At 51.0% G+C, this 115,343-nt stretch carries 96 protein-coding genes and 3 tRNA genes (2 of these 99 cut by a window edge); 60 read left to right on the top strand and 39 right to left on the bottom strand.

Annotation, left to right across the window (positions count from 1 at the left end; genetic code table 11):
- Positions 1 to 882, bottom strand: the 5' portion of a protein-coding gene (locus tag HRM2_RS06800; RefSeq protein ID WP_015903264.1) for a long-chain-fatty-acid--CoA ligase. Its footprint begins 792 nt before the window's first position; the window shows 882 of its 1,674 coding nt (coding positions 1-882); the start codon lies at positions 880 to 882; the stop codon falls past the left edge of the window.
- Positions 883 to 1,114: 232 nt separating this feature from the next.
- Between HRM2_RS06800 and HRM2_RS06795 the strand changes: the two genes are divergently transcribed.
- The gene (locus HRM2_RS06795) at positions 1,115 to 2,614 is read left to right on the top strand and encodes an ATP-binding protein (protein ID WP_015903263.1); all 1,500 of its coding nucleotides are present in this window, start codon (positions 1,115 to 1,117) and stop codon (positions 2,612 to 2,614) included.
- Here HRM2_RS06795 and HRM2_RS06790 read toward each other — a convergent pair.
- On the bottom strand, positions 2,601 to 3,770 hold the full coding sequence (locus HRM2_RS06790; protein ID WP_015903262.1) for an iron-containing alcohol dehydrogenase: 1,170 nt from the start codon (positions 3,768 to 3,770) through the stop codon (positions 2,601 to 2,603). The genes HRM2_RS06795 and HRM2_RS06790 overlap by 14 nt on opposite strands.
- A gap of 257 nt (positions 3,771 to 4,027) precedes the next feature.
- Between HRM2_RS06790 and HRM2_RS06785 the strand changes: the two genes are divergently transcribed.
- Positions 4,028 to 5,143 carry a Coenzyme F420 hydrogenase/dehydrogenase, beta subunit C-terminal domain gene (locus HRM2_RS06785; protein WP_015903261.1) on the top strand — a complete coding sequence of 372 codons (1,116 nt, stop codon included), beginning with the start codon at positions 4,028 to 4,030 and terminating at the stop codon, positions 5,141 to 5,143.
- A gap of 29 nt (positions 5,144 to 5,172) precedes the next feature.
- Here the strand turns inward: HRM2_RS06785 and HRM2_RS06780 are convergent, their stop codons facing one another.
- The gene (locus HRM2_RS06780; RefSeq protein WP_015903260.1) at positions 5,173 to 5,883 is read right to left on the bottom strand and encodes a TIGR04211 family SH3 domain-containing protein; all 711 of its coding nucleotides are present in this window, start codon (positions 5,881 to 5,883) and stop codon (positions 5,173 to 5,175) included.
- 116 nt (positions 5,884 to 5,999) lie between these two features.
- Between HRM2_RS06780 and HRM2_RS06775 the strand changes: the two genes are divergently transcribed.
- The 3 genes from HRM2_RS06775 to HRM2_RS28055 are packed head-to-tail and all read left to right on the top strand — an operon-like array spanning position 6,000 to position 8,445.
- Entirely contained in the window at positions 6,000 to 6,662 is a 663-nt protein-coding gene (locus HRM2_RS06775; RefSeq protein WP_041273715.1) for an L-fuculose-phosphate aldolase, read from the top strand.
- Positions 6,652 to 8,088 carry a DNA integrity scanning protein DisA nucleotide-binding domain protein gene (locus HRM2_RS06770; RefSeq protein WP_041273104.1) on the top strand — a complete coding sequence of 479 codons (1,437 nt, stop codon included), beginning with the start codon at positions 6,652 to 6,654 and terminating at the stop codon, positions 8,086 to 8,088. Before HRM2_RS06775 ends, HRM2_RS06770 begins: the two co-directional genes overlap by 11 nt.
- Positions 8,089 to 8,445 carry a hypothetical protein gene (locus tag HRM2_RS28055; RefSeq protein ID WP_015903257.1) on the top strand — a complete coding sequence of 119 codons (357 nt, stop codon included), beginning with the start codon at positions 8,089 to 8,091 and terminating at the stop codon, positions 8,443 to 8,445.
- A gap of 5 nt (positions 8,446 to 8,450) precedes the next feature.
- Here HRM2_RS28055 and HRM2_RS06760 read toward each other — a convergent pair whose 3' ends face one another.
- Complete coding sequence (locus HRM2_RS06760; RefSeq protein ID WP_015903256.1) at positions 8,451 to 9,377, bottom strand: DMT family transporter; 927 nt, start codon at positions 9,375 to 9,377, stop codon at positions 8,451 to 8,453.
- Positions 9,378 to 9,460: 83 nt separating this feature from the next.
- Between HRM2_RS06760 and HRM2_RS06755 the strand changes: the two genes are divergently transcribed.
- Positions 9,461 to 10,474 carry a glycoside hydrolase family 3 N-terminal domain-containing protein gene (locus HRM2_RS06755; RefSeq protein WP_015903255.1) on the top strand — a complete coding sequence of 338 codons (1,014 nt, stop codon included), beginning with the start codon at positions 9,461 to 9,463 and terminating at the stop codon, positions 10,472 to 10,474.
- Here the strand turns inward: HRM2_RS06755 and tsaD are convergent.
- Positions 10,471 to 11,472 carry a tRNA (adenosine(37)-N6)-threonylcarbamoyltransferase complex transferase subunit TsaD gene (gene tsaD, locus HRM2_RS06750; protein WP_015903254.1) on the bottom strand — a complete coding sequence of 334 codons (1,002 nt, stop codon included), beginning with the start codon at positions 11,470 to 11,472 and terminating at the stop codon, positions 10,471 to 10,473. The two genes, HRM2_RS06755 and tsaD, sit on opposite strands and share 4 nt — an antisense overlap.
- A gap of 18 nt (positions 11,473 to 11,490) precedes the next feature.
- Positions 11,491 to 12,534 (bottom strand): phosphoribosylformylglycinamidine cyclo-ligase, encoded by a 1,044-nt coding sequence (gene purM, locus HRM2_RS06745; RefSeq protein WP_015903253.1) that lies wholly within the window; start codon positions 12,532 to 12,534, stop codon positions 11,491 to 11,493.
- Positions 12,535 to 12,820: 286 nt separating this feature from the next.
- On the opposite strand from purM, the gene HRM2_RS06740 reads away from it, so the two are divergent.
- The 5 genes from HRM2_RS06740 to HRM2_RS06720 all read left to right on the top strand — a co-directional run bounded on the left by HRM2_RS06740 (position 12,821) and on the right by HRM2_RS06720 (position 15,963).
- On the top strand, positions 12,821 to 14,131 hold the full coding sequence (locus tag HRM2_RS06740) for a homoserine dehydrogenase (protein WP_015903252.1): 1,311 nt from the start codon (positions 12,821 to 12,823) through the stop codon (positions 14,129 to 14,131).
- Between the two features lie 27 nt (positions 14,132 to 14,158).
- Complete coding sequence (thrH, locus tag HRM2_RS06735) at positions 14,159 to 14,761, top strand: bifunctional phosphoserine phosphatase/homoserine phosphotransferase ThrH (protein WP_015903251.1); 603 nt, start codon at positions 14,159 to 14,161, stop codon at positions 14,759 to 14,761.
- Between the two features lie 5 nt (positions 14,762 to 14,766).
- Complete coding sequence (gene rfaE1 / locus HRM2_RS06730; protein ID WP_232364214.1) at positions 14,767 to 15,726, top strand: D-glycero-beta-D-manno-heptose-7-phosphate kinase; 960 nt, start codon at positions 14,767 to 14,769, stop codon at positions 15,724 to 15,726.
- A gap of 60 nt (positions 15,727 to 15,786) precedes the next feature.
- Positions 15,787 to 15,863: transfer RNA gene (locus HRM2_RS06725), tRNA-Met, on the top strand.
- Positions 15,864 to 15,886: 23 nt separating this feature from the next.
- Positions 15,887 to 15,963 (top strand) — tRNA-Met (locus tag HRM2_RS06720).
- Between the two features lie 60 nt (positions 15,964 to 16,023).
- Here the strand turns inward: HRM2_RS06720 and ychF are convergent.
- Positions 16,024 to 17,133 carry a redox-regulated ATPase YchF gene (ychF, locus tag HRM2_RS06715; protein ID WP_015903249.1) on the bottom strand — a complete coding sequence of 370 codons (1,110 nt, stop codon included), beginning with the start codon at positions 17,131 to 17,133 and terminating at the stop codon, positions 16,024 to 16,026.
- Between the two features lie 254 nt (positions 17,134 to 17,387).
- Here ychF and HRM2_RS06710 point away from each other — a divergent pair, with 254 nt between their 5' ends.
- Complete coding sequence (locus tag HRM2_RS06710) at positions 17,388 to 17,831, top strand: hypothetical protein (RefSeq protein WP_015903248.1); 444 nt, start codon at positions 17,388 to 17,390, stop codon at positions 17,829 to 17,831.
- Between the two features lie 119 nt (positions 17,832 to 17,950).
- On the opposite strand, the gene HRM2_RS26530 is transcribed toward HRM2_RS06710, so the two are convergent.
- From HRM2_RS26530 to HRM2_RS06670, 9 genes are all read right to left on the bottom strand, one after another.
- A complete protein-coding gene (locus HRM2_RS26530) occupies positions 17,951 to 18,193 on the bottom strand; it encodes a hypothetical protein (protein ID WP_148214575.1) in 243 nt (80 codons plus the stop codon).
- Positions 18,194 to 18,488: 295 nt separating this feature from the next.
- On the bottom strand, positions 18,489 to 18,704 hold the full coding sequence (locus tag HRM2_RS06705; protein WP_232364213.1) for a hypothetical protein: 216 nt from the start codon (positions 18,702 to 18,704) through the stop codon (positions 18,489 to 18,491).
- A 117-nt stretch (positions 18,705 to 18,821) separates the two neighbouring features.
- Entirely contained in the window at positions 18,822 to 19,580 is a 759-nt protein-coding gene (locus HRM2_RS06700) for a DUF364 domain-containing protein (RefSeq protein ID WP_015903247.1), read from the bottom strand.
- Positions 19,577 to 20,413, bottom strand: a complete 837-nt coding sequence (locus HRM2_RS06695) for a hypothetical protein (RefSeq protein WP_015903246.1) — start codon at positions 20,411 to 20,413, stop codon at positions 19,577 to 19,579. Before HRM2_RS06695 ends, HRM2_RS06700 begins: the two co-directional genes overlap by 4 nt.
- Before the next feature lie 11 nt (positions 20,414 to 20,424).
- Positions 20,425 to 21,186 (bottom strand): hypothetical protein, encoded by a 762-nt coding sequence (locus tag HRM2_RS06690; RefSeq protein WP_015903245.1) that lies wholly within the window; start codon positions 21,184 to 21,186, stop codon positions 20,425 to 20,427.
- Positions 21,183 to 21,710: a nucleoside-triphosphatase gene (locus HRM2_RS06685; protein WP_015903244.1), complete on the bottom strand. Its 528-nt coding sequence runs from the start codon at positions 21,708 to 21,710 to the stop codon at positions 21,183 to 21,185. The genes HRM2_RS06690 and HRM2_RS06685 overlap by 4 nt, the downstream gene beginning before the upstream one ends.
- Positions 21,711 to 21,722: 12 nt before the next feature.
- The gene (locus tag HRM2_RS06680; protein WP_015903243.1) at positions 21,723 to 22,532 is read right to left on the bottom strand and encodes an ABC transporter ATP-binding protein; all 810 of its coding nucleotides are present in this window, start codon (positions 22,530 to 22,532) and stop codon (positions 21,723 to 21,725) included.
- Entirely contained in the window at positions 22,523 to 23,563 is a 1,041-nt protein-coding gene (locus tag HRM2_RS06675; RefSeq protein WP_015903242.1) for a FecCD family ABC transporter permease, read from the bottom strand. The genes HRM2_RS06680 and HRM2_RS06675 overlap by 10 nt, the downstream gene beginning before the upstream one ends.
- Entirely contained in the window at positions 23,560 to 24,594 is a 1,035-nt protein-coding gene (locus HRM2_RS06670; protein ID WP_015903241.1) for an ABC transporter substrate-binding protein, read from the bottom strand. Before HRM2_RS06670 ends, HRM2_RS06675 begins: the two co-directional genes overlap by 4 nt.
- Positions 24,595 to 24,950: 356 nt before the next feature.
- On the opposite strand from HRM2_RS06670, the gene HRM2_RS06665 reads away from it, so the two are divergent.
- The 11 genes from HRM2_RS06665 to HRM2_RS06615 all read left to right on the top strand — a co-directional run bounded on the left by HRM2_RS06665 (position 24,951) and on the right by HRM2_RS06615 (position 35,032).
- Positions 24,951 to 27,014 (top strand): TonB-dependent receptor plug domain-containing protein, encoded by a 2,064-nt coding sequence (locus HRM2_RS06665; protein ID WP_041273102.1) that lies wholly within the window; start codon positions 24,951 to 24,953, stop codon positions 27,012 to 27,014.
- Positions 27,015 to 27,095: 81 nt separating this feature from the next.
- A complete protein-coding gene (locus tag HRM2_RS06660) occupies positions 27,096 to 28,376 on the top strand; it encodes a purple acid phosphatase family protein (RefSeq protein ID WP_015903238.1) in 1,281 nt (426 codons plus the stop codon).
- 131 nt (positions 28,377 to 28,507) lie between these two features.
- Positions 28,508 to 29,887 (top strand): F0F1 ATP synthase subunit beta, encoded by a 1,380-nt coding sequence (atpD, locus tag HRM2_RS06655; RefSeq protein ID WP_015903237.1) that lies wholly within the window; start codon positions 28,508 to 28,510, stop codon positions 29,885 to 29,887.
- The gene (locus tag HRM2_RS06650; RefSeq protein ID WP_015903236.1) at positions 29,877 to 30,266 is read left to right on the top strand and encodes a protein AtpC1; all 390 of its coding nucleotides are present in this window, start codon (positions 29,877 to 29,879) and stop codon (positions 30,264 to 30,266) included. The genes atpD and HRM2_RS06650 overlap by 11 nt, the downstream gene beginning before the upstream one ends.
- Entirely contained in the window at positions 30,263 to 30,559 is a 297-nt protein-coding gene (locus HRM2_RS06645; RefSeq protein WP_015903235.1) for an AtpZ/AtpI family protein, read from the top strand. The genes HRM2_RS06650 and HRM2_RS06645 overlap by 4 nt, the downstream gene beginning before the upstream one ends.
- A gap of 2 nt (positions 30,560 to 30,561) precedes the next feature.
- Positions 30,562 to 30,891, top strand: a complete 330-nt coding sequence (locus tag HRM2_RS06640) for an ATP synthase subunit I (RefSeq protein WP_015903234.1) — start codon at positions 30,562 to 30,564, stop codon at positions 30,889 to 30,891.
- Entirely contained in the window at positions 30,857 to 31,573 is a 717-nt protein-coding gene (locus tag HRM2_RS06635; protein ID WP_015903233.1) for a F0F1 ATP synthase subunit A, read from the top strand. The genes HRM2_RS06640 and HRM2_RS06635 overlap by 35 nt, the downstream gene beginning before the upstream one ends.
- Positions 31,566 to 31,844, top strand: a complete 279-nt coding sequence (locus HRM2_RS06630; RefSeq protein WP_015903232.1) for a F0F1 ATP synthase subunit C — start codon at positions 31,566 to 31,568, stop codon at positions 31,842 to 31,844. The genes HRM2_RS06635 and HRM2_RS06630 overlap by 8 nt, the downstream gene beginning before the upstream one ends.
- A complete protein-coding gene (locus HRM2_RS06625) occupies positions 31,844 to 32,629 on the top strand; it encodes a F0F1 ATP synthase subunit B family protein (RefSeq protein WP_015903231.1) in 786 nt (261 codons plus the stop codon). The genes HRM2_RS06630 and HRM2_RS06625 overlap by 1 nt, the downstream gene beginning before the upstream one ends.
- Positions 32,623 to 34,176 carry a F0F1 ATP synthase subunit alpha gene (locus tag HRM2_RS06620; RefSeq protein ID WP_015903230.1) on the top strand — a complete coding sequence of 518 codons (1,554 nt, stop codon included), beginning with the start codon at positions 32,623 to 32,625 and terminating at the stop codon, positions 34,174 to 34,176. The genes HRM2_RS06625 and HRM2_RS06620 overlap by 7 nt, the downstream gene beginning before the upstream one ends.
- Positions 34,142 to 35,032, top strand: coding sequence for a F0F1 ATP synthase subunit gamma (locus HRM2_RS06615; protein WP_015903229.1), 891 nt, complete (start codon positions 34,142 to 34,144; stop codon positions 35,030 to 35,032). Before HRM2_RS06620 ends, HRM2_RS06615 begins: the two co-directional genes overlap by 35 nt.
- Here the strand turns inward: HRM2_RS06615 and HRM2_RS06610 are convergent.
- From HRM2_RS06610 to HRM2_RS06595, 4 genes are all read right to left on the bottom strand, one after another.
- A complete protein-coding gene (locus tag HRM2_RS06610; protein WP_015903228.1) occupies positions 35,024 to 37,408 on the bottom strand; it encodes an acetate--CoA ligase family protein in 2,385 nt (794 codons plus the stop codon). The genes HRM2_RS06615 and HRM2_RS06610 overlap by 9 nt on opposite strands.
- Before the next feature lie 40 nt (positions 37,409 to 37,448).
- Entirely contained in the window at positions 37,449 to 37,706 is a 258-nt protein-coding gene (locus HRM2_RS27555; protein WP_041273100.1) for a hypothetical protein, read from the bottom strand.
- A 417-nt stretch (positions 37,707 to 38,123) separates the two neighbouring features.
- Positions 38,124 to 39,383 carry a TIGR03790 family protein gene (locus HRM2_RS06600; RefSeq protein ID WP_015903227.1) on the bottom strand — a complete coding sequence of 420 codons (1,260 nt, stop codon included), beginning with the start codon at positions 39,381 to 39,383 and terminating at the stop codon, positions 38,124 to 38,126.
- Between the two features lie 14 nt (positions 39,384 to 39,397).
- Complete coding sequence (locus HRM2_RS06595; protein WP_015903226.1) at positions 39,398 to 40,597, bottom strand: putative sulfate/molybdate transporter; 1,200 nt, start codon at positions 40,595 to 40,597, stop codon at positions 39,398 to 39,400.
- Between the two features lie 172 nt (positions 40,598 to 40,769).
- Between HRM2_RS06595 and HRM2_RS06590 the strand changes: the two genes are divergently transcribed.
- The 24 genes from HRM2_RS06590 to HRM2_RS06475 all read left to right on the top strand — a co-directional run bounded on the left by HRM2_RS06590 (position 40,770) and on the right by HRM2_RS06475 (position 77,034).
- The gene (locus HRM2_RS06590; RefSeq protein ID WP_015903225.1) at positions 40,770 to 41,018 is read left to right on the top strand and encodes a hypothetical protein; all 249 of its coding nucleotides are present in this window, start codon (positions 40,770 to 40,772) and stop codon (positions 41,016 to 41,018) included.
- Between the two features lie 114 nt (positions 41,019 to 41,132).
- The gene (locus HRM2_RS06585; RefSeq protein ID WP_015903224.1) at positions 41,133 to 42,560 is read left to right on the top strand and encodes a sigma-54-dependent transcriptional regulator; all 1,428 of its coding nucleotides are present in this window, start codon (positions 41,133 to 41,135) and stop codon (positions 42,558 to 42,560) included.
- A gap of 320 nt (positions 42,561 to 42,880) precedes the next feature.
- Positions 42,881 to 44,188: a KamA family radical SAM protein gene (locus tag HRM2_RS06575; RefSeq protein ID WP_015903223.1), complete on the top strand. Its 1,308-nt coding sequence runs from the start codon at positions 42,881 to 42,883 to the stop codon at positions 44,186 to 44,188.
- A gap of 100 nt (positions 44,189 to 44,288) precedes the next feature.
- Complete coding sequence (locus HRM2_RS06570) at positions 44,289 to 45,287, top strand: D-alanine--D-alanine ligase family protein (protein WP_015903222.1); 999 nt, start codon at positions 44,289 to 44,291, stop codon at positions 45,285 to 45,287.
- Positions 45,284 to 46,303 carry a D-alanine--D-alanine ligase family protein gene (locus HRM2_RS06565; RefSeq protein WP_015903221.1) on the top strand — a complete coding sequence of 340 codons (1,020 nt, stop codon included), beginning with the start codon at positions 45,284 to 45,286 and terminating at the stop codon, positions 46,301 to 46,303. The genes HRM2_RS06570 and HRM2_RS06565 overlap by 4 nt, the downstream gene beginning before the upstream one ends.
- Positions 46,304 to 46,344: 41 nt before the next feature.
- Positions 46,345 to 48,585: a GNAT family N-acetyltransferase gene (locus HRM2_RS06560; protein WP_015903220.1), complete on the top strand. Its 2,241-nt coding sequence runs from the start codon at positions 46,345 to 46,347 to the stop codon at positions 48,583 to 48,585.
- Positions 48,586 to 48,829: 244 nt separating this feature from the next.
- The gene (locus HRM2_RS06555) at positions 48,830 to 49,405 is read left to right on the top strand and encodes a DUF4255 domain-containing protein (protein WP_015903219.1); all 576 of its coding nucleotides are present in this window, start codon (positions 48,830 to 48,832) and stop codon (positions 49,403 to 49,405) included.
- 86 nt (positions 49,406 to 49,491) lie between these two features.
- Complete coding sequence (locus HRM2_RS06550; protein ID WP_015903218.1) at positions 49,492 to 50,589, top strand: hypothetical protein; 1,098 nt, start codon at positions 49,492 to 49,494, stop codon at positions 50,587 to 50,589.
- 23 nt (positions 50,590 to 50,612) lie between these two features.
- Positions 50,613 to 52,565, top strand: a complete 1,953-nt coding sequence (locus HRM2_RS06545; protein WP_015903217.1) for a phage tail sheath family protein — start codon at positions 50,613 to 50,615, stop codon at positions 52,563 to 52,565.
- A 99-nt stretch (positions 52,566 to 52,664) separates the two neighbouring features.
- Positions 52,665 to 53,096: a phage tail protein gene (locus HRM2_RS06540; protein WP_015903216.1), complete on the top strand. Its 432-nt coding sequence runs from the start codon at positions 52,665 to 52,667 to the stop codon at positions 53,094 to 53,096.
- 21 nt (positions 53,097 to 53,117) lie between these two features.
- A complete protein-coding gene (locus HRM2_RS06535; protein ID WP_015903215.1) occupies positions 53,118 to 53,567 on the top strand; it encodes a phage tail protein in 450 nt (149 codons plus the stop codon).
- Positions 53,568 to 53,591: 24 nt separating this feature from the next.
- Positions 53,592 to 53,753: a DUF5908 family protein gene (locus tag HRM2_RS26985; RefSeq protein ID WP_015903214.1), complete on the top strand. Its 162-nt coding sequence runs from the start codon at positions 53,592 to 53,594 to the stop codon at positions 53,751 to 53,753.
- Positions 53,754 to 53,778: 25 nt separating this feature from the next.
- On the top strand, positions 53,779 to 54,456 hold the full coding sequence (locus tag HRM2_RS06530; protein WP_015903213.1) for a CIS tube protein: 678 nt from the start codon (positions 53,779 to 53,781) through the stop codon (positions 54,454 to 54,456).
- Positions 54,453 to 56,201, top strand: coding sequence for a type VI secretion system tip protein VgrG (gene vgrG, locus HRM2_RS06525; protein ID WP_015903212.1), 1,749 nt, complete (start codon positions 54,453 to 54,455; stop codon positions 56,199 to 56,201). The genes HRM2_RS06530 and vgrG overlap by 4 nt, the downstream gene beginning before the upstream one ends.
- A gap of 12 nt (positions 56,202 to 56,213) precedes the next feature.
- Positions 56,214 to 56,492 carry a PAAR domain-containing protein gene (locus HRM2_RS06520; protein WP_015903211.1) on the top strand — a complete coding sequence of 93 codons (279 nt, stop codon included), beginning with the start codon at positions 56,214 to 56,216 and terminating at the stop codon, positions 56,490 to 56,492.
- Positions 56,493 to 56,533: 41 nt separating this feature from the next.
- The gene (locus tag HRM2_RS06515) at positions 56,534 to 56,947 is read left to right on the top strand and encodes a GPW/gp25 family protein (RefSeq protein WP_015903210.1); all 414 of its coding nucleotides are present in this window, start codon (positions 56,534 to 56,536) and stop codon (positions 56,945 to 56,947) included.
- Positions 56,944 to 60,558 (top strand): baseplate J/gp47 family protein, encoded by a 3,615-nt coding sequence (locus tag HRM2_RS06510; RefSeq protein WP_015903209.1) that lies wholly within the window; start codon positions 56,944 to 56,946, stop codon positions 60,556 to 60,558. Before HRM2_RS06515 ends, HRM2_RS06510 begins: the two co-directional genes overlap by 4 nt.
- Positions 60,555 to 63,635 (top strand): YegP family protein, encoded by a 3,081-nt coding sequence (locus HRM2_RS06505; protein ID WP_015903208.1) that lies wholly within the window; start codon positions 60,555 to 60,557, stop codon positions 63,633 to 63,635. Before HRM2_RS06510 ends, HRM2_RS06505 begins: the two co-directional genes overlap by 4 nt.
- 31 nt (positions 63,636 to 63,666) lie before the next feature.
- Entirely contained in the window at positions 63,667 to 67,869 is a 4,203-nt protein-coding gene (locus tag HRM2_RS06500; protein WP_015903207.1) for a carboxypeptidase-like regulatory domain-containing protein, read from the top strand.
- 6 nt (positions 67,870 to 67,875) lie between these two features.
- The gene (locus tag HRM2_RS25000; RefSeq protein ID WP_015903206.1) at positions 67,876 to 69,648 is read left to right on the top strand and encodes a contractile injection system tape measure protein; all 1,773 of its coding nucleotides are present in this window, start codon (positions 67,876 to 67,878) and stop codon (positions 69,646 to 69,648) included.
- A gap of 74 nt (positions 69,649 to 69,722) precedes the next feature.
- On the top strand, positions 69,723 to 71,090 hold the full coding sequence (locus HRM2_RS06490; protein WP_015903205.1) for an ATP-binding protein: 1,368 nt from the start codon (positions 69,723 to 69,725) through the stop codon (positions 71,088 to 71,090).
- Between the two features lie 21 nt (positions 71,091 to 71,111).
- The gene (locus HRM2_RS24995; protein ID WP_015903204.1) at positions 71,112 to 75,761 is read left to right on the top strand and encodes a phage tail protein; all 4,650 of its coding nucleotides are present in this window, start codon (positions 71,112 to 71,114) and stop codon (positions 75,759 to 75,761) included.
- Positions 75,762 to 75,881: 120 nt separating this feature from the next.
- Positions 75,882 to 76,628, top strand: a complete 747-nt coding sequence (locus HRM2_RS06480) for an SGNH/GDSL hydrolase family protein (RefSeq protein ID WP_015903203.1) — start codon at positions 75,882 to 75,884, stop codon at positions 76,626 to 76,628.
- A 19-nt stretch (positions 76,629 to 76,647) separates the two neighbouring features.
- Positions 76,648 to 77,034, top strand: coding sequence for a YccF domain-containing protein (locus HRM2_RS06475; RefSeq protein ID WP_015903202.1), 387 nt, complete (start codon positions 76,648 to 76,650; stop codon positions 77,032 to 77,034).
- Positions 77,035 to 77,082: 48 nt separating this feature from the next.
- Here HRM2_RS06475 and HRM2_RS06470 read toward each other — a convergent pair whose 3' ends face one another.
- The 3 genes from HRM2_RS06470 to HRM2_RS06460 form a co-directional block, all read right to left on the bottom strand.
- The gene (locus HRM2_RS06470; RefSeq protein WP_148214570.1) at positions 77,083 to 77,418 is read right to left on the bottom strand and encodes a hypothetical protein; all 336 of its coding nucleotides are present in this window, start codon (positions 77,416 to 77,418) and stop codon (positions 77,083 to 77,085) included.
- A gap of 119 nt (positions 77,419 to 77,537) precedes the next feature.
- Entirely contained in the window at positions 77,538 to 77,681 is a 144-nt protein-coding gene (locus HRM2_RS26980) for a hypothetical protein (protein WP_187149343.1), read from the bottom strand.
- A 299-nt stretch (positions 77,682 to 77,980) separates the two neighbouring features.
- The gene (locus tag HRM2_RS06460; protein WP_015903199.1) at positions 77,981 to 78,583 is read right to left on the bottom strand and encodes a MarC family protein; all 603 of its coding nucleotides are present in this window, start codon (positions 78,581 to 78,583) and stop codon (positions 77,981 to 77,983) included.
- A gap of 210 nt (positions 78,584 to 78,793) precedes the next feature.
- On the opposite strand from HRM2_RS06460, the gene mgtE reads away from it, so the two are divergent.
- Positions 78,794 to 80,158, top strand: a complete 1,365-nt coding sequence (gene mgtE / locus HRM2_RS06455) for a magnesium transporter (RefSeq protein ID WP_015903198.1) — start codon at positions 78,794 to 78,796, stop codon at positions 80,156 to 80,158.
- 19 nt (positions 80,159 to 80,177) lie between these two features.
- Here mgtE and HRM2_RS06450 read toward each other — a convergent pair whose 3' ends face one another.
- Both HRM2_RS06450 and HRM2_RS06445 read right to left on the bottom strand, forming a co-directional pair.
- Positions 80,178 to 82,802 (bottom strand): CHASE2 domain-containing protein, encoded by a 2,625-nt coding sequence (locus HRM2_RS06450; RefSeq protein WP_015903197.1) that lies wholly within the window; start codon positions 82,800 to 82,802, stop codon positions 80,178 to 80,180.
- Positions 82,803 to 82,825: 23 nt separating this feature from the next.
- Positions 82,826 to 84,532 (bottom strand): FecR domain-containing protein, encoded by a 1,707-nt coding sequence (locus HRM2_RS06445; protein WP_015903196.1) that lies wholly within the window; start codon positions 84,530 to 84,532, stop codon positions 82,826 to 82,828.
- Positions 84,533 to 85,125: 593 nt separating this feature from the next.
- On the opposite strand from HRM2_RS06445, the gene mprF reads away from it, so the two are divergent.
- The 10 genes from mprF to HRM2_RS06390 all read left to right on the top strand — a co-directional run bounded on the left by mprF (position 85,126) and on the right by HRM2_RS06390 (position 98,002).
- Positions 85,126 to 87,675: a bifunctional lysylphosphatidylglycerol flippase/synthetase MprF gene (gene mprF, locus HRM2_RS06435; protein ID WP_015903195.1), complete on the top strand. Its 2,550-nt coding sequence runs from the start codon at positions 85,126 to 85,128 to the stop codon at positions 87,673 to 87,675.
- Positions 87,676 to 88,115: 440 nt separating this feature from the next.
- A complete protein-coding gene (locus tag HRM2_RS06430; RefSeq protein ID WP_232364212.1) occupies positions 88,116 to 88,892 on the top strand; it encodes an IclR family transcriptional regulator in 777 nt (258 codons plus the stop codon).
- 15 nt (positions 88,893 to 88,907) lie between these two features.
- Positions 88,908 to 90,104 (top strand): M20 metallopeptidase family protein, encoded by a 1,197-nt coding sequence (locus tag HRM2_RS06425; RefSeq protein ID WP_015903193.1) that lies wholly within the window; start codon positions 88,908 to 88,910, stop codon positions 90,102 to 90,104.
- Between the two features lie 79 nt (positions 90,105 to 90,183).
- The gene (locus HRM2_RS06420) at positions 90,184 to 91,728 is read left to right on the top strand and encodes an ABC transporter substrate-binding protein (protein WP_015903192.1); all 1,545 of its coding nucleotides are present in this window, start codon (positions 90,184 to 90,186) and stop codon (positions 91,726 to 91,728) included.
- An 81-nt stretch (positions 91,729 to 91,809) separates the two neighbouring features.
- Positions 91,810 to 92,727 carry an ABC transporter permease gene (locus tag HRM2_RS06415; RefSeq protein ID WP_015903191.1) on the top strand — a complete coding sequence of 306 codons (918 nt, stop codon included), beginning with the start codon at positions 91,810 to 91,812 and terminating at the stop codon, positions 92,725 to 92,727.
- A gap of 3 nt (positions 92,728 to 92,730) precedes the next feature.
- Positions 92,731 to 93,660: an ABC transporter permease gene (locus tag HRM2_RS06410; RefSeq protein ID WP_015903190.1), complete on the top strand. Its 930-nt coding sequence runs from the start codon at positions 92,731 to 92,733 to the stop codon at positions 93,658 to 93,660.
- Positions 93,657 to 94,673 (top strand): ABC transporter ATP-binding protein, encoded by a 1,017-nt coding sequence (locus tag HRM2_RS06405; RefSeq protein WP_015903189.1) that lies wholly within the window; start codon positions 93,657 to 93,659, stop codon positions 94,671 to 94,673. Before HRM2_RS06410 ends, HRM2_RS06405 begins: the two co-directional genes overlap by 4 nt.
- Complete coding sequence (locus HRM2_RS06400; protein WP_015903188.1) at positions 94,673 to 95,635, top strand: ABC transporter ATP-binding protein; 963 nt, start codon at positions 94,673 to 94,675, stop codon at positions 95,633 to 95,635. The genes HRM2_RS06405 and HRM2_RS06400 overlap by 1 nt, the downstream gene beginning before the upstream one ends.
- 10 nt (positions 95,636 to 95,645) lie before the next feature.
- Positions 95,646 to 97,037: a M20 family metallopeptidase gene (locus HRM2_RS06395; protein WP_015903187.1), complete on the top strand. Its 1,392-nt coding sequence runs from the start codon at positions 95,646 to 95,648 to the stop codon at positions 97,035 to 97,037.
- A gap of 2 nt (positions 97,038 to 97,039) precedes the next feature.
- Positions 97,040 to 98,002, top strand: coding sequence for a bile acid:sodium symporter family protein (locus HRM2_RS06390; protein WP_015903186.1), 963 nt, complete (start codon positions 97,040 to 97,042; stop codon positions 98,000 to 98,002).
- A 28-nt stretch (positions 98,003 to 98,030) separates the two neighbouring features.
- Here the strand turns inward: HRM2_RS06390 and HRM2_RS06385 are convergent, their stop codons facing one another.
- From HRM2_RS06385 to HRM2_RS06370, 4 genes are all read right to left on the bottom strand, one after another.
- Positions 98,031 to 98,570 carry a gamma carbonic anhydrase family protein gene (locus HRM2_RS06385; RefSeq protein WP_015903185.1) on the bottom strand — a complete coding sequence of 180 codons (540 nt, stop codon included), beginning with the start codon at positions 98,568 to 98,570 and terminating at the stop codon, positions 98,031 to 98,033.
- A 233-nt stretch (positions 98,571 to 98,803) separates the two neighbouring features.
- Positions 98,804 to 98,989, bottom strand: coding sequence for a hypothetical protein (locus HRM2_RS06380; RefSeq protein ID WP_041273095.1), 186 nt, complete (start codon positions 98,987 to 98,989; stop codon positions 98,804 to 98,806).
- 295 nt (positions 98,990 to 99,284) lie between these two features.
- Entirely contained in the window at positions 99,285 to 100,310 is a 1,026-nt protein-coding gene (locus HRM2_RS06375; RefSeq protein ID WP_015903182.1) for a uroporphyrinogen decarboxylase/cobalamine-independent methonine synthase family protein, read from the bottom strand.
- Between the two features lie 198 nt (positions 100,311 to 100,508).
- On the bottom strand, positions 100,509 to 101,009 hold the full coding sequence (locus tag HRM2_RS06370; protein ID WP_015903181.1) for a GFA family protein: 501 nt from the start codon (positions 101,007 to 101,009) through the stop codon (positions 100,509 to 100,511).
- 480 nt (positions 101,010 to 101,489) lie between these two features.
- Here HRM2_RS06370 and HRM2_RS25900 point away from each other — a divergent pair, with 480 nt between their 5' ends.
- Complete coding sequence (locus HRM2_RS25900) at positions 101,490 to 103,400, top strand: VTT domain-containing protein (protein WP_015903180.1); 1,911 nt, start codon at positions 101,490 to 101,492, stop codon at positions 103,398 to 103,400.
- A gap of 35 nt (positions 103,401 to 103,435) precedes the next feature.
- Positions 103,436 to 105,316 (top strand): sulfurtransferase, encoded by a 1,881-nt coding sequence (locus HRM2_RS06355; RefSeq protein WP_015903179.1) that lies wholly within the window; start codon positions 103,436 to 103,438, stop codon positions 105,314 to 105,316.
- Positions 105,317 to 105,745: 429 nt separating this feature from the next.
- Here HRM2_RS06355 and HRM2_RS06345 read toward each other — a convergent pair.
- The 10 genes from HRM2_RS06345 to ftsW all read right to left on the bottom strand — a co-directional run.
- Positions 105,746 to 105,821, bottom strand: a tRNA-Phe gene (locus tag HRM2_RS06345).
- A 75-nt stretch (positions 105,822 to 105,896) separates the two neighbouring features.
- Positions 105,897 to 106,667 carry an RNA methyltransferase gene (locus HRM2_RS06340; RefSeq protein ID WP_041273094.1) on the bottom strand — a complete coding sequence of 257 codons (771 nt, stop codon included), beginning with the start codon at positions 106,665 to 106,667 and terminating at the stop codon, positions 105,897 to 105,899.
- Positions 106,664 to 108,370, bottom strand: coding sequence for a radical SAM protein (locus HRM2_RS06335; RefSeq protein ID WP_015903176.1), 1,707 nt, complete (start codon positions 108,368 to 108,370; stop codon positions 106,664 to 106,666). Before HRM2_RS06335 ends, HRM2_RS06340 begins: the two co-directional genes overlap by 4 nt.
- A 3-nt stretch (positions 108,371 to 108,373) precedes the next feature.
- Positions 108,374 to 109,591: a cell division protein FtsZ gene (gene ftsZ / locus HRM2_RS06330; protein ID WP_015903175.1), complete on the bottom strand. Its 1,218-nt coding sequence runs from the start codon at positions 109,589 to 109,591 to the stop codon at positions 108,374 to 108,376.
- Between the two features lie 19 nt (positions 109,592 to 109,610).
- Positions 109,611 to 110,834 (bottom strand): cell division protein FtsA, encoded by a 1,224-nt coding sequence (gene ftsA / locus HRM2_RS06325; RefSeq protein WP_015903174.1) that lies wholly within the window; start codon positions 110,832 to 110,834, stop codon positions 109,611 to 109,613.
- Positions 110,835 to 110,846: 12 nt separating this feature from the next.
- Entirely contained in the window at positions 110,847 to 111,737 is an 891-nt protein-coding gene (locus HRM2_RS24990) for a cell division protein FtsQ/DivIB (RefSeq protein WP_049770408.1), read from the bottom strand.
- The gene (murB, locus tag HRM2_RS06315) at positions 111,724 to 112,668 is read right to left on the bottom strand and encodes a UDP-N-acetylmuramate dehydrogenase (RefSeq protein ID WP_083776529.1); all 945 of its coding nucleotides are present in this window, start codon (positions 112,666 to 112,668) and stop codon (positions 111,724 to 111,726) included. Before murB ends, HRM2_RS24990 begins: the two co-directional genes overlap by 14 nt.
- The gene (gene murC, locus HRM2_RS06310) at positions 112,665 to 114,035 is read right to left on the bottom strand and encodes a UDP-N-acetylmuramate--L-alanine ligase (protein WP_015903171.1); all 1,371 of its coding nucleotides are present in this window, start codon (positions 114,033 to 114,035) and stop codon (positions 112,665 to 112,667) included. The genes murB and murC overlap by 4 nt, the downstream gene beginning before the upstream one ends.
- Entirely contained in the window at positions 114,036 to 115,145 is a 1,110-nt protein-coding gene (murG, locus tag HRM2_RS06305; protein WP_015903170.1) for an undecaprenyldiphospho-muramoylpentapeptide beta-N-acetylglucosaminyltransferase, read from the bottom strand.
- On the bottom strand, positions 115,138 to 115,343 hold the 3' end of the coding sequence (ftsW, locus tag HRM2_RS06300) for a putative lipid II flippase FtsW (RefSeq protein ID WP_015903169.1). Its footprint extends 919 nt past the window's final position; the window shows 206 of its 1,125 coding nt (coding positions 920-1,125); the start codon falls outside the window, past its right edge; the stop codon is at positions 115,138 to 115,140. The genes murG and ftsW overlap by 8 nt, the downstream gene beginning before the upstream one ends.

Raw genomic sequence — 115,343 nt, 5'->3', positions numbered from 1 at the left:
AAGCAGGGGTTCAGGCTGGGGCTTGGGAACAAGGATATTGGCCCAGCCCATGGCAATGGCAAAATTCATGGAGACGGAGAGCCCAAACACATGGAAAAAGGGAAGGGCTCCGAGCATGATGTCCGTTCCCATCCTGAACGTGGGAAACCACGCCTTGATCTGCTGAACCTGGTAGCTCAGGTTCCTGTGGGTCAGCATCACGCCCTTTGAAACCCCGGTTGTTCCCCCTGTGTACTGGTACATGGCAACATCGTCAAAATCAATTTCAACACCTGTTCTGTCCGGTTCGTTCTTGTCCAAAAGCTCCTTGAATGAATAAAGATCTGGTCCCGGCTGAACATCCGTTGCAAGCTTTCTTTTCTTGGCCACCAGGGGAAAAAGGAGGCGTTTTGCAAATGGCAGATAATCACCAAGGGAAGCGTATATGATGTTTTTTATTTGCGTTTTAGCCCGCAGCGCCTTCATTCTCTCGACCAGCAGATCAAGGGTTATCACCATGGTTGAACCAGAATCGTTAAACTGATACAAAAGCTCCCTGTCCGAATAGAGCGGATTGTTCATTACGGCAATGGCCCCCATCTTCAAAATGGCATAGTAGGCAACCACACAGGGAATAAGGTTGGGAAGAAGAATACTGACACTATTGCCCTTTTTAATGCCAAGCTGACGTAAAACGCCCACAAAGGTATCAACCATGTCATTGAGTTCCGTAAATGTTATCTTGTATCCTTCAAAAACCAGGGCTGTTTTTTCAGGAAAATCACGGGCCGATTGTTCCAGGTACCCGGGGATCAACACCTCTTTAAAATCAATGGTTTCAGGCACCCCCGACTCATAGGCGTTAATCCATACCTTTTCCTTTGATTGACCCTGTTCGCTCATTACTCTCCCCCTTTATATTTATATCTATTTATAATTTTTTAAGTTCAGTATCCGTGTAAATAGTGACAAAGGGTACGGCATGTCAAGTTAAAAACCATAATGGGAATTGCTGTCAGGCATTGACCTTTTTCAATCACTGACTTAGTATCAATTTTTTTCAGACAAAAAACGCCATGTTGGCCCAACTAACACCATCTGCCGGTCCGACCCAGGGGCCTGGAATCTTGCAAAAATGAAAAACCACATTTTGATCGTCAATCTCAACCGTTCATCTATTCCAGATTTAAAATTTTCAAGATTCCGCGCCCAGACAAGTTTTAAACAGCTTACCCCCTGTCAACCGTTCACCCTTGAACCCAACGAAATCGTGCCTGACCTCATGGTGGTGTCCATTGATCCAACAAAAGACGATCACCTGGCACTCATTGCTGCCATCAGGAAGAGTTTGCCGGAGACTGAAATCATTACGGCAATTAACCAGGACCACGCCCGCCTTGGCGTCCAGACCCTTAAAAACGGGGCATCTGATTTCATGATCCTGCCCGCTGATGCCGCTTGCTTTGACTTTTACATCACAAGGGCCCTTGAACGTGAATATCAGAAAAAGCACCTCTGCTTTAACAAAAGCTGCTACAAAAGCAGGTATGCATCCTCCGAGAAAAACTACAAGCAGCTCTTTGACGAGGTGCCCTGTTTTGTCTATGTCCAGGATAGGGATTACCACATTGTGGATTCCAATAAAAAATTCAAAGAATATTTTGGTAACCACATTGGAGAATATTGCTTCGGCATCTGCAAAAACAGGGACGACCCATGCAGGATATGCCCGGTGGACAAGACCTTCAAGGAAGGTAAAAACCACTCTTCAGAAACGCAGATCATCTCTTCGTTTGGCCTGAAGCACACGGTGCTGCACTGGACAGCCCCCATACGGGACGACCAGGGCAGGACAACCAAGGTCCTTGTCATGCTGACCGACATCACCGAGGTGAGGCACCTCGAAGACCACCTGACCTCACTGGGATTCATGATCGGCTCCATATCCCACGGCGTCAAGGGGCTTTTGACAGGTCTTGATAGCGGCATCTACGCCATGGGCTCAGGAATAAAGACCAAAAATTTTGAACGTATCCAGGAAGGGTATGAAATCTCAAGCCAGATGACCAAAAGAATCAAAAAACTGGTGCTGGACATCCTTTATTACACAAAAACCCGAAAGTTTAACGGGGAAAAGGTCTCTGCACAAAGCTTTGTCAAAGAGACCCTTACCATTGTAAAAGACAGTACAACGCTCAACGGAATTACCCTGAAATCCTTCATCGAGATTGATCGAAAGGAAGATCTGCTGGAGGTAGACAGAACGAGCCTCCAGTCAGCCCTTGTCAACATCCTTGAAAATGGTGTGGAGGCATGCATTGCAGATACTTCCCGTAAGGCTCATACCCTGGTATTCAACGCCAGTGCAGACAATGAAACCATCACCTTCCTGGTCCAGGACACGGGCCAGGGCATGAGCAAGACCACCCTTAAGAACATCTTCACCATCTTTTTCTCATCCAAGGGGGCCAATGGAACAGGCCTTGGGCTCTACATCGCCAACAAGGTCATTGAACAGCACCGGGGAACGATAAAGGTCCGGTCAAAACCCGGCAGGGGAACCCGATTTGTCATCACCATCCCACGACGGATCCCTGATGTCACCAAACAAAGCATGGGCCTCACTCCAGACTGAGGCCAACCACCCCGGTCACCAAATCCAGAATTTCCTCAAGGGTGAGGGCAACAGAATTTCCCTTCATGCTGCTTGCTCCCATGGCCTTTTCTGCAAGGATTCTACAACCTGGGGCATCCAGTCCCCTGCCCTTTAAACAGGGTATTTCCAGGGCATTGACAAGGTCTTTGATCATCTCCACCCCATCTTCAGGAAGGGCAGCCTGGTCGTGTGTCAAAATCACAGCAACCTCCCGATACTTTTCAAGCAGGGCAATGTCTGAATCAGTCTGCCCAAGTCGCTGGATATTAATCGCCGCCACAGGCGCCAGGAACCTGGCACAGATCTGACCGTGGGAGGCGTCGATCATCCCGCCAAGGGGTGCTGCAATCCCGTGAACCGCACCGAGCTTTGCATTGGCAAGGGCCATGCCCCCGAACAGACTTGCAATGCACATATCCTCCCTTGTCCCAGGATCCTGACCATCCATGACAGCCCGTTTCAACGAACGTGATACCCGGTACATCCCTTCCCTGCAGAGGGCATCGGTAACTGGAGAGGTAAAGGGGGTAACAAAAGCCTCTATAAGCTGGGTCAAGGCATCCATGCCCGTCTCCCCAGTGATCCGGGGCGGCAGGGACAGGGTGAGCATCGGATCGACAATGGCAAGGACCGGGTATAGAAAAGGACTCCTCAGGCTGACCTTGACCCCCTGCTCCCTTTTGCTGAGAACGGCATTACAAGTCACCTCGGCACCTGTCCCTGCCGTGGTCGGCAGGGCGATAAGGGGAAGGGGTTTTTGAACCAGGGGCTCCCCCCTGCCAATCACCTCAAGGTAGTCATGGATATCTCCTTTGTTGGTGACCAGGGCAGAGATAGCCTTTGCCGCATCCAGAACACTACCCCCGCCCACGGCAACAATAAAATCAACATCCAGACTCCCAGCCCTCTGGGCAGCAAGGGCGATCTCCTCCACACGGGGCTCTGTCCACTGGGAAAAAACCGTGCAGGAGATACCGGCCTGTTCCAGGTCAGCGATCACGACCGCAGCCCTCTGGGTTTGTTTGCCCGTTATAACAAGGGCGGAACGCCCAAGTTCCCTGGCATGGATGGCAATCTGTCTTGACCGTCCCTGTCCAAACACAATTTTTGTCGGTGAAAAAAAAGTAAACGCCATTGTATAATTATGGTCCTCCTGTTTTTGGAATAATGATGGATCTGTCAACTATATGAACCTAAAGAAGTCAACAAAAGTTAACATTCCGGCCGGGTTTACCCGAGCCTGCCCTCCCTGAAAAGCCCGTTAAAAAAGGCCATGGGGCTTTGTTCGTCTATTCTTAGAATGTGGCACATTCATTGCAATTTCAGCTATTACACCTTAGCCATGCCAAGCGTTGCTGATTGACCCCATCAACCCATTTAAAGGAGGCGCCCATGAAAACCTTTTTTAACCTCATCCAGGAAGTACAAAAACCAGGAAAATGCCACCACTGCGGCGGTTGCGTCACCTTTTGCTCGGCCATCAACTATGGGGCGCTTAAAACCGACCCCCAGGGAAAGCCCGTTTATGCGGACATTGAGCGCTGCATCGAATGCGGCATCTGCTACATGATCTGCCCTGAAACCGGTGTGCTTGACCAGGAGATAATCAAGGAGGCCGGATGGCAAGCACCTGACGGCAGGATCATCGGTACTTCCGTTGCAAAGGCAAGGGATCTCATCATCCAGGAGTCAGGAACCGATGGGGGTGTGATTACGGCCCTCCTTGCCCACCTGTTTGAAACGGGAAAGATAAACGGAGCTGTGGTTTCAAGAAACATGGAAACAGGCCGGACCCCCTGGCTTGCCACCTCAAAAGAAGAAATCCTCGACGCTGCCGGCAGCCACTTCAACCTCTCCCAGGGCATGGAAACATTTGGGGAACGATACTCCACCTTTTCTCCTTCCATAAAAGCCCTTGGTGAAATCAGGAGGGAAGGACTTGAGCGCATCGCCTTTGTAGGTACCCCCTGCCAGATAAACACCATCCGGAGAATGCAGGCCCTGGGTGTCGTTCCTGCTGATTCCATCGTTCTCTGCCTGGGACTTTTCTGCTCTGGAAACTTCACCCTGACAAAGGAAAACTTCCATGCCCTTGAAAGCAAGTATCAGTTCGATTACCACGACATTGAAAAAATAAACATCAAGGAAAATTTCATTCTCAGACTTGCCACAGGGGAGATCCGTGAAATTCCCATCAGCGAACTTGACCCCCTTAAACGAACCGCATGCCGCTACTGCAAAGATTTTTCTGCCGAATTTGCCGACATCTCTTTTGGCGGCATCGGTGCCGATGACGGCTACACAACGGTCATCACACGTACCCCCCTGGGCCGGGCCGTTTTTGCCCAGGGCGTGGAGAAGGTCCTTGATCAACACAGTTACAAGGAGAATCCAACCTATGCCAGCCATGCCGAAGCCATGGTTCTTGCCGCATCCAAGGCAAAAAAACTGGCCGCTGAAAAGAACCTCAGGGAACTTGAGCCAAGCCCGGTAACCGTAATGGGATAGCCCCCGGAGGGGCAGAATGATCCCTGCCCCTAGTAACGGGAACTTTTTCGACTGCTCCCGGTAATACGTCCAATGATCCATCCGACAATCAAAACCCCGGCACCGGCAAGGAACCACCTGACCATGGCGGTTTTCCAAACATCGGTGCCGGCCGTCTTAATGGTTGCAAGTTCCGAGGAAAGCATCTGGTTCTGAACCTTCAAGGATTTGTTCTCCTCGATTAGAGAAACACAATCCTTTGACCTTTCCAGAAACTGCTCATGGGTTTTTGTGAGATTTTCAAGGTCTGTGGCAATCCTTGATTTCTCCTTGACCACCTCATCCAGGGAAGATTCAAGGGCTGCAAGTTTTTCTCCTCCTGTATCTGCATCCTGGGAAGATCGTTCTCCGGCAGCCTCAAGCGCTTCTATTTTTTGTTCAAGCCCTTTAATCACCAGGTTTGGAGGAGGCTCATACGTGATATAGCGGCCTTTAACCCACCCCTCACCCCCGTCCCCGGTACGAACCTTGTAATAGGTTTCTCCCTTTTCCAAAATTTCAACGGCAGTGTTGCTGGGCAATGTTTTTAAAACAGGATCCCCATCCCCAGGACCACTCCTCATGGTGAGCAACAGCATATCTGTCACATATCCTGTTTCGGCGGACACTTGAACGGACGAACAGATGGCAAGCAAAACACACAAGGCCACAATACCCTGTCGGCAGGTCACTGCATATCTCATTTTTTCCCTTATTCCCATGGCAAAACAATCTCCTCATTTTTTCTCTGTCAATATCAACCCTGACACCATTTGACAACACCATTGTTGATTTAAGGGTTGCAAAGCGGTGTAGAGCGGTGTATCAATTTTTCATTATGATACTCTCCAACGAACGAAAAGCCATTGTCACCTTTGGCAACAAAATGCTGAACGCAGGACTTACCACGGGTTCAGGAGGCAATCTGAGCCTGTTTAACAGGCAGGAAAATCTAATCGCCATTACCCCCAGCGGGATTGAATACCCTGACTTGACACCCAGTGACATCCTTGTCCTTGAACCCGGTGGAAAAGTGGTGGACGGTACCAACAAACCCTCAAGCGAAACCGGTTTTCACCTGGCCCTTTACCGGAAACGGCCAGAGGTATGCGCCGTGGTCCACACCCATTCAACCTATGCCACCACCTTTGCCTGCCTTAACCGGGAGATCCCTGCCGTTCACTATCTTGTAGGCTTTTCGGGCAACAAAGTTCCCCTGGCTCCCTATGCCACCTTTGGCACCGAAGCCCTTGCCAAGGCAGTTACATCTGCCATCAAGGATTACAATGCCGTACTGCTGGCCAACCATGGCCTTGTGGCCGTTGGTACCACACTGGGCCGGGCATTTAACACAGCAGAAGAGATTGAACTGGTGGCACGCCTGTGCTATCAGGCCGAAACAATCGGCAAGCCCGTCATTCTTTCCGACGAGGAGATGGAACGGGTTATTGAAAAATTTGCCGATTACGGCCCAGGCTCTGGGGACAAAGATGCCAACTGAGGCATATAAAAACATTTGCATTATCAATATTTTCAACGGCCTTGTGGAGGGGTTGTCGCACTTTTCCCAGGCCAGCCGGGCAGCCCTTGTGTATCTGCCGGAACCGGAAAGTGAGGTGCTGATCTACGATCCCCAGGAACTGCTCAAGGGCCATGAACCAAGACTCAGGGAACTTTACCTGGATGATCCTGATTTTCGGACGATAGTATCTGAAACCCTTGCAAGGCAGCCCCGGGGTCTTTTCTTTAAACAGAAGAACCTCAACCTTGCCGGGTTAATCTCCCACGGGGGAAGCACCCATGACTTCTTCTACCAGATGTGGTTTACCGAACACCACCCGGACATGAGCTCCATTTATCCCACAGAACGGTGGATAGAGCATGCCGGCTGGCTTCTTTCCCAGGAGTTTGGAGCGGAGAATATCTCCATGGGCACATCGGGCCATGCCCTCCAGAACTACACCATCCATGCCATCACCGATCACATCATTGATGTCAGAAACAATCTGCTGGGCCTTGACAACATGATGCTCGTTCACCCGATTCTGGACACCATCCTTAACATCTCAAAAACCAAGGAAGAAGGATCCTGGGCCAGGGGGAAACTCATTTTTGTGGACCCCGAAAAGCTGACGGACATTCAATTTATTGCAAAAATTCAACGCCATGAACGGCCGTACATCGGCAATGTAAAGCACATCCGAAAACTGCTCCTGGCCGTTGAGCACTCAACCCGAAAGCTTGTCTCGGACGGAAAGACCATCATCGGCATCTCCAACTCAAAAACGCCGGAATTTGCCATCGCAGCCAATTTCCAGGGAGATCACGGTTTCCTTGAACTTTGCGGCCAGAACCTGTGCAGTTTTTTTGACGGCAATTTTCATTCAACAACAAGAAAAGCAAAACTGGTGGAGCTTGAAGAGATACTGCTGGACGCCTGCCTTGGAACGGAAAAACGTACAGATCTTTTCAAAACCATTGCCGACATCGTTCACACGGCCGAAAGCAGACAGCACGGCTGCACCCTGGTGGTTGATCTGAATCCGGAACCTGTGAATTTATCGGGCCACATCCTTGAACCATGCCTGAGCCTCAAGGCGTTGAACCACCTTGACCTTGCAAAATCCCTCATCAAGATAGACGGCGCCCTTCACATTATGGCCGACATCAGCCTCAGGGGATTCGGGTGCCTGCTTGATGGCAAAACAATCAAGGGAGAAAACATGGCAAGGGGGGCAAGGTACAACTCAGCCCTGCGTTTTACAGCTGAACACGACCGTGTCATTGTGGTTGTCGTGTCTGAGGACAGGCCCGTATCCATCATTCACCACGGCATCGAGATCAATGCCTCGTGTGAATGGAACCCCCTTCCAGGGTATCCATCCGAACCTAAAACCCTTCAACAATACCTTAATGGAGTCAATTAAATGAGCCACGATCACCACGACCACGACCATCACCATGACCATGCCCACGACCACAAACATGATGGGACTGAACACTCCCACAGCCATGGACATTCCCATGATCATACCCATGATCATGACCATGGGCATACCCACCCGGATAATGACGGAGAACTCACCTTTGACAAAAAACTTGACATCCTCATTAGCCACTGGATAGACCACAACAAGAGTCACCAGGAAACCTATGACTCCTGGGCAGACAAGGCGGCCGGGGAAAATCAGCCGGAAACGGCAGCCCTGCTCAAAGAAATTTCAAAAGAATCCCAAGGGATTTCACTCAAGCTTGAAAAAGCGCTCCACGCGATCAAGCACTAGGAATTTTACCCCATGGAACGGGTTTCGACTGTCTTTTTTTTAGGAATCAGATAGGTGTAGAGCTGGGAAACGAGCATTCCCGACATCATGAGCACACATCCTGCCAGGGCTCGACCGGAAAGAAACTCGTTCAGGATCAACCATCCGCCAATGGCGGCAATGACCGACTCCAGGCTCAAAAGAATGGCGGCATGGGCCGGAGGGCTGTCCTTTTGGCCGTAGATCTGAAGGGAATAGGCAATGCCGACGGAAAAAACACCCCCATAGAAAATGGGCAAGGCCCCACGCCATATGCCGGAGAGGGAAACCGTCTCAAAGGCAAATGCCACGGCAATGCTTACAACAGAGCAGAGCATGCACTGAACAAACGAGAGACTCACCGTATCGATTCGCTGGGAAAGCCGCCCGATAACAATGACATGGAGGGCAAAGAATACGGCTCCTATAAGCTCAAGGACGTCACCAAAACTGACGGTCATCTGCTCAGTAACGCTCAAGAAGTACAGACCCACTGCAGCCATCACAGCCCCAATCCAGGTGCCTGTTCCTGCCCGCTGTTTCCACAAAAGCCCGAGGACCGGTACAAGTATCACATAAAGGCCTGTGATGAATCCTGCTTTTCCAGCCGTTGTGTATACAAGCCCGACCTGCTGCAGGGATGAACCGCAAAAAAGGATCAACCCGGAAAGGATGCCGCCCCTTAAAATCTCCGGCAAATCAGGCCCTTCAACCACTGGAATCCGGCCTTTTTTCTTTGTCAATCCAACCAGAAGAAACGGCAGTAAAGACACCCCCCCAAGGGCAAATCGAACCCCGTTGTAGGTAAAAGGCCCCACATGGTCCATGCCCATTCTCTGGGCCACAAATGCAAAGCCCCAGATGGAGGCGGTGATGAGAAGAATAAAATCAGATTTAAATGTTTTTAATTCCATGGTAGTTGTCTTTATCTTTACGTTTAAAGGATAAACTATAATAAATATTCTCAGCAGCAGACCAAGTCAAGGAAATTAACGACATGAACCAGAAAAGGACCACGGACAGGGAACGTGCCGGCCAGAGGGTGGTGGCTGGTTTCAGGGGAACCGAATTTAACAGCGAGATTGAGCACCTGATATCAAATCTTAAAGTCGGGGGGCTGATTCTCTTTGCCATAAACATTGAAACACCGGCCCAGGTCAAGCATCTTTGCGACCGGGCCCAGGCCTGCGCTGCGTCACAAGGACTGCCCCCCCTGTTCATTGCCATCGACCAGGAAGGCGGCGTCGTGGCACGGCTCAAGGCCCCCCATTTTAAAACTTTTCCAGGCAATCCAACTATCACCACCCGGGATCAAGCAAGGGTCTTTGCCGTTTCCATGGCAGAGGAACTCGCCCTTGTGGGAGTCAACCTCAATCTTGCCCCTGTCCTGGATGTGGTTCCAGATGGTTTTGACAGCATCATGGCTTCCAGGGCCCTTCCAGGTGGTCCTGAACGGGTGGCAGACCTTGGTGCCTGTATCATCGAAACCCTTCAGGCAAAGGGCATCATGGCCTGTGCAAAGCACTTTCCAGGTATCGGAAGAACGGTACTTGACTCACACTTTGAACTGCCGGTTCTCCATGCCCATGGGACACTGCTTGAATCCAGCGATCTTGTGCCTTTTACCCGGGCCGTGGAGGCAGATGTGGCAACAATGATGCTCTCCCACATTCTCTATCCAGCCCTTGATCCAGTCTGGCCGGCAAGCCTCTCCCCTGCTATTGCAGACCAACTTCTCAGGAATATGATTGAATTCAGGGGCGTATCCATGACCGATGATCTCGACATGAAGGCGATCAAACAGGATATATCAACCTGCATCACCCAGATTCTCAAGGCAAATATAGACCTTGCCCTGATCTGTCACACAGGACCAGACATTGAGAAAGCAGTAATTGAAATCGAACAACAGACGGGCAGAGATGAGCGGCTTTTTGAAATGGCAGGCCAATCCCTTGAACGGATTGCCCGTCTCAAGGAACGATTTTTACCTAAAAGTTTCAGGTTTTAAAGGAAACGGGTTCTTGAAAAAACATCACTGTCGAGCTGGCAGAGATCGCCCTGGCTGATTAGCCGGTGCCCCCTTGCCGCAATCATTGCAGCATTGTCCCCGCAAAAGGAAGGTGGTGGAAGATAAAGGGCCATATTGTGTTTTGCGGCCTCTATCTTCATTCTTGAGGCAAGAAACCTGTTTGCAGAAACCCCGCCTGCAATGGCAATGCGGGAGCAACCCGTTGCCCGGGCTGCATGGATGAGTTTAAAGGCAAGAACATCCGTTACAGCGGACTGGAATCCAGCAGCAATGTGGGGCATCATCTCCCCAAGGTTCTCCCTGTTCAACTGAACATACCGGGCCACTGCCGATTTTAAACCGCTGAAGCTGAAATCAAACCCATCCTTGTCCAGAAAGGATCTTGGAAAGGGAATCAGGCAAGGATCACCCTTGGCTGCAAGGGCCTCCACAACAGCACCGCCCGGATACCCCAGGCCCAGCATTTTGGCAACCTTGTCAAAGGCCTCGCCGGCTGCGTCGTCCCGGGTCTGGCCCAGGAGTTCAAACCGATCCTGGGATACCACATGGAAAATACTGGTATGACCGCCCGATGCAAGCAGGGCAGTAAAGGGAAAGGCAGGCGGGTCATCGGATAGAAGCAGGGAATAGATATGGCCCTCAAGGTGGTTCACCCCGGCCCAGGGAATATTTTTCGCCCAGGCAAACGCCTTGGCAAAACTGAACCCCACAAGAAGAGCACCGATGAGTCCCGGCCCCCGGGTGACGGCCACGCCCTCTATCTGGTCAGGGGAAATACCGGCCTGGTCAACGGCCTGGGCAACCACCGGGGATATGGCCTCAATGTGCATGCGCGATGCAAGTTCCGGAACCACGCCGCCATACCTATGGTGAACGTCTACCTGGGAGGAGACAACGGACGAAAGGACAGTGTTGTGATCGGATACAACAGCGGCAGCTGTATCGTCACACGAAGATTCAATACCCAAAATTATCATAAAACTTGCTCGATCCGGCTATTTCCACTCGACCTGGGGTTCAGAATTTTCACGCCCGCAGATTTCGCCAATGAGGTAAGCGGGTTCCTCCATGGCAGAAAGCCGATCAAGGACATCCTGGGTCGACGCTTCCGGGACAACGGCAATCATACCGATCCCGTTGTTAAAGGTCCGGTGCATTTCATGGTCGGACACGGAGCCTGCTTTCTGAAGGAACTGGAATACAGGGGGAATTTCCCAGCTTGATTTTTCAATTACCACCTTGCAGGCATCGGGTATCACCCGAATGATATTTTCGTCAATGCCACCGCCGGTGATGTGGGCAAGCCCATGGATGGGAAGGTCACGCACAAGGTTCAAAAGGGGTTGAGAATAGATCCGGGTCGGTGTGATCAACTCCTCGCCTAGGGTTCGGCCAAACTCTGGAATGTGAGTTGACACACCATAACTGCATTTTTCAAAACAGATCTTTCTGACAAGGGAAAATCCATTGCTGTGCAGCCCGGTGGATGCAATGCCGATAAGCCGATGACCGTTGCGAATTCCTGAGCCGTCAATGATTTTGGCGTTGTCCACAAGCCCTACGGAGAAACCGGCCAGATCATACTCGCCATCAAGATACATCCCAGGCATTTCAGCGGTTTCACCGCCGATAAGAGCACACTGGGCCTCAGTGCAGCCATCGGCAATCCCCTTAATTACACTTGCCGCCACCTTGTTGTCAAGGTGCCCCATGGAAAGATAATCAAGGAAAAACAACGGGCGGGCGCCCTGGACAGCAATGTCGTTGACCACCATGCCGACAAGATCAATGCCGATGGTGTCGTGTTTGTCCATCATAAAGGCAATTTTTAGTTTTGTACCGACACCGTCGGTTGAACTTACGAGCACGGGGTTGGACACATTGGCCAGGTTCAACGAATAGAGTCCGCCAAAACCACCGATTTCGCCCATGACACCGGATCTAGGTGTACCCTTTGCAAGCTTTTTAATCGTATTCACAAGATCGTTTGCCTTGCTGATATCAACACCAGCTTCAGCATATGTCAAAGACTCACCCATTAAAACACCCCTTTTTTTAGCAACTCTATCTATATGAAACGACCCCGAAGCATCACAATCAGAGGCCTTTCAGCATTCGTTGTAACCGAAACCAATACCCCGCTCCGGCCATGCCAGCTATAAGGTCAATTGAATCTCGAAAGATAGCCCTATTCCCGTTAAAAGTCAAAACTTTTTTGACATGGCGGTCCGTCTACTGTATTTAGTAGTCTTAAATTTTATTTTAACATTTTTGATGACCTGCCGGGCAAAACGGCACAGGGTTTAGGGAGAACAATCAACAACCATGAAAACCATAAAAATCGGCATACTCGGATGCGGAATTGTAGGAAGCGGCGTCGCCAGGATTTTGATCGAAAAGCAAGCCCTCTTAGAATCACGTATCGGCGCCCGGCTTAACCTGAAATACGTTGCAGATTTAGACACGACAACGGACAGGGGCGTCGCCTTTGGTGAGGGTGTTTTCATCACCGATGCCAACACGGTACTCAACGACCCTGACATTGATATTGTGGTGGAAACCATTGGAGGCAAGGGCATTGCAAAACAATTCATGCTCAAGGCCCTTGAAAACGGCAAACATGTGGTAACGGCCAACAAGGCACTTCTGGCAAGCTTTGGGAACCTGCTGGTCAAGACGGCCATGGAGCACCAGGTGGACATCGGTTTTGAGGCAAGTACCGGCGGATGCATGCCTGTCATCAAAACCCTGCGGGAATCCCTGGTGGGAAACCGCATCGAAGGTATCACAGGTATCCTCAACGGGACCTGCAACTATATCCTGACCAAAATGTCCAACGAAAGCTGTTCGTTTGACAAGGCTTTGGCAGAGGCCCAGGCACTTGGCTTTGCCGAGGCTGATCCCTTTCTGGACGTGGAGGGGTTTGATTCAGCCCACAAGCTTGCCATCCTCAACGCCCTTGCCTATGGCATGGATATCAACCTTGACGACATCCATGTGGAGGGCATCACCAAAATTACCCCCATGGATATTGAATTTGCCAAGGAGTTCGGCTATACCATCAAGCTTCTTGCCATCAGCAAGAACAGCGCTACCGAAGTGGAGGCAAGGGTTCATCCTGCCATGATTCCCAACAGAAATCCTCTCTCCCACGTGGAAGGATCCATGAATGCCGTTACCATTGACGGGGATGCAACCGGTCAGACCATGCTCTACGGCCATGGCGCAGGCATGATGCCCACGGCCAGCGCCGTTATCAGCGACATTGCCGACATTGCCAGAAATATCATGACCGGCGCCAGACACCGGGTGCCGATCCTGGGCTGCCCTCAAACCAACATCCGACCCATCCCTGTTCTTCCCCTGAGCCAGATCAGCACCCCCTACTACTTCAGATTTGAAGCGGCCGACCAACCCGGCGTCTTGTCCAAGATATCAGGCATTCTCGGCGAATGCGGCATCAGCATCAAGATCGTCCACCAAAAGGGACGACGCACCAACGGCACCGTGCCAATAATCATGATCACCCACCTTGCAAAGGAAGAGAACGCCCAGAAGGCATTAAAAGAAATTTCCACCCTTGACTCGATCATGAACCAACCCGTGGTGATTCGAATCGAAGAAACGGACAATTAAACATTCAAACAAACAGAAGGAAACCCAATGGATCTCATTTGCTCTGACCTTGAGGGGGTTTTTATCCCTGAAATATGGATCAATGTTGCAGAAAAGACCGGTATTGAGGCGTTAAAACTCACCACCCGGGACATTACAGATTATGATGTACTCATGCAGAAAAGACTCAGCATCATGGACCAGCACGGCCTCAAGCTCAAGGACATCACCGATGTCATCGCTACCATCGACCCCATTGCAGGAGCCGCAGAAGCCCTCACCTGGATAAGGGAACGTGCCCAGATCATCATCCTCTCGGACACCTTTGAAGAGTTTGCACGCCCCTTGATGAAAAAGCTTGGATTCCCCGCCCTTTTCTGCCACAGCCTGGTTGTTGACGACTCCGGCAGGATCACAGACTACAACCTCAGGCAGCAGAACCAGAAAAAACATGCGGTAAAGGCGTTCAAGGGTCTCAACTACCGAGTGATCGCCTTTGGGGATTCTTACAATGACACAGCAATGCTTGGCGAGGCAGACCACGGATTCTTTTTCATGCCCCCTGACAATGTGGTCAAGGAATTTCCCCAGTTCAAAGTCACCCGAAACTACGAGGAACTCAAAACAATGATCGGATCTCTTATACAGTAATGACCATGGATCTCAACAAATTTAAAAAGATCCGGGCACTGGTCCTTGGGGATCTCATGATCGACGAGTACCTCTGGGGCGAAGTTGACCGCATCTCACCTGAGGCGCCGGTTCCCATTGTGTCCGTCATAAACGAAACCTACACCCTGGGCGGTGCCGGCAACGTCATCAACAACCTCGTGGCCATGGGCGCAGGGGTGAGTGTTGTTGGAACGGCCGGCACGGGAACGGCCGGACGGATGATGCTTGACAAGTTCAAGGAGCTCGGGGTTGATGCAGGGGGCATCATTGACGAACCAGACCGACCCACCACCAAGAAAACCCGGGTCATCGCCTCCAACCAGCAGGTATTGAGGATCGACAAGGAGACAAAGAAAGAGATCTCTTCCACCACATTGACACGCCTGATCTCATTTATCACCGGGGTGGCACCCCGTGTGGATCTGATCATAATCTCTGACTACGACAAGGGCCTTGTCACCCGGGAGCTTGTAAGGCAGACCGTTGCCATTGCAAAGTCCCACAACATCCTTGTCCTTGCCGACCCCAAAGGCCTTGATTTCACGAAATACAGCCAGGTTTCCGTTTTAACGCCCAACCAGAAGGAAGCCGGCATTGCCGCAGGTATTGACATTAAAACAGACCACGACCTGATCCAGGCCGGACTCAGGATCATGGCGTCCGCCTGCATTGAACGCCTTGTCATCACCTGTGGACGGGACGGAATGATGCTGCTTGAACAAGGTAAGACCCCTGTGCGGATAGCCTCCCAGGCCCGCCAGGTGTTTGACGTATCAGGCGCCGGAGACACAGTCATATCGATATTGGGCCTGGCCCTTGCCGCCGGGGCAGGCTTTGAAGAGAGCGCAGCCATAGCCAATGCAGCCGCCGGCATTGTTGTGGGAAAGGTGGGGACAGCAACAGCCAGCCCGGACGAGCTTGAACTTGCCCTTAAAAACGAATAAGAACTATTTTAAAATAGTTCTTGACTTGCCCCCCAACTTCTCCTATATTAGCCGGGTTGTTGCGGGGTGGAGCAGTCTGGTAGCTCGTCGGGCTCATAACCCGAAGGTCGTTGGTTCGAATCCAGCCCCCGCTACCACAAATTACAGATTATAAGGTTGATGCGGGGTGGAGCAGTCTGGTAGCTCGTCGGGCTCATAACCCGAAGGTCGTTGGTTCGAATCCAGCCCCCGCTACCATATAAGACAAAAAGGGATAACAGCTTTTGACTGTATCCCTTTTTTTGGTTCGAGCAAGGGCTAAACGTTGAACCTGAAGTGAAGCACGTCCCCGTCTTTGACCGTGTACTCTTTGCCTTCGACCCTTAACTTGCCCATCTCCCGAAGCTTTTGTTCCGACTCATGGACAAAAAGGTCCTCGCAGTGGTAGGCCTCGGCCCGGATAAACCCACGCTCAAAATCCGTATGAATCACCCCTGCTGCCTGGGGCGCCTTTGCCTCGGCAGGAAAGGTCCAGGCCCTGACTTCCTTCGGCCCTGCGGTGAAATAGGTCATCAACCCCAGCATATCGTACCCCATGCGGATCAGCTGATCAAGCCCGGACTCTTCAAGGCCTGCAGCCTCGAGAAACTCTGATTTTTCTGCCACGGAATCAAGGGCCGCAATCTCGGATTCAAGCTTTCCGCAGATCACCACCACACCAGAACCGTCAGACTCTGCAAAGGCTTTGACCTTTGCTACACGGTCATTTTCAGATTCCAGATCCTCTTCGCCCACATTGCAGCAGTAGAGCTGGGGCTTCATGGTGATCAGATGCAGATCCTGAACAAGCAGACGCTGGGCCGGGTCCAGGCCGATATTGCGTGCAGACGTTCCATTTTCAAGGGCCTCAACAAGCCGCTGCAGCAAAGGCTCCACAGCCCGGGCCTTGTCCCTCACAGCCTTGTCCTGGGATTTTAAAAGCTTGACCAGGTTTCCCTGCCGCTTCTGAACGGTTTCAAGATCAGCAAAGGCAAGCTCAATGCCAATAGTTTCAATATCGGCCAGGGGATCCACCCTGCCCTCCACATGGACCACATCCGGATCGTCAAAACACCTCACCACATGGATGATGGCCCCGACCTGGCGAATGTGACCCAAAAATTTATTGCCAAGCCCCTCACCCTTGGAAGCACCCTTGACAAGCCCTGCAATGTCCACAAATTCAACTACAGCAGGAATGACCTTTTTGGGATTGACGAAACCTGTTATTTTTGCGAGCCTCGAATCTGGAACGCTCACAATACCAACGTTTGGTTCAATGGTACAAAACGGATAATTGGCCACCTCGGCAGGCGCCGATGTCAGGGCCGAAAAAAGCGTTGATTTTCCCACATTGGGAAGTCCTACAATACCACAGTTGAGCTGCATACCTTGTTCTCCATACGTGACAATGCCCGACAGGTCTCCCGCCGGGCATTAGATATTAACAAAAGAACGACTTATACCCTATTTCCCAGATTTTACAATCTTTTTCAGGGAACCTTCATCCAATTACGGATTCCATTCAGTCTTTTTCTTTCCCTGAAATTACAGCAAATCAAGGTTTATTTTTTGCACTTGACAGGGTTAGTTCCTTGGCTAATGATGGTCAAGGATAATGGCGAATCCATAAAGGAGACAAGATGATAAAATCAGAACAGAAAAAAAAGATGGGAATCTGGCTTGACCACAGGGATGCCTTTTTGATTTTAATTAAAGACGACCAGACAACGGTTGAGCACATCAAATCAAATGCCGACAGCCACTTCCGGCCAAAAGGCGGGTGGAAGGCATCGGGGACGGCCATGGCCCAGTCCGTCTCAAAGGAGAAAACCGCGGACGAGCGCCGCAAACATGAACTCCACGATTTTTATCACACGCTTATTCAAAAATTCGCCAAAATGGATACACTCCTGATCTTTGGACCGGGTGAGGCGAAACACGAACTGACCAAGGAAATTGAAAAAATAAAAGTCCCCCACCCCAGGATTGCAGCAGTCAAATCCGCAGAAAAATTAACTGAAAACCAGCTGGTTGCTGAGGTAAAATCGTTTTTTTCAGTCCCTGAGGATCGGCAGCTGCCCTAAACCAAACATTCCCATGGCAGGTGCTTTATTTTTGAGTGAATCCTTGGTATTTCACCCGGGCGATTGACTGGACACATAACATCAAAGATTTTTTATTTAAAACACCCGTCAAAGCATTGTCAATGAAGGCGTTTTAAAATTCGTTGAGGCCGGAGCCATTCCTCGTTCCGGCCGTGCCGGTTTATATGAAACTCGCTTCGACCGGCCGGTGGAAACGGGTGTTGCCCTTCACTCATTCTCGCAGGCCGTCCATGGCCTGCTCCGAGGAAAATGGCAACTCCTTGGACCTCGTGTCCACCGTTGCCATTTAACCCGTTCAGGGCAACACCCGTTCCCGCCCGCCTACTACTGTCGAGTTTCATGCTTCGTTGTGCCCGCCAGGACATGTGGGTTTATAAGAAACTCTTGTCGAAACATCATTGTGAAAGTCTCGACTTTCGAGCCCTCTTTGATTTCCCTGATCGGAACATTGTAAACCAAAGGGGATAGGATTTTTGCCCTTCCAGGCGTTAAGAAGCGCAGGCTGTTTGAGGACTTTAGCCCGCAGTTCCTGCGCTTTAGTCTGGAAGGGCAGAAATTCCCCCGACGTTTACCGTTCCGGTCAGGGTAACCAAAGAGGGCGGAATGGTACTATCGCCTGCCCGGTATTATCGTGTTTCATGCTTCGTTGTGTCGGCAGGCCGACATGGCCGTTATATGAAACTCGCTTCGACCGGCCGGCGGAAACGGGTGTTGCCCTTCACTCATTCTCACAGGCCGTCCATGGCCTGCTCCGAGGAAAATGGCAACTCCTTGGACCTCGTGTCCACCGTTGCCATTTAACCCGTTCAGGGCAACACCCGTTCCCGCCCGCCTACTACTGTCGAGTTTCATGCTTCGTTGTGTCGGCCAGGACATGTGGGTTATATGAAACACCCACCAAATCATTGTCAATGACGGTGTTTCAAAATTCGTTGGGGCCGGAGCCATTCCTCGTTCCGGCCGTGCCGGTTATACAGACTGAGACTGAAGAATCACATGGCTTACACCCCGTATCTGCTTGAATGAACACCCCTCTTCTATTCCCTTTTTGACAAGGTCCCCGTCCTGGACGACCACCCCGGCCACATAGTCAAACCCAAGCGCAAAAAGGGCCGGGGTGACCGGGGTGCTCGGTCCGATGATCAGCTTGACGGCCGAGGGTTGACAGCAGGCGAGGATGCCGGCAAGGGTACCGTTGGAAAGGGTGGTTGCAGTGATGGCAACAATATCGGCCGACGGAAGGTGTTTGGGAATGAGCCCGGCCTCAAGATCCCCTGACTGGGGCTTTTTCTCAAACACCATGAGTTCCTTGAATTTTCCCTTCATGCGCTCCACAAACGGGAAATGGCCGATGACGGCAACCCGCTTTTTTCTGCCAAGCTCAAGAATAAGATCCCCGGCATTGACATCCACCATATCCCCAGGCAGGGGATCCGGCAGCAGGGAGTTGACTGCGGCAAGGCCAAGGGAACTCTTCATGGGATCCTTGTCATGGAGAAGCCCTGCAATGGTTTTTACCGAATGGGACGAACCGATTTCTGGCAGTGAATCAAGGGAAATCGGATGCTGTCCACAGGCCCAGGTGGCAATCCCCATGGAGCTGCTCTCCACTGAAACAATGTGTGCCCCATAGGTGAGGCAGGTGACATCCTGGTCTGGAATCGTCTCAAGCTGGCTTAAAATGTGGTCGATCACCTGTGTCTGGGTAATAGCTGTCTGGTTCATCATCTTTCTCCTTTTATGGGCTGTGGATTTATGGTCGGGTCCCCCTTTGCCTGGGGATTCCAGGTGACGGCAATAAAGCAGACCAGTGAAATGATCATGAATGCATACATGGCGAAAAAAAACGGTATAAACCCGTTTCTGGTGATGGTCAGATTAACGCCGATTTCACCCCTGTTCTCCTCCTTACCAGGGACAAACCGTGTGAGGGTCACCCTGAGGTTGCCGGAACAAAGGGGGGAAAGCATCATGATACGACCGGAAACAGGCGGCCGGTCTTTTTCAACAACAAGAAGATCTGCAAAATTGGCTGTTCGATGGAAAAGTTTTCGGGTCATCACCTCCCGGCTCTTTTTGGGTCCAAGCTTGAGAAAATCGCTATTGTCCGTAAAGGTAAGGGAGTTCAATCGTATGGTAAGTGTATCCGATTCATAGCTATCACCGGCAAACAGCTGTACATTGCTCACCTTTTCTCCTGAAACCAGGGTAATGCCATGGCAGAAGAGCACCATGAGAAAAAAGATATGAATCATGAAAAACGCCCATCGCCTCGGGGTTGAAACCTTAAGGGCCGTGACAAGTTGCTTTGAAACGCTGCACACAAGGGTGTTTAAAAAAAGCAGTCCAGAACAAACACAGATAACAAGAAACCAGATCGGTAAAAGCCAATGGGTGCGTAAGGCCTCAAAAAACCAAACTTGAATGAGGGATTCATTCATCAGCCGGATACCGTCCAGAAGATCAGGGAACAGGGAGAATACCGTTCCAAGACCCAGCAGCAGCACAAGGGACAAGAGCAGAATAAAGGTGAGCTTGGGCGAAGAAAAAAAACGGACCATGACGCCTCCTGTTAATGCTGAAACAGCATGAAAAGAATGTACCCCCCGGGGCAGGCAGCAAAAAGGGCTTTGACTCTGTCCGATCCTGCAAGGGACTTGGGCAGATGGCTTGCCACCATGACCAGCAAAAAGATAATCCCGGCCTTGAAAAAGCCCCGGCTCCACTGCCAGGAATCGCCAAACCAGTTAAGGCACCACAGAGACCCCGACCATTCACTGACAAGATAAACGGCAATACCCGTTAAAAGGAAATTACGCCCCCCGTACATGAGACGATCACGGGTTTCCCGGTCAAAACCTGCCCGCCCCGGTTGGGACCATGCGCCAACCATGGAAACAATGGCGGCCCAGACAAAGAGGGCCACAGCATTGAGCCGCAGATTAAAAAATAGATTAACCCAGAGATTGTCATACATGAAAAAATCAGCATTAAACGCCATGGGCCGTCCCGCCTGGACAACAAGCAGCAGACAGACCACCCCATGGGTCACAACCCGGAGCCTGTTTCTGCTTTTGGCTTGCACCGGGGGCGATGCAAAGTGTTGAACAAGGGTCAGAACAAACGAGACATAAATAATGGCTTCCAGGGAGCCGTACAGGGGAAGCCTCTTTTCAGTGGCCATCAGCCAGACAACACCTGCCCCACAGGCGACCGTGCCGGCAAGGCCAAGGCCCCGGCTCCATCGCGTCTGTTTAAACAGCCCCAGGACAAAGGCCGTTGAAAAAAGTCCTGCCATGCTACAATAAATTAAAAAGGGAATTTGAGCGTTCATTGTTGTTCCTTTACACACAATCGTTTAAGACGTTCAAGTGCAGCCGTGTCGCTGACATGGACGATTTCCACCCGGTCAAGATGCCAGTGACGACAAACCGCTTTAACAAGATTTTCCCGGACAATCCAGACATGAACGGCCCGCGGAATTAAAATAAGGCCTGTCAGAAATGGGGCCCATCCCTGATCCATGAGTTCAAGCTTGCCCACCTCATCCACCATGATCATCCGGGCATGGGCACAACTTTTGGCATCAAGGGCCCCTTTGCCTGCGGCCATACCTTGGTCAAAAAATTCAAACGGGGTTATGCCCCGGCTCTCCTGGCGACTCACCCGCCTTGCAAGGGGTGTTGTAATCCCTGTTTTCAGATCCGTCAGGTCAAAGCCGTGGCGCAGGTTATCCTTCCACAGCCCCGTGGCAAGAATGCCTGCAATGGGTAGCCCCCGATCCTTTAAAAATGAAACAAGGCCGGCTGCCAGGGTTGATTTTCCACTTTGAACCCCTCCTGTGATGATGACGTGCATGCTTACTCCTGTTTATTGATAGGTATCGGTTTCCAGGCCGTCCACTGCCGATTCCGGTAAAAAGAAACGTGTTCGTTCCAGGGTGGAGACTGCCACGGTTTTGGTTTCGTACAGACGGTCGAGGTTGGCCGTGGTCATGGTTTCGTCCAGACCGCCTGCGGCAATAATCCTGCCGTGCTTAAGCATGATGACCCTGTCTGCAAAGCACATGGCCATGTTGGGATCGTGCATGGAGGCGATCACACTTGTTTGCTGGGTGGCACAGAGGGTTTTGATCCTTCGAAGAAGGTGATATTGATTGTGGAAGTCAAGGTGGTTGGTGGGCTCATCCAGCAGCATGACCCGGCCTGCCTGGACAAGGGCCATGGCAAGGAGGACAATCTGGCGCTCGCCCCCTGAAATCCGGTTAAAGTTACACCCGGCAAGATGCTCGGAACCGAGCAATCTTAAGGCATCCATGGCAAGTCTGCGGTCCTCCTGGCCGGGTATTTTGGTCAACCCGATAAACGGCGCCCTTCCCATGACCACCACATCAATCACCCGGAAGGGAAAAATCTCCATGTGCTCCTGGGGTACAAAACTGATGTGCCGGGCGATTTCTCCCTGGGAAAAATCTGCCATATTCCGGCCCAGAATCCTGACAGTTCCGGCCGTCGGCTTTAAAATTTTATTGAGACAGTGGAGAAGGGTAGTCTTGCCTGAGCCGTTTTTTCCAAGGATGGCATAAAAAAGCCCGGGCTTGATTCCAAACGAAATGTCATCAAGGATCTGGGTCTGACCGTACCTGAACCCCAGCCCACAGCATTCAACGGTTAAATCCATCCGCTTCCCCTGTTCTTGTAGAGAAGAAATCCAAAAACCGGGGCACCGGTGAGTGCCGTAATGATGCCCACGGGAATTTCAGCTGCTGAAACAGACCTTGCCACATCGTCTGCCGCCAAAAGGAAAAGGGCGCCCAAAAGGGCGGTCACAGGCAACATCCGTTCATGCTCCGGTCCTGCAATGGTTCTTGCCATGTGGGGAATAATCAATCCGATCCAGGAAATTTGACCACAGGTGGCAACGGTCATGGCAACGATGAATGAGCTTGTGACAATAAATAGGAATCGAAACAGCCCCGGATTCATGCCCAGGGATTTTGACTGAACATCTCCCAGGGATAGAACATTGAGCCTGAAGCGCAGCAGCATGAAAAACAAGAGCCCCAGCACCGTAACCGGGGCAATGATGAAAATATCGTTCCAGGCAACCCGGGTGAGGCTGCCCATAATCCAGAAAACAATGCTTGGAAGCTCATCAAAGGGATCTGAAAAATATTTAAGCACCATTAAAAGGGCGTTGAAAAATGACATGACCACCATGCCGGAAAGAACAAGCACAATGATGGGCTTGACCGAAATTAGCCGGGCAATGGCAATGGCCAGACCAACGGCCCCAAGCCCGAACCCGAAGGACAGCAGGTGCACCAGGGAAAAATGATACCCCGGAAGCACCAGGCCGAGGGCCGCACCAAAGGTGCATCCGGCAGCAACCCCGAGGATGTCGGGGGAAACAAGGGGATTTCTGAACAAGGCCTGGTAAACAGCCCCTGAAACAGACAGCCCCATGCCCACCAGCACGGCCATGAGGCACCTGGGAAGACGAATCCAGAGGATTACAAGCTGTTTTGAGACAAGATCCGGTGAAAGGGAGGCCCCTGAAAAAAAAGCCGCAATCATCTCCCGGATATCACTTGGAAAGACCTCAAACCGCCCCACAAAAAGGGAGGCAAGAAAGAGAAGCAGTAAAACCGTACCCAGGAAAAGAATCAGACGCCTCCTGGTTGTTCCATAGGATTCAACACCAGGGGTCACAGGCCAGCTCCGTCAAGGACAAGGTCGTTGAGCGTGCCGCCCATTTCGGTCATTGTTCGTCCAAAGAGCTCAGCATGGAACCGGTCAACTTCAACACCAAGATCAATATCTGAAAAGAGATCGGGATAGGCCCTGTTGGCAAGCCACAGCGTACCAAGAACGGCCAGGGGCGATGGAAAATCCCAGGGGGCAAGGTTGGATGGGGATCGGTACACATCCCGGTTGGCAACGGCTTTCACCCGCCTTAAAACCGGATCATTCAGCCGTTTAGCAACAGGATTATGAAGGTGCTGTGAAATGACCATCAGGTCTGGATTCCAGCGTAAAAGCTGCTCAGGGGAAATATCCTGGAAATACCCCTGAAGATCATGGGCCACGTTGACCACCCCTGCCCGTTGAAAGATCTCATCCTGGAGCATGCTTCCCGTGGCTGTGCTGAACAGCCCCCTTGACGAGGCAAAATAGCCGGTCTTTTGCTCCTGGACACCCAGGGTGGCCACCCGATGGTCAACCATCAGGAGTACCCCATCCATGAGTTTCACAACCCGGTCTGCCCTTTCAGGCACGCCAGCGGCCAGGGCAATGATGTTGAGGCTGGTTTTAACGCTTTCAAAGCTTTCGGGCAGAATGATGATGCTAGGTATCTCCATGACACCCAGTCTCTGGGCAAGATCAAAACCGTCTTTCTGGGCGTAGAGGATAACCAGATCCGGTTTCAGGGAGGTCACTGTTTCAAAATTGATCCCGGTTGATTTACTTCCCACTGCCGTGAGTTTAGCCACGTCCGGCATCACAGCCAGGGTCAGGGGATCTTTCTTTGAACTGGTATCTATTCCCACCAGTTTATCCTGAAGGCCCATGGAAAAAAGGCACAGGGTGGTGGGCTTAAACGTTGTCACGATTCGGTTGACGGGTCGGGTCAGACTCACAGTACGACCAACCATATCCACCAATGTACGGGTCTGGCTCCAGCCGTTGCCCGGCAAAAGGACCGCAATTACGATCAGCGTGTAAATCAGATATTTTTTCATCTTTTTTCTCTCCTGTTTGTGAACAGATGTGGCATCTGCCGTTTAATCCGCTAGGGGCAAAACCTCTCCCCAGTCGCCTCTGCTGCGAAGGTTCAAATTTCCTTGTAATCAGATGCCATATCCCCGCTCCGGCCGTGCCGGTTATAAAAAAGGGAGTAATGGTTGTCAACATATTAGTTAAAACCCCTAAAAAATTGTCATCCATGGTTATCCATTGTCCTTCTTAGGAGAGATTCATAATATACTTGACAACACCAGGGTCAAAAAAAGAAAATGCCGACCTAAAAGAAGGAGTTGTATGCCTTATAACCATTTGGCATTATTTTTTAAAGGAAAATCAAAAAAGGAGAAGATGAATGAAATTTAGACGGTATGCCGTGGCAGCCATTTTATTGATGGCCATGGCAGGAGGAGATCTTTACGCAGCCACCCCGGACCCGGACGATACCTTTTCCCTGGGAGACATTGTTGTCAAAGGGGAAAAAACAGATGTGGCTGACATTGGTATCTCCCAGGTAATCACAGACGTTGAGATCAAGGCCACCAACAGCACCACCCTTGCTGAAGCCCTGAAATTTGCGCCGGGCATCACCATGACCCGGGGAAGTAAAAATGAACCCGAGGTTTCAATCCACGGATTTGGTTCGGAAAAGACCTTGTTTTTAATTGATGGCATTCCCTACTATGAAACATACTACGGCAAGCTCAACCTTGACCAGATACCCGTGGGCATCATCAGCAAGATTGAGATCACCAAAAACGCCCCTTCGGTTCTCTACGGCGCCAATGCCCAGATTGCCGTTATCAACGTCGTTACCAAAAAAGGGACCCAGAAACCCAGCCTCAGCCTCCAGGGAGAAATTGGAGAAAACGGCACTTACTCAGGGGGATTGTCCCACGGAAACCAGATTGGGGCCGTCAATTACTGGCTGAGTTATCTCCACGAGGAATCGGACGGCTGGCGGATGTCCGATGATTTTGAACCCACAGAGGTAAAAGGTAAAATTCTTGAAGACGGTGGTTTCCGGATCAATTCAGACTATAAAAAGGACAAATTCTGGGCAAGAATGGGCATTACTCCCACAACGGATTCCGAATACTTTGTCAGCTTTCACATCATGGATTCTGAATTTGGACATCCACTTGCCACGGATTATGCAAAGTATTTCCCGAAAGCCGGCGACAAACCGGCGTTTTCATCCTATTCACGGTTTGACGACTACAGGGACTGGGGAGTCGATTTAAGCGGGAAACATACCATTTCAAGTGCCCTGACCCTCAGGGGCAAGCTGTTTTACCATGACCACCAAGATGTCTATGTCTCCTATGATGGCCCAGATTTTGACACTGTGGTTGCAGAAAGCACATACAAAGACAACTTTGTCGGGGGATCTTTGTTTGGTGACTTTCAGTTTGCCGACATGCACAAAGGCCATGTCTCCCTGCATTTTAAGCAGGACACCCATGAAGGCAGGGATGATGACTACCTGCCCTACAACAAATATGAGGCATACACGGGATCCATTGGAACCGAGCATGAATTCTTCACCAATTTTGGTCTCGCCCTCTATGCCGGTGCATCCTATGACTGGTTTGATATCACCGAAGCCCAGGATTACGTTTATGAAAAACTATCCAGCTCAAACTACGTTTTTGAGGGGCAAACAGACATGGAAACACCTTCCACAATGTCTGAATTCAACCCCATGGCTGGATTCACCTGGGAAAAGGACCAGATTAAAGTTTACGGCTCCGTGGCCAAGAAAACCAGGTTCCCAACTTTGGGACAGCTCTACTCATCCTCCAGCGGAAATCCAGACTTAACCGCGGAAAAGAGCATCAACTACACCCTGGGGGTGACAAAGGCTTTTGGCAAACGCGTCACGGCCGATGTGTCAGGATTCTACCACGACATCTCAGGCTGGATCTCCAGGGACTATGTCCAGAACCTCGTGGGTGATGATGTATATTCCAATGTGGAAGACGTTTCCATGTTGGGATTTGAGACCTCAGTCAAGGTGGTCTTCTGCGACTATTTTTCCGTGAACGCCAACTATACCTACAATCATGCGAAAGATGAAAGCGACAACCGGGTCACAGACAAGGTGGCAGGGGTTCCTGAGAACAAGTATGGTTTGGGATGTGCGTTGACCATCCCAAAAGTACTCGTCAAGGTGGACCTCCAGGGAATCTATGTCGACACCATGTATGAGGATCTTCCAACACCCCTGGACCCCACCAATGAAACCACGAGAAGTGATGACTATTTCATCCTCAACACCCGGATTTCGAAAAAATTCCGTGACAGGATGAGCGTTTATGTGTCATTGAACAACCTGCTTGACGAAGATTATGAACAGGAAATCGGTTTTCCTGGAGAGGGAAGAAATTTCAGGGTAGGTTTCTCCCTTGACCTTTAGTCCTATAATCTGAATAAAATTTGTACCCCTGGGGACGGATCCATATCCGTCCCCATTCATGGCCCGGAAAAGGAGCCCCAAATGTTTTTCAATTCAAGGAAATGGGATTTAAAATCCATCCAGTCAAAACCATTGCTGCTCCTGGTGGCATTGCTCCTTACCGTGGGTTGTGCTACAACCCCTCTCAACACCCTGTCCGGGCAACCCCAGTTACAGCAGTCGCCAATACCCAGCCGAATTATTCTCAACCTCACCCAGACACCGGCCTCAAGTCAGGCCGTGACCTGGAGAACCCCTTCCATCGCCACAAATTCGAGGGCTGAAATCGCAAAGGCCACGGGATCTCCCGATTTTGCCACCAAAGCCTCAACCACACCGGCCCTCAATGAAACCGTTACCCTGGACGACAATTCAATTGTTTTCTCCCACTCCGTGGTGTTCAAAGAGCTGACACCCGGCACCCTCTATGCTTACCGGGTCGGGAACGGCACCGTCTGGAGCGAGTGGAATCAGTTCAGAACAGCCCAGAATACCTTCACCCCCTTTTCCTTTGTCTATTTTGGAGATCCCCAGGAACAGGTAAAATCCTTGTGTTCAAGGACTTTCAGGACGGCCTTTTCAACGGCCCCGGATGCCGCATTCTGGCATTTTGTGGGAGACCTTGTGGATAACGGTGACAAGGACCGGGAGTGGGAGGAGTTGTTTGACGCCATTGGTTTTATTCCACGCGTCACCCCCATGATCCTTGTGCCGGGCAACCACGAATATCCAGACCGCCGCAGGATCAAAGGGGATGCCTTCCGTATTTTTCCCCTGTGGCGGCCCCAGTTCACCCTGCCGGAGAATGGCCCAAAAGGCCTTGAAGAAACCGCCTATTTCCTGGATTACCAGGGGGTGAGATTCATCATGCTCAACGGCAATGAACAGCTTGAAGTCCAGGCCCAATGGCTGGAAACCATCCTTGCCGACAATCCCCAACCCTGGACGATTGCAGCGATTCACCAGCCTATTTATTCCACGGGCCACAGGGGAAGGGATCATCGTCGCCAGGAGTTGTTTGTGCCAATCTTTGATCGTTTTTCAGTGGATCTTGTTCTCCAGGGCCATGACCACACCTATGCCCGCACCAAAAGGCTTGTCAGTGGTCAAGCCATTGTCGGGCAGAACCGGGGAACGGTCTATGTCACTTCGGTAAGTGGTCCCAAATCCTACCCCGTCAACCATCGCTACGATCCTCTCATGGAAGTAACGGCAACGGGGCAACAGCTCTTTCAGGTCATCCGGGTGGACAACAACACCCTTACCTGTGAAGCCTTTGACAGCGCCGGAAACCGCCTGGACAAATTTCAACTTAAGAAATAGGGACAGCTGTATCTGCAACACCTGACACCTTAAAATTCCATTTGACAACCTGGTTTGCTTTACGCCATACTCAACATATCGCGATCAATGTGTTTCCTTAACTGAAAACAGACCGAAACCCACGGACTCCCATGGAAAAGCAAGGAACCATCGTAAGCATCAACGGCAGCATTGTTGACATCGAATTTCAAGCCCCCCTGCCCTGCATCAATACCCGGTTGACAGCCCTTAACAATACCGTCATCCTTGAAACGGCCCTCCATTTATGCGAAACCCTGGTGAGGGCCATTGCTTTATCACCCACAGCCGGACTTGCCCGGGGAAACAGGGTCCTCAACACGGAAAACCCCCTCATGGTGCCCGTGGGAGAAAACCTGCTCAGCCGCATGATCAACGTCTTTGGCCAACCCATTGACGGTGGCCCCCCCCTTGCCCCGGACACCCAATATCGGCCCGTCTATGCCAAACCCGTTCCTTTGATCCAGCGAACCGTGCAGAATGAAATCTTTGAAACCGGCATAAAAATCATTGACCTGCTATCGCCCCTTGAAAAAGGAGGGAAAGCCGGTCTTTTCGGGGGTGCAGGCGTTGGTAAAACAGTTATCATCACCGAGATGATCAACAACATGGTTGGCCGGTATGAGGGAGTGAGCCTGTTCTGCGGCATTGGCGAACGATGCCGGGAGGCTGAAGAGCTGTTTCGCGAAATGAAAGAAGCAGGGGTACTTGACAAGACCGCCATGGTATTTGCCCAGATGAACGAGGCGTCCGGGGCCCGGTTCCGGGTGGGCCACGGTGCCCTGACCCTGGCGGAATTCTTCCGGGACACCCTGAAAAAAGATGTCCTCCTGCTCATTGACAATATCTTCCGCTACATCCAGGCAGGCTCAGAGCTGTCCGGGCTCATGGGCCGAATTCCTTCCCATGTGGGATACCAGCCCACCTTGGCATCCGAGCTTGCCGAGCTTGAAGAACGCATCTGTTCCACCGCCAACGGGGCCATCACCTCGGTCCAGGCCGTGTATGTCCCTGCCGACGATTTTACCGATCCTGCAGCCTCCCACACCTTTTCCCATCTGTCAGCCGCCATCGTGCTTGCCCGAAAACGCGCCAGCCAGGGATTTTATCCGGCCGTCGATCCCCTGGCCTCAAACTCGAGCATGCTCACCCCGGCCATTGTTTCAAACGACCACTACCAGACGGTCCAGGCGGTAAGAAAGACCCTGTCCGATTATGAGGATTTAAAGGATATCATTGCCATGCTTGGCCTTGAAGAACTGTCGGAACAGGACCGTACCACCGTTGCCGTTGCAAGGCGTCTCGAACGATTCATGACCCAGCCCTTTTTTACCACCGGGCAGTTCACAGGCCTTAAAGGCAAACGGGTTCCCCTGGCAGACACCATCGCAGGATGCCAACGCATTCTCCAGGGGGAATTCAACGACACCCCGGAGCAGTCTCTGTACATGATCGGCACCATTGACGAGGTGAAAAAGCCCCATGCAGATTAGCATCAATCTTCCCACATCCCTGTATTTTTCAGCTGACAAGGTACTAAAAATAGTTGCTGAGGGCATGGAAGGATACTTTACCCTGCTGCCAAACCATATCGACTATGTGTCCATTCTGGTTCCCAGCATCCTGACGGTGGAAATCAAACCCGACACCCCGGTCTATTTTGCCGTTGACCACGCCACCCTGGTCAAAAAAGGGTCCAGGGTGTGGATTTCAACCCGGAATGTTGTCCGGGGAAAAGCCTATGAAACCCTTGCCCAGGTTGTCCTACACCAATTCAAGGAGATCTCTGAAATGGAGAAAAAATCACGCACGGCCCTTACAGGACTGGAGTACGGCCTGCTGCGCCGGTTTGCAGCGCTCAAGCACCCATGACACGGCCGTCCCACAATCCAGACAAGGAGCCCCTGCCTGGAATCGTTGCCCGAAAAACAGACCAGCACATCAAGGCCCAAAAACAGGAAAAACAATCCATCTATTTTGGCCTTGGCATGATTGGTACGGTTGGCTGGATGATCGTTCTGCCCCTGGTGGCAGGTGCCATGGTTGGCAGAGTCCTTGACCGGCTCTGGCCCTGCGCCGTATCCTTTACCCTGACCTTCATCTTTGCCGGGCTCTGCCTGGGCTGTTGGTTTGCCTGGCAATGGATCAATCGACAAGGAGAATAAATATGCCACCCCCTTTGCGCTACTTTCTTCTGTTTCTAACAGGAAGCCTTGCTGGGCTGTTCTATTTTGGAGGGCTGTGGCTCACCCTGAAACAGACCCTCAACAGACCCAGGGGGGCAGTTTGGATTTTCATCAGTTTTATCCTGCGCACTGCAGTTGTTGTGACCCTGTTTGTCATTTTAATGGAAAACGACTTTTACCGCATCCTTGTTCTGATGGCAGGCTTTATATGGGTGCGCTTTCTATTTACCTCAAGAATGAAAAAACCCAAGACCACCCTGCCGGGAGGAAGGAACAGTGATATACTCACCCGATCAGATCATCCTCTTTGAATGGGGATGGCTAAGGATCAACGCCACCCTTGCCGGCACCTGGGTCATTATGGTCCTGATCGTCGTCTTCTGCCGAAGGATCACACGGAACTTGACCTCAAATACAACCCTTTCAAAAGGTCAGAACCTGGTTGAGGTGATAGTCGAGGCAATGGGCGACCATATCAGGGAGATCACCCTGGAACGGCCCGAACCCTTTCTGCCCTTTGTGGGAACCTTGTTTATCTTTATTCTCTGCTCCAACCTGTTGTCGGTGGTTCCTTTTTTCATTCCACCCACCGGTTCTTTGTCCACCACAACTGCCCTTGCCCTTTGCGTGTTTGTGGCAGTACCTGTTTTCGGACTCTCCAACCAGAGCCTTAAAAGTTATCTGGGCCAGTATCTGAAACCCTCGCCCATCATGCTCCCCTTTAACATCATGGGGGAAATCACCCGGACCTTTGCCCTGGCCATGCGACTCTACGGCAATGTCATGAGCGGCACGGTCATCACCTTTGTCCTGCTCATTGTTACCCCGTTGTTTTTCCCCGTGGTCATGCAGGGACTGGGACTTCTCACCGGCACTATCCAGGCATACATATTCAGCCTGCTTGCCCTGGTCTATATTGCCTCGGCCCTGCAGAACGATAAAACCAAAGCCCTTAAACCAAAACCCAAAGACAGGAGAACCAACCATGGATAATATTGGATTGATCGGAATGGTGTCGGTATTCTCAGCCGCCCTCTGCATGGCCATAGGCTCAATCGGATCTGCAATTGGAGAGGGTCTTGCCGCAATGGCAGCCCTTCGATCCATTGCCCAGCAGCCAGACCACACAGCCGCATTAACCCGGACCCTTTTTGTCGCCATGGCCATGATCGAGTCAACGGCCATCTATGCCCTGGTGGTTTCCATGATTCTCATATTTGCCAACCCATTCTGGCAGTATGCCATCACAAAGGCTGGGGGCTGATGCAGATTGACTGGTTCACAACAGGGGCACAGGTGATCAATTTTCTCATCCTTGTGTGGCTGTTAAAAAAATTTCTCTACCGCCCCGTCATGGAAACCATGGATCGCAGGCAGCAAAGAATTGTTAGGACCCTGGACCAGGCCCAAAACAGCCAAATTCAGGCGGACCTGGAACGACAGCGGTATATAACCCTCCAGCAGGGGGTGGAAAAAGAAGCAAATTCCCAGATCCAACGGGCAAGAACGGAGGCTGAAAACCTTCGCATTGACCTTATTGCGGCGGCCAAAGCAGAGGCGGAACAGGCAAGGCAAAGGTGGCAGAAATCCCTTGCCTTGGAAAAACAAATCTTCCTTGAGCAGAGCACCCGGCTTTTCACCCGCCAGTTTCAAACCCTTGCCAGACAATCTTTTCAAACCCTTGCCCAGGGTTCCCTTGAACAGACCATCATTGAGGTTTTCTGGCAAAAGCTTGAACAGGACCACCAGAACCTCACGGCATTGACCGATCCGATCCAGGCAAACGAGCCCCTGACCGTCACCACGGCCTTTGCCCCGGACCCTGGGATCAAAGAAAAAATCCAGGCCCGGGTGATTGACCTGTTTGGGCCCGGTACAACCCTGGTTTTTGAACAGGACAAAGCACTGATCATGGGTATCACCCTGGAAGCAGGCGGAAAAAAAATTACCTGGGACCAGGGTCACTACCTGGACGAATTCACACGACGCCTTGACCTTGCCCTTGAACACGAGATTCACCTCAGCCTGAGGCAGGAAAAACCATGTTAAAACAGATCGTTAAACAGAATGAAAACGCGTTTGATCGGGCATTGGAGGCCTATCACCCAGAATTGCGGGCAGAGGATGTGGGCCGGGTAATAGAAATCAACGGACCGATCATCCAGGCCACCGGCCTTGCCAACGCCTTTTTTGAAGAGCTTGTGGAATGCCGGGACGGTACCCTGGGAATTGTGGCAAGCCTCATGCCCCGCACCACGGGCATCATCCTGCTGGGTAAAGGTCACACCCTGGGGGCGGGCATGGAGATCCGCCGCCTTGAAAGGCCGGTTGACGTTCCAGTGGGGCAAAGCCTTCTGGGCCGGGTAATTGATCCCACGGGCAAACCCATGGACAACAAAGGCCCCATGAATCATCTGGCCCGGTGGCCGGTGGAACGTCCGGCCCCGGAAATCATGGAGCGGGCCCCTGTGTCAGCCCCCCTTGAGACCGGCATAAAGGTAATCGACACCCTTATCCCCATTGGCAAGGGCCAGCGCCAGCTGATCCTGGGGGACAGGCAGACGGGAAAAACAGCCATTGCCGTTGACACCATCATCAACCAACGAGGAAAGAACGTGGTCTGCGTTTACGCAGCCATTGGCCAACGGGAATCGGCCGTGGCAAAGGTGCTGCAGACGCTGGAAGCCCACGACGCCCTCTCCCATACCATCCTTGTTGCGGCAGGCTGCCAGGACCCGCCCGGCCTGCAGTATATCGCCCCCTATGCGGCCTGCACCATTGGTGAATACTTCATGAACCAGGGCCGGGACGTCCTCATCGTATATGACGATCTGACCCGCCATGCCAGGGCCTACCGGGAGCTGTCGTTGCTCCTTGAAAGACCGCCGGGTCGGGAGGCGTTCCCCGGCGACATCTTTTACGTCCACTCAAGGCTTCTTGAGCGATCAACCCATTTAAGGGCTGAAAAGGGCAATGGATCTCTCACGGCCCTGCCCGTCATTGAAACAGAGGCCCAGAACCTTTCAGCCTATATTCCCACCAACCTGATCTCCATCACCGACGGCCAGATCTATCTCTCCCCTGATTTTTTTGCCAAGGGGGTGCTGCCTGCCGTAGACGTTGGAAAATCAGTCTCCCGGGTGGGGGGCAAGGCCCAGCCTTCGGCCTTCCATGCCATAACCGGCAGTCTTCGCCTCTCCTACTCCCAGTTTGAGGAACTGGAAAGCTTTGCCAGGTTTGCCTCCCGCCTGGACAACACAACAAAATCGGCCCTGGAGCGGGGAAAACGGGTGCGAAAGCTCCTGGAACAACCCAGATTTTCCCCCTTTTCAGACTTTCAACAGGTGACCGTAATGCTGGCCCTGACCCAGGGTTTTTTTGATTTCATTGCCATGGACAAAATCGAAGAGGCAGAGGCGCTTCTGGCCTTGCAGGTGAACAACAGACTTCCTGAAATCTGCCGGAACATTGCTAAAGGCGCTTGCCTGACCCAGGAGGAGACAGACGAACTTCTCGGCTTCTGCCGGGAAACCCTGGACCCGTTGACCAAAGGACAACCAGATGGAAACCCTGCAGACCCTGACCCGACGGATTAACACCACGGGCAAGCTCAAATCCATTGTCAAGAGTATGAAGACCCTTTCAGCCGTGAACATACGCCAGTATGAAAAGGCCGTGACCGCCCTTGAAATCTTTGAGCAGACCATCTTCATGGGTCTCCAGGTTTGCCTGACCGACTACAATCAGCCCCTTTCCAGCAGACCGTCCCTTTCCAGGGACAGAATCCTTGTGGCATTCGGGTCAGATCAGGGGTTGTGCGGCCAGTTCAACGAAAAGCTTGCCCGTTTCATAGGTTCTAGGACCAGCCAATGGCAGACAAAAACCCACACCATCGTTGTTGGTGCAAGACTTTATGCCCGCCTGGAATCCATGGGCATTACCCCCTGTGCCCTGTTCTGGACACCCGGCTCTGTGGGGGGAATCAACCACACGGTATTTCAGATTCTGCTCAAAATGGAAACACTCCAGACTGAAAACAGCATCAGTCATGTGGATTTTTGTTACAGCCGTCACGAACCGGGAACCGCTGAAGCCCCTGTTTGCCAGGCCCTGATCCCCCTTGACCATGGAGAGCTTGCAAGGATTGCCAAACAGCCCTGGGACGGTCCTTCCCTTGCCGAATTTTCCATCCCTGCAGAACAGCTGTTTTCAAGCCTCATACGCCAATATTTCTTTGTGGCCCTGTTCCGAGCCCAGGCCCATGCCATGGCAAGCGAGCAATCAAGCCGGCTGCGTTCACTCCAGAATGCGGAAAAAAACATTGAAGAGCACCAGGCAGGACTTCAGGCCCTTTTCAGGTCAAAACGCCAGGCCTCCATCACCGCAGAGATGCTGGACCTTGTCACAGGCTTTAAGACCATTCAGCGCAAAAAACAGTCCAAATCAGAATAATTTTTGGATGTAAAGCCTGCACCCCATGTACTTTGCAAGGGCTGAAACGGCCCTGTCTGAAGAACGAAACACGGGAACACCCCCCTGCTCGAGAAGGTCGACCATGGGATCAAACCTTCGGCCTGCATCCACGACCCCGAGGACAGGCTTTTCTATCGCTGCAACGGCCTTGGCCATGAGGGTCGCAATGCCCGTCTTTGCGGTCAAAGACTCCCCCTTTCTCACGCCTTCAGGAAGAGAATGGATGCAGGGGGAAAGGGGATCAAGACCAACCACAACGGCGTCTACTCCGGAATCTTGCGCAATGGCCCGTACCACGTCAACATGGAGTCTGTCATCGGCAGACGGGTTAATGTCCATGGGATTTTTCACATCCACCAGGGTGTCAAGCCCGCCCTCCCGGATCAGGCGGGTCAGCCGTTCCTGGGTTTCCGGGTTAAACCCTGCCATTACCATCCCATAATCCTCCCCCTGGATGCTGTCTGCCATTCCAACGGCTTCAAATCCTGCACCGCTCACGGCAGCGAGCCTATTGCCGTCGATCTTTTTGCCGTGTAGGGAGACGCTCAGGGTGAACAAATCCTCAAACTGGGTGAAGCTGTTCGCCACCATGGCACCTGCCTGACCGATGCAGCTGTGACAAACCATGTAATCACCGGCAAGGGAGGCGGTATGGCCTGAGGTGGCACTTTGTCCTTCGGGGGTGCGCCCGGCCTTGTAAAAAATCACCTCTTTGCCGTTTTTGACCGCAGCCCTGATCGCCCGGCAAAGGGCAAGTCCGTCCAGGTCGTTAAACCCCTCCATGTAGATGGCAATCACCTCAATTTCATCAAGGTCCTTGATGTGGTCCACAAGGTCTCCTGCCGTGAGATCATTCTGGTTGCCAATGGAGATGACATAGGCCGGATCAAAGACTGGCACCTTGCTCATGCGGGTGATGATAAAGGCGCCGCTCTGGCTGATAAAGGCAGCCTTTTTCCTGGAACCGCCTCGCTTTTTAGGCAGCTTTTCTTCGGGGATAAAAATCGTATCATACCTGCCCGGGTGGGAGACAACCCCCATGCAGTTGGCCCCAAGGAAAACCGGTCCCCCATTGCCGGACAGATGGGCTTTGCTGATCTTTTCCCGGATGAGCCGGGCCCGATGTTCACCGCCTTTTTTCTCGCCAAGGCCGCCGGGGATGAGCATGACACTGTTGGCACAGTCAAGGTCAAGAATCTGGTCAATCAGGTCTGGCAGGTGTTCTGCGGCAATTGCAACCACAAAGAGGTCCACCTTCCCAGGAAGGTCAGCCAGAGAGTCAACACATGGGACGCCGTCAATCTGATCTTCACCCGGCCGGACGATGGTGACCGCCTCCCGGTCAAATCCGCAGGAAAGGATGTTCCTGAGAATAATCCGTCCAAAATTCATCTTTGTTGCAGAGACGCCGATGAGGGCAATACGTTTTGGATGGAGCAGGTTATGGATCTTTTGCACCGGTCTTGAAACGGGACGATTGCATGGCTTTGAAAACCGGCACAGGCCGTCCAGGGGAACCATCTGGTAGTCGGTAAAGGCAAAGGGGTTGACCTCAAGCTCATCAATGACAAAGGGGGCATCAAGGTTTAAAGGAGAAAAATAACGGCCCATTTCAAGGAACGAGGAAAAACACTCAAGGAGCTGACTGTCTGAAACAATCCGGCTCTGGCCCCTTGTTTTGCCGGCAAGTTTTTCATAGGCTATGGTTTGTTTGAACAGTCCAAGGAAACCGTCCCCGTCAATCATTTCAGGAGATGCCGACACAACGGCCTTGCCGTTTTTAAACCGCCGGGCATAGAGTTCAGTATCGGTTCCGCCAAGCCCTGCTGTAAGGATCATGCCAAACTCCCGGGTGCGCCTTAAACTAACGATCAGCTCGTTACCAAAGGCGTCAGAGTCCGGGGGCATGAACTGGCACATGAGAACCCCCCGAATGTCGGCATCAATGGCAGCCACAAGACGGTCAGGGTCAAGATTCCCATAGGCGGAAGGGGCAATCGTTCGGTTCTTTTCAATCCACTGGGCATAATGCTCGGGCACCTCGTCCATCATTTTGCGCCAGGTGGACCTGATTTTACCCGGCTGCTTGTCAACGATCCTGACCCCCTTAACCTCGGTCTTGTGTACAATGGTCGGAGATACAATCTTTAACACCACCCTGTGACCGGGCATTGAATTCAACGCCTCGTTGGAGGGCCTGCTTCCTTTGGCAAGGAAATTCACCATGGGAATGCTCTCGGCTCCCGAATTTTTCAAAAGCCCATAGGTTTCATGCTCGTACAGAAAATCCCTTCCATCCCTGTGTGCCCGGGTAAAAAGATCCGTTATCTTCTGGAAATCAATATTCAGGATCATGGGTTGTATGTCCTCCTCATCATTCTTTTATATGAAACACTCACCGAAGCATTGTAAACAGAGGCGTTTCATCATTCGTTGTGGCCGGAGCCATACCTCGCTCCGGCCGTGCCGGTTTTATAAGAAACTCGCTTCGACCGACCGGCAGAAACGGGTGTTGCCCTTCACTCATTCTCACAGGCCGTCCATGGCCTGCTCCGAGGGAAATGGCAACTCCTTGGACCTCGTGTCCACCGTTGCCATTTAATCCGTTCAGTGCAACACCCGTTCCCACCGGCCTAATACTGTCGAGTTTCATGCTTCGTTGTGTCCGGCAGGACATGTGGGTTATATGAAACACCTACCGAAACATCATTGTAAAAGTCTCGACTTTCGAGCCCTCTTTGGTTTCCCTGACCGGAACATTGTAAACCAAAGGGGTAGGATTTTTGCCCTTCCAGGCGTTAAAAAGCGCAGGCTGTTTGAGGACTTTAGCCCGCAGTTCCTGCGCTTTAGTCTGGAAGGGCAAAAATCCCCCCGACGTTTACCGTTCCGGTCAGGGTAACCAAAGAGGGCGCAATGGTACGATCGCCTGGCCTGCATCATCGAGTTTCATGCTTCGTTGTGTCCGATAGGACATATGAATTTTTATATGAAACACTCACCGAAGCATTGTAAACAGAGGCGTTTCATCATTCGTTGAGGCCGGAGCCATAACGCGCTCCGGCCGTGCCGGTTATTTTCGAAATTTTTTATAGGGCCGATACAGGGGATCTCCCACCAGCACCATTTTCCACGAAACAAAGGGCAGGCTCACATAATAGCATTCCACCAGGGAGAGATAACCGTCGCAGAGCAGCCGGAAAAAAATCTCGGCATTGGGAAACGACTGGACATAGGGTTCACCCACGGGTCCCACGGTTGCGGCAATTCCCCTTTCAAGCATGCGCTTGCACCATACGTTGCTGGTTCCTGCCCTGAGGGTTGCACACTCGCTGCTTGCCACATGGAACCCCACGGCGCCCCGGTTCCAGGTAAAGGCGTCCACATAGTTGGCAAGGCTGTACCAGCCACAGTAAAGGGCTGCATTCGGGCATTCCCCGGGTTGAAACAGCCGTCCGGTGTCATCAATCACAACATTTTCGGCAAGTCCGCTTTGTTTAACGGCCCCTGCCGCAAGGTGGATCAACTTGTCGTTGAGGGCATAGCCGGACAAGGATTTGTCATTGGGAGGTTCTACCCACCTTGCATCAAAATAGCCGATACCGGCAAGACCGTTCGTTTCTGCATAAATCGAATCGGCAATCACCCGCTTCACGGTCCTAGCGTCCGGACCGTCCAATCGGCACACCATGGTGATGTCCGACTTTTTCAGTGGCATGGATTGATCCTTCAGGGGATAGTAAAAGGGGTTGGCGAGCCAGAATCCAAGGGGGTAGTCTTCCCTTGTTACCAGGGTGAGCTCTGAATCAAGGGCTGCCCATTTGTCATTTCGCTGATTAAACGACTTAAGCGACTGGTTGAGCTTTTTGAGCCTGGCAGTTAAACCGGTTTTCGACGGTTCATCGGTTTTCATGTCTGCCAGGCGTTCTTCAATACGTTTTTTCTCATTTTCAAACCGGTGAAGGGCAAGACTCTCTTCACCCACGGGGTCTGGCGGTGAAATTTTAAGGGGTATGCCGTACATGGTCACAAGGCATCGAATATTTTGCCCCTGTACACTGTCAAGGTAACGCCGAACAGGAACGGCCACCTTTTTAAGGTAAACCTCCCGTGTGCAGGTTTCTTTATCTGTCAGCCATAGGGTCAGCAGATTTTTTTTCGGAATCTTGCGCTGTTCCATGTAGTAGCGGGCAAGGCCCAGACTTTCAGAGGCGTTCTTATTGGCGATCACAAGAATTTCAGAAGGCTCAAGGGCCATTGCCGGGTAGACCAGAACAAACAGAGCCACAAGAAAAACAGATAAAAATACACAGACAGGAACGAACCGGTTCATGGAATTTTTCCCCTTTAAACGGCCATCCGGTCTGACTTCAGGGCATAGGAAAGTACGATTCCCACGATAAAGCCAACGGCAAGGTTGGATGCAAGGGTGATCCCCAGCATGATCAGAACCACAAACAGATCCTTGCGGTCGTTTATATCAAGGAGGGTGAGACTGAGCTGGCTTCCGGCAAAGATCAAAAGCACCCCGAGAACGGAAAAGGGAATCAGGTTGATCAGTCCAAGGATATGGGGACCAAGAAAAATGGCAAGCACAAGAAAAATCAGCCCGATCATGAGGTTGGAACCGGCCGTTCTGGCGCCGAACCGATAATGGGCCGCAAGCCCCCCTGCCCCGTGGCACAGGGGCATTCCCCCCACCATGAAACTCACAAGGTTGGCAAGACCCATGGAGATGCAAAGAGCCTTGTAGGTGACCCGTTTTGAGTTGTCGCCAAAATAATCCCGGGAGAGATCGGCATTGGCCACAACCGCGTTTCCAATGGTCATGGGCAACTGGGGAAGAACAAGGGCGATCAGAACAAACGAAAAATCAGCCCCCGAAGGAAAACCAAAGGGGAGGAGTTCAGGCATGAAGATTCCGGGTATAAACAGATTAAGACTGCCATGAATCCCCCAGACAAGCCCCAGGACAAAGCCGTATATGACCACCAGGATTCCTGCCGGGAACCTTTTATTATCAAGGAAAAAAAGGGTTATCACGGCACCGATGATCCCAATGACGATGCCCACGGGCATTCCAGCGAAGGCCTGTACGTTCAGATGGGGTTCAACCATTCCCTGGACAAGCTGGTACTTGGACGTACCGGCCATGAACCTCACCCCCTGGGCCATGAGAAGGGTTCCCGTGGCCATTTGAACTCCCCTGACCACGGATTTTGGAATATATTTACCCAGAAGCCCCATGGCACCCGTTCCCCCGAGCACCAGGAGAAAAAGACCGACCAAAAGCCCTGACGCCCCAATCTGGGAAGGGGTCAGGGAGGTGGCAACGGCATAGGCCCCGATAACCTTCATGGGCTGAACAGGAACCGTCACCCCATAGTAGACACCTGAAAAAAGATAAAAAAGACCCACTGAAAAGAACAGGCCGTGGGGGCTTAACCCATTGACCATTATCATGCCTATGGCAAGGGGAAGAATGGTTCCCAGATCCCCGAAGGACCCGGCAAGTTCCATGCGGTTGAACGAATAATGGTTTGCCATGGGGCTCCTTTCCTTTAAACTTGGTATTTAAACAGTCAAGGGATGATACCAGGGAGTCCCCGGGATTTCAATAGGAGAGACATTTCAAAGCGGTTCCCTGTTAGGGTCGTCAAAAGACCTCCCCACCCGACCCGACACGCTGCCTGGCACGAAATTTGAAGAGAAAATCATTATGCAGACCCAGGAAATAACCATTTACGGCATTGTCGTTCCAACGGACTGGGACGACCAGGGCAATATTCTCAAGATTGCCATTGCCACCTATGATGAGGGAAAAATCATCGTTGCCCCGGACGACAGGGGCCTTGCCCTCATGTCCTGCCTGAGAAAAACGGTGCAGGCCAGGGGAATACTCAGACAAAACAACGGCTCCCGGGAAATGGAAATCCACACATTTGCCATGGACCGTCGTCAACACTGACAGATGCTGATTCCCCGATTCCGGCCCAAGCCATACTGTGGAAGAAAGATTGGCGGCATGCACGCCATTTTTGATTGACAGTCAGGTCCCAGGACTGGTATTTCTTCACCCACCATGAAAAACATTCTGGTCCTATCAACCGACACAAATATTGTTCCTTCCATAGCTGAGGCGTTTTCCAAAGACGGCCGGGTCAGCCATGGGACTGATGTTGCATCCGGGGTAGCAGCCCATAACCGAAAGCCCTTTGACTATATCATTGTGGACATGGCGCTTCTTGCCGACTCCCCCGGGTCCAGGGATGTCAACCGGGTGACAAAGCCTTTTATGGCGACAAACCCACTGGTTCAGTTCATTGCCATGGCCCCCCGGGACCAGGTAAGACGTGTGGTAAAGGCCGTAAAAGAGTGGGCCGATGATTACATCACCACACCCGTGGATCCAGGGGAAATCAGGCTGGTTATCCAAGCGACAAACCACGCCATGGTCAAGGACCTGGAACTTGACTATCTCAGGGATCGGTTCTGGAAAACCGAATGGCTTGAGATCGTTCAATCCCGCAACGCCGCCATGCGAAAGGTGTATGATAACATCCGGTCCGTGGCACCGACCATTGCAACGGTGCTGTTGCTTGGGGACACGGGCACAGGCAAGGGGTTGTTTTCACGCCTCATCCATTGGCACAGCCTGAGATCAGAAAAACCGTTTATTGCGGTCCACTGCGGGGCCATTCCAGACACACTCCTGGAAAGCGAACTCTTTGGCCATGAACGAGGCGCCTTTACCGGTGCAGACCGCAGGAAACCCGGGAAATTTGAAATGGCCCAGGGCGGAACCATTTTTCTGGATGAAATCGGAACCATCACAGGTCCAGCCCAGATAAAACTGCTTCAGGTCCTCCAGGATGGCACCTTTTCCAGGGTGGGCGGAGAGCAGATCATGACGGCGGATGTGAGGATCATTGCCGCCACCAATGCAGACCTTGTCCAGATGGTCGAACAGGGAAAATTTCGAAAGGATCTTTATTACCGGCTCAACATATTCCCCATTGCACTGCCGTCCCTTAAGGATCGTCTGGAAGATCTGCCTTCCCTTGTGGACGTGCTGCTTGCCAAATTAAATGCCAAATATGGAAAAGGGATTTCCCGACTCCATCCCGCCGTGCACGAGGGATTCCAGGACTATGACTGGCCGGGTAATATCCGGGAACTTGAGAACCTCCTGGAACGGGCCTATATTCTTGAAACAGGACAGGTTCTGAGCCCTGAGAATTTCCCCCATGAAATGATGATGCACTCCTGGCAAACGGTTGCGCCGGCGTGTGACAACAAAGATCTCTGCCTTGCCGAAGCCCGTCACAGGGTCATCCATGAATTTGAACAGACCTATATCAAAAATCTTCTCAAACAGACCAGCGGCAAAATTACCCCGGCTGCAAAAAAAGCCGGCATCACCCCCAGGCAGCTCAACAGACTCATCCAGAGGTACAAAATCGATAAAAACGGGTTTAAATCCGATAAAAAAATGTCCACCACCCCCTGATCCTGAATCCATAAAAAAGGGACATCCCATGTCCTTTGCCTGCCTGTCCCGTCTTCAAAACCAGACTTTTTACTTCCAGTTGGACTGAAACCGAATCAGACCTTCCGTCCTTGATCGCAATATCAACCCAATAAAATAATTTATATGGGTTAACACTGAATAAAAACGCCTGTCCCGCCGGCATCCACAAATAAAATTATTCCCGGAAATAACAACAGGTATGATGTTTGCTATAGGAGCCCTTAAAAGAATCTTTTGAAAGATCCATTCACCCCAGGGGAAAGATTTTAAATCCATCCCCAGTAGACAAAGGAGACATCATGCATCAATCTGGTTATGCAACCCAGGAAACTCTTATTATGGAAGACGAAGAGCCTCCGAGCAGAGGTCATGTTCATACCCCCTCCCCGGCCCCTCCCCTGGCCAGCGCCTATGCTTTTAAACAAAACTTTCAAATACCTGCTGCAAGGATGCAACTGGTTCCCCAGAGCCCCAGAACCACACCGGCCACCCGGGCATTTCGGAAACAATTTTTTCCAAAGGTCCTGGACCGGGAGTGGAACGACTGGCAGTGGCAGATAGCCAACCGGGTCCGGACCCACGAACGACTCGGTCGGATGATATCCCTGTCCGAGGATGAGTTCATGGTCAACTCTGAATCCCAGCTGCCCTTGAGTATTACCCCCTATTATCTGAGCCTGATCTCACCCAACGATCCGGACCAGCCGTTGCGAAAATCAGTGGTACCCACGGTCCACGAATGGGTGAAGATGGGGTGTGAATCCGACGATCCTCTAGGTGAAGACCACCAGAGCCCGGTACCCGGCCTTGTTCACAGGTATCCGGACAGGGTGCTGTTTCTGCTGCTGGACTTCTGCTCGACCTATTGCCGTTACTGCACCCGGTCAAGGGTTGTGGGCCACGGTGGCATACTTGCCGGACGGGCACGTTGGGAAAAGGCCATTGAATATATTGCAAAAACGCCCACCATCCGGGACGTTCTTCTGTCCGGCGGAGATCCCCTGACCCTGAGCGACGACCGGCTGGAATGGGTTCTTTCCAGGCTGCGGAAAATCCCCCATGTTGAGATCATCCGCATCGGCACCAAGGTCACCACTGTTCTACCCCAGCGCATCACGCCGAAACTGGTCAAAATGCTCAAACGCTACCATCCCCTGTGGATGAGCCTTCATTTTACCCATCCCGACGAATGTACGCCGGAAGCTTACAAGGCCTGCACCATGCTCGCAGATGCAGGGATCCCGCTGGGCTCCCAGACGGTTCTGCTCAAGGGGATCAACGACAATGTCGAAACCATGGCCGACCTGATGCACCAGCTCATGAAAATGAGGGTCAGGCCCTACTATCTGTACCAGTGTGACCCCATCACAGGTTCGGGTCATTTTCGAACATCCATTGACAAGGGCCTTGAGATCATCCATGGCCTCAGGGGCTTCACATCAGGCTATGCCGTTCCGACCTATGTGGTGGATGCCCCCGGCGGCGGCGGCAAAATCCCCCTGATGCCCGATTATGTAAAGGAACACACCCGGGAAACGCTTGTTCTGACCAACTACGAGGACAAAACCTTTTGTTACCCGGACCCGGTATCAAGCCCCATTTTCTAACCGACACGGCCGGAGCCAAGTATAGCCCCGGCCACAATAAATGATGAACCCCCTCTGGTTACAATACGTCGGTGGGAGTGTCATATCTGAGGAGAAAAAAATGATCATCGGAATCACCTATGACCTGCGCCAGGATTATCTGGACATGGGATACACAGAGCTTGAAACGGCGGAGTTTGACTCGGTCGAAACCATTGAAGCCATTGAAACCACCCTTCAGGGTCTGGGCCATGAAACCCGGCGTATCGGTAACGCCATCAGACTCACGGAACGACTTGTCCAGGGTGAACGATGGGACCTTGTGTTTAACATTGCCGAAGGGCTCCATGGCATTGGCCGGGAAGCACAGATCCCTGCCATCCTTGACCTTTACAACATTCCCTACACCTTTTCTGACCCCATGGTCATGGCTGTGACCCTTCACAAGGGAATGACCAAGCACATTATCCGGGATGCAGGGCTTGCCACGGCTGATTTCAAGGTGGCAAACTCGGCCCGGGATGCCTGGAACCTCCCGTTTGATCCACCGTTTTTTGTCAAACCCGTGGCAGAAGGAACGGGAATGGGCATAACGGCTAAATCCCTAGTTAAAAATGCACTGGACCTTCCCGGGGTGTGCCAGGAATTGGTTGAGCAGTTCCACCAACCCGTGCTCATTGAAGAATTTCTCACCGGTCGTGAGTTCACCGTGGGCATTGTGGGAACGGGTACCAGGGCCCAGGTCATGGGAACCATGGAGATTATCGTGATTTCCAGCAAAAAAGATGAGGTGTACTCGTTTGAAAACAAGGAAGGGTGGAAATCCAAGGTTCAGTATCTGCCCCTCAGCCCTGGGACAGATCCCCTGATCCAGGCCGTTGAAGACCTGGCCCTTTCTGCCTGGAAAGTGCTGGGATGCAGGGATGGAGGACGAATTGACATCCGGTGCGACGCCGCTGGACGCCCCAGCTTTATCGAGGTGAACCCCCTGGCAGGACTTCGGCCTGAATATTCAGACCTTCCCATTGTATGCCAATTTTTTGGGACATCCTATGTCCAGCTGATTGAACTGATCCTGGAATCAGCCATGGAAAGGGTACCTGTCCTGGAGACAGCATGAACAAAACCATTGCCATTGTACACAACAGGATAAACAACGGCTCTTTACCCGATGAAATTGATGTCCTCGTACAGGTTGATGCCGTATCTCAGGCCCTCTCAGGCCTGGGATATGAACCCATTGCTGTACCCTGCGACCTTGACCTTAACGCCCTGAAGCAGACCCTGACAGCCATGAAACCAGCTGTTGTGTTTAACCTTGTGGAATCCCTGGACGGTCATGGACGGCTGATTCAGGTGGTTCCAGCCCTTGTGGAAGCTTTGGGGTATGCCTGTACCGGATGCCCGGCTGAGGCGATTTATCTCACCTCCCACAAGGTCATGGCCAAAGAACGAATGCGCAGTCTTGGACTGCCCACTGCCGACTGGATAAATCCCGTGCCCCTTGACATTCCCTGGCAGGGGGCAGCAGACCTTGGACCGACCGGCACCTGGATCATCAAATCCCTTTGGGAGCATGCCTCCCTGGGGCTTGAACTGGAGAACCTGGTGAAGGGCAACAGCCGTGAAATTGCAGCCCTTCTGCCAGACAGGGCCAGCGCCCTTGGTGGGGCATGTTTTGCCGAACAATTCATACAGGGAAGGGAGTTCAACCTCTCGTTGATGGATACGGACAAGGGCGTGAGGGTGCTTCCCCCTGCTGAAATCATATTCAAGGGGTTTGACCACGACCAGCCAAAAATTGTAGGATACCGGGCCAAGTGGGTCCAGGATGCGGCTGAATATCACAACACCCCAAGAAGCTTTGACTTTTCGCCCAAGGATGCACCCCTTATTGCAAACCTTGAACGTCTATCCCTTGGGTGCTGGCACGGCTTTGGCCTCAGGGGATACGCCCGGGTGGATTTCAGGGTGGACGACCTTGGCAATCCCTTTATACTTGAGGTGAACACCAACCCCTGCATATCACCGGATGCGGGATTCTGCGCAGCCCTTGAACAGGCCGGAATCTCCCATGGGCAAGGTATCCATATGATATTAAAACAAAGCTCCCAGCCAATCCCGGCCATGGGATGACCTGAAAGGGGGACCTTTTGATGTTCCCTTAAAAGAGGAAAATGTTTAGAATAAGACGAATTTTTGACGATGTGATTCCCGTAAACCGGGACGCCCTTGTCCAGGTGAGGGAAATCCTAAAGAGACGCTTTTCACAGGCATCTGAAACAGAGATTGACCATATTGGAGACAAGCTTAGAAACCCCTTTACCTTAAGATTCAGACCCATTCTCTTTGTGGCGGAGAATATGCGCCACAAGGTGATGGGCTTTGCCATGGTTCTCCATGAACCTGAAATCGACTTCTGCTATCTGGACTGGATCGCAACGGCAAACGCGAGCCTCAGGGGCGGGCTTGGCAGCGCCCTTTATGAACGGGTCAGAAGCGAGTGTTCCGCCCTGGGCGTGGGTGGTCTTTTTTTCGAATGCCTTCCCGACACGGACATCACCTGTGATCAAGATTCGCCAAAAGAAAACATTGCCCGACTTCGATTCTACGAACGTTACGGAGCAAGACCCCTGGTGGGAACCGCATATGAAACGCCGGTCAAGGAGGGTGACACCTGCATGCCGTTCCTGGTCTATGACGGCCTGGGCCGGGATAAACCACTGGGCAGGGACTATGCCCGCCGGGTGGTCCGGGCCATCCTGGAGCGCAAATATAAAGATGTGTGTCCCCAGGAATATGTGGAGCTTGTGGTGACATCCATCCGGGACAATCCTGTTAAACTTCGGCCGTTCTGCCATGTCAAACCGGAAAAGGCCCAGAACACGGTCAACCCAAGCTTTACAGAAAAAATTGCCCTGGTAATTAACGAACGCCATGAAATCCTCCACATCCACGAGCGGGGGTATGTGGAATCCCCGGTCCGGGTGAGGAGTATTTTAACCCACCTGGAAAAAAGCGGTCTGTTTGAATCCATGGCAACACAAGATTTTCCAGATACCCATATCCTTGCGGTCCATGACGCCGATTTTATCGCCTACCTTGCCCGGGCATGCGAAGAGGTCAGCCCGGGGAAATCCCTTTACCCCTATGTGTTCCCCATCCGAAACAAGACCCGGCCCCCAAGGGAAACCACCGTACTTCCGGGCTATTATTGCATTGACACCTTTACGCCGATCAACCGCAATGCCTTTCCAACGGCCAGGAACGGCGTGAATGCGGCCCTGACCGCAGCCCATGCCCTTGTGGACGGCCGCAGGATCGCCTATGCCCTGGTGCGACCGCCCGGACATCATGCCGAAAAAAGGGCCTTTGGCGGATTCTGCTACATGAACAACACAGCCATTGCAGCCCAGTATCTGAGGGGGCACGGCCGTGTTGCCATCCTGGACATTGACTACCACCATGGAAACGGTCAGCAGGATATCTTCTACAACCGGTCTGACATCCTCACCGTCTCCATCCATGGTCATCCAAGCTTTGCCTACCCCTATTTCACAGGTTTTGAAGACGAAACAGGTGAAGGGGAAGGGGCAGGATTCAACCTCAATTTTCCCCTTGAAGAGAAGATCACCCCAAAAGAGTACCGTATCACCCTGGCAAAGGCCCTGAGGCGTGTTGCACAGTTTGAGCCCGATTTCCTGGTAATTGCCCTTGGGCTGGATACGGCCCGGAATGACCCCACCGGCACCTGGTCGTTGACCCCGGCGGACTTTAAGGCAAACGGGCGGATGATTGGTGAAACCGGACTGCCCATCCTGGTGGTCCAGGAGGGCGGATACAAAACCCGAAGCCTTGGCATCAATGCCCGAAATTTCTTCCAGGGAATGGCTGAAGTGATCTTCAGGGTCACCGGCCGAAAGACCCTGTACGATCTAAGGCATAAGGGTCTGACGTTGCGGTATGAACCCCTGCCCGAAGACAGAATCCAGATTGAACAGCTGGTGGAAGCAACCGGTTTTTTCAGACCCGACGAGGTAAAAATTGCCGGCGAGCTGGTGGGGGAACGCCTTGAACAGGGCGCGGCAAGCGGGTATTACTTTGTCATTGCCCTCAAGGCAGGCAAAGTCATTGGATACGGCTGCTACGGCCCCATCCCCTGCACCCTCAAAAGCTACGATATATACTGGATTGCCGTGTCACCGGACCTCCAGGGTCAGGGGCTTGGAAAAATTCTCCTGCTTGAGATGGAACGTCTCATTGCCGAAGCAGGGGGTGGTGGAATTTATGTGGAAACCTCCATGCAGCCTGGATATGCAACCACCCGATCGTTTTACGAACGATTCGGTTACTCCTGCAAGGCCGTGCTCGATAATTTTTACGGACCAGGGGATGGAAAGGGAATTTATTGCAAATAAACAGCCCCCCGCCGGCCCAAACCGGTGGGGGAAAATACCCCCCCACGGAAAAGAATTCTGACCAAAGAATACAACATAAAAGCGACCTAGGATTATATCTTGACACAGCAATAAAAACTCAATAGACTTAATAAACTTCTATAATTTAGAATAAATTTTGAAACGATATCGGCTTTTCATTCAATCCATTAGCCCAGGATCACCCAGGATTCGCATTACCGATGACTATGGGAGTTTTTAAGGCATGATCGATAAGTCATTAGAGATACTTAAAAAAGCCGTACACAATTATCTGACAGGCCTTCCCCAACTGAACATCACCAGTGAATCCACCATCCATTTAACCCATGTGGCAAACCCTGACGGAACCTTGGCTATTAACGACGATTCACTGGCAATGACCCTTGTTAACATTGAAGAAGAACGGACAATCAAATCCCAGATCCCTTTCATCAAAACCCCGGATGGCAGAATTATCCATGTGAACCCGGAAATCAAGCTCAATCTCTCTGTGCTTGTCAGTGCAAATTTCACCAATTACAAAACCGGCCTTGAATACCTATCCGGGGCCATCCATTTTTTCCAGAGTAAAAATGTTTTCACCCCCCAGGACACGCCAGACCTCGATCCGTCCATTGAAAAACTGATCGTAGAAATGGATTCCCTGAATCTGGAACAGCAGCATCATTTGTGGGGCCTGCTGGGTGCCAAGTACCTTCCCTCTGTGCTGTACAAAATAAGACTGATTGTAATCCAGGAAGCCCAGGCCTTTGACGAGACCGGGCCGATTTCAGGTATTGACATCATTGAAACACCGTAATCTGTACCGAGATATTTTTTTCGACATTTGATACACCGATTGTAGCAATTGAGAGTTAAAGAATCCGTTTAAATAGAGGTGATAACATGCAGATCGCCTATGATAACCTGTTTCATGTAAAGATCTCCCACAGCTACTACCCGAAGAATGGTCCCCACTGCCTGGCCGCGGATCTTTGCATATTTCCGTCGTCCTCCTGCCTTGAAAAAATGAAAGATCTCGGGCTGCTATTCAAACCCACCCCCCATGGATTTACGGTAATCTATGAAGCAGACAAAACCCCTGAAGGAAAGTTCAGCCCCCGCAGACCCATTACAGACCCGATGAAATTCACCTTTTACCTGGTTCAGAAAAATCCTTGTCTGCTGAATTTCTCAGACCTTCCCCTGCCCTCTCCCAAATCCCAGGTGATCTACCGGATGCACAACCGCCAGGACAGTGTCCGCCACAACCAGTTGCTATTAACCGCCCATGGGGACAGTCAATTTTTAACGGCCGAGGATCAAATCCAGCAAAAACCCGGGAGGTTTACACTCTCCTTTGAGACCAACAAGGCCTCCGTTTATATGGAACTCAAAAATGAACTGGGAGATCATGTGAAAGGAGAAAGGATTTTTCCACAAAAAAACAGGGTCAATCTTCCAGTGATGCTGCAGGCCCATCCTCCCGGAACATATACGCTCTTTTTGGATGGGGAGAAAAACAGCACCTTTTATGTGGATGATGAAATCAAAGGGCGGAATATTTTTGGTGTTGTTGAAATTTTCCATTCCAGTGGCGTTATTGAGCCTTACCGGTTCATGGACGCAAACAACCTTGCGACCACAAAAGACTATACGATCAACATCAACCAACGCAGGGTGTTCTGGAAATATTATGTGGTTAAAAAGCACCAAAAGACAATTGATTCAAAGGATCTTGCCATCACATCTCCCACAACAGACTTAGGCTTTACCCGACTCCCGGATATAACCCTTTCCAACGGTTTGACGGCGGCACCGTTTGTTTCTGATTCCAGCTATCAAATGTCTGCCACCCCCAGAAAAGGCATCACATTGACCAAAACCAATGGAAACGGCGATGGCGCTTTTGAAATTGAAAACCTGGCAAACGCAACCCCCATGAACCTTAAGCCGGATAAGGACAATGATTCGTATTATTCGGAAATTTTCATATATATTTAATCTCAAACAGGGAGGAATACCCCATGGCAACGTACAAGACCCCCGATGTTTATATCAAAGAGATATCCCTGTTTCCGCCCTCAGTTGCAGAGGTGGAAACAGCCGTGCCGGCCTTTATCGGCTACACGGAAAAAGCACAGAAGCTAGTGCCTGAAGATCTCCTGAACCAGCCCACCAAGGTGACCTCACTGCTTGACTTTCAGGAACTTTTCGGTGGTCCTCCCCCGGTGGATATACAGGAGGTTGTCCTTGATGAAAACAATGTGGTGGCTTCAAAAACATTAAATGCCGAATTTTACATGTACGACAGCCTGCGCCTGTTTTTTAAAAATGGCGGTGGCAAATGCTACATCATTTCCATCGGCTCCTATACGGCCACCATCACTAAATCACATTTTGAAACCGGACTTGAAAAGCTTAAAAAAAAGGATGAACCCACACTTATTTTATTTCCGGATGCGGTCCTGTTTGGAAACGACAATCTGTACACCATCCAGCAGCTTGCCCTGGAGCAGTGCAATACCCTGCAAGACAGGTTTTGCATTTTTGATCTGCTTGAATCAAAATCCGGGGATCCTGGATTTGACTGGGAAAAGGGCCGGGATGAATTCCGCGATAAAATCGGAATCAACTATTTAAAATATGGGGCGGCCTATACCCCCTGGCTGAAAACCAACCTGGGAATCACCATCAATTACCGTGATATCAAGGGAAAAATCATGCGAGGCGGTCAGGCCGTGAGCCTGGATGTTTTAACCAATGACACCGATGTTCAGCAAACCGTCACCAACCTGGACAATGCCGTTGCAGACCTGGACCAGATCACCTTGGATATAAGCGGGTTGAAAGGGGGAGAAAATTCCATCAAGGCCCGATATGCAAGCCTCAAGGATGCATTTAAACTCGCACCCGGGGATGTGACATTTAAAGCCTTGTTTAACCTAATCTACGACATGGTCGATAAAATCGACGAGTGGGCGGCCAAGGCAAACCTTATCAAGGGAAGCAAGCTGATCACGGACATTGAAAGCCTGATCTCCAATGCCCTAAAAGCCTCAATGGAAACCCTGATTGGCTACGACAAAAGTGCGGACGACCAGTTGACCGGAGCCTATGACCTTTACAGTGCCTATGATCCAGTGGAGACAGCCCAATGGGGAAACATTTTCACCGCTGCCAACACCGTGGCTGCGGTGAATATCTACGGTACGGGCACAGATGCCGCAAAAATGAAAACTGCAGAACCTTCCATCACCTTGATTTTTCACCAGGTCAATGCGGCTGTCAGCAAAGTCATGGAGACGGCCAGTACCTATGAGACCACCTACGGAAAAAACCTTTACGACACCCACACGATTTACAAAACCACCATTACCACATTGAGCGACACCATGACCGTGCTGCCCCCCAGTGGTGCCATAGCCGGCATTTATGCCATGGTGGATACAAACAGGGGGGTCTGGAAAGCACCTGCAAACGTCAGCCTATCCAACGTTCTTGAACTCACCGAAACCATTGACAACAAGGAACAGGAGGATTTAAACGTTGACGTTACCGCCGGAAAATCCATCAACGCCATCCGGGGATTTACCGGCAAAGGCATTCTGGTATGGGGAGCAAGAACCCTGGCCGGCAACGACAACGAGTGGCGCTATATTTCCGTCCGCCGTTTCTTCAACATGGTCGAAGAATCCATCAAAAAATCAACCTACTGGGCCGTGTTCGAGCCCAACGACGCCAACACCTGGATCAAGGTCAAGGCCATGATCGAAAATTATCTGGTTCAAAAATGGCGTGACGGTGCCCTGGCAGGAGCAAAACCCGGGCACGCTTTTTTCGTCAATGTGGGGCTGGGAGTCACAATGACGGCCCAGGACATTCTGGAAGGCCGGATGAACGTGGAAATAGGCATGGCCGTAGTTCGCCCGGCTGAATTTATTATTCTCAAATTCGCCCATAAGATGCAGGAGTCATAACCCTTCCTCCGGGAATGGTGACATGGCAGATACAGGTTAAAACAACAAACAGCAGACATAAGAGACTATAACCGAAAATTTGATTATAAGGTGGTTAACATGGCAGATTATCCTTTACCGGTTTTTCATTTTCAGGTGGAATGGGGCGGAACCCTTCTGGGTTTTTCCGAGGTATCGGGCTTAAATATCGAAACCCAGGTAATCGAATACCGGGACGGATTGAGTCCCGAATATTCGGTCAGGAAAATGCCCGGCATTCCAAAATTCGGCAATATCACTCTGAAACGGGGCATTTTACCCAATGACAATGAGTTTTTCACATGGGTGAATGCCACCGCCCTGAACAAGGCTGAACGAAGGGATCTGATCATCAGCCTGCTCAATGAAAAACATGAACCGGTCATGACGTGGAAAGCGGTCAATGCCTTTCCCGTTAAAATTGAAGGCCCGGGATTGAAAGCTACGGGCAACGAGGTGGCCATCGAATCTCTGGAGGTTGCCCATGAGGGGCTGACCATTGAAAACGGTTGATAAACAACAGGATAAATGACCATGGCAACCGACTACCCACCCGTGGGATTTCATTTTAATGTGGCGTTCGGGTTTCTTCCTGGGGACAGTAAGGATGCCCGGTTTCAGGAAGTCGGTGGCCTCACCTCCGAGCTGGGCATTGAAGAGGTTGTGGAGGGTGGAGAGAACAGATTCTCCCACCGCCTCCCTACCCGGGGAAAATTTGGAAACCTGATACTGAAACGAGGGTTGCTGTCCGACTCTCAACTGATCAGCTGGTGCAAAAACGCCATTGAAAATTTTTTATTTGCACCGGCCACGGTCAACGTGACCTTACAGAATGAAAATCACGAACCCCTGGCAGACACCTACAGTTTTGTGAAAGCCTGGCCGGTCAAGTGGTCCGTGTCCGATTTCAAGGCCTCGGATAACGCCATCGTGGTGGAGACCCTGGAGCTGGCCTACACGTACTTTACACGAATCAAACGCTAACCCAATGGATTGGAATGTGAGGATATGCCTTTAGAGATCAGAGAGCTTTTCATTAAAGCCACCATACGTGAAACCACCAAGACGGATCGATCCCCACAGGTCAGTGATGTCCTTGACAAACAGGAGGTGATCGCCGATTGTGTGGAGGAGGTCATGCGGATTTTAAGGGAAGAAAAAGAACGGTAATACAATCAGACGGAGATGGGCGACCATGGAAGGTGAACTGAAAAAATTAAAAATCGAAGCCTACGCAAGTATTGATTACGGAGAATCTGACAAGATCGGGGAATTCCAGGTGATGTTTAATCCATCCACCTACTCGAGAAAGTATGAAATAAAGTATGACTCAGCCTCGGGCAAGGGAACCACAGGCAGCAACCAGAAGTTTGAGTTGATCCCCCCCCAGGAATACAGCTTTGATTTCCTGTTCGATGGCACAGGAGCCTCCGCCGGACTTCAGGACGTCACCGAAACCATTGAAAGGTTTCTGGAGCTGGCAGCCAAAATAAACAGCGACACCCACCGGCCCAACTATCTTAAAATCTCCTGGGGAAGCCTGATCTCCGAATGCATCCTCAAATCCGCCGAAATCAGCTACACCCTTTTTAAGCCGGATGGATATCCCCTCCGGGCCAAGTTAAAGGCCATATTTGCCGAAAATGTGGACGATCAAAAACGGGCGGCAGAAGAGGGAAAAAACTCTCCGGACCTGACCCACTACCGGCAGGTCAAAAAGGGAGATACCCTTCCCCTCATGGCCTATCGCATCTATGGAAACCCCGCCTATTATCTGGAAGTGGCCAAGGCGAATCACCTGACAAACTTTAGAAGACTAAAGGTAGGGGACACCCTGCGGTTTCCCCCCATTAACCAACGGGCAGGTTTATGACCGACAAAAGAATCATACCCACACCGGCACCGTCGGATCTTTCCACCATCAAGATCCTCACCAACGGTCAGGAAATCACGGGGGAATACCATGTGGTTTCAGTGGTGGTTACCAAGGAAATCAACCGAATTCCCCACGCACGACTGGTCCTTCTTGATGGCGATGCAGCCAGTGAAGATTTTGCCATAAGCAACGCCGAGGCATTTGAACCGGGAAAAGAAATAGAGATTCTGGCCGGCTACCACTCGGACGAAGAGACCATTTTCAAGGGAATTGTCACCCGGCACGCCATCAAAGCGCGTCACAAAAAATCATCGGTTCTGGAAATCGAATGCCGGGACCTTGCCTCCAAAATGGCCATAACCAGGAAAAACGGCTATTACACCGACGTCACAGACGCTGAAATTATAGTGGAAATTATCGAAGAATTCGGCCTTGAAGCCGATGTGGAGGAAACCGAGACCCAGCACAAGGAAATGGTCAAGTTCAACGCCATGGATTGGGATTTTGTTCTTGCCCGGGCCCGGGCCAATGGTCTCCTGGTGATAACCGATGATGGCAAGATCAGTGTGAAAGCTCCGGATGCCGAACAGGAGCCCATTCTGAATCTGGTTTACGGATCAACCCTGATGGCGTTTGAAGCGGAAATGGATGCCAGGAGTCAGTTTTCCCAAATAAATACCCAGGCATGGGATTACGCGGGCCAGGAGATGATTGAAGAGAAGAGTGATCCCCCTTCCCTGCCGGACCAGGGAAATCTGGATGCAGACGCCCTTGCCAAAGTGATGGCCATTTCAACCTTTCCCATGCGCCATGGGGGAAAAAGGACCGATGCTGAACTCAAAACCCTGGCCGATGCCTGCCTTCTTCAAAGCAGGCTTTCAAAAATCATCGGACGGCTAAAGTGTCAGGGATTTGCGGGGGTCAAACCCGGTCATCTGGTCAGCCTGAACGGCGTGGGAGACCGTTTCAACGGCACCGCATTTATCACCGCCGTAAGGCAGGTGGTCCACACCGATAATTGGGAGACGGACTTGCAATTCGGACTTTCTCCTGAATGGTTTACCCCCCGGAGGGATATTGCTGAGCCGCCGGCGGCAGGCCTGGTGCCGGGGGTCAATGGGCTTCAAATCGGGGTGGTCACACAGTTGTCAGAAGACCCGGACGGTGAGGACCGGGTAATGGTCCGCATGCCCATGGTTGACCCCGAGGCCGAGGGCATCTGGTGTCGCGTGGCAAGCCTGGACGCAGGGGAAAACAGAGGGGCCTTTTTCAGGCCCGAAATCAATGACGAGGTGGTGTTGGGATTTATCAATGACGACCCCCGGGATCCAGTGATTCTGGGGATGCTCAACAGCAGCGCAAAACCCGCTCCCATAACCGCCTCCGATGACAACCATGAAAAGGGGTTTGTTACCCGCGAAGGGCTGAAATTCATCTTTAACGATGAGAAAAGAAGCATCACCTGTGAAACACCCAACGGAAACATGATGGTGCTCAGCGACGACGAGGGCACTATTGTCATGGCAGATGAAACCGGCAACAAAATCAAAATGAGTGCCGACGGCATACTTATGGAGAGTGCCGTGGATATCACCATCAAGGCCACCGGGGATATCAACCTGCAAGGCCTTAATTTAAAACTGGCCGCGGACGCAGAATTCAAGGCCGAAGGTGCCGCCGGTGCCGAAGTCAGCACAGGAGCAGTGGCCATTTTAAAGGGGTCTTTGGTAAAAATCAATTAAAACGGAGCAGATATGCCATCCGCAGTCAGAGTAGGAGACACGACCACCCACGGCGGAACCGTTATAGGTCCTGGAGAAGCAACAGTCCTGATTGGTGGAATGCCCGCGGCCGTGCTTCTTGACAATCATGTGTGCTCACTGCCTCCCAATGTGCATCAGCCCACAGTCAGCCCGTTTCCATCGGGAAGCGCCACGGTGATGATCGGAGGAAAACCTGCCATACGCCAGACAGATACCTGCCTGTGCGGGGCCATGGCAGCCGTGGGGGAACCAACGGTGCAAATGGGTTAGCTTGTAAAAAAAGGAGGCGGCAGTTCTCTGCCGGAAATCAGATGAACACATCGGATTCATTTTTGGGGACAGGGTGGGGATTCCCACCCACCTTTATCAAGGGAAAAAACACCGTGGAAACCACCGTAAATCAGGCCGATATCCAGAGCAGCCTTGAAATCCTTCTTTCCACAGGCAGGGGAGAACGCTTTCTGCAACCCAACTACGGCTGCGATTTACGAAAACTGCTTTTCGAACCCCTGGACACCTCCCTTAAGGCATATATGAAGGACCTGATAAAAACTGCGATCCTCTACCATGAACCCAGAATTAAACTGGATGAAATCCAGCTTATGGACGATCCGGTGCAGGGGCTGATCGAAATTTCTTTGGCATACACCATCAGGAGTACTAATTCCAGGTACAACTTTGTGTATCCATTTTACCTGAATGAAGGGACCAATCTTTCCCCATGAAACGAGCATGTAAAAACAAACATCCCCTGATCCGGGACGGGTCGGCACAAAAGGCCCGACTTCCAGAGGCTTTGGATCCTGAAAACCAGGCCTTTCCCAAAATCGATGACCGGACCATGGCCGATCTCCTGGCCTTTGCCCATGACTATGCCGAAACCATTCAGTACTTTAACATGGGCAACGAGCCGGCCGGTGACTGGAAAAGCTTTTTTGATTCAGACATCTCCTTTGTCATTGCACGGATTTCCCTGAAAGAGCTTGCGCCGTTAAAAACCCTGGCGGACAGGGCCATGGGTATCCTCTCGACGGGTGGATCAATGCACCAGGCCCAGGTTAAGGAGGCGGTTCAAACCCTGTTTGATCTTATATTCACCATGGCAGCCAATGTTGACGAATGGTACCAAAAGAGTGTTCCCGGGCTGAAATTTGAACAAGAACTCCACAGAATCATCAGGGCCCAACTCAAACAGGCCCTGACCCTGGCTGTGGGGTATTTCAAATGCGCAGACGTCAAAAACTATTTGTCCGGCCACCCTCTTGACACAACATTGGTTGTACTGGAGGATTCCCGGACGGTCCTGTTAAGACCCTTTGATCCCATCTGGTATTCTGAAAAATCTTTTAAAAATCTGGTGGATGCCATTGAGAAGGACTGCACCATCTTCCAGGATACGCCATCCGCAGCTAACGGCCTCGGTTTGATTTTTGAAACCTTTTACAATGCCCAAGCCCAGCTCATCCATCTCGCACCCTCGTTTTTAGAAGAAACAATGGAAAAATATTCTTCCCACGAGCCCCACACTGCTCTTTTTTTAACCTTTATAAAGCTATTCGAATACGCCCGCACCCACCTGAACACCATCACCCAGCGACGCCTGGACTATTTTTATAAACAAATTTTAGGTTTTAAGGAAAAACCCGCAACCCCTGACCGGGTTCATCTACTTTTTGAACTTGCCCGTCAGGTCAATTCCCACACGGTAAAGGCAGGGACCCTTGTTAAAGCCGGAAAGGATGCCTCAGACAAGGCAGTTATTTATAAAATTGATCAGGAACTTTCGGTGAACAGGGCCAAGGTGACATCGTTAAAAACGGTTTTTATCGACAGGGATGACAACCATAGGATTTACATGGCCGCCATGGCCAATTCCCAGGACGGACAGGGTGCAGCATTTGAATCCGACGAACCCAAGTGGAAAACCCTTGGCCAGAGCCAGAAGAATCTGCCCGCCCCGGCCCAGACCATGGCCCGGGCAGACATGGGGTTTGCCGTGGCAGCCCCGGTTCTTTTATTAAACGAAGGGTCAAGGGATATTTACATCACCATTGAAACCAAGACCGACCTGCCATCGAATATTCCAGTGGGCGACAAGGCAATCAAGGCCCTGACCATCCAGTTGAGCGGGGTCAAGGAATGGATTCAAACCATACCGGCCAATGTGACAAAGGAAGCCGCGAGAGAACTAAAAATAAAAATATCCTTAGACCCCTCGGACCCGCCAGTGGTTGCCTACGACGACAAAACTCTTGGCAATGGCTTTTCCACCCCATTTCCCGTGCTCAAAGTTTTACTTAAAAACCAGAACAACCCCAATTATTTATACGGTGCATTAAAGGATCTGCTAATCCATAGGCTCCACCTGGAAGTGCATGTGACAGGGGTATCCAATCTGATTCTTCAAAACGACGATGGGCTTAACGCAAAATTTCCCCTGGGAAACCGCCCGGCCATTGGCTCTACTTTTTATGTGGGAAACAGGGAGGTCTTTCAAAAGAGGATCACCTTTTTAAATCTCCATTACCAATGGAAGGACGTTCCCGCTTCAGATCTTGGGGCCTACTATGCAAACTATTTTGACAAGGCTTCAGGGGCACGGGTTCAGGATCTTTCCAATACCAGTTTCAAGGGACAATACAGCATTCTTCTGGGACGAACCTGGGAACTCCTGGGGCCTCAAAAAAATTTATTTAACGACAAGAATGCTTCAGACAAAACTGAAATCAGTTTCAGCGCTTCTGATTTTAACAGCATTCAAAATTATACCCCCGCCCATACAAACAAGGATCTTGTCCGTTACCAGTCGGGAACGGAACGCGGATTTATTAAATTACAGTTGGAACAACCATCCATGGCTTTCGGCCACCAGGCTTTTCGGGATCTTTACACCAAACGCATTATTGCCTATGCCTCTTCACCCGGGGATGCCAATGAAGAAAAAATCCCCAACGAGCCCTATACCCCTCTGCTGAACTCCCTCTCCCTTGATTATCACGCACAAGAGACCATTGATTGCAGTGTCAAACCAGGGATCGAAGATCCGATGTTGGTTCATATTCACCCCTTTGGCCACAGCACGGTGTATGATCTTCCGGACACACCCTCTTATCTATTGGGCAGATTCACCTATGGTAATAATAATCCCAAGGAAACTAAAGGAGAGCTTTATATCGGCATTAGCGGCCTTGTACCCCGCCAACACCTCAGCCTTCTGTTTCAAATGGCCGAGGGAAGCGCCGACCCGGAACTGTCCAAGGAAGAGGTGAACTGGTCCTATCTTTCCAATAACCAGTGGCAGGAATTTTCATCCAAAGAGATTCTCAGGGATGCCACCAACGGCCTGCGGACCTCGGGTATCATCCTCTTTGATGTGCCCAAGGCTGCAACCAGCGACAATACCCGCCTACCCCCGGGATACCATTGGATCTGCGTCTCAGTCCAGGATAACACCGCCGCAGTCTGTGACACCATAGACATTGCAGCCCAGGCCGTGGAGGCGACCTTCGAGGACCAGGAAAACCATCCCTCGTTTCTGGCAACCCCCCTGGCCACCGACACCATATCCAAACTGAAGATCAAACAGTCAGCCATCAAAAAGGTCAAACAACCCTATGCATCCCTGGGCGGCAAGGTCCAAGAACAACACCGGGAGTTTTACACCCGGGCGAGCGAACGGCTGCGGCATAAAAACCGCGGCATCACGGCCTGGGACTATGAACGTTTGGTATTGGAACATTTTCCCGGCATTTACAAGGTCAGGTGTATCCCCCACAGCACCTACCATTACACCGATGCCCAAAAAGAGATTGAGATCCCTGCGTCGGAATTTGCTCCCGGCCATGTAGCCTTGATCGTGATCCCCAACCTGAACAACCAAAATGCAGTCAATCCCCTGGAACCGAGGGTCAGCCTGGACGAACTGGACAAAATCAAAGCTTTTTTAAAAAAAATGATCTCGCCCTTTGCCGCCCAGCGACTCACCGTCATCAACCCCCTCTACGAGCAGGTGCAGGCTTGCTTCGGGGTTAAATTTTCCGCAATGGCAGATCCGGGCGTTTACAAAGTACAGCTGAACCAGGCAATCAAACAATTTCTCTCGCCATGGGCCTATGGCAGCAAGGGAAATCTGGCATTTGGTGGAAAGATCCACCGATCGGTCATTTTAGACTTTGTGGAGGAACGTTCCTATGTGGACCATGTGGTTGATTTTAAAATAAATCAGATCATCGACTCTCAAAACCAGAAAACTGACCTGGAGCAGGCCATGCCCAGCACGGCCAGATCCATTATCGTGTCCCACACGGACCATGAAATTTTACCGGTGACAATATGACCCTGAATTCAAACAAGACCGGCCCAGAATATATCCCCAAGGTCCCGGAACGGGATAAAAGTGAAGATTACGAATTTCTGCGAAAAACAGGCATTGAACATATTGAACAGCTGGCCAGCAGACTCTGGACCGATTATAACATCCACGATCCCGGCATCACCACCCTGGAACTGCTGTGCTACACCATTACCGATTTGGGGATGCGCACCAACTATCCCATGGCAGATATCCTGGCCCAGGAAACCCTGGGAGAAAAAACCGATACCCCCCATTTTTTTACGGCCCGGGAAATTCTACCCTGCAACCCGGTTACGGAAAATGACTTCCGGAAACTGATGATAGACGTTCCAGGGGTTCGAAACAGCTGGCTGGACATTTTGGAAAATCCCAAACCCGAATTTTTTATCAACTGCAAAAAGAGCAGGCTCACCTTTAAAAAAGAATCCGGGTTCCTGCCCGTCAACCTTATGGGTCTCTACAAGGTGGTTCTGGATCTGGAAGAGCACCCTGAACTGGGAAATTTAAACCGGATTTATTTCAACCGCAAAGTCACCGGCCAGGTTGAGAACCCAGACCCCATAGAGATCAAGATAACTCAGATGCCTACCTGGGACTATTTCTGGAACAAGACCATTGACCCGGCCACCATCAAGAGCATGACCTTTGGTCCACTTTTGCCCGAATCCGGTTCAAACAACTACAACACCCAGCTGATCATCCAAACCAACTCCGGGAAAATCCATCTCCACCCCCTGGAGATTGTTACTGACAAGGCCCAGACCCCAGAAAACATCCTGGTCATTGGGTCCGAAATTGCCCGCTCGGACAAGGATGCTGTTTTATCCATCTACACCCGAATGATCGAAACCAGTTACGCCATCGTAAAAGAAGTGTATGAAACCCTCCATCGGCACCGGAACCTCTGCGAAGACTTCCATTGTTTTGAAAGTATCGACATGGAAGAGGTGGGGATCTGCATGGATATTGAAATCGCTCCGGATGCAGACCAGGAGGAAATACTGGCTCATATTTTTCATCAGGCCGCCAATTATTTCTCTCCTCCTGTGGTATTTAAAACCCTTATGGAGCTGATGGAAACCGGCACCCCGGATGAAATTTTCCAGGGCCCGGTGCTGGATCACGGGTTTATCGATGATCAGGATCTTGCCGCTTCACGATTTGTTAAAACCATCTATGCATCGGACATTATCAACATTGTCATGGATATTTCCGGGGTGGTGGCCGTTAAGAATTTTCTTATGGCAAGCTTTTACAACGGCCAGTCCTTACCCCCCAGCCAGAAATGGGTACTTGAAATCAAAGAGGGCCGGACCGTAAAATTCAGCCAGGACTTTTCCAAAATTGTTTTTTACAAGGGACAGGTCCCCTCCCATGCGGATCAGGAGGTCGTTGGGGAACACCTCCTGGCATTAAAAGCCCTGGAGCGCCATAACAGACTGGGCAAAGATCAGTACAATCTATATCCACCCGGTGGCAGTCACATGGATATTGAACATTATTTCTCCCTGCAGAATGATTTCCCCCTCTGCTACAGCATCGGACCTGAAGGACTCCCCCCCTCGGCCGCCCCCGAAAGAAAAGCCCAGGCTAAACAGTTCAAGGCATTTCTCCTTTTCTTTGAACAACTTCTGGCCGATTATCTGTCCCAGCTGGCCCATGTGAAAGACCTGTTCTCCATGGACCCGGAAATTAAAAAGACCTACTTCTGGCAGCCCCTGTTTGACATTACAGGTCTTCCGACCCCCGACCTTCCCAACGTCGCAACGCTCCTGAAGGCATTTGTCAACACCCTGGATCTGGCAAACAACAAGGCTATAGATCTGGACGATCCACAAACCTACAAGGCCCACTGGGATTCGTTTGTTCAGGCCAGAACAGAGGCGTACCTGGCAGCCATCCACACCCCGGACACGCTTCGGGAAAACCAACAGACCTATATCAATAGAAAGAACCGGTTTTTGAACCATCTGCTGGCTCAATTTTGCGAATCCTTTTCCGAATACGCCGTGGTCATGTACACAACCCACCGGAAACAGGCATCCACGGATCTTGAGATCATCTCTGACAAACTCTCTTTTTTAAACGATTACCCCCGGATCGGCAAAGACCGCGGCAAAGCCTTCAACTACAAAGATCCCCAGGTTTATTATTCCGAAAATATCAGCGGCATGGAAAGACGCATTTCAAGACTTCTGGGGATCAACGATTTAAAAAGAAAGTATCTGTCCCATTGCGCCATGGAACATTTTGAAATCTACATGGAAGAGAACCAGATACTCCCGGAAGGCTTCAGATGGCGCCTGAAGGACAATGATGGCAAGATTCTCCTCAGCGCCTCGGTGTCGTATCCAAACAAAGAAAAAGCCCTTGGGGAAATTCTGGCCGTTTCCCGGTTCGGAAAGGAAAAAAAGTATTACGCAAAAAAACAGGACCTGAACGGAGATTATTTCTTCAATGTTGTGGACAACACCGGCCAGGTGATCGGAAGGCGGATTCAATTTTTTAAAACCAAAGCCGAAATGGACACAGCCGTTGACGAGACATGGACATTCGTCCATACCCTTCAACCCGATTGTGAGGGGTTTCACCTGGTGGAACATATCCTGTTACGCCCCTTGCCCCAGGAAAGCACGGACGATGCATTTCTGGGCATCTGCGTAAACGAATCCTGCAACGACTGCTCCGGTGCCATGGACCCATACTCGTTCAGGGCCACAGCCATCGTCCCCTACTGGCCGGAACGGTTTCAACATATGGATTTTCGCAACTTTTTTGAAACAACCATCCGCATGGAAGCTCCGGCCAACGTGCATGTAAAGGTCTGCTGGGTGGACGAGGAGGACATGGCCTTTTTTGAATCTAAATATTTTCCGTGGCTCAGGCAAATGGCCCAGTTTAATCCCTCCCCCATGGAATTGATCCAGGCCCGGAACGAACTGATAAACGCCATGAACGCCCTCAGGAGCGTATATCCTGAATCCAGGCTATACGATTGCGCGTCCCGGAAGGACCGGTTGCCTGTTTTGCTTGACCATTCTGTTTTAGGATCAACTTGATCAACGTGACCAACCAAAAGGATTTATAATTATGGCGCCTTGTGATTCATATCCGAAATTTGAAGAGAACCAGGTTCTCACCGCGAACCAGTTAAACGACCTGGCAAAGCACTTTTTGAATGCCGATCGCCAGGGCCTGAGAAATTTAACGGGCGTGGGCATCGCCTGCGGGTTAGAACTCATTCCACCCCAGGGGGACAAAAACCAGATTCAATTAACCCGTGGTTGCGGTGTTACCTCGGAAGGATACCTTGTCCTTTTAGATGAGGTTCCCCCCCTCACCCGCTACCGCCCCTACGTGGATCCTTCGGGTTACTCCCTGTTCAAAACAGAGGGTAGCCAGATTGATTTATGGGAACTATTGCCCGAAACCGTGGATGATGAGGACTCCACCATCGAAAACCTGACCCTTGCATTTTTGATGAAGATGGCCGTATTGCTCTATATTGAATACCGGGAGGAGGATTTAAAAACCTGCACAGGTGAGGATTGCGACGAGGAAGGTATCCGGGTGGATCTGTGTGTAAAAAAACTTCTCATCGAAAAGGACAGACTCAGAGAGATCATCATCAAAACCCATGACCTCGAACCAGATGCCGATCTTGACCAGGTAATCAATGCCCGGTTTAAACTGGTGGATATCCACATCCCCCGATTTTATAATCTTTTGTCCCTGGAATCGAATGCTGCATTTAAAGATATAAATGCCATATTCAAGGAGATGATTAAAACCGTGGGTGAAGACATTCAAAATGGATTCAAGAATGCCTATGAAAAGTGCTTCCTCCTCTTAAAGGATGAGTTTCCAGTCAACCCCTTTGCCGGAGACTTTTTACAAAAGGCACTGGACAGGGCCCCCGTAAATATGAATGAAGGGATCCAATATACCTACGACTTTATTAAAGACCTGGTACTGGCCTATGACGAATTTAAAACAGCAGCCTTTGATCTGGTGCAGCACTGCTGCCCGGACAAGACCCTGTTTCCCCGACATCTTATGGTGGGTGAAGCCTTTGATTCCGGTTCCTGCCATCCTTCGGTTTTTCGCCAGGGATTTATGCCCTCACCCATCCATTCCAGAAATCCGGAGGGATATCGGCAACTGATCCTGCTGTTTAAACGCATGACCCTGCTGGTGGATAATTTTTTTATCCCCCCTTTTACCGCAGACATCAGAATCACGCCCAGCAGGGAAAAGGGCTACCCCCTTGGCCAGAGAGCGATTCCTTACTATTACTCACCTACGGTTGCCCCTGCCCCCCTGTACAGACACTGGAACCATGATCTGACCAGAAAATGTACTCCGGAAAAAATTTTCTCCTATCACGCCAAGCAATACGCAACCCTGCCGGATTTAAACGCCATACGGACACCACTTCTTTTTGATATGGATCCCTATCCCTTCTTCCGCATTGAAGGAGGAGTGCGGCAGTCCTTTGTCGATGTTCTGGAATTCCTGCAGAAAAAAATTACTGAAAACAACCTTCCTTTAAGGGTCATGGGGTTAAGACTGTCGGAAAAGGCAGAAGGACTGGATGTCCTCGGCTGTCAGCTCTATGATCTTGAGGCGGTATACACCTCCCTTCGAAGTGAATACCTGTGCATATTCAAAACGGCCATGGACTTTTTCGCCACAATTGATATTGGTACGACCGATCCGGTTTACGAATCAGCGGAGGAAGAGACCGGCATCAATGGCACGTTAACCCTGTTCAACAGCTTACAAAAACTGGGCAGGCAGCCCATTGAAGACGCCCTTGTGATCCTCATGGGCGCCTTTTCTAAAAATGCAGCCGCCTCCACGCGAACAGATGCCAAGGGTTACTATGCCATCACCGGGGTGACTCCCGGCCAATACGATCTTATCATCAGCTTTAGCAAGATGGAACTCAAACGCCAGCGGGTAAAAATCGTTAAAAACAGTATGCTTGTGGTCAACATTCAAATAGATCCTGAATCGGTGAAAGACCCGGTTATCAAAGAAACCGCCAGGGCAACTGTTTTTGAGAAATTCCAAAGTGATAAAAGTATAAACGCAACCCCCCAATATACGGTATCCGTGGAAACGGTCCATTCCACCAATAAGGTAGGCGGGTTCTACACATATTTTCAAGAATCAGGGGCCATTGGGGATATGCTTGATACCACCTACAGCTATTTTAAACTGCACCCCTTTCTGGAGCAAAAAGACATTCCCAAAACGTTCACCAACGATATTTATTTCCCCGTTAATTTAATCAAGACCCTGGATTCGATCTCAGCCAAACTCACAGATGATTTTAAAACCTTTGTCCTGATTGATTTTGAAACCCAATACACCCAAATGATCGATATTGCCAGGCAATACAGGGACCAGGTTCTGGAAAACCTGAAAGACCCGAAGTACAACCCTAAGGGTAACGAGCAAGAGATCCTCGACCATCTGGATGCTTTGGTCCAAGGGTGTCGGGTCAACCGGTTAAACGCCCTGTACTCCACGTTAGAGGCCCGAAGGAAAGAGCTCCAGGCCTTGACCCTTTTTTCCAATTTTGCAGCCAAACATCCAGGCATGGAACACATGGCTGGAACCCCCCGGGGCGGCACATTTATCCTTGTCTACGATGAACAAGGGCTGGTGGTTGCAGACTTTTCCCTTCCCTATATCTGCTGTTCAGACTGCCCGCCCATGAATTTCACGATCATGCCCGAACCACCCCAGCTGGTTTTATCCCAGACACTTTTCTGCGACCAGGCCATTGTAAACCCGCCCAAATTCAGTTACACCCCCCCTGGCGGAATGGTCAAGGGCGAAGGCGTGCGTAAAATAGGTGATGCCTTCCATTTCTTTCCGGATCTTGCCAAAGCCGGGGTGCATACCCTCACCTACGAGATAAATGGAAGCCTCAAAGCCTCAATCCAGGTCACAGTACTGGCCACCCCCAGTGCCAGTTTCAGGGTAACACCCGGAGAGAGAACCGATGAATTTATAATCGTCACCTTGACCAACGACACCCAGGACAAGGGCTATACCTACCTGTGGCAATATACCTACAAAGGCGGTTCAACCGAGGAAATTTCCAGGCAAAAAGACCCAGACAAACAAAAGTTAGCCCTTCCCTCAAATTTAACCCAGTTCAAAATCCTGCTGACGGCAAAAAATGCCAAGGATGCCCTGGTCTGCGCGGATCTGGTTGAGCAGGATATCACAGTGGTTCCAGAAGTGACGGCCACCATTGACCTGGGAGATGATACGATTTTCTGCAGCCAACCCACGGAGAAACCGCCAATATTCAACCTGACACCCGCAAGCCCGGACGGGGTTGTGGTCGGCCCCGGCGTGGTTAAGAGTGCCCCTGGCATATTTGTATTTATGGCTGACATGGCCGGTGCAGGCACGCATACCATTTCGTATCAGATCAAAGAAAAAACCGTGGCCACCATGGCAGTCCAGGTCATTGCCACCCCTGTTCCCGATTTCCAATTCACAGTACTCGACAAAACAACAGAAAAAACAACCATTGAATTTAAAAACCTGACCGGGGATCTGACTTACGCCTATCTCTGGGAATACAGTATTTTACCGGAGCCCTTCAAAGCGTTTTCCTCAAAAATGGATCCTGAAAAAGTCTCTTTACCGACCCTGCCGGAAACAGAAGCCATCCAAATCCGTCTCACAGCCAGGGATAAGGCCTCGGGCATTGCCTGTGACGGGACTGTCATAAAAACAATTCCCCTGGGCAGCGAGGAGGAACCCAATATGGACATGGGTGGTCAGCAGGAATTTTGCATGGACCCGAAAACTTCTCCCGTTCAAATCAATGTGACCCCCAGGGGCGACCGGGGCAAGGTGGTCGGATCCGGTGTGGTACAATCTGAAAATGGGGACTGGTTTTTCATTCCAGATCAGGCCGGACCCGGTGTCCATACAATTACCTTTTTTCTCGAGGATAAAAACGTGGACTCCCTTAGCGTTCGTGTAATTGAAATTCCCGAACCAGACTTTAAGGTAGAAACCATAAATCGAACCGATACGAGCGTTGTTCTCCAGTTTTTCAACACAACAGAACCTGGGGCATCCGATTACCAATGGCTCTATCAATTGAACGATCAACCGCACCAGGTGTTTTTCTCGGGTGAAAATCCTGAAAAACAGGAGATTCCCATAAAAGATGAAATACTTACCGTCTTCCTGAAGGCCTTCAACAGGGGCAAGAAAATCACCTGCGAAAAAACCTTGGGCAAAAAGATTTTATAGTTTCCTATGATAAACGATGACACCCATATGGTTCAAAAACTAACCCTGGACCTCACCATACCTGATCGAACCTCGGCATGGGAAATTCAAAACCGATTCAGCCAGTTTTGCCACCTGCGTCTGGGTCACATCATGGACAAAGTAATCCATGATGTGGCCCAAACGGAAGAACACCTGCACATCGACCGGATGGAAATTAATTTAAAAGAGCTCTCGTCCCATGGAATGGAAGAGGATTTTCAGGAAAAATTTGAACAAAAATTCTCTGAATTGCTGAAACAGCACATTTCCGAGGCACGGCACAAGGCATCCTGTAAAGAAAAAACCTTTGACCACCCAGACAACTCATTTTTAAACCACTCAGATTCAGACTCCTCCCTGGCAAAGGATCACTTTTTATCCCATGACGACCACTGGTTGACGATTCTGCAGTTATTTTTAGAAACCGGAACCCTACCCTGGTTTGCCATAAGACTCCAGGCAGAGGGCCTAGAAACAATCATTACCGGTCTGGTGAACAAACAACCGGATAAAACACGATCCTTTTTTCAAAAACAGCTGAAAAAACCCACACCCAGACGTCGATTTGTCCTTCAGTTTGAATGGACTCTGCTTAAAAAAGTTATTTTCCTTGTGGCCACCCCAAAACCGTCGTTCCTGTCAGAGGATCTCGACAGTTATCTTGAAGCCATAGAAAAAATCACACCCCTGTTTTTTCCCCAGGCATCGGTTGGAAAACTTTTCTGGGAAGCTGCCGTTGAGACGGCCATGGAAGGGACCCCCGGGGAGACATTTTTCCAGCAGGTTCTCTTGAAAACAATCCATGGGCTGTCCCCTGACGACATCTCCCAAAAAATCCAGATTCTTACCGCCATTGAACGCGAGGTCACATCAGCATCGGCAAAGGACAAGGTCCTTCAAGAAAGGCTGCTCAGCCCTTTTCCCCCTGTTAGAAACAACATCCGTCCAGATGCCAGGACCTGGGAGAATACTGAATTTCTGGAACAAAAATCACCATTCTCCCGTCCAATTTCAAAAGAAGGAACCCTTTACCCGGGGTTAGAAAAAGATAAACAGCGATACAACGCCAGGGTTGAAAAGGCCCACCCCATGGACCCTTTGCCCGGCAGCAAACCATTCGCCCCGGAAAAAAACGATCAAACCCAGACAACACCCGATATGGGTCCCAGGCCCGGAACAATGGTGGAAAATCTCACCACGGTCCAAGGAGACGGGCTTCACGCAATCGGCCAGACAACCGAAGGCCATGGGCCCGTCCTTGATACTATTTATATAGAAAATGCAGGCCTGGTAATTATCTGGCCTTACCTGGGCCGTTTTTTTGAAACCATCGGTTTCACCGAAGATGGCAAATTTAAAACCGAAGCCCAACGGGCAAAAGCGGTGATCCTGCTCCAATATCTGGCCAGCGGACAAAGAACCGCTCCCGAATTTCATCTTCCCCTGAACAAACTGCTTTGCGGTTGGGACCTGGCCTCTCCGATCCAAAAAGAAATAACCATCCCAAACAGGGCCAGGCAGGAATCCCAAACCCTCATTAAAACGGTGATCAAACATTGGGATGCCCTGAAAAGCACCTCCCCTGAAACATTTCAGACCTCTTTTTTCCAAAGGAACGGGGTGCTCGAAAGAACTGACCATAACTGGCGGCTTCGCGTGGAAAAAAAGCCCTATGACATGCTCCTGGAAAGACTTCCCTGGTCTATTTCCATGATCCGTCTTTCCTGGATGACAACACTTTTACAGGTAGAATGGTAACTCTTTGATAAAGGGGTAATTGGCAAATAAGGCCAACCAGGTGACTCCTTCCATCTTTTTGGGAATTTATAACCATGGCTCAGCAGGAACCGAACATCATCATCGCAAATAATGCCAGGGCGCTGGACGCTGAACTGAAATGGTTTCAGAAAGTGTTGGATGCCCGGCTGAAACTTCAGATGGACAATGGGGAAAAAATTCCGGATATATCTGCCATCCTTCCTCCCCGCCATGATTCAGATACATCCATGTATGCAAGTCTCACGGTCCACTATGGCATGAATTACGCCGAAAGACTTGCATTTATCCTGGCCTTGATTCCCCATATCAAACCCCAGCTGCTGGACATTTTTTTAACCCAGAATGCCGAAACCAACCGGTGTTACACCCAGTTTGGTGGGAAAAATGCTTTAGGAGACTTCAAGGGCTTTCTTCCCACCGGTGAAACCCTTTTGTATATTTTAGCCGGAGACAGCCTGGAAAAACGATTCGCCTTTAGCTATCTGTTTGCTGCAGACCATTTCTTTTCAGTACATGGGGTATTGACCCTTGAAAAAGCGACCCAGGGCACCCCCTGGCTCAGCGGTGCCCTGGTTCTGTCTCCTGAGATGGTGGATCTGGTCACCACCGGCGTTGTTCGCAAACCGGTCTATGGGGCTGATTTCCCGGCCAAACAGATCAGGACCCAACAGGAGCCAGACGAGTTGTTTCTTCCGCCCCACACCATGGAACAGGTCCTTGAAATCAAGTCATGGGTCCAACATGGAGGCACCCTTCTGGAAGAACTCGGGCTGGGGGAAAAAATCAAACCTGGTTACCGGGCTCTGTTTTACGGACCACCGGGTACCGGCAAAACATTTACGGCCTCACTGCTAGGACGTCTGACCGGTTGCGATGTGTACCGGATTGATCTATCCGCCGTGGTGTCCAAATACATCGGGGAAACCGAAAAAAACCTTGAAAAAATATTCTCCAGGGCAGAGCATAAAAACTGGATCCTCTTTTTCGACGAAGCCGACGCCCTTTTTGGTAAACGAACCAGTATCAAAGACGCCCATGACCGGTTTGCAAACCAGGAGGTTTCTTATCTGCTCCAGCGTTTGGAAGACTTCAATGGGGTAGTGATACTCTCCACCAATTTTAAATCTAATATGGACGATGCCTTCACCCGAAGATTTCAATCTATTATTCATTTTCCATTGCCCAAACAGGGAGATCGGCTGCGCATCTGGAAAAACGCTTTCTCGGAGAAAACCTTACTGGAAGATCAGGTGAGCCTGCCTGAATTGGCGGAGAAATACGAATTATCCGGGGGTGCAATCATGAATGTCGTCAGATACGTGACCCTGATGGCATTGAAAAATCAGCGGCGTACGATCACCGGCACCGATATCCTGGACGGTGTACGCAAAGAATTTCAAAAAGAGGGCAGGACCGTTTAAGGATCTGCAAAGGTGTAAATCATGTTTACAACAGCATCCGCCGCAAAAAGCACCATAGCAAAATCCACGCCCTCCATATCCAGCAAAACCGTCCCCAGCACCGCCGTTAAAATCAAATCCACCAATGGAGACGCCGTCAACCGTTTAAAAAAGGGGTCCCCCGGAACCAAGGCCTCAAACATTCTTGTCCAGATGCTCAGAAGTGGCCGCCTTCAAACCAGGCTGACCATGGGTACACCCCAGGACCGATCCAAGGGGGAAGGCGATCAGATGGCCGATCAGGTCATGGCCAGACCGGCTACAGTCATGCCTGAATTGACGGGCATCAAAAACAACAAAAAAGTACAACCCCAGGAAGAAGAGGAACTCCAGGCACAGGAAAAAGAAAAAAATGAAGGGGAAGGGGAATTTCAGGCACAGGAAGAGGAAGGGGAATTCCAGACACAGGAAGAGGAGGAAAAACTCCAACCCCAGGAAGAGGAAGCAGTCCAGGCCCCCAAAGGAGAGAACCGAAAAACATCTGCCACAACATCCACGGCCAGGCTTAAAACGGATTTAAACGCCGCCAAATACGATGACGAGCCCCTATCAGAAAGCCCTGCCCCGGCACCCCCAGGCGTGTCCGACCCAGCCACAGACACTGCACCCAAAAGCGCCAAAGAATCCTTGGCAACGCCAGCCCCCATACCCCAACCAACACCCCCTATTTCCCCAGGACCGCCGGAAAAAACCAGCCGAACTGCCAGTGCCGCATTTCCAGCCACTGCTGCCCCTCCAGGCAAAAACGATGGTGAAAAAACAACCGTGGCCCCCCCTTCATCAGACGCCCTTTCCCTGGTGGGTAAATCCGATGAAATAATGGCAACCATGGCCGGGTCCAGCCCATCCCAGGTCGCTGCCTCCTATCCCTCCATGGGAACCGCTATAAAGGACAGTCTGGACAAGGAACAAAAAGAGACCGCCGGTCAAGTCGCCCCCCTGGAAGCCAGAACCGACGGTGTCACAAATATTCCAGGGGTTAAAATCCAGGAGGTTACCCCAGGTAAAAATGCCAAGATTTCCAAGGGAGATACGGAAGGAGAACCCCTGGCACCCAAAATCGGACCCCACAAAAATTCAACCCAGCCCACGGGCAACAAAGACAAAACTCAACTGTTGGATAAAAAAGCCGCTGGGGAAGGATTTCTCTCCTGGTTAAAAACCAATCTGTCCGGTTTCATGTCGAAAATTTCCACCAGGGACCCGGCCCTTCGCACTGATGCCGGTGAAAGGCCCCAGATAGATACCAGGGGCCAGGCCAACCCCAACCGGGCTGAAAACCAGCGCAATGACGGCCAGACCCAAGTGGATGGTCTGGGGGAAATGACCACCGAACAACTCAACACCCATCCAGGCAAACAAAAAATCCAGCCCGTCAAGGTTGATGAAAAAGCCCCGATTCCCATTGCCAAACAGACCGGTGTTTCCCTGGAAACAAAGGGTTCAGACGATATGGCCCGGTTTGCGGCCATGGCAATCCCCGCAAACGTTCGTGGGGCTGCTGACGTAAAAATGGCACCCCAGCTTCAAAAAAGCCTTTCCAAGCCAAAAGCGGATGTTTCTTCTGCTGCAAAAAAACGGGATGAGGACAAAGATCAAGCCATTAAAAAGGGCCAGGCAGAAGCTGACCAGCAAAGTACTGAAGCCCGCAGGGAGCAGGACGAAATTGTGGAGGCCTCCCGCAAGACAGTTTCCCATGAACAGGAAAAAGGCATCAAAGAGGCCAGAGAACAGATAAACAGCTTCAATAAAGAGGCTGACACCGAACAGACCACGCTGAAAAAAGGAGTGGACAACCGGATCAAAACCGACGAAGACCAGGCCAGCAAGCAACTTTCAGATGCCGAAAAAGAGGCAGAAGAAAAAAAGAGAAAAGGAGAAGCAGAGGCCCAGAAAAAGAAAAAAGAAATGGAAAAAGAAAGCAAAAACGACAGCTGGTGGGACAGGGCTAAAAGCGCCATAAAAAGCGCTGTCACGGCCATCACCGATGCCATTGACGCTGTCTTTACCGCCGTGCGCAATGCGGTGAAGTTTCTTATTGAAAAGGCCAAAGCAGCGGCCCTGGCCGTGATCGAAGCCGGGCGAAAATGGATCGTGGCCCAGCTGGATAAATTCGGCAAATGGCTTAAAGATAAGGTTAATAAATATCTCAGTGCCTTTCCGGCCCTTCAAAAACGAATCAATGCAGCCATTGACAATACGGTCAACAAGGCCAAAAATGCGGTCAATGCTGTGGCCAAAAAGCTGAAAGCCGGGGTCAACGCCCTGGCCAACGCCCTGGGCAAATTCGTCGACGCCATTCTGTCCAAATTCCAGGCAGCAATGAAAGCCGCCGTCCAGATTGCCGGCGCCCTGCTCACGGGTGATTTTGCTGCAGCTGCAAGGATCGCGTTCATGGCCGTCATGGAAATTGCCGGAATCAACCCCAAGCCCATCATGGATTTTCTCAACCGTGCCGGGGACACCCTGTCCACCATTTTCAAGGACCCGGTCGCCTTTTTTATGAACGTGGTCAATGGCGTAAAAAAAGGCATACAGCAGTTTCAGAAAAACATCAAAAAGCATCTGATTGCAGGCTTGATCGGATGGCTGACAGGGGCACTTTCCGAGGTGGAAATAACCCTTCCCGACAAGTTCGACCTTAAGGGGATCTTCTCCCTGGTGATGCAGATCCTGGGGTTGACCTGGCAGAATATCCGGGGAAAAATTGTCAAGAAACTGGGCCCCAGGGGCGAAACCATTGTATCGACCATTGAAAAATCCGTCACCTTTGTAAAGGATCTCATCACCAAAGGCCCCATTGCCCTGTGGGAGAGGGTCAAATCCTCACTGGCCAACATCAAGGAGACGGTCATCGGCGGCATCAGGGACTGGGTGGTTGTCACGGTTATCAAAGAGGGGATTGTCTGGCTGCTCAGCCTGTTAAACCCGGCCGCCGCCATTGTTAAGGCCGTCAAACTCCTCTATGATCTGGTCATGTTTTTTGTGGAAAGGTGGGGTCAGATTGTGGATTTTGCCAAATCCGTGTTTGACTCAGTGGGCGCACTGGCCCGGGGGGCCATTGGCAAAGCGGCCAACACTGTTGAATCCGCCCTGGGCAAAAGCGTTCCCGTGATCATCAGTCTTTTAGCCTCGCTCATTGGACTGGGCGGCATCGGCAAGGCAGTCAAAAAAATCATTTTAAAAATCAGAGCCCCCATTGACAAAGCGCTGGACAAAACCATCGGATGGCTCGTCAAAAAGGGAAAAGCCTTGTTTGCCAAGGGCAAGGCAACCGTCAAAAAAGGAGTGGAAAAGGGCAAGGCCACAGTCAAGAAATTTTTCGAGTGGTGGAAGTTCAAGGAAAAATTCACATCCAAGGACGGCAAGTCCCACAGTTTTGCCATCCAGGGCGGTGAGGAAAATCCAAAAATCATGGTTGCATCAACCCCCAGGGAATATAAGCAGTTTCTGGATGATGCCCAAAAGAAACTCGACGAAACCAAGTCCCAGAAGGGCCAGCGGGATGAAACCGTGGTAAAATTGATCAACAAGGCCCGCAAACAGTACACGGAAATACGAACAGAACTGGACCGCCAAAAAAGAGCAAAGGGAAAAGCAGGTGCAGACAAGGCTGCCATCGATGCTTTAACGGCCAAGCTTCGGGACTTGGCCAGCACCACCAAAGTTCTGATCAGGGACCTCATGCTTGAGGACGGCTCCACGGATATCCCGGTCTCCGATGACCCCGGTTTCGGTGGATCAAATGGAGGCTTTGGAAAGGGTATGACCATTAACCGATTGACCCTCAAGGGAAAAGCCGGATCCCCACCCAATCCATCGGTCATGGGGGATAATTGGAAATCTTTGAACCTGCGACGCACGGGAGACAAGAATTCGAGCTATTATGTTTTGGGGCATTTACTCAACGAACAGGTACATGGACCGGGAAATAAACCGGAAAACCTGACCCCCCTGACCAGAAAAGGCAACAAAAAACATGAGCAGGATGTAGAAGCAGATGTCAAAAAAGCCGTTTTCAAAGGCGGAGTGATTCGATATGAGGTCACCCCGAATTACAAATCATGGAAAAGCGAGGGATTGAAAAGCAAATTGTCCCAGGAGCCGGATGAAAAGACACGAAATGACAAGGCAAAAATCATAGAGGCTGAAAAATTCGTCCCCGACTCCCTGACCTGCACCGCCTATAATGTCCACCCGGTCACTGGGAAAAAGCTAAAAGACGCAGATTTAAAGGCGGTCAGCAAGGAGAAACAGGTGGTCGGCATCAACAACAAAACAGTGAACAACACGATTGATGCCGGGGCCCTGAGTCAGTATCAACTGACAGACAGTGAAAAAGTGACATACGAACTCAAATCCATTGATTTGAACTCCCCCTATCCAGAGAAAATAAAAAATGAAGCCCGCCGTAAAGAAGTCGCCGTCAAAGGACTGTTGCAATTGGGCGGTGTGGGTAAGAACGTTGCAGAAAATATTTACAAAAACCGGACCGCTTTAACATCATGGAGCGACGTGGTAAAAATAAAACAGGTTGGGAAAGCAACAGTTGAAAAATTGCAGAATCAGAATGTTGCCGTCACGGTCAATTCCGGCCAGACCGTCTGGGATCCGCCATTGCCTGGGGAATAGGCATTGCACTGGGCAAGAAACATTAACAGTATGAGCGCCATTTAGAGCACCAGAAACAAAACCTTTGATAACCGCAAATAAACCTTGTCAAACGGTTCTGCTGTGGTAAAAAGAGACCCTATGAACCTCTATTTTTTAAAATTGCTTCTGGCCCCAGTGCTGATTTACCAGGGAAAACAGGTGAAACGACAAACACCACGGCTTCCCGAGGCAAGGGGGTTGCGCAAGGGAACACAGGGTACAGGGCAAAAACAGGTTCGCCTGCTGATCCTTGGGGACTCTGCCGCAGCAGGCGTGGGTGTTCCCCACCAAAACCAGGCAATTACAGGTCAGATTCTGGCCTGCTTTGGACCTGAATACACCGTTGACTGGGAACTGATGGCAAAAACCGGATCCACCACGGCCGGAACCATTGGGTATATAAAATCCCATCCCCCGTCAGCATTTGATGTGGCTGTCACCTCCCTGGGTGTCAATGATGTCAAAGCAGGTGTCACAACAAAAAAATGGGTGGCACAGCAGAAAGAACTGATTACACTGATGCGTGAGAAATTCAAGATTCACCATTTTATTATCTCAGCCGTGCCACCCATGGCGCTGTTCCCAGCCCTGCCCTGGCCGTTAAACCGGTATCTTGGCCTGTGCGCGGCACAGATGAACCAAGCCGTCATGAAATGGCTCAAAACCCAAGCAGACTGTGAATTCATGGAATTTAACCTGCCCATGGATTCGTCCCTGATGGCTGACGACGGCTTTCATCCCGGTCCTGCGCTCCATACCATCTGGGGGCAGGAAGCGTTTCACCGGATTGCACGACAGTGGCAGGACCATCCTTCAGCACACACACAGCAGGGGAAACAATCGTAAATATGAACGGGAAGCAAAAATGATACTGATACTCAATATTCTATGGTTTATAATAGGTGGTGGTTTTATCTCTTGGCTGCTCTGGATTCTGCTGGGCGGGTTGCTGTTCATTACCATCGCAGGGATCCCTTTTGCCTTTGCTGCCTTCAGGATAGCCGGGTTTGCAGCATTCCCCTTTGGCAGAGAGCTTGTGGATGCCCGGGCCCTGGGCGAAAAAAGAATCGTCGGCACCGCCCTCGCCAATTTTCTGTGGATCATCCTGGCCGGAATCTGGCTCGCCATTTCCCATATCATTGCCGGAATAAGCCTTTGCCTGACCATCATCGGCATCCCCTTCGGGTTTGCCCACTTCAGGCTGGCCGGCGTCTGCTTTGCCCCCCTGGGAAAAATCCCTGTCTCCAAATAGCCTGGATTAAGGAGGAGAAGCAGAGATTCAGGAAGGCCGCCGGGTATTTCATGCAAAATTCAATATCATACTGTCATTTGCCGTGTAATTTTTAAAATAGATGTTCGCATTCCTGGCAATATATTCAGGAACGGCAAATCCACTGGCGTATTCGGCGTAATTGACAAAGGTTCGACCATCAATACGCACCTTCATTCCAGGCAGGGGTTTTTTCAACACAACCACCACTTCCCGGTCCAGGTATTTGTCGTGGAGCTCTTTGAATCCCAGTTTCAAGGCAACCTTGCCGATGTCCACGTTTATATAATTGCGTTCACCAGCCATGGCCTTTTCCTGGTATTTCTCTTTGATATGCTCAAGAACCGTCATTAATTGTTCGTTCATTGTTTCACCTAAAAGTTGCATTCTCTGTTTTCCCCCGTATCCAAACATCTTGAATTACCGGTTGTTTTAAAGCTCAAGGATATGGCAACGCCTCAAGGAGGCGCTGCCTTTGAAGACCATTATCCGGCAACATCAATTCCAGGATCACAACCCAGATTCTCATCCGGTGTTTCACATTCAAAGTTCTTCTGCCTGGTGTCCACATGCCCTTCGTTCTGTTCTTTTTCACTTTCAACATAATTATCAACTTTTTCGTTAGTCATGAAATCACCCCGTCTATTAATATTTTTTTATTGCTGTGGAGGGTTCTCCTGTTCGTCCTGTGTTAGGTTAAAACTATGAACGAAACAGAGACATTACAATACAGGACAAATAGGGGTTTAATGATGGTAAAAACCCATCATTTTCCACGGGTCCAATTGCAAGGGTGTCCCGCCCTGCAACGATCCGCTCACCAGGACCCGATCTGCCCGGACCTGACATTTATCGTAAAGGAACGCGGTCTTCAGTCTTGGAAAAAACCCGATGCAGGGTTTAAAGAGCATATGGAAAACCGTAAGAATCAGTTGAGTTTCAAAAAATTTTGAATTCCGGTAAAGATAATCTGGGCAGCAATGGCAGAGACAAAGAGGCCTGTAATCTTTGGCAGGAGAACCAACCCCTGCTCACCGATCAGGCGCTTTACAACAGCTGAAAGGTAAAGCATTATTCCCAGGGTCACGACAGCAAGAAAGAGTGCCCCACCAATGATGATTTTTTCCATGACTGAACCGGCTTCAGCCCCCATGACCAAAAGCACACCAATTACACCGGGGCCGACCGTCATGGGCATTGCCAGGGGAACAACGGCAATATCCTGATTGCTTGCCTCACTTGCCGTGTCGTTTTTCTCCGATAACATGGAAAGGGCGGAAAGAAACAAGATCGTGCCGGCACCTATGCGGAAAGCGTCAAGGGTGATGCCGAACAATTCAAAAATATATCGACCAAAGAGATAAATCATAAACGAGCTGATCATCACAGCAATGGTTAATTTTATGGCAATCCGCTTCTTTTCAAAATCCTGGAACTCCCTTGTGAGGGAAAGAAATGCAGACAAGACAAAGAACGGGGTAAGAATAAAGAAAATCTTCAAATAATAATTAACAAACGTCTCTAATTCCACTATTCATTTCCATAAATTTCAGGTTTGCGTTATATTCGGGGGCAGATATAACCAACAACCCCTTGGCGGTCAAGGCAAAAGTTTCTAATACCAGTACCTAACCGCATGAAACCATTTGATTCCCCCCATCCCAAAAGTACCGGATACGCCCTTAAATCCTGGGACTAACTCGGAGGAACAATTTTCCAAAATTATTTCAAGAGGCCCGATATGAGTAAATCAGTCCCTTCATGGGAAAGGCTTAGAGAGCTGATTGTTTCCCAAAACGCCAACCAATTAACCCCATTCATAGAAACACTCAGTCCATCTGAAACAGCAAGGGCCATTTCCCGTCTGGATGAAAAGGAGCAGCAGATCCTCTTCAGTCTTCTCAGCCCTGAAGATGCCGCAGACGCAATCGAGGATATGCCCGATGCCCAGGCTGCAGACCTGGTGGAGGATATGCCGTCGGCCCAGGCAGCAGCTATTCTGGAAGAACTGTCCAGTGATCACCTGGTCGATGTACTCGGTGAAATGGATGAACAGGCCAGCCATGCAATCCTTGCTGAAATGGACAAAGAAGATGCCAAAGAAGCCAGGATGCTGTTGGAGTACGATCCAAACTGCGCCGGCGGATTGATGATTTCTGAATTTCTTGTGTATAAAACAGACCAGACCATCAACGATGTCCTCAACGACCTCCAGATCAATCGGGATGAATATGTCGATTACCATGTACAATATTTTTATGTTGTTGATCAAGCGGACAAACTGGTTGGCGTGCTACGGATGCATGATATGCTGTTTCCCACCCGGGGTGCCCGCCTGGAACAGATAATGCTGTCTTCCCCCCTCAGTGTTTTCCACAATGCTTCACTCATGGAACTGGACGATTTTTTCGAAGAGCATAACCTGCTCGGTGTACCCGTTGTTGACGACGACGGACGACTGGTCGGCGTGGTTCTGCCCAATGCGATTGAAGAGGCGATTAATAAAAGAAAGACCAAAACGTTTCTGAGGCTGAGCGGGATCATCGGGGGTGAGGAATTTCGAACAATGCCCCTGCTCTCCCGGTCTGGACGCCGTCTTTCCTGGTTGAGCATGAATATTGTACTCAATATCATTGCGGCAAGCGTCATTGCCCTGTATCAAGACACCCTTGCGGCAGTGATCACCCTGGCTGTTTTTCTACCCATGGTCAGCGACATGAGTGGCTGTTCCGGTAATCAGGCAATAGCTGTTTCCATGCGCGAATTATCCCTTGGCCTGGTTCGCCCCACGGAACTAATCTGGGTGCTGGCAAAGGAGATCAAAATCGGGATCATCAATGGCCTGGTGCTTGGACTGCTGTTGGGTGGGGTCGCCTTTTTCTGGAAGGGGAATCCATGGCTGGGCATGGTTATCGGCGGTGCACTGGCCGCTAACACAGTGGTTTCAGTCACCCTTGGTGGAATGCTGCCCCTGGTGCTCAAAAAATTAAAAGTGGATCCGGCCCTGGTCTCCAGCCCCCTGCTCACAACGGTCACCGATATGTGCGGTTTCTTTTTTGTGTTGAGTTTTGCCGCGGCTGTCTTGCCAAAACTTGGGGGAATGTAGCTATCGTTTGAACAAAGGATCAGTCTTTTAGCAGGTGTTGAATTTTATCTGCCAGCTTATGAATTGAAAAGGGTTTGTTGATAATTGAACAAACCCCGGTTTTAAGAATTTTTACCCGGGTTGCCTCATCATTGTATCCAGTACACAGGATAATGGGAATGTCCTTGCGAATGGCCAGAATTTTTTCTGCCAGCATCACCCCGGTCATTTTTTTCATGGCCAGATCTGTGATAATCAGATCAAAAGAATCCGGACTTTTTTGAAAGAGTTCCAGGGCTTTTTGGGGACAATTTTCTGCAATAACCTCATATCCCAGATTCTCAAGTAATTTTTGTCCGGTTTCCACCAGTGCATCCTGGTCATCCACAAACAACAGCCGCCCATGGTGTCGTTCAGGGAGTTGCCTGTTGCCCAAAGAGAAATTCTTATCTGGGGTTTCAACCTGTGGCAGATAGACATGGAAGGTGGTTCCCTTATTTACCTGGGATTCAAATCGGATATCCCCTCCATATTTTTTGATGATACCATGGGTCGTCGCAAGGCCCAAGCCTGTGCCCGTGTTTTTGGCCTTGGTGGTGAAATAAGGCTCAAATATCCGTTTTTTTATGTCCTCAGGGATTCCGCTGCCCGTATCGGCCACACTGATTTTAACATACTGGCCCTTGGGAAGATCAAAATAACCTTCACCGACAGAGGGGTCAATATCAACACTTTCCAGTGTCACCTCAATCATGCCCGGACATTGGCCCAGGGCTTGAGACGCATTGGTACATAAATTTAAAATAATCTGATAAATTTGACCAGGATCTGCATTGACCTTTTGTTTACCTGTAAGATTCTCTTTGATTTCAATGGTCGGTGGCAAGGTGGCCCGCAGTAATTTCAAAACTTCTTTCACAATTGGCCTCAAGAACACGGTACTTTTCTTCTGCTCTGTCTGCCGGCTGAAACTGAGGATCTGCATGATGAGATTTGCTGCACGACTGCTCGCTTTAAGCACTTCTTCAAGTTTACCCTGGGCTTTATTGTCCTTGGGTATCAATACCGCGGCAAGCTGTGTGTAGCCCATTATGGCAGAGAGGATATTATTAAAATCGTGGGCAATTCCGCCTGCCAGGATACCGATGGCTTCCATTTTCTGGGATTGAATAAGCTGAGCTTGAAGCATGATCTGTTCATTTTTAATGTTTTTACTTTCTGTAATGTCCCTGAAGACATGAACCATTCCATTTCTGTGATTTTTTTCATTTACCCTTGGAAATCGATGAATCTCAAAATACCGGTTAAGGGAAGTGTCAAATATTTCAACGTAGTTCTCCGTGTCATCACAGAGGGATATCCCCATGGTTGATGGGTCCATGGAAGGATTGGCATAGAGTTTAAAATACCTGGTAAAAAACTCACTGGGTCCGGTATCTGCAAAACGGTTGCTTAAAATCGTATGGTTGGTCTGGTCCTGAATGATAATGGCGTCGGTTATGGAATCAAACGAAATTTCCCAGTCTTTTTTAGCCTGGGCAAGCAATGCCCCCATTCGTTCCAGGTTAAAAATATGGGCCACCACCAGAGCGGTTGTGAGTGACACATAAAAAACAACCGGCGGTATCCAGACATGAAAAACGCTTAAAAAGAAAAATGTCGCAACAGATACAATCACCAAACAAGCCGCCCAAATCAAGATGGCCCTGTTGCTGCCCACTTGAACAAACAGTAGAAAGATAAGAAGATACAGCAGAAAAACGCCCGGCCACAGGAACCAGCCACTGACCGTTTTGATATCTGTGCCATCCATAAGATTGTTCAATATATTTGCCTGCACTTCCACACCAGGCATTCGGTTTCTATCATAATTAAAGGTCGTTAAATGATCCTGATCAATACCGGAAGTTGTCAATCCCAATAGAACAATTTTGTTATCAAAGATCGATTCGGGAAATTTATTCTCGATGATATCAGAAAAAGACAGGTAGGGAAAAGTCCCCCTGGGGCCATAGAAATTAATCCGCATCCGGTCCTTCTGGAGGATACTGTCCGGGTTTTGTGGATCTGTTCCTGGATTTTGTGAACAAACCCCTTCTTTGTCAGAAGAAGCTAAAAAGCCATAAACCACGGAAGAGATAGACGATAGCTGTTTGCCGTCATGTCTAAGGGTATGAAAAACATCTCTCAATACGCCGTCCACAGATGGTTCCAGATGGACATGCCCCACGGGTGCCTTCCTAAATATTGGGCTGGGCAGGACCAGATGCAGCCGGTAATCAATATAAATTGGTAAAAAGGTTACCCCGTTTTTCTCAATGGCATCTGCCAGTTGGGAATCCTCTGAAGAAGGTTCTGCCAGGATGATATCAAAAACAATGGCAGAAGCCTTAACGACCCGATCCAGAAAGGTCGAATAATGACTGCGTGAAATGGGCCATTTCCCCAGCTTTTCAAGTGTTTTTTCGTCAATGGCTGCAATTACTATGCGATCGGATGGTGTTTCAGGACCTCGAAGTCTGAAACAAAAATCATATACGTAAAGATTCATCCCGTGGAAAAAACCGACATAATTGAATGTCCCGATGACAAAAAGGCAGCTCATACCAATCAGAAAATGACGAATTTGATCTCTTTTCTTGGTGCGAAAGGCCTTATCTGCCATCCGGTCTCTCCATAGTAGATTTATTAAAAAACAATGATCAAAGCAATCACTGCCCAGGAAACAACAGCACCTATTTTCCAATATGGAGAACCTTTTATTTGAAAATTCTGGGGGGATGTAAATTGCCCTTCATACCCCTGGCTATCAATTGCGCTGATCCGGACATGGTATACGCCTGATTTTTCGGGTCTTTCAAAAACGATGTATGATTCTTTGGTTATGCTGTCCCTAATGATTTCTTTGAACAGGGGATCTGTTGCCATCTGAAAATGGTAGAAAATCTCCGGCCCAAGATTTTGCCATCGAATGTTAACCTTTGATTCGTCCATTTGCGGTGTATCCACCGGCGGAGCCTTGGGTGGCTCAAGAAAAACAAACCCAATGGTATCGGACCAGACACCCTTGAACTGATCCCGGGCAATGGATCTTACTCTGAAATAGTAGTCAGCAAAATCATCCAAATAAATTTTTTTCCGGGTTTCTGAGATTCCATCAACATCCATAAAAAGGTCCTTGAACCCTGGGTCTTTTGCCACTTGAATTTCATAGGCCACTGCATCAGTAACACTCAACCACTCCAGGGAGACACTGCCCTGTCTGAATTCCTGGCCATCCAATGGCTTTTGAATGAAGGGCGGCAGGGGATTTACCCGGATTTCAAAGGCCTTTGGCTGTGATGGAAGTCCTTCCAGGCCGACACCGTCTATACTCAGGGCCTGGCAATAGTAGATGCCATCTTCCAGATTCTCCAGGAAAACGGCCCTGGATATCCCAACCTTTGCCATGGCTACAACATTTTTAGAAACAGAATCGGTTGACAGCATCACCCGATACGAGGTTGCATTGTCAACGGGCGTTAATGTAAATTGGGATGGCAGGACTTGATAAAGAGCTTTTAAAGTTACAAGAGATGGTGGTGGAAGCAGCGCGATGGGCGCCCTCGGGACCTCTCCTTTTTTTACCCAGGTTCCCTCTCCCCTATCCAGCCGGACGTCCCGTCCCATTGCCTCTACACCGACAATCCCTCCCAGCACCTCTGTCCGAGTAACCTCATCATCATCAGCCGACACCCGGAACTGGGTCCCCCGGGCTGCTGAGACCGCCGAAGGCGTGCGAATCTCAATGCGGGACTCTGTGCCGGTGCTTTTTTTGATATTCAGCAATGTTCTTCCCGCCGGCATGAAAAGTTTCCGGATAAAACAACTGGGGTCTTTTTTGCGGGCAGTCTCGAGGCTGATGGTTGTTTCAGGCCTGAGAAAGAAAGAAGCGCCATCTTCAAATGTAATCTCAACGGCACTGTCCATGAAGGTTTTAAGCTGCGTGCCCTGGCTTACTGGATCACCCATGTGAAGTTGGGTCCAATCCGTTCCACCGGGCGGTTGAAACATTGCCCTTCCCTTTAAAAAGGTCACCATCCCGTCAATGGGTATCCCTTTCAATAAAACAGAAGGAATCCGTAAGGTTTCACCGGGAAAAATCAGGTGGGGATTAACCAAACCATTGATCCTGGCAATTGTTTTCCACCCATTGGGCTGTTCAAGGTATTTTTTACAAATAGAAACCAGGGTGTCATTTTTTATAATTGTAACCGTAATGTTTTTTTCGTTGAATGGATTTGCACAGACAATGACGGGTGCCATGGAAAAAAGGACAAGAATGGCAAACCAGAACGATCGGATCCTTTGTTTTTGTTTGATCGGGTTATCCACAAGAAATTGAATAAAAAGCATGCTTGAGTCCTTTACCAATTCAGACCAGATGTCTTACCTGTTTTTTTGCCGGTCAATTCGCGTCAAATCCCATATGGATGCTGTTAAACAGAAGCCTCTCCTTGTTGGCTGGGCATCGTTTCCACCTTGTTTTCAGGGCAGCATCCCCTGGGAACGACCTAGGTACACTCTTGCTATTTTTACATCTTTTTCAGAGTATCAAGCGCGTAACTCTAAGGCAAGAATATATTTAAAGACATCCTTGCATTCGTTTTGTTTTGGAATATCCCGGAGCGATCAGCATTTTTTATGTCAAATCCCCTGGTCAGTTTTATGTAAAACGCCCACCAAAGGACCGCAGATGAAATAAAAATTGCATCATTGGTTGCGGGCAAAAGCCCATACCTCGTTCCGGCTGTGCCGATTCTTCTGCCTTTTTCAGGCCATCCAGATAGGAGGGAATGCCGTATCAATGGGGGATAGGACGTTTTACAGCAAGGGTTCCCAGGCTTGACAGTGGTGCTGAAATAGCGGATGATATACTCAAAAACAAACATCTCCAGGCCTGTTAAAACAGTTCGCGGGTCATAACGTTACAAAGGCTGACATCACACGTGATTAAAAAGGTTCTTCATCGAATAACTCCTTTTATCGGTCTGTTGCTGTTCCTGGCAGCCATGGGTATTGTTCACCATGAACTCAAGCCCCACACCATTGCTGAACTAATCAATGATCTGCAAGAAATGCCGCTGTCTGTGATCCTGCTGGGATTATTGCTCACCGTTGTAAATTACCTTGTCCTGACAGGATATGATTTCCTGGCGCTTCATTATCTGGGCAAGACCCTGCCGCGCCGGAACGTTATCCTGGCCTCCCTGATCTCTTTTTCCATCAGCAACAATACCGGTCAGGCACTGATCAGCGGCTCATCAATGCGATATCGATTTTACAGCCGATTAGGGTTGTCGGGCATGGATATCATAAAATTTTCCCTGTTTGTCAGCCTGACATACGCACTGGGTGCAACAACCCTTTTTGGCATCACCACGGTGACATCCATCCAGCTGATCCAGACCCCGGCATCCATGGTCAAAGCTGTGAGGCTCCTCTTCTGGATTGTTCCGGCAGCCCTTGCGGCTTACTGGTCCATGGTGGTATTACGAAAAACCCCCTTTATCGTCCGGAATATGGAAATCACCCTGCCCGGCCCGGGTCTTTCCCTTGGACAGACCGTCGTTGCCATGGTGGATCTCATCCTGAGCGCCTTGATTCTGTACCTCTTTGTCAGGGTTCACGTTGATCTTTCACTCCACACCTTTCTGGCCGCCTATATCGCTGCGCAGATCCTGGGTTTGTTCAGTCAGATTCCCGGAGGGCTCGGCGTATTTGAAGGGACCTTTCTCTATTTCCTGGGGGAAAACATTCCTGCATCACCTGTATTTGCAGCCTTACTGGTATTCAGACTGGTCTATTATTTTATTCCCCTTCTGCTTTCTGGAGCTGGGCTGCTGGCCTATGAACTAAATCAACATCGGGCCCGGGTCCATGACAATGCCAAAATAGCCCTGGGATACCTTTCCCATATTATACCCCATATCTTCTCAATTCTGCTGGTCCTGTCAGGCGGATTGCTGCTGGTTTCAGGATCAACACCCACTGACCCGACCGCCTTGAAAATGCTGTATAAAACGCTGCCCCTGTCCGTGGTTGAGGCTTCCCATCTCATGGGCAGCATCGCGGGTGTGCTCGTCCTGTTAATGGCCCGGGCCGTGCGACTGCGCATTGATGCGGCCTATTTCGGCGTACTGATCCTGCTGGCCACGGGCGTGATTGCCTCTCTTTTCAAGGGGTTTGACTGGCAGGAAGCTTTGGTTCTGGGTGTCATGCTGATTTTGTTTCTGCCGTCCCATCGATTTTTCTATCGTAAATCCTCGTTGCTGGCCATGCCGTTTTCCTGGTCATGGATTGGTTTAGTGGGAATTATTCTCGTGGGTTCTACCTGGATAGGATTGTTTTCCTACCGCCATGTGGAATACACCAGTGATCTGTGGTGGCAGTTTGCCTATAAGGGTGATGCCCCGCGTTTCCTGCGATCCTCACTGGTTGTTGCCGTTATTGTACTCTCATTGTCAGCTTACCGTCTGTTGCGGGTACGACCGGTGCCGGGCCAACTGCCGGGCAAGGATGAAATTGAAGAGCTGACACCTATTGTTTTTCATGCCCGGGAAACACAGAGTCATCTTGCCCTTTTAGGGGATAAAACCATTTTGTGGGGCCAAAACAGGGAATCCTTTCTGATGTACGGCAGAACATCCAAATACTGGATTGCCATGGGAGATCCCGTGGGTGCCGTCCAGGACCAGGAAACACTGGTGTGGCAGTTCCGGGAACTTGCAGACCAGAACGGTGCCAAAATTGCATTTTATCAGGTTTCCAAAAACAATCTTCCCCTGTATCTTGATCTTGGGTTGGTCCTTATCAAACTTGGGGAGGAGGGGCGTGTGCCACTTCAGGAATTTGATCTGAAAGGCGGCAAACGCTCCGGGCTTCGCCAGACAAACAACAAATTCACCAAGCTTAACCTGAATTTCAACATCCTGGAACCGGATGGGGTTAAAAACCGCATGGCTGAGCTGCAACAGGTATCCGAAGCCTGGCTGAACACAAAGAACACCGAAGAAAAAGGCTTTTCCCTTGGATTCTTTTCTGAAGACTACCTGTGCCGTACCCGGTGCGGGGTGATCACCAGGGACGATGAAATTATTGCCTTTGCCAACCTGTGGGAAACCAGCGGCAAGGAAGAAATCTCCATTGACCTGATGCGCTATACGCCGGATTCACCCGGGGGAATCATGGAGTACCTTTTTATTCAGCTTATGTTATGGGGCAAGACCCAGGATTACCAGTGGTTCAACCTTGGCATGTCTCCCCTTTCCGGTCTTGAGAAACACCCCCTGGCACCCCTGTGGCACAAAATCGGTAATGCAATTTTCAAATATGGTGATAACTTCTATAATTTTGAAGGTCTCCACGCCTACAAGGAAAAATTCGACCCGGTCTGGCAGCCGCGTTACCTGGCAGCCCCGGCCTTAAAGACACCGTCCGTTCTGTTGAATGTCACCGGGATGATTGCCGGTGGATGGAAAGGGGTGTTCGTAAAATAAACCGGTCCAGGTGATCCATTCCGCCCTACCCCTTGGTCAACAATCCATAATATGGAATATTTTTTTACAAAAACGTTTTATTTTTAACTGCAAAATTACATTTTTGAATTTACACCCATGGATTGTTCTGGATTCAAATACAATTAAAAGCCCTGCCCATTCCAAAAGCATATTAAAATAAATGACTTAAAAAAAGGACAGCAGACAACTGCTTACCCTGGTACGGAAGATGCAGAACCTGACACTGACAGATACAGCAGACCAGAGGATTTGAAAACAAACCGTCGGGCAGGCAAAACACCCTCTACTAAAGAGTTAAAGCCCTTGACAAAACCTTAATACCCGGATAGCAATATTTACATTGTGGAATATTAAATTCCACTATATGGAATGTTTTATCCCCAAGGTCAAGGCCCCAGATTATGACAAAAACCGATTCATTGGAACAACCAGTAAAAACCGTCAGACCCCAGGGCGGCGCCCAGAGCGTCCGCCGGACCCTTTCAATTCTGCGCTCAATTTCCACATACAATGACGACGGGGCCAGGCTGTCAAAGATTGCCCGGCATGTGGATCTTCCACCACCCACCGTTCACCGTATCCTGTCTGTGCTCATTGAAGAGGACTTTGTCTCATTTGACCCGGTGAGCAAGCTCTACCATATGGGGGCAGAGCTTTACGCCATGGGAGAGGACTCCCGGCTGTGTTCCATCCGGGACAGGTACCAGACGGCTGTCAGGCGCATCACCGAACAGACCGGGGATGCCACCTACCTTGTGATTCGATCCGGATATGACGGGGTCTGCATTGACCGGGTACTTGGATCTGCCAGGGTTCAGGTCCTGGGATATAACATCGGGGAAAGACACCCCCTTGGAATGGGAGCGGCAGGCCAGGCCCTGCTGGCTTTTCTACCCGAACACGAGTGCGCAGCAATCCTTGAGGCCAATAGCCCCAGGTACTTGAAATATTACAACATCCACGTTGATGAGGTCAGAACATGGATTCAACAGGGCCAGGATAGAAAACACACCTACAGCTCCTGTAAGATCACCCAGGACGCCGTTGGAGTGGGTGCGCCTATTTTCAACAAGGCAGGTTGTGTGGTTGCAGCCATCAGCACCGCAGGAATCTGCGCCAGGATGACACCGGACCGGTGCAGAAAGAATTCAGAAATCATCATCGCTGAAATCGCAGCCATTGAACCCCCTGATTAGACAAAGGATAGAACAATGAAAAAACCAACGGGCCAGACCCCGGATGAAACAGAGGTATTCAGACAGTGGGTGGCAGATATCAGAACCGATTTTCACCGCCACCCGGAATTGTCCGGTCAGGAAATCCGGACCACCCAAAAGATACGAAAAATTCTCACGGATCTGGGCATCCAGGCGACGATTTTTGATGATATAACCGGTGCCGTGGGCCTGATCCGTGGAAAAGCACCCGGGCCATGCCTGGCCATCCGGGCCGACATCGATGCCCTGCCCCTGGACGAGGTGGGCGGAAGACCCCATGGGTCAACAATCCCCGGTGCCATGCATGCCTGTGGCCACGATGCCAACACGGCCATTGTTCTTGGCCTTGCCCGAAAATTAAAGGACACCGGCCTGGACCAGCAGATCAACGGCAGTGTCAAGCTGATTTTCCAGCCCTCGGAAGAAAAACTGGGGGGTGCTTTGAACATGATCAACCAGGGGGTCCTGGACAATCCAAAAGTGAACCGGATCATTGCCGGCCATATGGACCCCAATTTTCCCGTAGGCCAGGTCGCCGTGTTCAGCCGCCTGGGACACGCTGCTTCCCTTTCCTTCACATTGAAGGTTCAGGGAAAGGGAGCCCACGGTGCCCGGCCCCACATGGGCATCAACCCTATTACCGTGGGAGCCGCCTTTGTGTCGGGCCTTGATGGCCTGATCCAGCGCCAGGTTCCCCCATCCCAGTCTGCCGTGATCAGCGTGGGCAGCTTTAATTCCGGCCAGGCAGGAAACGTGATCCCTGAAATTGCAATGCTTGCGGGAAGTATACGCACCCATAACCTGGAAATTGAGAACAAACTCAAACAGGCATTAACAGACCTGGCAGCAGGCGTTGGGACTGTATTCAATGCACATTGTAACCTGGTTTTCAAGGAAGGCGCTCCCCTGGGCCTCAATGATCCTGACGTCTGCAATGATCTTAAAGTGGCAGCCTGGCAGGTGGTGGGCAAAGAAAACGTCCATGTACTTCCCTTTATCATGGGAAGTGAAGATTTTTATTATTTCACCCAGAAATGCCCCGGCGCCATGATGCGGTTCGGGTGTGCCTGTGAAAACGACGGGATTATCCACCCCCTCCATTCCCCGAAATTTGATCTCCACAAGGATGCACTGGCCGTGGGGGTAGATACCATGCTCGCCGCAGTCAAGGCGTACTTTAAACTCGAATAAAGCAGACAGCCGGCCAAGAGATCCGGACCTGATATATCAACAGATATCCATAAACCCTTAAACTTTTAGGAGCGCTTAGATGAAAAAAATTGTTGGTAAATGCCTTGCCGTCACATTGCTGACCCTGGCCCTGGGCATTGGATCCATGACCGATGCCCAGGCTGGGAAAAAAGATGACACCCTGAACATTGCCTTTAGCAAGGAGCTTGAAAACCTTGACCGTTATTTCAACACGGCCCGGGAAGGCGTTATTATCGCCCGCCACGCCTATGACAATCTTTTATACCGGGATCCTGTCACCTACGAGTACAAGGGACTGGTTGCTGAAACATTTAAGTGGAATACACCCACGGAGCTTGACATCAAGGTCCGCAAGGGAATACGTTTCCACAACGGCCAGGAACTGACTGCCGAAGACGTGGCATACACCCTGAACTTTGCCGCCAACCCGGACAACAAGGTCAAAACCCAGCGCTACTCCTCCTGGATTGACCATGTGGAGAAAACCGGCCCATACGAGGTGAAAATCATTCTCAAACAGCCCTTTCCTGCGGCATTTGAGTTCCTGTCCGGCGCCAACCCCATCTATCCCAAGGCCTATTATGAAAAGGTCGGCCCCAACGGATTTGGCATGGCCCCCATTGGCAGCGGCCCCTACAAGATCATTGAGGTGGTGCCGGGCAAAAAGATCGTGATGGTCAAAAATGAAGATTATTTCAAGGACAGTCCCAAGGGACAGCCCACCATCGGCAAAATCGTATGGCGGACCCTGCCCGAGATCAACACCCAGATGGGTGAACTCATGACCGGGGCCCTTGACTGGATTTACCTGGTGCCCCCGGACCAGGCCGAGATGCTCAAATCCAATCCAGACCTGGTGGTGACCCCGGCAGAAACCATGCGCATCGGTTTTCTCCAGTTTGACGCAGCTGACCGGTCCGGCAAGGAACACAACATGGACAACCCCTTTGCCAAACTGGAAGTCCGCCAGGCCATCAACCATGCCATCAATCGGGAAGCCATTGCCAAAAACCTTATAGGCGGTCAGTCCCGGGCCATTTATTCTGCCTGCTTTCCCTCCCAGTTCGGATGTGAACAGGACCTGAAAACCTACGAGTACAACCCTGGCAAGGCCAAGGAACTCCTGGCCAAGGCCGGTTTTCCCGACGGATTTGAAACTGTTCTCTACGGATACCGGGACCGTCCCTTTGCCGAAGCCATGGTGGGCGACCTTGCCGCCGTGGGCATCAAGGCCAAACTCATGATGATGAAGTACTCCGCCCTGAGGGAAAAAGCCCGGGCCGGCAAAATTCAGATGCAGTTCCTCACCTGGGGTTCCTATTCCATCAACGACATCTCCGCCATCACCTCCCATTATTTTGAATTTGAGGCCGATGACACGTCCCGGGATTCTGTGGTGCGGGATCTGCTCGTTGAAGGGGATACCTCCATTGACGAGGCCCGCCGAAAAGCGGTCTACGCCGAAGCCCTGAAACGCATCGCAGACCAGGCCTACTGGTGCCCCATGTTCACCTATGTGTCCAACAACTGCTATTCAAAGGACCTTGATTTCACCCCCTATCCCGATGCCGTACCCAGGTTCTTCCAGTCCAAATGGAAATAATGCTGCCATAACCAAAGAACGGGGAAACAAAGGTTCATCCCTTTTTCCCCGTCTATATTTTTCAATCAATTGGATTTAACTATGCTCATTTACACATTAAAACGCCTGGGCCTTGCCCTGCTGGTGACCGTCACCGTTTCCCTGATCAGCTTCATGCTGCTGCGGGTGTCAGGAGATCCGGCCATCTCCCTGGCAGGGGAAGGGGCCAGCAATGAAGAAATTGAGTTTGTCCGGGCCGAATACGGATTTGACCGACCCATTATCATCCAGTACTTTGAGTGGGCCGGCCGGGCGATCCAGGGGGATTTCGGCAAATCCCCCTACCTGAACCAGCCCGTATCCCATATGCTCAAGGAGCGCATGGGCGTCACCCTGATCCTGGGCCTGTGCTCCCTGACCTTTGCCCTGGTGTTGTCAGTCCCTTTGGGCATACTGGCAGCCACCCGACCCAACACCTGGATCGACCGCATTGCCCTGACCATATCGGTCATGGGCCAGGCCATGCCTTCGTTCTGGTTCGGCCTGATCCTGATCATCTTTTTCGGGGTAAAGCTGCGATGGCTCCCCATTTCCGGTTCCGACACCTGGCAACACTTTGTCCTGCCCACCATTGCCCTGGGGTACTATGCAACCCCTGCCATCATGCGCCTGGTCCGGTCCGGCATGCTGGAGGTCCTGGCCTCTGACCATATCCGGACCGCCCGGGCCAAGGGGCTGAAATGGCCCAAAATTTTATTCAAGCACGCCCTGAGGAACGCCATCATACCCGTGGTGGCCCTGGCAGCGGTTCAGCTGGGGTTCATGCTTGGCGGCTCCATTGTCATTGAGTCGATCTTTGCCCTCAACGGCCTGGGCAACCTGGCATGGGTATCCATTGCCCGGTCTGACCTGCCCGTGGTCCAGGCCATTGTTCTTTTTCTTTCCACCACCTATATTTTTCTTACCTTTCTGGGGGATCTGCTCAACGCATTTTTAGATCCCAGAATCAGGAGCAATTAAACCATGACAGCAGTACGCACCCAAGCCCTTCCCGGGCCAGACTTCAACAAGGGGCTCGGCCTGGATGTGATCTTTCCCTCCCCGGGCCAGATCATGCGGCAGAGAATGACCACGCACAAGGGTTTTATCATCGGCGGCCTCATGATCCTCACGGTATTTGCAGCAGCCCTGTTTGCCCCCTATATTTCACACCATGACCCCTATGAGCAGAACCTGTCCCAGCGAATGATCCCCCCGGTCTGGGCAGAACGGGGCACCTGGGACCATCCCCTGGGCACGGATTCCATGGGCCGGGAATACCTTTGCCGCCTGGTCTACGGGGCCAGAATCTCCATTCTCATCGGTCTCGCCTGCATGTCAATTGCCGCTGTCATCGGGATTTCCCTGGGGCTTGCCGCAGGCTACTTTGGGGGGACAATTGACATGATCGTCAGTTTTATCATCACGGTCCGCCTGGCCCTTCCGGCGGTGCTGGTGGCAGTGGCCGTGGTGGCCCTGATCGGGGGGTCCATGACCGTGGTCATCATGGTCCTGGGCTGCCTGATCTGGGACCGGTTTGCCGTTGTCATGCGGGCCACCACCCAGCAGATCCGGTCCATGGACTATGTCCAGGCAGCCAGGGCTGCCGGGTGCTCGGTACCCTGGCTTCTGATCCGGGAAATCATGCCCAATCTGCTCAACTCAATTGTTATTGTGGCCACACTTGAAATCGGCCGTGCCATCCTGCTGGAAGCGGCCCTGTCTTTCCTGGGCATGGGCGTCCAACCCCCCACCCCCTCTTGGGGACTTATGATATCAGAAGGCAAAGACATGATGCTGTTCAGCCCCTATCTGGTGACCATCCCGGGTGTGGCCCTGTTTTTCATGGTGTTGGGCATGAACCTCTTTGGCGATGGATTAAGGGATGTCACATCCCCGGAGGGACGCTCATGACACCTCTGCTGGAAGTAAAAAATCTCAACGTTGACCTGGAACTGCCTGCCGGCGACCTCCATGCTGTGCGCCATGTCTCGTTCAAGCTGGAGAAAGGAAAAACCCTGAGCCTGGTTGGAGAATCGGGTTGCGGCAAATCCATGACTGCCATGGCCATCATGGGCCTGCTCCCCCCGTCGGCCCGGTGCACGGCTGATAAAATTGAGTTTGAAGGCAAAGACCTTCTGGATCTCAAGGAATCCCAGATGGCAGCCATCCGTGGATCCCACATGGCCATGATCTTCCAGGAGCCCATGACCTCACTGGACCCCTGCTACACCATCGGCGACCAGCTCACCGAGGCCCTTACCGAACACCAGAATGCCTCAAGAAAAGAGGCCCGGGACCGGGCCGTGTTCCTGCTTGAAAAGGTAGGCATCACCGGATCCGCCTCAAGGCTCAAGCAATACCCCCATCAGCTGTCAGGGGGGCTTCGCCAGCGGATTATGATTGCCATGGGGCTGATGTGCGGACCGTCCCTGATCATTGCCGACGAACCCACTACGGCCCTGGACGTCACCATCCAGGCCCAGATCATGGCGCTGCTGGCCGCCATCCAGAAGGAATTCAACATGGGCATGATCCTGATCACCCATGACTTAGGGGTGGTGGCCCGGGTGGCGGATAATGTGGCCATCATGTACTGCGGCCAGATCGTGGAAACCGGCACCATCGACGAGATTTTTACCCACCCGGTCCACCCCTACACCCGGGGACTCATGGACTGTATCCCGGTGCCAGGAAAAACCCTGCCCGGCGAGAAACTGGGTTCCATACCGGGAATGGTACCCACCCCCATCGGCGACCTGTGGGGCTGCTCGTTCAGAAACCGGTGCAACCGGGCAATTGAGGCCTGTGCCCGCCCGTACCTTGAACAGACCGTTCTCTCCTCCACCCAGGCATTTACCTGCGTCAACCCCGGAGTAGACATGGACAAGCAACCGGTCGGACCGGCCCAAACGGAGGGGAAATAATGGCTGAACCTGCATTAAAAACCGAAGACATAACCAAAACATACAGGGTCAACGCTGGCATGTTCAAGGGCAAAAAAGACCTCAAGGCCGTGAACGGGGTGAGCCTGTCCATTCCCAAGGGCTCCATCCTGGGACTTGTGGGAGAATCGGGCTGCGGAAAGACCACCATCGCCAAAATGATTCTGGGCCTGGAACGCCCCACCACAGGCAAGCTTTTCATCGCCGGCAAAGATGTCTCGGTCATGCCCCAGAAGCAAATCGCCCGGATCATCCAGCCCGTTTTCCAGGACCCATACTCTTCGTTGAACCCGAGAAAATCCATTGCCAAAATCATCTCCCTTCCCCTGAGGGCCCAGGGCCTGACCAACGGTAAACAAGACCTCGAACAAAAGGTGGACGAGATCATGGAAATTGTCGGACTGCAGCCAAGGCTCAAACATAATTATCCCAACCAGCTGTCCGGGGGCCAACGCCAGCGGGTGGCCGTGGCAAGGGCTTTGATCATGCGGCCCGATGTGGTACTTTGTGACGAACCTACTTCAGCCCTGGATGTATCGGTCCAGGCCCAGATCCTGAACATGCTCATGGAATTGAGAACAGAGCTGGATCTAACCTACCTGTTCATCAGCCACGACCTGGCCGTGGTCGAGCACATCGCCTCCCACGTGGCTGTCATGTATCTTGGACGGATCGTGGAGCAGGGAGAGGCCCGGACCATATTTGCCAGCCCCTGCCACCCCTATACCCAGGCACTTTTAGGGTCGGTGCTCACCCCGGATCCAGGTATGGGGCTGCCAGATCTTCATCTGGGAATTGAATATCCCAACCCCATTGACCCGCCTTCAGGCTGCACCTTCCATCCCCGATGTATCAAATGCCAGGACCTATGCAGGCAGACCCGGCCAGAACTCCGGCTCAAATCGGAGAAACTTGTGGCCTGCCACTATCCCGATAATTTTTAAGGAGCACAGGATGACGCGAGAAACCGCCATAAAACGGGTCCGGGCCCAGTTTGACACAGACATTTTTTTTGACTGCCTTGCAGCCCTTGTAGCCCAGGACACTGGATCCAGGGCTTTGGACCGAAAACCCCAGATGGTTGCCTACCTTAAAGACCACATGGTTCCCTGGCTGGAACGTATGGATTTTGACTGCCGCATGGTCGAAAACCCCGTGGAGGTCAATGCCCCCTTTCTCATTGCCCGGCGCATGGAGGACAAGGATCGGCCCACGGTGCTGATTTACGGCCACGGGGACACAGTTCCGGCCATGGCCGACAAGTGGCAGGCTGGACTTGATCCCCTGGCCCTGACCCGGCAAACAGACCCGGAAACAGGACAGGTCCGTTGGTATGGCCGGGGCGCCGCAGACAACAAGGGGCAGCACGCCATCAACCTTATGGCCCTGGAATGTGTGCTCAAAGAAAAGGGATGCCTGGGGTTTAATGTGGTTGTCCTTGTGGAAACCGGCGAGGAATCAGGTTCCCCGGGATTGCACAAGATCTGCGAACAGGAAAGGGAAGCCCTGAAGGCCGATGTCCTCTTTGCATCTGACGGCCCAAGGATCGATCCTGACACCCCCACCATTTTCGGAGGATCACGGGCCGTGTTCAACTTTGACCTGGAGATCAACCCCAGGGAAGTCGGCCACCATTCCGGTAACTGGGGTGGACTCCTGGCCAATCCCGGAATCCAACTTGCCCATGCCATCGCCTCCATGGTGGATGCCAGGGGAAAAATTCTGGTGGAGGCCCTTCGCCCTGAACCCGTTCCCGCCGCCATTCAGGCTGCCGTGGACATTCTCACCGTGGCAGGCAAAGGCGGACCGGCCATTGACCCTGAATGGGGAGAGCCCGGACTGACAGCTGCCCAGAAGGTCTATGCCTGGAACACCCTGGATGTCCTGGCCTTTGAATGCGGGGATCCGGCCCAGCCGGTCAACGCCATCCCCCCCAGGGCCTGGGCCCGGTGCCATGTCCGGTTCCTTGCCGGGGTTGATCCCACAACCTTTATCCCGGCCATCCGGGCCCACCTGGACATCAACGGTTTTTCCATGGTCAACATCACCGAAGCCCCCAACAACTACGGCCTTGCCACCCGCATGACCCCGGACAATCCCTGGGTCAAGTTTGCCAGGGCATCCATTGAACAGACTCTTGGAAAAACCGTGGCCTTTCTGCCCAACCTGGGGGGCACCCTGCCCAACGACGCCTTCAGCCATGTCATCGGCATGGACACCATCTGGATTCCCCACTCCTATGGCGGCTGCTGTCAGCACGCCCCCAACGAACATGTACTGGCATCCATCACCCGGGAAGGGCTGTGCCTCATGACCGGATTATTCTGGGATATAGGAGAAAAATAGATATGGCGGCCACACTTAAACGCCAGTGGTTCCTGGTGGGAATCGTGCTCATCTTTGCCCTGGTCATCCTGGACCAGAGCGCCAGCCTGGCCCGGGCAGGGATTTTCCTCAAGAACCACCAGGGCCCCCGGTTCATGATATTTATTATTTTCCTGTTCTCGGGCCTTATTATTGAACCTGACCAGATCCGGGCCGGAATCCGGGATGTCAAGGCAACGGCTGGCGCCATATGGGTCATTCTCATTGTCGCTCCCCTGGTGGCAGGAATTTTTCTCATGCTGCCCCTGGAAACCGGAACCGCCCTGGGGCTCGTCCTGGTGGCGGCCATGCCCACCACCCTGTCTTCGGGGGTGGTCATGACCGGTCAGGCCGGCGGCAGCATGGCCCATGCGTTGTTCACCACCATTTTATCCAACTGCCTGGCCGTTGTGTCCATTCCCCTGGTCCTGCCCCTGCTGCTTATTCCCCTCCACCTTGAGGCCGGTATCACCCTGGACCGCACCGCCATTTTCATTAAACTGCTCGTCCTGGTCCTCCTCCCCCTGCTCCTGGGGCTTGGCGCCAAACGAATGGGGCTTGTCGTGCCCCAGTCCCTGAAAAAACGACTGGCCATGGCCAATCAGTGCATTGTGCTGTGCATCGTTTTCATGTCCCTGTCCGGAGCCAGGGATGTCCTGCTGACCCAGGGCCATACCCCGTTGTTCATCGTTCCCCTGGCTGTGGGTTTTCACTTGACCCTGCTTGGGGCCTCCTTTGGGACGGCCCAAGTGTTGAAGCTTGAAAGGGGCAGGAAAGAGAGCGTTATCTTCATGGGTGCCCAGAAAACCCTTCCCCTGGCTGTAATGCTCCAGATCACCTGCTTTCCGCAATTTGGCACCGCCCTTCTGGTCTGTGTGCTTCACCACATTCTCCATCTGATGATGGACAGCTATCTTGCTGCCAGGATGCAGGCAAACAACATTTAAACACAAACGAACATCACCCGGGAACGGATCAGCCATTGATGGGATAAAACAGATCCCCTGCGCTGAAATCCCGGGCGCTTTTCACATAGTGATCAGACATTTTTTTCAAGTACTGCTCAATTTCTTCTCTGTTTTCATATCTCTTTTTAACCTTGCCTGGCAAACCGGTCACAAGGGAATACGGCGGTATAATTGTTTGTTCGAGCACAACAGCACCGGCAGCGATCACAGATCCTGTTCCAACAACCGCACGATTCATCACTATGGCACCCATCCCGATCAAACAATTATCTTCAATGGTACATCCATGGACAACACAATTATGACCAATGGTCACACCGTTTCCAATGTTTAAAGGAATATTTTCATCCGCATGGCAGATGCTCAGGTCCTGGATATTTGTCCTCTCACCAATACTGATCCGGTCCATATCACCTCGAATGACCGTCTGGAACCACACGGACGAATGTTTCCCGATGTGGACGTTTCCAATTATTTGAGCGGTAGGAGCAATAAAAACGGTTTCATGAATTTCAGGACGGGTCTTTTTGTATGCATACAGGGTCATGGGTTGCCTTTTTCTATAAGTTCAACTTCATGTTTCCATCTCACCTAATTTGCGGTAGGCGATTACAGCCTCATGCCCGGCGTCTTGCATATCCAGCCAACTACCGCTTGCAACTTTTAGGTCTCATATAAACGGGAAAAATCAGATCACCAGCCCTGATTATCCTCATGTCATGGCTTCGACACAGCAGCATTCTTCTTGTTTCTGATCATCATGCATCAAGTCTCCTGCCATTATTTACCAGCCGTTAATAGGTTCAACTTTTCAAGTAACAGATCATATTCATCTTCATATTCTAACAGATCCAGCATGACAGGCGGTTTTGGTGAATGGGCCGGAAGTCTCTTCTTTGTATCTGCGATAAGCACTTCAAGTTCAGCCATTCTTTTTTTTATTTTTTCACACGCTTCTCGATCCATGGAAGTTTTTCCTCTTGGTTTTGCGTTAGAATCAGTCTGCTTCATCAAAGTGACAGAGCAATTGTGATGGGGACCCACATTTTTGTGTAAGCCATTACACCGTGGGGTTCTCATTTTGTCTCATTTCGGGTCATGGAAATTTTAAAATGTGCCAGACCAACGCCGGATTTTTGCCTGGTTTCAAGGCGCGTCAATGGAAGCATATTGAAAGATGTGCGCATTGACGTAACGCAGAAAACAGGAAAAAAGACAAGTTAAATGGCACATTTTATTGTTTCCATGGCCCTTACTACTTTTAAATTAATTTATATTTTTCCCGTAAAGATTCTGAAAGTTTCTTTGTCATTTGAAATGCTTTTTCAACTGTCTTATCCCCATCTTGATTGACCAGGCAACAAGTGGCGGGAGATATCAACCCCTGGGCCAGGAGTTGATCCATTGGAATCCCTTTTTTATCAAGCGCCTTCCAGATTGTTTCCAGTTTAAAGGCCAGCAGATCAATGTTTTCTCGTTCAAATGTTTCGAAACCGGTGGGAACGATCCCCCAGACAAGGATTCCACCCCTGTTGAGGAATTTTTTTATTGAACTGGTTGATAAACCAAAAATTTGTGCATTTGAATGAATGTCCAGAGACAGAATATCTGTATCAAGGTTTAAAAGAAAATCCCAATCCGGATTCCCGCATAGATGTACACCTTTGGGACTATCAATCATTGAGAAAAATTCATCCAGGTCCTGTTTTGCTTTCTGGTCGCTGTAACCAGACATCGCAGAGAAAATAAACTGCATACCGGGCTCATCAATAAACATGAAGGCGTTGGAATTTTTCTGTTTGAGTTTTTTTAATTGAATATTGATCCGCTTGGCCATAAATTCAAACATAAATGGTCGTATATTATCATCAAAGAGAATGGGACGTTCATCCTGATCAAGGATATTGAAACCAAAGCTGACAGGACCCTCAAGTTGACCACGAATTGCAGGTTTGTCCGACAGATCCAGATCCAGAAAACGATGATACACCGCGGAATATGTAGCGCTGACATCGAAATATTCAAGCTCATCAAAATGGGCCATGGTCTCTTCGAATTCCATGATAAATTTATCCATTGAAAACCGTAATGTTTTTTTATCCGTATCCAGAAGAATACCTGGAAAATGCTCTGCCGCCTGAACATACATGTCTTCATAGTAGCTGTAATTAGGCAATTGTGGCCAGAATGGAACGTCCAGGCTTAACGCTGTCTCCAGGGCCTTATCAATATTGGTATGGGGCATGACTGCCATTGCAGTCGTCAATAAATTTCCCGGGATAGGCATTTTTTTAATCCCCCTGTTTTTTTAAGAAACCTGCTTGCGAAACTGTTTTATCATCAGCTATCTATTAAACGGATAAAGGAATATGCAGACCAACTCCATCATTATAAATTTTGATTCAATGCTGCAGATGGGCCCAAAGGCAAACAATCTCATTCAAGCCATAAAATTTGCGGCCCTTAATATTTTTTTCCCATTCCATTACAACCGTTCTGAATGATTTTTATGACCTGACCACTTAGGTAATTCATCGTTCATATCAAACACCCGCATACCGTAGAATATATGGCAACTGGGCTTGAAGCTGGCCGGAATTTTCGAAACCTGCCCGAAATCAAAAAGAGATGGAAAGGCAAGCCACATTCTACGCCCTTCATCGGCAATCAGGGATCCACAGATATCACAGCTGACTTTGCAGGGAAGAATGCGTTCGTGCTTATTTAGCTCGTTATTGTAAAAATGCAGATGATCAATACCGGTGGTTATCCTGACGTCACGCTTGTGGAATATGGCCGCCCACTGCATGGGAGCACCGTGCAATTTTTTGCAAACCAGACAATGGCATATCTTTGCGTCCACAGGATCCGCGCACACTTCGTATTGGACTGCCTTGCAGTAGCAGCTCGCCCGGTATTTGACTTTAAACGTGTCATCCTCAACAGATGCATAATCAGGGCCGAATTCGTTTGTCTTTTGAATCATATTGTACTCTCATGTTGGGTGTTAAAGGGTTTGCAAACCCGGTTAAAGAATCGGTTACAGAGAGCTCCTCAAGTTTGCTGTTCACTATCGCCAATTCTTGCACTTTTTGTCAAGCGATCCGCAGATCTTCTCAACTTTTTGATTGCTGAGGCGCAAATCAGCTTCCCGCCGGTCTGCCTCAACCCCTGTTTTCCAAAATTGACGGGCTGCAAAACCCCGACGGGACATAATAGCTGCTGCACCCTAAAAGAGGGATAAGTGTAAAACCTGAAAATTGCATTCCTGCAAAAAAAATACTGCAAAAGAATGGTTCCAAGACAACAGGCATTGACACGGTATTGACCATTTCTATCCCGTTCATCACAGTTATAAAAACTAACGATTTGCCATAATGAGTCCATCCCTTGTACTGTGCACACTCAAATCAGGTTGTGACAGGCCTGCAAACAAGAACAAAAACAAGGAAACAGGCATCAAGTAATGGCCTCACACAAACGACTCATGACAGGAAAAGGGCTCGTTGTCCTCCTGATCATCGGGCTGATCATCGTATTTTTTTCCACAGGAATGCACCACTATTTAACTCTGGACTTCATCAAAGATTCCCGGCTACGCTTCCAGGAAATTTATAGTCAAAATCCGGTTGGCGTCATCGCTGCCTTTGTTGCCTTTTATATCCCGGCAATTGCCCTGAACCTCCCCGGTGCAGCGGTATTTGGACTGGCTGCCGGGGCTCTGTTCGGAACCCTGGCCGGTACAATCATCATTTCCTTTGCCAGCAGTATCGGTGCCGTCCTGGCCTGCCTGCTGTCACGGTATCTGTTGCGGGACTGGATTCAAAACAGATTCGGGGCAAGCCTTAAAACCATCAATGAAGGCATCAGCAAAGAGGGCGTATTTTACCTCTTTTCCCTGCGTCTCATCCCGGTGATTCCTTTTTTCCTCATTAATATGGCCATGGGACTTATGCCCATACGGTTGTGGACATTTTACTGGGTCTCCCAACTGGGTATGCTGCCTGGCACGGCCATCTTTGTCAATGCCGGCAGTCAACTGTCCCAGATCAAATCCATGGATAACATTGTTTCCCCAGGTTTCCTCGTTTCTCTGGCCTTGCTTGGGCTGTTCCCGCTGATCATAAAAAAAATAATTACCCGCTACCGCAGCCATACCCACAAAAACGCTCTGAAAATTCCAGAGACCGGGAACATAACGGTGGAACTGCCTGCTTCTCTCCAGAAAGAGATAGAAACCATGGCCAACGCGTGCACGAACTGTGGAGCCTGCAAAAGGAAATGCGCGTTTCTTCAGGAGCACGGAACGCCCAAAGAGATCCTGGAAACGGTCGATTTTACAAAGCCGGAAAATCTGGCCCTGGCCTTTGAGTGCAGTCTGTGCAACCTGTGTGGTGCCATCTGCCCGGAAAATCTGGACCCGCGAAAACTATTTTTTACCCTCCGACAACAGGCAATAAAGGCTGGAACGGTTGACCTGTCAACCTACCGAAGAATCCTGGGCTACGAGGCGCGTGGCAGCTCTCCCCTGTTCGCTTACCATGGCCTGCCCAATGGGTGTGACACTGTATTTTTCCCGGGCTGTACCCTGCCCGGGACTCGGCCGGAAACCACCTGGCAGATATTTACCACCCTGCAGCAACGGTACCCTGCCCTGGGTGTGGTTCTGGACTGCTGCACAAAGCCAAGCCATGACCTTGGCCGCCAGGATTACTTTAACCACAGTTTTGGAAAACTAAACAACTACCTTGTGGAAAATAATATCAAAAAGGTGGTGGTTGCCTGCCCCAACTGTTATGCCATTTTCAAACACAATGCCAAAAATTTAGTTGTAGAGACCGTTTACGAAGTGATCAACAGTGGTGATCTGCCCATCGGTGCAGCGGTAACCGGTGAGGTAGCCGTACATGATCCCTGCCCGTTGCGTGGGGAAAAGGCCGTGCAGGATTCGGTACGCGCCATCCTGACCCGCATGGGGCTGACCCTGTCAGAAATGAAACACCATGGAAAAAGAACGCTGTGCTGCGGAGAAGGGGGAAGTGTTGGCCTGGTACGCCCGGACCTGGCCAAAAAATGGGGGCAGATGCGCCGTGATGAAACCAATGGCCGCAAAATCGTAACCTATTGCGCAGGATGTGCTGGCTTTTTGAACCGGGTCACCCCGACCGTCCACCTGGCAGATGTTGTATTTGCACCCCAAAAAGTTTTTCAGGGAAATCTGAGGGTTGCAAAAAGTCCATTCACCTACTTGAATCGAATTCGACTGAAACGACGGTTTAAAAAAGCCCTGGAACCGGTTATGATCCCTGTTGATCCGAATCCCATCTCTGACATTCCGATCCAACAGGAAACGGATGGTACCCAACACTTCTCGTGATCAAACGGTCACACGATCAAAGAGGGAGAATCCTGATGAACAAAAAACAACGGATAGTCCTGGCAGGGGCTGTCATGCTGATACTATCGACCCTGTTCATGGCCTGCAGCAGTTCCAGTGTCACCGAGAAAAAATATCCCAATGCGAACCTCCTGGCAAACTCAGACGATCTGACCCAGGCCGAAGTCGTCATCCTTGACACAAGGTCAGCCGAGGCCTATTCCCAGGGCCATATCAACGGCTCAATCAGCATTCCCTGGCAGCAGTTCCTGGACGCAGACAGCAATCTGCTTGCCACGGATCAGCTTGAGCAGGATTTGAGTCAGATGGGTCTGACCCGGACCTTATCCATGATCATATATGATGACACCACCGCTTCCTTTGGCGGTGCTGGACGACTGTTCTGGATGCTGGAAGTCCTGGGTTGCCCGTCGGTCAGAATACTCAACGGCGGCTGGGACAAATGGCTGGCTGACGGCAACACCCCCCAGATAACGGAAAACACACGGCCCGTGTCTGTGTTTACAGCCCAGGTAAATACGGGCATTACCTCGGACAAGGAATACATTGCCGCGCGCATGGACAACAGTGATTTTGCCATCGTGGACACCCGTGAGGATGAAGAATTCACAGGGTGGCAGCGGTATGGAGAAGCCAGGGGTGGTCATATTACCGGTGCGGTTCAGATCCCTTACCCCTGGTATTTCAGCAAGGACAAAACCGTTCTGCCCTATGAAAATCTAAAAAATCTGTTCGAATCCAGGGGGATTACCCAAGACAAGGAAGTGACTGCGTACTGCACCATAGGCATTCGCAGTGGCTTTGCCTATTTCCTGTTCCGCCTCCTGGGATATGACAGGGCCAGCAATTACGACGGCTCCATCAGGGACTGGTCCGAATCCGATCCCGCTGCCTTTCCCATGGAAAAACTGGCCCAGTACAGTAAACTGGTCTATCCCACCTGGGTAAAACAGGTGATAGACTACCATGCTCCGGGCAGCACCACCCCTGCACCTGCCGGTTATGACCATGACAGGGACCACAAATTCATGGTCGTTGAAACCCAGTGGGGCACCCTGGAATGGGCGGAGGCCTACAAGAACGGTCATATTCCCGGAGCTGTCCATTCCAATTCCGATATCTATGAAAACGACTATCCGCGCTGGTTCCTGCTTCCTGACGACCAGCTGCATGCCGCCTTGGCAGACATGGGAATCACCGAAGATACCACCGTTGTCGTTTACAGCGATTCCAATATTTTTGCCGCACGCCTGTGGTGGATCCTGACCTATGCCGGGGTCAAGGATGTCCGTTACCTGAACGGCGGTTACGCCGCCTGGATCAATGCCGGCTACGAAGGCGAAACCCAGGTCAACAACCCGGTCTCCACAACAGCATTTACCGGAACGGCCTGCCCCGAGCTCCTGGCAACTGTGGCCGAGATGGTCCAGATATACGATGATACAGACACTGTTGTGGTCGCCGATGTACGCAGCGCCCCCGAATATAAGGGAAAAATTTCAGGCTATAGTTACGTGGTCCAGAAAGGCCGCATACCCAATGCCGTGTGGGCCCATGACGCCGATGACTCCTCACTGGAATACACCGATTCCGATGGGAGTCTCCGGAGTTTTCCTGAAATAAAATCCCTGTGGGAGTCTGCTGGGATAAGCTCAGGAATGACTGCTGGCCAGTTTGACAGGGATGTCTATTTCTACTGTGGCAGCGGCTACCGATCTTCGTTAAGCTTCCTCCATGCCTACCTTATGGGATTTTCCAATATAAAGAACTTTTCCGATGGTTGGGAAGGATGGAGCACCGAGTACACCCATGACGAAGACGCCTGTGCCGACAGTCTCACACCCGGTTGGTGTCAGGATCCCTCCGGCCGACCAGTGGCGACCGGTGAATTCTGACATCAAAATTGCCCGGTATGGGAGGTCTGCAGGTTTTATTAGGCACAAAATCAAAGTAAGATCTCCCAGAATCAATCTGAAGAACTTTTCCATACTGATTTTCTCTGTTGCCGTTTAGTAATCCGAGCCGGTTTCGGAGGTATTTCTAACTCAGGGTCATGGAAATTTTAAAATACACCAGACCAACGCCGGATTTTTATCTGATTTCAAGACGCGTCAATGGGAGCATATTGAAATATGTGCCCATTGACGCAACGCTGAAAGCAGGTAAAAAGACAAGTTGGGTGGTGTATTTTATTTTTTCCATGGCCCTGAGTAACTTGCACACGGATAATTGGGTCTAATTCCCGTCTTGCTCTTGTACATGGAAAAGATATTGGCCAAAAGAAAAGGGGTTTACAGCTAAAAGCTGTAAACCCCTTTAAAAAATGGTGCCCAGGAACAGAATCGAACTGCTGACACGGGGATTTTCAGTCCCCTGCTCTACCGACTGAGCTACCTGGGCTCAAGTGAAGCCTGTTTTATATATGTAATTTACCGATTGATGTCAAGGATAAGTTGGGCATCTCCGGGACAGGACTCATTTTTTTTCTGTCTGCCCCCTTTGATACCGACTTTCCCCGTATGCAACGATCCGATCGATAACCCCCTTGACAATGCCGGTCTCTCCTGCCTGAATCTTGATGCGGCTTAGAAACTGGCGTACCCGGTTGAGCCAGAAATCCGGATTTTCCGGATTGACATACCCGATCTCAGCAAGAACAAGGGAGAGCCTTTGGTACATGATTTCAAGCTCACTGACCGTTGCCAGGCGGGGGACCACCTGTTTTTTCTCCAGGGGAAGCCCCTGCTGGTGTTCCACTGCCACAAGGAGCTCATAGCAGACGATCACCACGGCCTGGGCAAGGTTAAGGGAGGAAAACCCAAGGGTGGGGATGTTGATCAAGGCGTGGCAAAAACAGATTTCCCCGTTGGTGAGCCCCCGGTCTTCGGGTCCAAAAAGCAAAGCCACCCGGTTATTTTCGCAAAGGGTTGCTACCCTTAGGGCCACTGTTCGGGGAGATTCCACCAACCGTTGCCCCCCAAGTCGGGCCGTGGTTCCCACCACATACTCAAACGGGGCAAGGGCCTGGCTAAGGGTGCTGCAGATCTCCATCCGGTCGAGAATGGATGCGGCTGAATGGGTTGCGGTTTTTTCAGCCCTAGTTCTATCAAAATCGTCTGGTGCCACCACCACAAGTTGATCAAGACCCATGTTCATCATGGCCCTTGCAGCCGAGCCTATGTTTTCAGACACCCGTGGCCGGTTAAGGACAACGGTAACACGGGCAGAATCGGGAAAAGGGTTCATGGGATCCGACAGATGCCGCAATCCCTGCAGTCGATCATGGGGCAGTCCGGGGAGACCTTTCCGGTCTTTGAACGCTGGTACTCTTTCCAGAGAAATTCTCGCTTTACACAGGTATCAACGATCTCCCAGGGAAAGGGCTCATCTTTTTCCCGCTCGGTGTGGACAACGGCCTCACAATAGGCATCGGCATTCCTCACGGCCTTTGACCACCCATTCTTTGCGGCATCCTCAAGAATTCCGGCCGTTTGCCGCCCTCCCCGGGAAAGAAGGGCGTTGATCCTTGCCATGCGAAAGGATTCCCATTTAAGCTGGATGTTGGGAACCCGTTTTAACCCCTCCTGGATGATCTTGAGCCGATGTTTAAGCAGCCCGATCTTTGCCATGGGTGCCCATTGAAACGGGGTTGCAGGTTTGGGAATAAAAGGATTGATGCTGAGCGTGATGGTTCCGATCTTCTTTTTTTTCCGGCTGGCCGATAAAAACACCTCCCTTATCTTCTGGGTGAGGCTGACAATGGCCGCCACATCCCCATCCTCTTCAAAGGGAAGCCCGATCATGTAGTAAAGCTTAAGATTAATAATTCCGGCCTTTACCAGACGGTCGGCGGCCGAGACAATCTCAGTTTCACTGATCTTTTTATTGATGATGGCCCGCATTCGTTCAGACCCTGCTTCAGGTGCAATGGTGGCGGTCTTGACACCGGACCGCTGGAGGGTTGCGATCAGTTCATCGGTCAGGGCATCGGCCCGGAGGGAGCTGAAGGAGATGGAGAGATCCTCTGCGATTCCCCTGGCACAGATGGAGTTGATGGCTGGATGGTCCGACACGGCAGCACTCACAAGCCCTACCCTGGAGGTGAGCGCCTTTGCAGCGTCAAGGGCCCGGGTCACCACATCCTCGGGATAGAATCTGGGAGGCCGGTAGATAAAACCTGCACTGCAGAACCTGCAGCCATGTGGACACCCCCTGCCTGTTTCAATCAAAAAGGTATTTTTAAAGGCAGTATCAGCGGTGATAACCCGGGTGGCGCAGGTCTCTTTGAGGGTAGTGACACGCCTGACCCGCACCCGATCCGGGGCCTGGTCATTGCGTTTTTCCATACCGATAAATTCACCGCCGCTGTTGTGGACCGGCGAATACCATGACGGGACATAGACCCCGCCAACGGTGGAGGCCAACCGCTCAAACAACGTCTGCCTCGACATCAGGGGGGTGTAAACATCAAAAAAGGGAGGGATCAACAGCTCTGCCTCCCCGAGGAGCAGAAGGTCCATGAACTCAGCCAGGGGCTCAGGATTCAAAAATGAAGCCACTCCCCCTGCGACCACAAGAGGGTGGCTTTCATTCCGGCCGGCCCCACGCATGGGGATGTTGGACCGTTCCAGCATGGAAATCAGGTTCAGGTAATCATTCTCAAACGAGATGGAGAAAAAAAGAATGTCAAACCAGGAGAGGTTTTTGCCGCTCTCCACACTCAGTACCTCAGCCTCCGGGTCATCGGGCATAAATACCCGCTCTGCCACCACGTGGTCAAGGTCGTTGATCAACCCGTAAACTGTCTGAAATCCAAGGCTGGACATGCCAGCCTGATAGGTGTTCGGATAAACCAGGGCGGTTCGGATCAGCCCCTTCTGGCCTTTGACTATACTTCCCCGCTCAAGGTGAACACCCTCTTTTCTGCCGTGTCTGACACTTTTTGCCATATATCAGTCTGCCTGGCGTCGTAAAAACGTGGGGATCTCCAGGTTTTCACCGTCCATGGGCATACCCCGATAGGCATTTCTACCGTCATGTCCCACCACCTTTTTTGTTCTGACCCGAACCGGTTCATCCACTTCGTTCCAGTTTTCAAGCTCTTCGGCTGTGGGCTCCCGGAGTTTTCCCCTGACAATGGTCTCTTCCTGGACAGCTGTTCTGACCTTTGGCCGGGCAGATTCAATGCTGTGGACGTTCTTTGCCTGCCGCTCGTGGTTGCCGATACCCGTTGCAATTACGGTCACGCGCATCTCATCCCCCAGGCTCTCGTCAATGGCCTGACCCCAGATGATCTCTGCATCATCACCGACTTCCTGGTGGATGCGGTCCGACGCCTGGGTCATTTCGTCAAGGGTGAGGTCGCTTGAGCAGGTGATGTTCATGAGAACACCCCTTGCGCCGGAGATCGAAATATCTTCAAGCAGCGGATGGGAGATGGCCCTTTCTGCAGCCTCAACAGCCCTGTTCTCTCCAGAGGCAATACCAATCCCCATGAGGGCCATGCCGGCCTTGGACATGGTGGTTCTGACATCTGCAAAGTCAAGGTTCACAAGACCAGGCAGCATGATAAGATCCGTGATGCCCTTAACCGAGTGGTGAAGCACCTCGTCGGCCTTAATGAACATTTCCACCATTTTTGCACCCTTGCCTGCGATTCCCCTGAGCCGGTCGTTGGGAATGGTGATGACCGTATCTGTAATGTCCCTTAACCGATTGATGCCATCTTCGGCCTGGGCAGCCCGTTTTTTACCCTCAAACGAAAAGGGCTTTGATACAACCGCCACGGTCAGGATACCAAGCTCCTGACAGATTTCGGCAATCACGGGTGCCGCGCCCGTACCCGTACCGCCGCCAAAGCCTGCAGTGATAAACACCATGTGGCTGCCTTCAAGGGCGGCCCGGATCTCATCAATGTTCTCCTGGGCTGCCTCCCGGCCTGTGGTGGGATTGGCACCTGCCCCAAGTCCTTCGGTCAGATTAACGCCTAACTGGATCTTGAGCTCTGCCCTTGAGATTTCAAGGGCCTGAGCATCTGTATTTGCAACAATGAACTTAACACCCTGAAGGTTTGCATCGATCATGTTATTGACCGCATTTCCACCGGCTCCACCCACACCGATAACCTTGATCAATGCATTCTTTTCACTCTCCACATAGGAAAAATTCATACTCCCCCCTCCTTTTATATTAGATAACATCCTTAAACCATTGTTTCATTCGTTTCAAAAGCCGTGCAAACAACCCGTTTTCAATATCACCAAGCGGAGTTCCACTATGTTTACTGCCATAGATCACAAGCCCCACCCCTGTTGAAAAACCCGGGTTTTTAACCACATCCTTGAGTCCTCCGATTTTCATGGGAACCCCCAACCGTACCGGCACTGAAAAAACCCCCTCGACCACATCTGTAATTCCGTGCAGGTATGCACTTCCCCCCGTGATCACAACTCCAGACGGGAATGAATTTTCAAGGCCGTTGCTGTAAATATCCTGCTTGAGTATGGAAAACATCTCCTCCACCCTGGGCTCCAGGATTTCGGCCAGAATATCCTTTGGAAGACTCTTTGTGCCGCGCCCCCCAATTCCGGCGACATCAATGGTCTCGCCCTTACGGATGCTTCCGGCAAGGCAGGTCCCGTGGTCAATTTTTATCTTTTCAGCCTCTGCCAGGGGGGTTCTCAATCCAATGGAAATATCGTTGGTCAGGTTATGCCCCCCCAGGGCAAGTTCAAAGGTGTGCTTGATATTGTTACCCTTGAAGATGGCAAGGTCCGTGGTGCCACCCCCCACATCGGCAAGGGCACACCCAAGTTCTTTTTCCTCACGGGACAGCACCGCCTCCCCCGAAGCCAGGGATTCAAGCACAATGTCACACACGTCAAGGCCAGCCTTGTTGCAGCATTTTACAATATTCCTTGCGGACGACACAGCGCCTGTGACAATGTGAATCTTTGTCTCAAGCCTCACCCCGGTCATGCCCACGGGATTTTGAATCGCCTCCTGGTCATCCACAATAAACTCCTGGGGAATGACATGGATGGTTTCCCGATCCGTTGGAATGGCAACGGCGCTTGCCGCCTCAATCACCCTTTCAACATCGTCCTGGGTTATCTCCTGGCCCTTGATGGCAATGATGCCGTGACTGTTCAGCCCCCGGATATGGCCGCCCGCAATTCCCACGTAAACCGATGAAATATTGCACCCGGCCATGACTTCGGCCTCTTCCACGGCCTTTTTAATCGACTCCACCGTGGACTCGATATTGACCACAGCGCCCTTTCTCAATCCCCTGGAAGGGGCGGTGCCCAGACCGATGATATTAATTTCACCCCCGGCGACCTCTCCGACAACGGCACAAATCTTTGTGGTTCCGATGTCGAGTCCCACGATAATCTTCCCCTCTTCCTGCAAATCAAACCCTCCTTAAGTCGTACCCGGCAGAATATCTTTATCTTCAAGCGTTATTGTGACGCTTCTGATATTAAAAAAGTCAATGAGACGCACTCTTTTTTCAACGGCAAAGCCGTCCATGTAATCGAGAATCTTTGAAGTCCCTGCAAATTTTTCCTTAAACCCGTCAAACCCGAGCTTCAGGGTAACAGGTATCTCCCCCACGGCCTTGTGTGCCTTGAAAAAATCAGTTGTAAAATCAATCCCCAGATCTTTGTCAGCTGTTATTTTTCGAACCAGGGAACGGGTATCAAGGGCCAACAGCTCCATTACCCCCTGGTGAAGTTTTCCCTTAAACCCAAACCTGGACGCCGGGGACAATGGGTCCAGGGATTCAAGCCTGAGACCTTTGATCTCCGGCAAACCGGCAGTCTGGGGTTCTGTTTCAGGCTCATAGGGCTTAAACGGCTGGCCCTGTAAATCCACCAGCACCTGGAAGTCTTCGGCCATGGCCGCCCTTGCAACGGCCGTTTGTTCAAAAACAGTAATGGCCAGGGTCGACGGAATCCGGCGCTGGATTGCCGCATCACGGATCCAGGGATGGGCAACAAGGCGGGCCCTGGCCGTTTTAAGATTAACGGCCAGAATATTATCCCCCATCTTGATCCCAGCCTGGGATAGCAGCGCTGAATCGCTGAGGGATGCAGCACCGGAAATATGAATGGTCTTGATGCCGAAATAGGGGCTCTGGGTAATAAAATCATGGACAAAGATCAGCCCAAGGCTCGACAGCGCCAGGACCAGCACCACCAGGATAAACTTCAAGACAAGATCAAGGCTGCCCATGAAATCGAACCCCAGGGCAGACACGTCGCCGTCAATCGGCCGTAGACTGTTTTTCCTCACCTTTTTATTCGCCTTCAATTTTCACCTCGGGTTTGAGATCAACATTGAATTTCATTTTCACCTCATCCTCCACCATCTGCTTGAGGGTGAGAATCTCCAGGGCTGTTGCCCCGCCGCAGTTAACAATAAAGTTACCGTGGATGGTCGAAACCATGGCATTGCCGAATTGTTTTCCCTTGAGGCCTGCCCGGTCAATTAGCTGACCTGCAGGCATCCCGTTGTCCGGGTTCTTGAAAAAACAGCCTGCACTGGCCATTGACCCGGGTTGGCTTGACCGTCGGTTTTCAAGCAGACAGAGCCAGCGGTCCCGTATCTTTTGTTTATCTCCCGGCTTGACTCGAAACCGTGCTCCCAGAACATACACGCAGGGCCCGAGGCCGTTAAACGATGTCCTTCGATGGAAAAAATCAAGCTCAGATCGATCAACCCCCATAACCCTGCCATCAGCGGCAACAAGTTCAAGGGAAACAAGGACGTCGGAGATGGTACCAAGGTTTGTTCCGGCATTCATCATGATTGCTCCACCCACCGTCCCGGGAATGCCTGCGCAAAAGGTAAACCCTTCAAACCCCCGGTCCATGACAAACCGTGCAAGGGCTGCCAGAATTACACCTGAAGATGCCGTTACAAACTGTTGGCCATCATCTGCCACAGTGATGGTAAGGGTTTTGTTCATCCGTTTGGTTGTGACCACAAGCCCCCGGATGCCGCCGTCTTTAACCAGAAGATTTGTACCGCACCCCATGAGGGTAACAGGTACGCCAAGGCACTTAGCACGGGCAATGCCCCGGACAAGTTCCTCTTTGGTCTCAGGTGCAAAAAACAGATCTGCGGGCCCGCCCACCTTGAATGAGGTATGGCAGGCCATGGGTTCGTCAACCAGGAGGCAGAACTCCCGCTTCAACGCCCCATAGGCCCCTGAAAGGTCTTCAGACATAACCGGTTTCACGCCAGGATCTCCAAAAGTGTTTCCCCCAGGTTGTAAACATCTCCTGCCCCAAGGGTCAAAACAAGATCCCCGGGTTCTAAGGTATCGGAAAGAATCGAAAGACAGGATTCAAAATCCTTGACACAGATTACATTTTTATGGCCGTGCTCTTGGATGCCGTTGCACAGTTTCAGCGAGTCAATCCCGTCAATGGGCTGTTCACTTGCCGCATAGATGGGCAGCACAAACAGCAGGTCAGACTGGTAAAAGGCCCGGGTAAACTCATCAAACAAAGCCTTGGTTCTTGAATACCGATGGGGTTGGAACACCACCACAACCCTTTTATCTGGCCAGCCTTCCCGTACTGCTGCAAGGGTGGTCTTTACTTCGGTGGGGTGGTGACCATAATCATCAACAACGGTAATGCTGTTCCGTTCACCCTTGATTTCAAGCCGTCGTTTGACTCCCTCTATCTGCTCAAGGGCCTCCTTGATGACGCTGAAATCAACCTTGAGTTCAAGGGCCACGGCAATGGCGGCCAGGGCATTTGAGATATTGTGCTTTCCAGAAAGATTGAGGGTGATGTCGCCCAGAACCTCTTTCCCATGAACCACGGTAAAATAGCCCCTTCTGCCCTCAAAACGTATCCCCCTTGCGGCAAGGTCTGCCTGGGCGCTCAGGCCAAAGGTGGTGTACCGGGCCGTTATCCTTGGCAGGATGGCCTGGATGTGCTCGTTGTCAAGGCAGAGCACGGCAAGCCCGTAAAAGGGCACAGAGTTGATGAACTTGACAAAATTATCCTTGATATCTTCGATATCCTTATAAAAATCGAGGTGCTCAAGGTCGATGTTGGTAACGGCCGCAATGGCGGGCGCATACTTTAGAAACGAGCCATCACTCTCGTCGGCCTCGGCCACAATGTAGTCACCCTTGCCGTGGTGGGCATTGGTTCCAATGCTCTTTAGCAGACCACCCACCACCACCGTGGGGTCAAGGCCTGCCTGGTTTAAAATGGTGGCAATCATGGCGGTGGTGCTGGTCTTGCCATGGGCACCGGACACGGCAATGGCATATTTAATACGCATGAGTTCGGCCAGCATCTCGGCCCTGGGAATGGTGCGAATGGATCTTTCTGCCGCCTCAATCACCTCTGGATTGTTCTTGGAGATGGCCGTTGAAGTGACCAGCACATCCACATCCTTTACCTGGTCCGCCCTGTGCCCATTGAATATGGTGGCCCCGCAGGAGGCCAGGCGTTGGGTAATGGCCGAAAGCTTGAGGTCTGATCCTGAAACCCTGTAACCAAGACTCAGGAGAAGCTCTGCAATGGCGCTCATACCAATGCCACCGATGCCGACAAAATATATGTGATAGTTCTTTTGATACATCTATTTTCCTTTTTTTCCTGCCATGGATAGGCAGATATCAACAATGGCCCGGGCCGGGTCCGAAAGAGCCATACCCTTTGCCGCCCGTCCCATGGAAAGCCGGTGTTCAGGATTGTTATGAAGGTCCTCAATGATGGTTTTGAGCCGTTCCGGGGTAAGATCCCTATCCAGAATCAAGACGGCCCCGCCCTGATCCTTCACGGCCTGGGCGTTGAAACGCTGGTGATCGTCCGCGGCATGGGGATAGGGAACAAGAATCGACGGTTTACCCAAATGGGTGATCTCGGAGATGGCTCCAGCCCCGGCCCTTGAAACAATGAGATCGGCCCCAGCCATGCGCTGGGGAAGATCGTCAAAAAAGGCCCTGGCCACCCCGTTCACCCCCAGGGTGTGGTATGCATCAGCCACCTCAGCTGCATCTGCCTTACCCGTCTGGTGAACAAGAAAAACAGCGGCTGGATCCTTCAGGAGCGTCATTGCACCCACCATGGCCTGGTTGATAGAGTGGGCACCCTGACTTCCCCCCGTGACAAGGAGATTAAAGCATCCGCTGCCCTGCCCAAAGTCGGATTGCACTGACCCGGACGATTGAATGTCGGACTTGCGAACCGGATTGCCCGTGTGATGGATCACGGCGTTTTTTGATAATCCCCGGGTTGACTTGAACGAGGTAAACACCACATGGCAGATTCTGGACAGGATTCGGTTGGTGATGCCGGGAATGGTGTTCTGCTCCTGGATGGCCGTCAGGATGTTTAACAACCTGGCCACAAGGACAACGGGGCCGGACGAATAACCGCCAACCCCCATGACAATGTCCGGCTTGAATCCACGGATGATGGTGAAGGTCTGGACCAGGGAAACGGGCAGACGCAGGGCTGTGGACAATTTTCCCATAAGCCCTTTGCCCTTGATGCCGGAGATTGAAATGGCTGTGTGATCAAAGCCATACCGGTCAAGGGTGGTGGTCTCAAAAGTTTCCCCGGTTCCGACGAACAGGATGCGGGTTCCGGGCACTGCTGCTGAAAACGCCTGGGCAATGGCGATGCCCGGGAAAAGGTGCCCCCCTGTCTTGCCGCCTGCAATGATGATCTTTAAGGGTTTATCCATTTTCCACCGTTGCTCCAATGTTCATCAATATTCCCATAAAAGCCATATTTATAATTAAAGAAGTGCCACCATAGCTCAAAAATGGCAGGGTCAATCCCTTGGTCGGCAGAACACCCATGGCAACGCCCGTGTTGATGACAACCTGCAGTCCCAGGGTGATGATAATCCCTGCAGCAACCAGCGACCCAAAGAGATCCG

The sequence above is a fragment of the Desulforapulum autotrophicum HRM2 genome, from assembly GCF_000020365.1.
Lineage (GTDB): Bacteria > Desulfobacterota > Desulfobacteria > Desulfobacterales > Desulfobacteraceae > Desulforapulum > Desulforapulum autotrophicum.
The sequence above is the reverse complement of the archived record's forward strand: the minus strand, read 5'-3'. Positions and strand labels throughout refer to the sequence as shown.

What these genes read in the sequence shown, in the direction of transcription:
- HRM2_RS06405 (WP_015903189.1), top strand. Translation starts at nt 93,657, where the DNA reads ATGACACCTCTGCTGGAAGTAAAAAATCTCAACGTTGACCTGGAACTG.
- murC (WP_015903171.1), bottom strand. Translation starts at nt 114,035, where the DNA reads ATGTATCAAAAGAACTATCACATATATTTTGTCGGCATCGGTGGCATT.
- HRM2_RS06490 (WP_015903205.1), top strand. Translation starts at nt 69,723, where the DNA reads ATGGCTCAGCAGGAACCGAACATCATCATCGCAAATAATGCCAGGGCG.
- HRM2_RS06625 (WP_015903231.1), top strand. Translation starts at nt 31,844, where the DNA reads ATGCAGATTGACTGGTTCACAACAGGGGCACAGGTGATCAATTTTCTC.
- HRM2_RS06395 (WP_015903187.1), top strand. Translation starts at nt 95,646, where the DNA reads ATGACGCGAGAAACCGCCATAAAACGGGTCCGGGCCCAGTTTGACACA.
- HRM2_RS26980 (WP_187149343.1), bottom strand. Translation starts at nt 77,681, where the DNA reads ATGACTAACGAAAAAGTTGATAATTATGTTGAAAGTGAAAAAGAACAG.
- HRM2_RS06545 (WP_015903217.1), top strand. Translation starts at nt 50,613, where the DNA reads ATGGCAACGTACAAGACCCCCGATGTTTATATCAAAGAGATATCCCTG.
- HRM2_RS06510 (WP_015903209.1), top strand. Translation starts at nt 56,944, where the DNA reads ATGAAACGAGCATGTAAAAACAAACATCCCCTGATCCGGGACGGGTCG.
- HRM2_RS06630 (WP_015903232.1), top strand. Translation starts at nt 31,566, where the DNA reads ATGGATAATATTGGATTGATCGGAATGGTGTCGGTATTCTCAGCCGCC.
- HRM2_RS06450 (WP_015903197.1), bottom strand. Translation starts at nt 82,802, where the DNA reads ATGGCAGATAAGGCCTTTCGCACCAAGAAAAGAGATCAAATTCGTCAT.
- HRM2_RS06770 (WP_041273104.1), top strand. Translation starts at nt 6,652, where the DNA reads ATGCCAACTGAGGCATATAAAAACATTTGCATTATCAATATTTTCAAC.
- HRM2_RS06610 (WP_015903228.1), bottom strand. Translation starts at nt 37,408, where the DNA reads ATGATCCTGAATATTGATTTCCAGAAGATAACGGATCTTTTTACCCGG.
- HRM2_RS25000 (WP_015903206.1), top strand. Translation starts at nt 67,876, where the DNA reads ATGATAAACGATGACACCCATATGGTTCAAAAACTAACCCTGGACCTC.
- HRM2_RS06555 (WP_015903219.1), top strand. Translation starts at nt 48,830, where the DNA reads ATGATCGATAAGTCATTAGAGATACTTAAAAAAGCCGTACACAATTAT.
- HRM2_RS06585 (WP_015903224.1), top strand. Translation starts at nt 41,133, where the DNA reads ATGAAAAACATTCTGGTCCTATCAACCGACACAAATATTGTTCCTTCC.
- HRM2_RS06390 (WP_015903186.1), top strand. Translation starts at nt 97,040, where the DNA reads ATGGCGGCCACACTTAAACGCCAGTGGTTCCTGGTGGGAATCGTGCTC.
- HRM2_RS26985 (WP_015903214.1), top strand. Translation starts at nt 53,592, where the DNA reads ATGCCTTTAGAGATCAGAGAGCTTTTCATTAAAGCCACCATACGTGAA.
- HRM2_RS06515 (WP_015903210.1), top strand. Translation starts at nt 56,534, where the DNA reads ATGAACACATCGGATTCATTTTTGGGGACAGGGTGGGGATTCCCACCC.
- HRM2_RS06775 (WP_041273715.1), top strand. Translation starts at nt 6,000, where the DNA reads ATGATACTCTCCAACGAACGAAAAGCCATTGTCACCTTTGGCAACAAA.
- HRM2_RS06710 (WP_015903248.1), top strand. Translation starts at nt 17,388, where the DNA reads ATGATAAAATCAGAACAGAAAAAAAAGATGGGAATCTGGCTTGACCAC.
- HRM2_RS06650 (WP_015903236.1), top strand. Translation starts at nt 29,877, where the DNA reads ATGCAGATTAGCATCAATCTTCCCACATCCCTGTATTTTTCAGCTGAC.
- HRM2_RS06445 (WP_015903196.1), bottom strand. Translation starts at nt 84,532, where the DNA reads ATGCTTTTTATTCAATTTCTTGTGGATAACCCGATCAAACAAAAACAA.
- HRM2_RS06505 (WP_015903208.1), top strand. Translation starts at nt 60,555, where the DNA reads ATGACCCTGAATTCAAACAAGACCGGCCCAGAATATATCCCCAAGGTC.
- HRM2_RS06795 (WP_015903263.1), top strand. Translation starts at nt 1,115, where the DNA reads ATGAAAAACCACATTTTGATCGTCAATCTCAACCGTTCATCTATTCCA.
- HRM2_RS28055 (WP_015903257.1), top strand. Translation starts at nt 8,089, where the DNA reads ATGAGCCACGATCACCACGACCACGACCATCACCATGACCATGCCCAC.
- HRM2_RS06340 (WP_041273094.1), bottom strand. Translation starts at nt 106,667, where the DNA reads ATGAACCCTTTTCCCGATTCTGCCCGTGTTACCGTTGTCCTTAACCGG.
- HRM2_RS06420 (WP_015903192.1), top strand. Translation starts at nt 90,184, where the DNA reads ATGAAAAAAATTGTTGGTAAATGCCTTGCCGTCACATTGCTGACCCTG.
- HRM2_RS06595 (WP_015903226.1), bottom strand. Translation starts at nt 40,597, where the DNA reads ATGGCAAACCATTATTCGTTCAACCGCATGGAACTTGCCGGGTCCTTC.
- HRM2_RS06475 (WP_015903202.1), top strand. Translation starts at nt 76,648, where the DNA reads ATGATACTGATACTCAATATTCTATGGTTTATAATAGGTGGTGGTTTT.
- HRM2_RS06355 (WP_015903179.1), top strand. Translation starts at nt 103,436, where the DNA reads ATGAACAAAAAACAACGGATAGTCCTGGCAGGGGCTGTCATGCTGATA.
- HRM2_RS06410 (WP_015903190.1), top strand. Translation starts at nt 92,731, where the DNA reads ATGACAGCAGTACGCACCCAAGCCCTTCCCGGGCCAGACTTCAACAAG.
- HRM2_RS26530 (WP_148214575.1), bottom strand. Translation starts at nt 18,193, where the DNA reads ATGAAACTCGACAGTAGTAGGCGGGCGGGAACGGGTGTTGCCCTGAAC.
- HRM2_RS06790 (WP_015903262.1), bottom strand. Translation starts at nt 3,770, where the DNA reads ATGGCGTTTACTTTTTTTTCACCGACAAAAATTGTGTTTGGACAGGGA.
- ychF (WP_015903249.1), bottom strand. Translation starts at nt 17,133, where the DNA reads ATGCAGCTCAACTGTGGTATTGTAGGACTTCCCAATGTGGGAAAATCA.
- HRM2_RS25900 (WP_015903180.1), top strand. Translation starts at nt 101,490, where the DNA reads ATGGCCTCACACAAACGACTCATGACAGGAAAAGGGCTCGTTGTCCTC.
- HRM2_RS06645 (WP_015903235.1), top strand. Translation starts at nt 30,263, where the DNA reads ATGACACGGCCGTCCCACAATCCAGACAAGGAGCCCCTGCCTGGAATC.
- HRM2_RS06620 (WP_015903230.1), top strand. Translation starts at nt 32,623, where the DNA reads ATGTTAAAACAGATCGTTAAACAGAATGAAAACGCGTTTGATCGGGCA.
- HRM2_RS06470 (WP_148214570.1), bottom strand. Translation starts at nt 77,418, where the DNA reads ATGAACGAACAATTAATGACGGTTCTTGAGCATATCAAAGAGAAATAC.
- HRM2_RS06385 (WP_015903185.1), bottom strand. Translation starts at nt 98,570, where the DNA reads ATGACCCTGTATGCATACAAAAAGACCCGTCCTGAAATTCATGAAACC.
- HRM2_RS24995 (WP_015903204.1), top strand. Translation starts at nt 71,112, where the DNA reads ATGTTTACAACAGCATCCGCCGCAAAAAGCACCATAGCAAAATCCACG.
- HRM2_RS06425 (WP_015903193.1), top strand. Translation starts at nt 88,908, where the DNA reads ATGAAAAAACCAACGGGCCAGACCCCGGATGAAACAGAGGTATTCAGA.
- HRM2_RS06755 (WP_015903255.1), top strand. Translation starts at nt 9,461, where the DNA reads ATGAACCAGAAAAGGACCACGGACAGGGAACGTGCCGGCCAGAGGGTG.
- rfaE1 (WP_232364214.1), top strand. Translation starts at nt 14,767, where the DNA reads ATGGATCTCAACAAATTTAAAAAGATCCGGGCACTGGTCCTTGGGGAT.
- HRM2_RS06665 (WP_041273102.1), top strand. Translation starts at nt 24,951, where the DNA reads ATGAAATTTAGACGGTATGCCGTGGCAGCCATTTTATTGATGGCCATG.
- HRM2_RS06700 (WP_015903247.1), bottom strand. Translation starts at nt 19,580, where the DNA reads ATGATGAACCAGACAGCTATTACCCAGACACAGGTGATCGACCACATT.
- HRM2_RS06535 (WP_015903215.1), top strand. Translation starts at nt 53,118, where the DNA reads ATGGCAACCGACTACCCACCCGTGGGATTTCATTTTAATGTGGCGTTC.
- HRM2_RS06640 (WP_015903234.1), top strand. Translation starts at nt 30,562, where the DNA reads ATGCCACCCCCTTTGCGCTACTTTCTTCTGTTTCTAACAGGAAGCCTT.
- purM (WP_015903253.1), bottom strand. Translation starts at nt 12,534, where the DNA reads ATGGGTGAGTCTTTGACATATGCTGAAGCTGGTGTTGATATCAGCAAG.
- HRM2_RS06500 (WP_015903207.1), top strand. Translation starts at nt 63,667, where the DNA reads ATGGCGCCTTGTGATTCATATCCGAAATTTGAAGAGAACCAGGTTCTC.
- HRM2_RS06695 (WP_015903246.1), bottom strand. Translation starts at nt 20,413, where the DNA reads ATGGTCCGTTTTTTTTCTTCGCCCAAGCTCACCTTTATTCTGCTCTTG.
- HRM2_RS06540 (WP_015903216.1), top strand. Translation starts at nt 52,665, where the DNA reads ATGGCAGATTATCCTTTACCGGTTTTTCATTTTCAGGTGGAATGGGGC.
- HRM2_RS06740 (WP_015903252.1), top strand. Translation starts at nt 12,821, where the DNA reads ATGAAAACCATAAAAATCGGCATACTCGGATGCGGAATTGTAGGAAGC.
- HRM2_RS06415 (WP_015903191.1), top strand. Translation starts at nt 91,810, where the DNA reads ATGCTCATTTACACATTAAAACGCCTGGGCCTTGCCCTGCTGGTGACC.
- HRM2_RS06600 (WP_015903227.1), bottom strand. Translation starts at nt 39,383, where the DNA reads ATGAACCGGTTCGTTCCTGTCTGTGTATTTTTATCTGTTTTTCTTGTG.
- HRM2_RS06680 (WP_015903243.1), bottom strand. Translation starts at nt 22,532, where the DNA reads ATGGATTTAACCGTTGAATGCTGTGGGCTGGGGTTCAGGTACGGTCAG.
- HRM2_RS06760 (WP_015903256.1), bottom strand. Translation starts at nt 9,377, where the DNA reads ATGGAATTAAAAACATTTAAATCTGATTTTATTCTTCTCATCACCGCC.
- HRM2_RS06660 (WP_015903238.1), top strand. Translation starts at nt 27,096, where the DNA reads ATGTTTTTCAATTCAAGGAAATGGGATTTAAAATCCATCCAGTCAAAA.
- HRM2_RS06520 (WP_015903211.1), top strand. Translation starts at nt 56,214, where the DNA reads ATGCCATCCGCAGTCAGAGTAGGAGACACGACCACCCACGGCGGAACC.
- vgrG (WP_015903212.1), top strand. Translation starts at nt 54,453, where the DNA reads ATGACCGACAAAAGAATCATACCCACACCGGCACCGTCGGATCTTTCC.
- HRM2_RS06570 (WP_015903222.1), top strand. Translation starts at nt 44,289, where the DNA reads ATGATCATCGGAATCACCTATGACCTGCGCCAGGATTATCTGGACATG.
- HRM2_RS06785 (WP_015903261.1), top strand. Translation starts at nt 4,028, where the DNA reads ATGAAAACCTTTTTTAACCTCATCCAGGAAGTACAAAAACCAGGAAAA.
- thrH (WP_015903251.1), top strand. Translation starts at nt 14,159, where the DNA reads ATGGATCTCATTTGCTCTGACCTTGAGGGGGTTTTTATCCCTGAAATA.
- HRM2_RS06690 (WP_015903245.1), bottom strand. Translation starts at nt 21,186, where the DNA reads ATGAACGCTCAAATTCCCTTTTTAATTTATTGTAGCATGGCAGGACTT.
- HRM2_RS27555 (WP_041273100.1), bottom strand. Translation starts at nt 37,706, where the DNA reads ATGAAACTCGACAGTATTAGGCCGGTGGGAACGGGTGTTGCACTGAAC.
- HRM2_RS06550 (WP_015903218.1), top strand. Translation starts at nt 49,492, where the DNA reads ATGCAGATCGCCTATGATAACCTGTTTCATGTAAAGATCTCCCACAGC.
- HRM2_RS06615 (WP_015903229.1), top strand. Translation starts at nt 34,142, where the DNA reads ATGGAAACCCTGCAGACCCTGACCCGACGGATTAACACCACGGGCAAG.
- HRM2_RS06590 (WP_015903225.1), top strand. Translation starts at nt 40,770, where the DNA reads ATGCAGACCCAGGAAATAACCATTTACGGCATTGTCGTTCCAACGGAC.
- HRM2_RS06780 (WP_015903260.1), bottom strand. Translation starts at nt 5,883, where the DNA reads ATGGGAATAAGGGAAAAAATGAGATATGCAGTGACCTGCCGACAGGGT.
- HRM2_RS06375 (WP_015903182.1), bottom strand. Translation starts at nt 100,310, where the DNA reads ATGCCTATCCCGGGAAATTTATTGACGACTGCAATGGCAGTCATGCCC.
- HRM2_RS06705 (WP_232364213.1), bottom strand. Translation starts at nt 18,704, where the DNA reads ATGAAACTCGACAGTAGTAGGCGGGCGGGAACGGGTGTTGCCCTGAAC.
- HRM2_RS06380 (WP_041273095.1), bottom strand. Translation starts at nt 98,989, where the DNA reads ATGGATCGAGAAGCGTGTGAAAAAATAAAAAAAAGAATGGCTGAACTT.
- atpD (WP_015903237.1), top strand. Translation starts at nt 28,508, where the DNA reads ATGGAAAAGCAAGGAACCATCGTAAGCATCAACGGCAGCATTGTTGAC.
- HRM2_RS06480 (WP_015903203.1), top strand. Translation starts at nt 75,882, where the DNA reads ATGAACCTCTATTTTTTAAAATTGCTTCTGGCCCCAGTGCTGATTTAC.
- mgtE (WP_015903198.1), top strand. Translation starts at nt 78,794, where the DNA reads ATGAGTAAATCAGTCCCTTCATGGGAAAGGCTTAGAGAGCTGATTGTT.
- HRM2_RS06685 (WP_015903244.1), bottom strand. Translation starts at nt 21,710, where the DNA reads ATGCACGTCATCATCACAGGAGGGGTTCAAAGTGGAAAATCAACCCTG.
- HRM2_RS06370 (WP_015903181.1), bottom strand. Translation starts at nt 101,009, where the DNA reads ATGATTCAAAAGACAAACGAATTCGGCCCTGATTATGCATCTGTTGAG.
- murG (WP_015903170.1), bottom strand. Translation starts at nt 115,145, where the DNA reads ATGGATAAACCCTTAAAGATCATCATTGCAGGCGGCAAGACAGGGGGG.
- HRM2_RS06560 (WP_015903220.1), top strand. Translation starts at nt 46,345, where the DNA reads ATGTTTAGAATAAGACGAATTTTTGACGATGTGATTCCCGTAAACCGG.
- HRM2_RS06400 (WP_015903188.1), top strand. Translation starts at nt 94,673, where the DNA reads ATGGCTGAACCTGCATTAAAAACCGAAGACATAACCAAAACATACAGG.
- HRM2_RS06565 (WP_015903221.1), top strand. Translation starts at nt 45,284, where the DNA reads ATGAACAAAACCATTGCCATTGTACACAACAGGATAAACAACGGCTCT.
- HRM2_RS06575 (WP_015903223.1), top strand. Translation starts at nt 42,881, where the DNA reads ATGCATCAATCTGGTTATGCAACCCAGGAAACTCTTATTATGGAAGAC.
- HRM2_RS06335 (WP_015903176.1), bottom strand. Translation starts at nt 108,370, where the DNA reads ATGGCAAAAAGTGTCAGACACGGCAGAAAAGAGGGTGTTCACCTTGAG.
- HRM2_RS06530 (WP_015903213.1), top strand. Translation starts at nt 53,779, where the DNA reads ATGGAAGGTGAACTGAAAAAATTAAAAATCGAAGCCTACGCAAGTATT.
- ftsZ (WP_015903175.1), bottom strand. Translation starts at nt 109,591, where the DNA reads ATGAATTTTTCCTATGTGGAGAGTGAAAAGAATGCATTGATCAAGGTT.
- tsaD (WP_015903254.1), bottom strand. Translation starts at nt 11,472, where the DNA reads ATGATAATTTTGGGTATTGAATCTTCGTGTGACGATACAGCTGCCGCT.
- HRM2_RS06670 (WP_015903241.1), bottom strand. Translation starts at nt 24,594, where the DNA reads ATGAAAAAATATCTGATTTACACGCTGATCGTAATTGCGGTCCTTTTG.